115 protein-coding genes and 3 pseudogenes (2 of these 118 running past the window's edge) are annotated in these 111,173 nt (G+C 59.7%); 66 read left to right on the forward strand and 52 right to left on the reverse strand.

Features of this window, described 5'->3' with window-relative positions; translation table 11 throughout:
• A protein-coding gene (locus tag LOY43_RS16940; protein ID WP_258708432.1) for a helix-turn-helix transcriptional regulator crosses the window boundary here: on the reverse strand, positions 1-488 show its 5' portion. 286 nt of this gene lie to the left of the window's left edge; 488 of the gene's 774 nt are visible here — the first part of the coding sequence; the start codon lies at positions 486-488; the stop codon falls past the left edge of the window.
• 79 nt (positions 489-567) lie between these two features.
• Between LOY43_RS16940 and LOY43_RS16945 the strand changes: the two genes are divergently transcribed.
• Complete coding sequence (locus LOY43_RS16945) at positions 568-1,671, forward strand: cytochrome P450 (protein WP_258708433.1); 1,104 nt, start codon at positions 568-570, stop codon at positions 1,669-1,671.
• Between the two features lie 128 nt (positions 1,672-1,799).
• Here LOY43_RS16945 and LOY43_RS16950 read toward each other — a convergent pair whose 3' ends face one another.
• Together LOY43_RS16950 and LOY43_RS16955 are read right to left on the reverse strand one after the other, a co-directional pair.
• Entirely contained in the window at positions 1,800-3,119 is a 1,320-nt protein-coding gene (locus tag LOY43_RS16950; protein WP_258708434.1) for an Nramp family divalent metal transporter, read from the reverse strand.
• A gap of 72 nt (positions 3,120-3,191) precedes the next feature.
• Entirely contained in the window at positions 3,192-3,728 is a 537-nt protein-coding gene (locus LOY43_RS16955) for a chalcone isomerase family protein (RefSeq protein WP_095048000.1), read from the reverse strand.
• A gap of 147 nt (positions 3,729-3,875) precedes the next feature.
• On the opposite strand from LOY43_RS16955, the gene LOY43_RS16960 reads away from it, so the two are divergent.
• Together LOY43_RS16960 and LOY43_RS16965 are read left to right on the forward strand one after the other, a co-directional pair.
• On the forward strand, positions 3,876-4,649 hold the full coding sequence (locus tag LOY43_RS16960; protein ID WP_258708435.1) for a hypothetical protein: 774 nt from the start codon (positions 3,876-3,878) through the stop codon (positions 4,647-4,649).
• Between the two features lie 84 nt (positions 4,650-4,733).
• Positions 4,734-5,291 carry a hypothetical protein gene (locus LOY43_RS16965; protein ID WP_220556447.1) on the forward strand — a complete coding sequence of 186 codons (558 nt, stop codon included), beginning with the start codon at positions 4,734-4,736 and terminating at the stop codon, positions 5,289-5,291.
• Here LOY43_RS16965 and LOY43_RS16970 read toward each other — a convergent pair.
• The 4 genes from LOY43_RS16970 to LOY43_RS16990 all read right to left on the reverse strand — a co-directional run bounded on the left by LOY43_RS16970 (position 5,281) and on the right by LOY43_RS16990 (position 9,048).
• On the reverse strand, positions 5,281-5,997 hold the full coding sequence (locus LOY43_RS16970) for an alpha/beta hydrolase (RefSeq protein ID WP_095048003.1): 717 nt from the start codon (positions 5,995-5,997) through the stop codon (positions 5,281-5,283). The two genes, LOY43_RS16965 and LOY43_RS16970, sit on opposite strands and share 11 nt — an antisense overlap.
• Positions 5,998-6,177: 180 nt before the next feature.
• Positions 6,178-7,290 carry a M14 family metallopeptidase gene (locus LOY43_RS16975; protein WP_258708436.1) on the reverse strand — a complete coding sequence of 371 codons (1,113 nt, stop codon included), beginning with the start codon at positions 7,288-7,290 and terminating at the stop codon, positions 6,178-6,180.
• A 198-nt stretch (positions 7,291-7,488) separates the two neighbouring features.
• Complete coding sequence (locus LOY43_RS16985) at positions 7,489-8,268, reverse strand: ABC transporter substrate-binding protein (RefSeq protein ID WP_258708437.1); 780 nt, start codon at positions 8,266-8,268, stop codon at positions 7,489-7,491.
• 351 nt (positions 8,269-8,619) lie between these two features.
• Positions 8,620-9,048, reverse strand: a complete 429-nt coding sequence (locus LOY43_RS16990) for a rhodanese-like domain-containing protein (protein WP_220556450.1) — start codon at positions 9,046-9,048, stop codon at positions 8,620-8,622.
• Between the two features lie 101 nt (positions 9,049-9,149).
• Here LOY43_RS16990 and ftrA point away from each other — a divergent pair, with 101 nt between their 5' ends.
• From ftrA to LOY43_RS17005, 3 genes are all read left to right on the forward strand, one after another.
• Positions 9,150-10,124, forward strand: a complete 975-nt coding sequence (gene ftrA, locus LOY43_RS16995) for a transcriptional regulator FtrA (protein WP_123594247.1) — start codon at positions 9,150-9,152, stop codon at positions 10,122-10,124.
• 437 nt (positions 10,125-10,561) lie between these two features.
• Complete coding sequence (locus LOY43_RS17000) at positions 10,562-10,942, forward strand: DUF6124 family protein (protein WP_095124534.1); 381 nt, start codon at positions 10,562-10,564, stop codon at positions 10,940-10,942.
• Between the two features lie 2 nt (positions 10,943-10,944).
• Positions 10,945-11,214 carry a hypothetical protein gene (locus LOY43_RS17005; RefSeq protein WP_127928797.1) on the forward strand — a complete coding sequence of 90 codons (270 nt, stop codon included), beginning with the start codon at positions 10,945-10,947 and terminating at the stop codon, positions 11,212-11,214.
• Between the two features lie 140 nt (positions 11,215-11,354).
• Here LOY43_RS17005 and LOY43_RS17010 read toward each other — a convergent pair whose 3' ends face one another.
• On the reverse strand, positions 11,355-11,768 hold the full coding sequence (locus tag LOY43_RS17010; protein WP_258708438.1) for a hypothetical protein: 414 nt from the start codon (positions 11,766-11,768) through the stop codon (positions 11,355-11,357).
• 34 nt (positions 11,769-11,802) lie between these two features.
• Positions 11,803-12,141: an FKBP-type peptidyl-prolyl cis-trans isomerase gene (locus LOY43_RS17015; RefSeq protein ID WP_095048010.1), complete on the reverse strand. Its 339-nt coding sequence runs from the start codon at positions 12,139-12,141 to the stop codon at positions 11,803-11,805.
• A 163-nt stretch (positions 12,142-12,304) separates the two neighbouring features.
• Between LOY43_RS17015 and LOY43_RS17020 the strand changes: the two genes are divergently transcribed.
• A complete protein-coding gene (locus LOY43_RS17020) occupies positions 12,305-13,381 on the forward strand; it encodes a sensor domain-containing diguanylate cyclase (protein ID WP_258708439.1) in 1,077 nt (358 codons plus the stop codon).
• A gap of 5 nt (positions 13,382-13,386) precedes the next feature.
• Here the strand turns inward: LOY43_RS17020 and LOY43_RS17025 are convergent, their stop codons facing one another.
• On the reverse strand, positions 13,387-13,851 hold the full coding sequence (locus LOY43_RS17025) for a hypothetical protein (protein ID WP_095124530.1): 465 nt from the start codon (positions 13,849-13,851) through the stop codon (positions 13,387-13,389).
• A gap of 101 nt (positions 13,852-13,952) precedes the next feature.
• The gene (locus tag LOY43_RS17030) at positions 13,953-14,258 is read right to left on the reverse strand and encodes an RcnB family protein (RefSeq protein ID WP_258708440.1); all 306 of its coding nucleotides are present in this window, start codon (positions 14,256-14,258) and stop codon (positions 13,953-13,955) included.
• A 433-nt stretch (positions 14,259-14,691) separates the two neighbouring features.
• Between LOY43_RS17030 and LOY43_RS17035 the strand changes: the two genes are divergently transcribed.
• Both LOY43_RS17035 and LOY43_RS17040 read left to right on the forward strand, forming a co-directional pair.
• Positions 14,692-15,984, forward strand: a complete 1,293-nt coding sequence (locus LOY43_RS17035) for an MFS transporter (protein ID WP_095048013.1) — start codon at positions 14,692-14,694, stop codon at positions 15,982-15,984.
• A gap of 12 nt (positions 15,985-15,996) precedes the next feature.
• Complete coding sequence (locus LOY43_RS17040; protein WP_095048014.1) at positions 15,997-16,767, forward strand: substrate-binding domain-containing protein; 771 nt, start codon at positions 15,997-15,999, stop codon at positions 16,765-16,767.
• Here LOY43_RS17040 and LOY43_RS17045 read toward each other — a convergent pair.
• Positions 16,757-17,671: a LysR family transcriptional regulator gene (locus tag LOY43_RS17045; RefSeq protein ID WP_258708441.1), complete on the reverse strand. Its 915-nt coding sequence runs from the start codon at positions 17,669-17,671 to the stop codon at positions 16,757-16,759. The genes LOY43_RS17040 and LOY43_RS17045 overlap by 11 nt on opposite strands.
• Positions 17,672-17,933: 262 nt before the next feature.
• Here LOY43_RS17045 and LOY43_RS17050 point away from each other — a divergent pair, with 262 nt between their 5' ends.
• On the forward strand, positions 17,934-19,742 hold the full coding sequence (locus tag LOY43_RS17050; protein ID WP_034156156.1) for a monovalent cation:proton antiporter-2 (CPA2) family protein: 1,809 nt from the start codon (positions 17,934-17,936) through the stop codon (positions 19,740-19,742).
• Positions 19,743-19,877: 135 nt separating this feature from the next.
• Here LOY43_RS17050 and hcnC read toward each other — a convergent pair whose 3' ends face one another.
• The 4 genes from hcnC to LOY43_RS17070 all read right to left on the reverse strand — a co-directional run bounded on the left by hcnC (position 19,878) and on the right by LOY43_RS17070 (position 23,633).
• A complete protein-coding gene (hcnC, locus tag LOY43_RS17055) occupies positions 19,878-21,137 on the reverse strand; it encodes a cyanide-forming glycine dehydrogenase subunit HcnC (RefSeq protein ID WP_095048017.1) in 1,260 nt (419 codons plus the stop codon).
• Entirely contained in the window at positions 21,130-22,539 is a 1,410-nt protein-coding gene (gene hcnB, locus LOY43_RS17060; protein WP_258708442.1) for a cyanide-forming glycine dehydrogenase subunit HcnB, read from the reverse strand. The genes hcnC and hcnB overlap by 8 nt, the downstream gene beginning before the upstream one ends.
• Entirely contained in the window at positions 22,536-22,853 is a 318-nt protein-coding gene (gene hcnA / locus LOY43_RS17065) for a cyanide-forming glycine dehydrogenase subunit HcnA (protein WP_194936307.1), read from the reverse strand. Before hcnA ends, hcnB begins: the two co-directional genes overlap by 4 nt.
• A 240-nt stretch (positions 22,854-23,093) precedes the next feature.
• Positions 23,094-23,633, reverse strand: coding sequence for a hypothetical protein (locus LOY43_RS17070; protein WP_007915001.1), 540 nt, complete (start codon positions 23,631-23,633; stop codon positions 23,094-23,096).
• Between LOY43_RS17070 and LOY43_RS17075 the strand changes: the two genes are divergently transcribed.
• The gene (locus tag LOY43_RS17075; RefSeq protein ID WP_141231768.1) at positions 23,626-23,835 is read left to right on the forward strand and encodes a hypothetical protein; all 210 of its coding nucleotides are present in this window, start codon (positions 23,626-23,628) and stop codon (positions 23,833-23,835) included. The two genes, LOY43_RS17070 and LOY43_RS17075, sit on opposite strands and share 8 nt — an antisense overlap.
• Positions 23,836-23,859: 24 nt before the next feature.
• Here the strand turns inward: LOY43_RS17075 and LOY43_RS17080 are convergent, their stop codons facing one another.
• Complete coding sequence (locus tag LOY43_RS17080) at positions 23,860-24,789, reverse strand: hypothetical protein (RefSeq protein ID WP_095048019.1); 930 nt, start codon at positions 24,787-24,789, stop codon at positions 23,860-23,862.
• A gap of 307 nt (positions 24,790-25,096) precedes the next feature.
• Here LOY43_RS17080 and LOY43_RS17085 point away from each other — a divergent pair, with 307 nt between their 5' ends.
• Both LOY43_RS17085 and LOY43_RS17090 read left to right on the forward strand, forming a co-directional pair.
• Complete coding sequence (locus tag LOY43_RS17085) at positions 25,097-25,780, forward strand: response regulator transcription factor (protein WP_007914996.1); 684 nt, start codon at positions 25,097-25,099, stop codon at positions 25,778-25,780.
• Positions 25,758-27,152, forward strand: a complete 1,395-nt coding sequence (locus LOY43_RS17090) for a HAMP domain-containing sensor histidine kinase (RefSeq protein WP_220556461.1) — start codon at positions 25,758-25,760, stop codon at positions 27,150-27,152. Before LOY43_RS17085 ends, LOY43_RS17090 begins: the two co-directional genes overlap by 23 nt.
• A gap of 139 nt (positions 27,153-27,291) precedes the next feature.
• Here LOY43_RS17090 and LOY43_RS17095 read toward each other — a convergent pair whose 3' ends face one another.
• The 3 genes from LOY43_RS17095 to LOY43_RS17105 are packed head-to-tail and all read right to left on the reverse strand — an operon-like array spanning position 27,292 to position 29,540.
• Positions 27,292-27,702, reverse strand: a complete 411-nt coding sequence (locus LOY43_RS17095) for an SRPBCC family protein (protein WP_250604307.1) — start codon at positions 27,700-27,702, stop codon at positions 27,292-27,294.
• Positions 27,703-27,723: 21 nt separating this feature from the next.
• Complete coding sequence (locus LOY43_RS17100; protein ID WP_095048022.1) at positions 27,724-28,521, reverse strand: SDR family NAD(P)-dependent oxidoreductase; 798 nt, start codon at positions 28,519-28,521, stop codon at positions 27,724-27,726.
• Entirely contained in the window at positions 28,518-29,540 is a 1,023-nt protein-coding gene (locus tag LOY43_RS17105) for an aldo/keto reductase (RefSeq protein ID WP_095048023.1), read from the reverse strand. The genes LOY43_RS17100 and LOY43_RS17105 overlap by 4 nt, the downstream gene beginning before the upstream one ends.
• A gap of 112 nt (positions 29,541-29,652) precedes the next feature.
• Here LOY43_RS17105 and LOY43_RS17110 point away from each other — a divergent pair, with 112 nt between their 5' ends.
• Positions 29,653-30,549: a LysR substrate-binding domain-containing protein gene (locus LOY43_RS17110; RefSeq protein WP_095048024.1), complete on the forward strand. Its 897-nt coding sequence runs from the start codon at positions 29,653-29,655 to the stop codon at positions 30,547-30,549.
• A 218-nt stretch (positions 30,550-30,767) separates the two neighbouring features.
• Positions 30,768-31,427: an isoprenylcysteine carboxylmethyltransferase family protein gene (locus LOY43_RS17115; RefSeq protein ID WP_258708443.1), complete on the forward strand. Its 660-nt coding sequence runs from the start codon at positions 30,768-30,770 to the stop codon at positions 31,425-31,427.
• Positions 31,428-31,551: 124 nt separating this feature from the next.
• On the opposite strand, the gene LOY43_RS17120 is transcribed toward LOY43_RS17115, so the two are convergent.
• Together LOY43_RS17120 and LOY43_RS17125 are read right to left on the reverse strand one after the other, a co-directional pair.
• Positions 31,552-32,220, reverse strand: a complete 669-nt coding sequence (locus LOY43_RS17120; protein ID WP_095124523.1) for an HAD family hydrolase — start codon at positions 32,218-32,220, stop codon at positions 31,552-31,554.
• A gap of 78 nt (positions 32,221-32,298) precedes the next feature.
• The gene (locus LOY43_RS17125) at positions 32,299-32,712 is read right to left on the reverse strand and encodes a response regulator (RefSeq protein ID WP_095048027.1); all 414 of its coding nucleotides are present in this window, start codon (positions 32,710-32,712) and stop codon (positions 32,299-32,301) included.
• A gap of 199 nt (positions 32,713-32,911) precedes the next feature.
• Here LOY43_RS17125 and LOY43_RS17130 point away from each other — a divergent pair, with 199 nt between their 5' ends.
• The gene (locus tag LOY43_RS17130) at positions 32,912-33,853 is read left to right on the forward strand and encodes a class I SAM-dependent methyltransferase (protein ID WP_095124522.1); all 942 of its coding nucleotides are present in this window, start codon (positions 32,912-32,914) and stop codon (positions 33,851-33,853) included.
• A 121-nt stretch (positions 33,854-33,974) separates the two neighbouring features.
• On the opposite strand, the gene LOY43_RS17135 is transcribed toward LOY43_RS17130, so the two are convergent.
• The gene (locus LOY43_RS17135; RefSeq protein ID WP_258708444.1) at positions 33,975-34,754 is read right to left on the reverse strand and encodes a helix-turn-helix transcriptional regulator; all 780 of its coding nucleotides are present in this window, start codon (positions 34,752-34,754) and stop codon (positions 33,975-33,977) included.
• Between the two features lie 110 nt (positions 34,755-34,864).
• Between LOY43_RS17135 and LOY43_RS17140 the strand changes: the two genes are divergently transcribed.
• Both LOY43_RS17140 and LOY43_RS17145 read left to right on the forward strand, forming a co-directional pair.
• Positions 34,865-35,980, forward strand: coding sequence for an extracellular solute-binding protein (locus tag LOY43_RS17140; RefSeq protein WP_258708445.1), 1,116 nt, complete (start codon positions 34,865-34,867; stop codon positions 35,978-35,980).
• A gap of 158 nt (positions 35,981-36,138) precedes the next feature.
• Entirely contained in the window at positions 36,139-37,257 is a 1,119-nt protein-coding gene (locus tag LOY43_RS17145; RefSeq protein ID WP_258708446.1) for a P1 family peptidase, read from the forward strand.
• 346 nt (positions 37,258-37,603) lie between these two features.
• Here LOY43_RS17145 and LOY43_RS17150 read toward each other — a convergent pair whose 3' ends face one another.
• On the reverse strand, positions 37,604-38,236 hold the full coding sequence (locus LOY43_RS17150; RefSeq protein ID WP_007908165.1) for a TetR/AcrR family transcriptional regulator: 633 nt from the start codon (positions 38,234-38,236) through the stop codon (positions 37,604-37,606).
• Positions 38,237-38,399: 163 nt separating this feature from the next.
• On the opposite strand from LOY43_RS17150, the gene LOY43_RS17155 reads away from it, so the two are divergent.
• Entirely contained in the window at positions 38,400-38,840 is a 441-nt protein-coding gene (locus LOY43_RS17155) for a hotdog fold domain-containing protein (protein WP_258708447.1), read from the forward strand.
• Between the two features lie 64 nt (positions 38,841-38,904).
• On the opposite strand, the gene LOY43_RS17160 is transcribed toward LOY43_RS17155, so the two are convergent.
• On the reverse strand, positions 38,905-39,591 hold the full coding sequence (locus LOY43_RS17160) for a GNAT family N-acetyltransferase (RefSeq protein WP_095048104.1): 687 nt from the start codon (positions 39,589-39,591) through the stop codon (positions 38,905-38,907).
• Between the two features lie 152 nt (positions 39,592-39,743).
• Between LOY43_RS17160 and LOY43_RS17165 the strand changes: the two genes are divergently transcribed.
• The 3 genes from LOY43_RS17165 (at position 39,744) to LOY43_RS17175 (ending at position 40,989) form a co-directional block, all read left to right on the forward strand.
• Positions 39,744-40,229: a DUF3592 domain-containing protein gene (locus tag LOY43_RS17165; RefSeq protein WP_093441138.1), complete on the forward strand. Its 486-nt coding sequence runs from the start codon at positions 39,744-39,746 to the stop codon at positions 40,227-40,229.
• 181 nt (positions 40,230-40,410) lie between these two features.
• The gene (locus LOY43_RS17170) at positions 40,411-40,734 is read left to right on the forward strand and encodes a YXWGXW repeat-containing protein (protein ID WP_258708448.1); all 324 of its coding nucleotides are present in this window, start codon (positions 40,411-40,413) and stop codon (positions 40,732-40,734) included.
• A 42-nt stretch (positions 40,735-40,776) separates the two neighbouring features.
• Positions 40,777-40,989, forward strand: coding sequence for a YXWGXW repeat-containing protein (locus LOY43_RS17175; protein ID WP_007908149.1), 213 nt, complete (start codon positions 40,777-40,779; stop codon positions 40,987-40,989).
• Between the two features lie 15 nt (positions 40,990-41,004).
• Here the strand turns inward: LOY43_RS17175 and LOY43_RS17180 are convergent, their stop codons facing one another.
• Positions 41,005-41,568 (reverse strand): YceI family protein, encoded by a 564-nt coding sequence (locus tag LOY43_RS17180; protein ID WP_095048036.1) that lies wholly within the window; start codon positions 41,566-41,568, stop codon positions 41,005-41,007.
• Positions 41,569-41,642: 74 nt separating this feature from the next.
• The gene (locus LOY43_RS17185) at positions 41,643-42,998 is read right to left on the reverse strand and encodes an MATE family efflux transporter (protein WP_220556469.1); all 1,356 of its coding nucleotides are present in this window, start codon (positions 42,996-42,998) and stop codon (positions 41,643-41,645) included.
• 199 nt (positions 42,999-43,197) lie between these two features.
• Between LOY43_RS17185 and LOY43_RS17190 the strand changes: the two genes are divergently transcribed.
• The 3 genes from LOY43_RS17190 (at position 43,198) to LOY43_RS17200 (ending at position 46,195) form a co-directional block, all read left to right on the forward strand.
• Positions 43,198-43,761 carry a chorismate mutase gene (locus LOY43_RS17190; protein ID WP_220556470.1) on the forward strand — a complete coding sequence of 188 codons (564 nt, stop codon included), beginning with the start codon at positions 43,198-43,200 and terminating at the stop codon, positions 43,759-43,761.
• A 166-nt stretch (positions 43,762-43,927) separates the two neighbouring features.
• Entirely contained in the window at positions 43,928-44,407 is a 480-nt protein-coding gene (locus LOY43_RS17195; protein WP_258708449.1) for a phage infection protein, read from the forward strand.
• Between the two features lie 147 nt (positions 44,408-44,554).
• On the forward strand, positions 44,555-46,195 hold the full coding sequence (locus LOY43_RS17200) for a sensor domain-containing diguanylate cyclase (protein WP_095048040.1): 1,641 nt from the start codon (positions 44,555-44,557) through the stop codon (positions 46,193-46,195).
• Here LOY43_RS17200 and LOY43_RS17205 read toward each other — a convergent pair whose 3' ends face one another.
• The 4 genes and pseudogenes from LOY43_RS17205 to LOY43_RS17220 all read right to left on the reverse strand — a co-directional run bounded on the left by LOY43_RS17205 (position 46,196) and on the right by LOY43_RS17220 (position 49,203).
• The gene (locus LOY43_RS17205) at positions 46,196-46,489 is read right to left on the reverse strand and encodes a hypothetical protein (protein WP_258708450.1); all 294 of its coding nucleotides are present in this window, start codon (positions 46,487-46,489) and stop codon (positions 46,196-46,198) included.
• Positions 46,490-46,601: 112 nt separating this feature from the next.
• On the reverse strand, positions 46,602-47,297 hold the full coding sequence (locus LOY43_RS17210) for a hypothetical protein (protein WP_093441166.1): 696 nt from the start codon (positions 47,295-47,297) through the stop codon (positions 46,602-46,604).
• Between the two features lie 196 nt (positions 47,298-47,493).
• On the reverse strand, positions 47,494-47,880 hold the full coding sequence (locus LOY43_RS17215; protein ID WP_095048105.1) for a cytochrome c family protein: 387 nt from the start codon (positions 47,878-47,880) through the stop codon (positions 47,494-47,496).
• Positions 47,881-47,932: 52 nt separating this feature from the next.
• Positions 47,933-49,203: pseudogene (locus LOY43_RS17220) on the reverse strand (PLP-dependent aminotransferase family protein).
• An 89-nt stretch (positions 49,204-49,292) separates the two neighbouring features.
• On the opposite strand from LOY43_RS17220, the gene LOY43_RS17225 reads away from it, so the two are divergent.
• The gene (locus tag LOY43_RS17225; RefSeq protein WP_095124515.1) at positions 49,293-50,186 is read left to right on the forward strand and encodes a DMT family transporter; all 894 of its coding nucleotides are present in this window, start codon (positions 49,293-49,295) and stop codon (positions 50,184-50,186) included.
• 3 nt (positions 50,187-50,189) lie between these two features.
• Here LOY43_RS17225 and LOY43_RS17230 read toward each other — a convergent pair whose 3' ends face one another.
• On the reverse strand, positions 50,190-51,005 hold the full coding sequence (locus LOY43_RS17230) for an AraC family transcriptional regulator (protein WP_258708451.1): 816 nt from the start codon (positions 51,003-51,005) through the stop codon (positions 50,190-50,192).
• A 131-nt stretch (positions 51,006-51,136) separates the two neighbouring features.
• On the opposite strand from LOY43_RS17230, the gene LOY43_RS17235 reads away from it, so the two are divergent.
• Positions 51,137-51,649 (forward strand): carboxymuconolactone decarboxylase family protein, encoded by a 513-nt coding sequence (locus LOY43_RS17235; protein WP_093441201.1) that lies wholly within the window; start codon positions 51,137-51,139, stop codon positions 51,647-51,649.
• Between the two features lie 588 nt (positions 51,650-52,237).
• On the opposite strand, the gene LOY43_RS17240 is transcribed toward LOY43_RS17235, so the two are convergent.
• A complete protein-coding gene (locus LOY43_RS17240; RefSeq protein ID WP_258708452.1) occupies positions 52,238-53,683 on the reverse strand; it encodes a SulP family inorganic anion transporter in 1,446 nt (481 codons plus the stop codon).
• Between the two features lie 157 nt (positions 53,684-53,840).
• Between LOY43_RS17240 and LOY43_RS17245 the strand changes: the two genes are divergently transcribed.
• Together LOY43_RS17245 and LOY43_RS17250 are read left to right on the forward strand one after the other, a co-directional pair.
• Entirely contained in the window at positions 53,841-54,158 is a 318-nt protein-coding gene (locus tag LOY43_RS17245; protein WP_220556471.1) for a hypothetical protein, read from the forward strand.
• A 53-nt stretch (positions 54,159-54,211) separates the two neighbouring features.
• Complete coding sequence (locus LOY43_RS17250; protein ID WP_258708453.1) at positions 54,212-54,757, forward strand: hypothetical protein; 546 nt, start codon at positions 54,212-54,214, stop codon at positions 54,755-54,757.
• 40 nt (positions 54,758-54,797) lie between these two features.
• On the opposite strand, the gene LOY43_RS17255 is transcribed toward LOY43_RS17250, so the two are convergent.
• Together LOY43_RS17255 and LOY43_RS17260 are read right to left on the reverse strand one after the other, a co-directional pair.
• On the reverse strand, positions 54,798-55,433 hold the full coding sequence (locus tag LOY43_RS17255; protein WP_258708454.1) for a hypothetical protein: 636 nt from the start codon (positions 55,431-55,433) through the stop codon (positions 54,798-54,800).
• Between the two features lie 128 nt (positions 55,434-55,561).
• A complete protein-coding gene (locus LOY43_RS17260) occupies positions 55,562-56,020 on the reverse strand; it encodes an N-acetyltransferase (RefSeq protein WP_258708455.1) in 459 nt (152 codons plus the stop codon).
• Between the two features lie 143 nt (positions 56,021-56,163).
• On the opposite strand from LOY43_RS17260, the gene LOY43_RS17265 reads away from it, so the two are divergent.
• On the forward strand, positions 56,164-56,808 hold the full coding sequence (locus LOY43_RS17265) for a TetR/AcrR family transcriptional regulator (protein ID WP_258708456.1): 645 nt from the start codon (positions 56,164-56,166) through the stop codon (positions 56,806-56,808).
• 19 nt (positions 56,809-56,827) lie between these two features.
• Here LOY43_RS17265 and LOY43_RS17270 read toward each other — a convergent pair whose 3' ends face one another.
• The 3 genes from LOY43_RS17270 to ggt all read right to left on the reverse strand — a co-directional run bounded on the left by LOY43_RS17270 (position 56,828) and on the right by ggt (position 60,365).
• Positions 56,828-57,841 carry a lysozyme inhibitor LprI family protein gene (locus LOY43_RS17270; protein WP_095048052.1) on the reverse strand — a complete coding sequence of 338 codons (1,014 nt, stop codon included), beginning with the start codon at positions 57,839-57,841 and terminating at the stop codon, positions 56,828-56,830.
• A 196-nt stretch (positions 57,842-58,037) separates the two neighbouring features.
• Positions 58,038-58,571, reverse strand: coding sequence for a cysteine hydrolase family protein (locus LOY43_RS17275; protein WP_258708457.1), 534 nt, complete (start codon positions 58,569-58,571; stop codon positions 58,038-58,040).
• Between the two features lie 66 nt (positions 58,572-58,637).
• Positions 58,638-60,365 carry a gamma-glutamyltransferase gene (ggt, locus tag LOY43_RS17280; RefSeq protein ID WP_258708458.1) on the reverse strand — a complete coding sequence of 576 codons (1,728 nt, stop codon included), beginning with the start codon at positions 60,363-60,365 and terminating at the stop codon, positions 58,638-58,640.
• A gap of 153 nt (positions 60,366-60,518) precedes the next feature.
• On the opposite strand from ggt, the gene LOY43_RS17285 reads away from it, so the two are divergent.
• Positions 60,519-61,034, forward strand: a complete 516-nt coding sequence (locus LOY43_RS17285; protein WP_258708459.1) for a methylated-DNA--[protein]-cysteine S-methyltransferase — start codon at positions 60,519-60,521, stop codon at positions 61,032-61,034.
• Positions 61,035-61,130: 96 nt separating this feature from the next.
• On the opposite strand, the gene LOY43_RS17290 is transcribed toward LOY43_RS17285, so the two are convergent.
• The 4 genes and pseudogenes from LOY43_RS17290 to LOY43_RS17305 form a co-directional block, all read right to left on the reverse strand.
• Positions 61,131-61,718, reverse strand: a complete 588-nt coding sequence (locus LOY43_RS17290; RefSeq protein ID WP_095124508.1) for an NUDIX domain-containing protein — start codon at positions 61,716-61,718, stop codon at positions 61,131-61,133.
• Positions 61,719-61,870: 152 nt separating this feature from the next.
• Positions 61,871-62,872: pseudogene (locus tag LOY43_RS17295) on the reverse strand (chitinase); the annotation flags it as partial.
• 43 nt (positions 62,873-62,915) lie between these two features.
• Entirely contained in the window at positions 62,916-63,551 is a 636-nt protein-coding gene (locus tag LOY43_RS17300) for a lytic polysaccharide monooxygenase auxiliary activity family 9 protein (protein ID WP_258708460.1), read from the reverse strand.
• 221 nt (positions 63,552-63,772) lie between these two features.
• Positions 63,773-64,210 (reverse strand): hemerythrin domain-containing protein, encoded by a 438-nt coding sequence (locus tag LOY43_RS17305; protein ID WP_093434348.1) that lies wholly within the window; start codon positions 64,208-64,210, stop codon positions 63,773-63,775.
• Between the two features lie 147 nt (positions 64,211-64,357).
• Between LOY43_RS17305 and LOY43_RS17310 the strand changes: the two genes are divergently transcribed.
• Entirely contained in the window at positions 64,358-64,783 is a 426-nt protein-coding gene (locus LOY43_RS17310) for an N-acetyltransferase (RefSeq protein ID WP_095048058.1), read from the forward strand.
• Positions 64,784-64,899: 116 nt separating this feature from the next.
• Here LOY43_RS17310 and LOY43_RS17315 read toward each other — a convergent pair whose 3' ends face one another.
• Positions 64,900-65,250 (reverse strand): hypothetical protein, encoded by a 351-nt coding sequence (locus tag LOY43_RS17315; protein ID WP_093434342.1) that lies wholly within the window; start codon positions 65,248-65,250, stop codon positions 64,900-64,902.
• A 134-nt stretch (positions 65,251-65,384) separates the two neighbouring features.
• On the opposite strand from LOY43_RS17315, the gene LOY43_RS17320 reads away from it, so the two are divergent.
• The 8 genes from LOY43_RS17320 (at position 65,385) to LOY43_RS17355 (ending at position 70,021) form a co-directional block, all read left to right on the forward strand.
• On the forward strand, positions 65,385-65,714 hold the full coding sequence (locus LOY43_RS17320) for a DUF6388 family protein (RefSeq protein ID WP_258708461.1): 330 nt from the start codon (positions 65,385-65,387) through the stop codon (positions 65,712-65,714).
• Between the two features lie 25 nt (positions 65,715-65,739).
• Entirely contained in the window at positions 65,740-66,444 is a 705-nt protein-coding gene (locus LOY43_RS17325) for a YoaK family protein (protein WP_258708462.1), read from the forward strand.
• A gap of 110 nt (positions 66,445-66,554) precedes the next feature.
• Positions 66,555-66,947 (forward strand): sulfurtransferase complex subunit TusD, encoded by a 393-nt coding sequence (gene tusD, locus LOY43_RS17330; protein ID WP_258708463.1) that lies wholly within the window; start codon positions 66,555-66,557, stop codon positions 66,945-66,947.
• Position 66,948: 1 nt separating this feature from the next.
• Positions 66,949-67,305 carry a sulfurtransferase complex subunit TusC gene (gene tusC, locus LOY43_RS17335; protein ID WP_258708464.1) on the forward strand — a complete coding sequence of 119 codons (357 nt, stop codon included), beginning with the start codon at positions 66,949-66,951 and terminating at the stop codon, positions 67,303-67,305.
• Positions 67,305-67,598 (forward strand): sulfurtransferase complex subunit TusB, encoded by a 294-nt coding sequence (gene tusB, locus LOY43_RS17340; protein ID WP_099756634.1) that lies wholly within the window; start codon positions 67,305-67,307, stop codon positions 67,596-67,598. The genes tusC and tusB overlap by 1 nt, the downstream gene beginning before the upstream one ends.
• Complete coding sequence (locus LOY43_RS17345; protein ID WP_095124503.1) at positions 67,595-67,930, forward strand: TusE/DsrC/DsvC family sulfur relay protein; 336 nt, start codon at positions 67,595-67,597, stop codon at positions 67,928-67,930. Before tusB ends, LOY43_RS17345 begins: the two co-directional genes overlap by 4 nt.
• A complete protein-coding gene (locus LOY43_RS17350) occupies positions 67,927-68,928 on the forward strand; it encodes a glycosyl transferase family protein (RefSeq protein WP_095124502.1) in 1,002 nt (333 codons plus the stop codon). The genes LOY43_RS17345 and LOY43_RS17350 overlap by 4 nt, the downstream gene beginning before the upstream one ends.
• Positions 68,929-69,019: 91 nt before the next feature.
• Positions 69,020-70,021, forward strand: a complete 1,002-nt coding sequence (locus LOY43_RS17355; protein ID WP_258708465.1) for a glutathione S-transferase family protein — start codon at positions 69,020-69,022, stop codon at positions 70,019-70,021.
• Between the two features lie 132 nt (positions 70,022-70,153).
• Here the strand turns inward: LOY43_RS17355 and cysG are convergent, their stop codons facing one another.
• From cysG to LOY43_RS17385, 6 genes are all read right to left on the reverse strand, one after another.
• On the reverse strand, positions 70,154-71,548 hold the full coding sequence (cysG, locus tag LOY43_RS17360) for a siroheme synthase CysG (protein ID WP_095124500.1): 1,395 nt from the start codon (positions 71,546-71,548) through the stop codon (positions 70,154-70,156).
• Positions 71,549-72,829: a serine--tRNA ligase gene (gene serS, locus LOY43_RS17365; RefSeq protein WP_007908080.1), complete on the reverse strand. Its 1,281-nt coding sequence runs from the start codon at positions 72,827-72,829 to the stop codon at positions 71,549-71,551.
• Between the two features lie 15 nt (positions 72,830-72,844).
• On the reverse strand, positions 72,845-73,219 hold the full coding sequence (crcB, locus tag LOY43_RS17370) for a fluoride efflux transporter CrcB (protein WP_095048067.1): 375 nt from the start codon (positions 73,217-73,219) through the stop codon (positions 72,845-72,847).
• Positions 73,219-74,541 (reverse strand): replication-associated recombination protein A, encoded by a 1,323-nt coding sequence (locus LOY43_RS17375; RefSeq protein ID WP_034155144.1) that lies wholly within the window; start codon positions 74,539-74,541, stop codon positions 73,219-73,221. Before LOY43_RS17375 ends, crcB begins: the two co-directional genes overlap by 1 nt.
• A gap of 147 nt (positions 74,542-74,688) precedes the next feature.
• Positions 74,689-75,309, reverse strand: a complete 621-nt coding sequence (gene lolA / locus LOY43_RS17380; RefSeq protein WP_220556478.1) for an outer membrane lipoprotein chaperone LolA — start codon at positions 75,307-75,309, stop codon at positions 74,689-74,691.
• Between the two features lie 67 nt (positions 75,310-75,376).
• Positions 75,377-77,785 carry a DNA translocase FtsK gene (locus LOY43_RS17385; RefSeq protein ID WP_034155142.1) on the reverse strand — a complete coding sequence of 803 codons (2,409 nt, stop codon included), beginning with the start codon at positions 77,783-77,785 and terminating at the stop codon, positions 75,377-75,379.
• 297 nt (positions 77,786-78,082) lie between these two features.
• Between LOY43_RS17385 and trxB the strand changes: the two are divergent.
• The 4 genes and pseudogenes from trxB (at position 78,083) to infA (ending at position 80,881) form a co-directional block, all read left to right on the forward strand.
• A pseudogene (gene trxB, locus LOY43_RS17390) lies at positions 78,083-79,043 on the forward strand (thioredoxin-disulfide reductase).
• A gap of 61 nt (positions 79,044-79,104) precedes the next feature.
• Complete coding sequence (gene aat / locus LOY43_RS17395; protein ID WP_093434297.1) at positions 79,105-79,785, forward strand: leucyl/phenylalanyl-tRNA--protein transferase; 681 nt, start codon at positions 79,105-79,107, stop codon at positions 79,783-79,785.
• A gap of 57 nt (positions 79,786-79,842) precedes the next feature.
• Entirely contained in the window at positions 79,843-80,550 is a 708-nt protein-coding gene (locus LOY43_RS17400; protein WP_093434294.1) for an arginyltransferase, read from the forward strand.
• 112 nt (positions 80,551-80,662) lie between these two features.
• Positions 80,663-80,881: a translation initiation factor IF-1 gene (gene infA, locus LOY43_RS17405; RefSeq protein WP_002553999.1), complete on the forward strand. Its 219-nt coding sequence runs from the start codon at positions 80,663-80,665 to the stop codon at positions 80,879-80,881.
• Between the two features lie 950 nt (positions 80,882-81,831).
• On the opposite strand, the gene clpA is transcribed toward infA, so the two are convergent.
• Complete coding sequence (clpA, locus tag LOY43_RS17410; protein WP_016987404.1) at positions 81,832-84,102, reverse strand: ATP-dependent Clp protease ATP-binding subunit ClpA; 2,271 nt, start codon at positions 84,100-84,102, stop codon at positions 81,832-81,834.
• Positions 84,103-84,132: 30 nt separating this feature from the next.
• Entirely contained in the window at positions 84,133-84,516 is a 384-nt protein-coding gene (clpS, locus tag LOY43_RS17415) for an ATP-dependent Clp protease adapter ClpS (RefSeq protein WP_011334948.1), read from the reverse strand.
• A gap of 224 nt (positions 84,517-84,740) precedes the next feature.
• Here clpS and LOY43_RS17420 point away from each other — a divergent pair, with 224 nt between their 5' ends.
• Entirely contained in the window at positions 84,741-85,046 is a 306-nt protein-coding gene (locus tag LOY43_RS17420; RefSeq protein WP_095124702.1) for a cold shock domain-containing protein, read from the forward strand.
• Between the two features lie 86 nt (positions 85,047-85,132).
• Here LOY43_RS17420 and icd read toward each other — a convergent pair whose 3' ends face one another.
• The gene (gene icd, locus LOY43_RS17425) at positions 85,133-86,389 is read right to left on the reverse strand and encodes an NADP-dependent isocitrate dehydrogenase (RefSeq protein ID WP_007920207.1); all 1,257 of its coding nucleotides are present in this window, start codon (positions 86,387-86,389) and stop codon (positions 85,133-85,135) included.
• Positions 86,390-86,870: 481 nt separating this feature from the next.
• On the opposite strand from icd, the gene LOY43_RS17430 reads away from it, so the two are divergent.
• The 21 genes from LOY43_RS17430 to nuoM form a co-directional block, all read left to right on the forward strand.
• Positions 86,871-89,096, forward strand: a complete 2,226-nt coding sequence (locus LOY43_RS17430) for an NADP-dependent isocitrate dehydrogenase (RefSeq protein WP_095124498.1) — start codon at positions 86,871-86,873, stop codon at positions 89,094-89,096.
• Between the two features lie 203 nt (positions 89,097-89,299).
• Entirely contained in the window at positions 89,300-89,746 is a 447-nt protein-coding gene (locus LOY43_RS17435; RefSeq protein ID WP_258708466.1) for an NUDIX hydrolase, read from the forward strand.
• A gap of 59 nt (positions 89,747-89,805) precedes the next feature.
• Positions 89,806-90,930 (forward strand): tRNA 2-thiouridine(34) synthase MnmA, encoded by a 1,125-nt coding sequence (mnmA, locus tag LOY43_RS17440; protein WP_258708467.1) that lies wholly within the window; start codon positions 89,806-89,808, stop codon positions 90,928-90,930.
• Positions 90,927-91,550, forward strand: coding sequence for a high frequency lysogenization protein HflD (hflD, locus tag LOY43_RS17445; protein WP_095048074.1), 624 nt, complete (start codon positions 90,927-90,929; stop codon positions 91,548-91,550). The genes mnmA and hflD overlap by 4 nt, the downstream gene beginning before the upstream one ends.
• A 127-nt stretch (positions 91,551-91,677) precedes the next feature.
• Positions 91,678-93,048 (forward strand): adenylosuccinate lyase, encoded by a 1,371-nt coding sequence (gene purB / locus LOY43_RS17450; protein ID WP_258708468.1) that lies wholly within the window; start codon positions 91,678-91,680, stop codon positions 93,046-93,048.
• 86 nt (positions 93,049-93,134) lie between these two features.
• Positions 93,135-94,304 (forward strand): cupin domain-containing protein, encoded by a 1,170-nt coding sequence (locus LOY43_RS17455; protein ID WP_095124496.1) that lies wholly within the window; start codon positions 93,135-93,137, stop codon positions 94,302-94,304.
• Complete coding sequence (locus LOY43_RS17460) at positions 94,297-94,722, forward strand: GNAT family N-acetyltransferase (protein WP_034155132.1); 426 nt, start codon at positions 94,297-94,299, stop codon at positions 94,720-94,722. The genes LOY43_RS17455 and LOY43_RS17460 overlap by 8 nt, the downstream gene beginning before the upstream one ends.
• Before the next feature lie 232 nt (positions 94,723-94,954).
• Positions 94,955-95,716, forward strand: a complete 762-nt coding sequence (locus LOY43_RS17465; RefSeq protein WP_095048076.1) for a secretin N-terminal domain-containing protein — start codon at positions 94,955-94,957, stop codon at positions 95,714-95,716.
• Positions 95,717-96,189: 473 nt separating this feature from the next.
• Positions 96,190-97,515: an isocitrate lyase gene (gene aceA, locus LOY43_RS17470; RefSeq protein WP_007920195.1), complete on the forward strand. Its 1,326-nt coding sequence runs from the start codon at positions 96,190-96,192 to the stop codon at positions 97,513-97,515.
• Positions 97,516-98,153: 638 nt separating this feature from the next.
• Positions 98,154-98,567 (forward strand): NADH-quinone oxidoreductase subunit A, encoded by a 414-nt coding sequence (locus tag LOY43_RS17475; protein WP_003223812.1) that lies wholly within the window; start codon positions 98,154-98,156, stop codon positions 98,565-98,567.
• A 10-nt stretch (positions 98,568-98,577) separates the two neighbouring features.
• On the forward strand, positions 98,578-99,252 hold the full coding sequence (locus LOY43_RS17480) for an NADH-quinone oxidoreductase subunit B family protein (protein ID WP_003223809.1): 675 nt from the start codon (positions 98,578-98,580) through the stop codon (positions 99,250-99,252).
• 73 nt (positions 99,253-99,325) lie between these two features.
• Entirely contained in the window at positions 99,326-101,110 is a 1,785-nt protein-coding gene (gene nuoC, locus LOY43_RS17485) for an NADH-quinone oxidoreductase subunit C/D (protein WP_093434270.1), read from the forward strand.
• A gap of 2 nt (positions 101,111-101,112) precedes the next feature.
• Complete coding sequence (gene nuoE, locus LOY43_RS17490) at positions 101,113-101,610, forward strand: NADH-quinone oxidoreductase subunit NuoE (RefSeq protein ID WP_007920186.1); 498 nt, start codon at positions 101,113-101,115, stop codon at positions 101,608-101,610.
• Positions 101,607-102,962, forward strand: a complete 1,356-nt coding sequence (gene nuoF, locus LOY43_RS17495) for an NADH-quinone oxidoreductase subunit NuoF (protein WP_007920184.1) — start codon at positions 101,607-101,609, stop codon at positions 102,960-102,962. The genes nuoE and nuoF overlap by 4 nt, the downstream gene beginning before the upstream one ends.
• Positions 102,963-103,098: 136 nt before the next feature.
• A complete protein-coding gene (gene nuoG / locus LOY43_RS17500; RefSeq protein WP_258708469.1) occupies positions 103,099-105,813 on the forward strand; it encodes an NADH-quinone oxidoreductase subunit NuoG in 2,715 nt (904 codons plus the stop codon).
• Positions 105,810-106,817, forward strand: a complete 1,008-nt coding sequence (gene nuoH, locus LOY43_RS17505) for an NADH-quinone oxidoreductase subunit NuoH (RefSeq protein WP_007920179.1) — start codon at positions 105,810-105,812, stop codon at positions 106,815-106,817. The genes nuoG and nuoH overlap by 4 nt, the downstream gene beginning before the upstream one ends.
• An 11-nt stretch (positions 106,818-106,828) precedes the next feature.
• Complete coding sequence (gene nuoI, locus LOY43_RS17510; RefSeq protein WP_007920177.1) at positions 106,829-107,377, forward strand: NADH-quinone oxidoreductase subunit NuoI; 549 nt, start codon at positions 106,829-106,831, stop codon at positions 107,375-107,377.
• Between the two features lie 9 nt (positions 107,378-107,386).
• Complete coding sequence (gene nuoJ / locus LOY43_RS17515) at positions 107,387-107,887, forward strand: NADH-quinone oxidoreductase subunit J (RefSeq protein WP_007920176.1); 501 nt, start codon at positions 107,387-107,389, stop codon at positions 107,885-107,887.
• A 3-nt stretch (positions 107,888-107,890) separates the two neighbouring features.
• A complete protein-coding gene (gene nuoK / locus LOY43_RS17520; RefSeq protein ID WP_003223790.1) occupies positions 107,891-108,199 on the forward strand; it encodes an NADH-quinone oxidoreductase subunit NuoK in 309 nt (102 codons plus the stop codon).
• A complete protein-coding gene (gene nuoL, locus LOY43_RS17525) occupies positions 108,196-110,049 on the forward strand; it encodes an NADH-quinone oxidoreductase subunit L (RefSeq protein WP_258708470.1) in 1,854 nt (617 codons plus the stop codon). Before nuoK ends, nuoL begins: the two co-directional genes overlap by 4 nt.
• Before the next feature lie 39 nt (positions 110,050-110,088).
• Positions 110,089-111,173, forward strand: the 5' portion of a protein-coding gene (gene nuoM, locus LOY43_RS17530) for an NADH-quinone oxidoreductase subunit M (protein ID WP_016986254.1). 448 nt of this gene lie beyond the right edge of the window; the window shows 1,085 of its 1,533 coding nt (coding positions 1-1,085); it begins with the start codon at positions 110,089-110,091; its stop codon lies beyond the right edge, outside the window.

The raw sequence follows: 111,173 nt of genomic DNA on the forward strand, positions 1-111,173 counted from the left end.
TCCTGCACGTCTATTCCCAAACCAAGAAACAACGCCTCGCCGGTGTCACTCAAACGATACGCCTGCTCGTCGCTTGCCACCAACCAACCGCCCTCGATCAAACGGTCATGCAGCAACACCGCCAGCGTCCCGGCCATGTGGTCGTAGCAAGTGCGGGCGAATTGCAGGCGATCCGGTGTGTGCGCCTTGAACGTCGGCGCGGCGTTCTGGCCAATCACCATCAACGCTTCCAGCGCCTGCGCCACGCGCTGATCGGCGAGGCTGTAATAGCGATGACGGCCCTGAACATGCAGGCGCAGCAGTGCCAGGTCCTTGAGTTTCGCCAAGTGCACACTGGCGGTCGAGGCGCTGACTTCGGCGATCGTCGCCAATTCAGTGCTGGTGCGGGCGTGGCCGTCCATCAGCGAACAGAGGATTTTCGTTCGCGCCGGCTCGGCGATGGCGGCAGCCACTTGGGAAACGCCGATGTCTTGATGCTCTGCGTGCATAGTTCGCTCCCGGACGAATCATCGTCGTTGCGCAGTGGAGATAGTAGCAACACTTTCCCCGCCGACAAGGATGCAAACCATGAACCCGATCAGCGCCGCAACGCACGCCGATCCTTATCCCTACTACGCCGAACTGCGCGCAGCAGGTGGACTGACGTTTCATCCAAAGCTGAAACTGTGGGTCGCCAGCAGCGCCCGGGCGGTGTGTGCGGTGTTGGCCCACGCCGATTGCCGGGTGCGTCCGGCGCAGGAGCCGGTGCCCAAAGCAATTGCCGAAAGCATGGCAGGCAAAGTCTTTGGCCAACTGATGCGCATGAATGACGGCGAACGCCAGCGCTGCCCACGCGCTGCCATTGAGCCTGAGTTGGCCTCGCTCGACCTTGAGGCCGTCGACAGACTGGTCGCCGCGCGGCTGATCACCGCGGACGCCGACGGGGTGTACAAGGCAATGCTTCGTGGCCCGGTGTGCGTGGTCGCGGCGCTGCTGGGGTTCACCCCGGCGCAAGCGCGGGCGATCAGTGAATTGACGGCGGATTTCGTTGCCTGCCTGTCGCCGTTGAGCAATGACCAGCAACTGGCCGCAGCAGAGGCGGCGGCTGAACAACTGCGCGGTGACTTCATCGAATTGCTCGCCGAGCCAGCCAGCCCGTTGCTCAGTGCAATCCAGCAGCGCTTCACCGGCGATGAGGAAACCTTGATCGCCAACCTGATCGGCCTCTGTTCACAGACGTTCGAAGCCTGCGCCGGCCTGATCGGCAATACGCTGCTGGCGCTACGTCGGCAGCCAGCGTTGCGCGGCGAATCCATCGAAGCACTGCTCAGCGAAGTCCAGCGCTTCGACCCGCCCGTGCAGAACACCCGGCGCTTTGTCGCCGCGTCCTGTGAGATTGCTGGAGTACGTGTCGAAACGGGCGATGTGATTCTAGTGCTGCTGGCCTCGGCCAATCGAGATCCGGCGCTCAACGAACAGCCGGAGCAGTTTCTGCCACAGCGCGCCAACCGCCGCAGTTTCAGTTTTGGCAGTGGCCGGCATCAGTGTCCGGGGCAAGCGTTGGCGATGAGTATTGCCGGGGCGACGGTGAGGGAAATACTTGGGCGTGGCATCGATCTGAATCGCTTGAACTGGCACTACCGGCCTTCGCTCAATGGGCGCGTTCCAATGTTTAGCGATGTCGGCGCCTGAAACTCCGCATTCGCGAGCAGGCTCGCTCCCACAAGGTTACGAGGTGTACACACTGTTGAAATCACCTTGGAAACTGTGGGAGCGAGCCTGCTCGCGAAGAGGCCAGCCCAATCACTGCAAAATATGGCTCAAGCCGCCCACTGCAAAATCAACCAGCTGTTAGCGCCGCTGATCACCACAAACAAGCCCCACGCCAACACCCGGGTTGGCCAGCGGTTCACAAAGGGTCCCATCAGCTTTTTATCATTGGTCATGCGAATCAATGGGTACAAGGCAAACGGCAACTGCAGACTCAACACCACCTGACTCAGCACCAGCAATTTGCCGATCGCGTTATCGCCCATCAGCCACACGCCAATAAACGCCGGAATCAACGCCAGTCCGCGAGTGATCAAACGTCGCTGCCAGCACGGAATCCGCAGGTTCAGGTAACCCTCCATGATCACTTGGCCGGCGATGGTACCGGTGAAGGTCGAACTCTGCCCCGATGCCAGCAGCGCGACGCCGAACAACACGCTGGCCAGCGCGCCGCCCACCAGCGGGTCTAGTAAGTGGTAGGCGTCCTGAATATCCACCACCTCGGTGTGCCCGGACTGGTGAAAAGCCGCCGCAGCGAGAATCAGGATCGCCGCATTGACCAGCAACGCCAGGGCCAGCGAACCAATGGTGTCGATGCGCGCCAGTTTCACCGCGTCCTGCTTGCTTGCGAGGTCCTTGCCGATCATCCGCGTCTGCACGATCGAGGTATGCAGATAGAGGTTATGCGGCATCACCGTCGCGCCGAGAATACCGATGGCCAGGTACAACGGCGCCGCCTCGCTGATCGCCGCCAGCGACGGTTTGAAACCTTGGGCGACGTCCGGCCAGTAGGGTTTGATCAACAGCAGTTCGACGAAGAAACACACGCCAATGGTCGCGACCAATACCAGCATGATTGCTTCCAGACGGCGGAAGCCGCGATTTTGCAGGGCCAGCACCAGCAAGGTGTCGAACGCCGTCAGGGCAATGCCGAAGGTCAGCGAACAGCCGAGCAGCAAATGGAACGCCAGCGCACACCCAAGCACTTCGGCCAGATCGGTGGCGATAATCGAGATTTCCGCCAACACCCACTGCAAGCGCGCAGTCGGCGTGCTGTAGCGCTCGCGGGACAGTTGCGCCAGATCGCGCCCGGTGGCGATGCCGAACCGCGAACACAGGCATTGCACGACCATGCCCGCCAGACTCGCCAGCAACACCACAAACAACAGGCTGTAACCGAAGCGTGAACCGGCCTCGATGGCGGTGGCCCAGTTGCCCGGATCCATGTAACCGATAGACACCAGCAACCCGGGGCCGGCGAAACGCAGCACGCGTTTGAAGAACGAGGCATTGGGATCTACCGCGACACTGCCAGCCACTTCCGGCGGGCAAAACGGCGCGGTGGCGATTTTGGGCAAGCTGAATTTCACGCACACATCCAGAAACAAATCGGAAAGACGCAGCTTAGACGTTTCAGCCGAAGCCTAGAAGATCAAAAAAATCTATCGACTCACACCCAACAACTGCTCACGCAACTCGGGATTGCGCGTACGCGGATCGAGCCAGATATCAAAAAACGCCCGGGCAAACAGCGGGTCATCGATCTCATGCTGTAATTGCTGGCCGACAAAAAACCGCGCGCCCTGCCCTGGCAGATAGACCCCAGTAATCCGCGTGCCAGCCTGCACATCGACGAACGATTGCTGCATCTGTACCTGCCAACCGGCCAATTGCGTCGGGCTGACGCTACTCCCTGACAGTCGTTTGATTTCATCGACGCTGGCCTTGACCAGGTCGTCGCGAGAAATCTTGCGACGGTAAATCAACTCCAGCGCAAACGGCTGGTCGTCGTCCAAGGGCCGCGCGGCGCTCCACAGGCGTGCGTTGTAGACATCGAACCCGAACACGCTGAAATCACCGGTGCCGATGATCTGCGCGCCGGGCACGGCGTCCTGCCAATTGGCCCAGGTCGGCGTCAGCAACAACGCCCACAAGCCGATGCCGCAGCATCCTCGCACCAGCTTCGGTGTTCTTCTCATCGCGGCATCGACTCCGGTAAACCCTGATACACACAGCATAGCCGGGTATCGCCCTCGATAGTTTGTATACAAAAACTGCGCACATAGGCAGCAATCGCCGATCGACAATGCTACCGTGGCCTACCCTCAACGGACGGAGACACCTGCGTGCTGATCCTCAAACTGCTGCTGATTCCCGGTTTTCTGCTGCTGATTTCCCTGGCAGGCAAACGCTGGGGGCCGAGCGTAGCCGGGTGGCTGTCGGGATTGCCGGTGGTGGTCGGGCCGATTCTGTTTTTCCTCGCCATCGAGCAGGGTCCGGCGTTTGCCGCGCAATCAGCGGTGGCGGCGTTATCGGCGATGTTCGCGATGATTGCGTTCTGCATCACCTATGCGCAGGTCGCGCAACGGGCGAACTGGCCGTTGGCGCTGACGGCTTCGCTGTCGGTGTGGGCCGTCATCGCGGGGGTGTTGTCACTGATCCCGGCGTCGCTGCCGTTTTCCGTGGCGGTGGCGGCAATTGCGCTGCTGGCATCGCCGTATCTGTTCCCTACGGTGCAACCGGTGTTGAACGGCCCGGCGCCGAAGTCGGACAAACTGATCTGGCGAATGATCGCCGGCGCCGCGTTGACCCTGGTGGTGACGATGCTCGCCAGCACCGTCGGCGAGCGCTGGAGCGGTTTGCTCGCGGTGTTCCCGGTACTCGGCAGTGTGATGGCGGTGTTCTCGCAACAAACGCGCGGCCCGGCATTTACCGCCGCATTGTTACGGGCGACGGCGACCGGTATGTATTCGTTTTCGGCGTTTTGTCTGGTCTCGGCGCTGACCTTGCCAAGCATGGGGCTGAGTGGATTCGCCGTCGGTGTCGCGGTGTCGGTGGCCATGCTCGGCGTAACCAAACGCCTGTTGGCCCGTCCGTTGGCGAAAGCGCAGGCGCAGTAACCGCTCAGACGATTCGCGCTGGAACGCCCGCCCTCCTCCGTGGGATGATCGCCCGCCTCGCGCGACCATCCACCGGAGATTCACATGTCATTGTTGAGCAAAAAAGCCGTCGTCCTGCTGGTGGCGGCCCTCGCCGGTTTCGGCGCCCTCCACGCGCAAGCAGCGAAGGAAAAAGCCAGCGCCGAGAAAGTCACGATGCTCGATGGCAAGTTCACTTTTGTGCTGCCTAAAGGTTTCATCGCCGACCCGCTGCCGGCCAGCCCGAGCGGGACCAAGGGCACGATGTACACCAACGAGGCCACAAAAACCGTGGTCATTACCGCTGAAAACCAAATCCCCGAAGGCCAGCACGTCAAGGACAACGACGGCCAGTTCCTCGACAGCACCGTCTCGAGCTTCATCGACGACCAACGCAAGGCCCTGCCGGACTTCAACAAACTCAGCGAAAAAAGCCTGACCCAGAAAGGCACCGGCCTTGGCCTGCGTCAGGTCGACAGCACCGCGACCCAGGGCGGTGGCCAGACCCTCAACACCACGCTGATGGCCGGCTCCGGCACGAAGATGGCGTTGGTGCAGGTGATCTCCCGCGCCAGCGACAAGAAAGGTCACGATGCTTTGGTGAAAACCATCCTCAAGGATTGAGCTGCTGCAGCCAGCCACTCAAGTCGCGCAGCTCGGCCGCACTGATACTGTGGCCGACGCCGGGATAGGCATGGAACTGCGGCTTGTAACCGAGTTTCTGTAGTTGCGTGTTGGCCTCGGTGCCGTTTTTATACGGCACCGGATCATCGGCGGTGCCGTGGCCGATAAAGATACTCAGCGGCAACGGCTGCTGCTCGCCTTTGAGTTCAGCTTTCAACACTGGCAATAAACGCCCGCTCAACGCAGCGATCCCGCCGACAGCGACTGGCGGCCGCAGCCCCACTTCGTAGGTCATCATCGCGCCCTGGCTGAAACCGATCAGGTACACCTTGCTCGGGGTGGTGTGATATTTCTGCGCCGCTTGCGCGACAAAATCGCGCAGTTTCTGGCCACTGACCTTCAGATCATCGGTCTCGCCGTTGTAGGCACCTTCGCCTTTCTTGCGAAACCACTGGAAACGTCCTTCGCCCAACGACAACGGCGCCTGCACCGACAGGTAGTTGTATTGCGCCGGGAGCTGGAATTTCATGCCGATCAGATCGGCTTCGTTACTACCGTAGCCGTGAAGAAAAATCACCAACGGACGCGCCTCGGCGTCGGCGTGCACCTGTTCGATGTACTTGAGTGGCAGATCGGATTGCAGCGTGGTTTGCGCCTGCACGGCGCTGGACGCCAGTAGGGTCAAGAGAGCAAAGACCTTCAACATAGAGCCTTCCTTCACGGAGTGTCGGGTTCGGGGGGAGCCTAACATCCTGCGGCGTGGATCCAAATTCGGTGGTGCTGCTGATGCCGCCATCGCGAGCAGGCTCACTCCTACATTTGGAATGCGTTCCCCTGTAGGAGTGAGCCTGCTCGCGATGAGGCCATTAGCCCCAACGAAGATCCGTCAGTCGTTGGTCAACTTGCCCGTCCGAAACGCCACCCGCCCCGCCACTTTCGCCTGCCAGATCCCCGGCTCGGTATAGCGCCCGCGATCAAGCGCAAACAACACGCCACTGGTGCCCGCGCGCACGGTGGTGACGCGATCCTGCAACGGATCGACCACCTCAAACAACGCATCGCCCTGCTCCACCCATTCGCCGGCATTGCGCAGAAAACTGACCACGCCATGATGCGGCGCGAACAGGTATTCGGTGCCCTCGAACGGCAGGCCTTCACAGCACTCGCTCGGCGCTGCCGGCCACTCGCCGCTGATGAAACCCTGCTCCGCGAGGAAGCCGAGAATCGCCTCACAATTGGCTTGAGCCTGATCGACCCGGGTATCGCCCATGCTACCCAGTTCCAGCGTGGTCGCCAGATTCGCCGCAGGAATCGCGGCATTCGGGAATGCCCGCGCCAGACGCAGCCAAGGCGTCGAGCAGGATTCATCGAACGAGCTGCCACCGGAATCTTCACACAGCAGCGCCACGCCGGCCTTCAAGCGCGCCGCCAGCGATTGCCACTGTGGCCAGTGCTGCGGCAGCGCGTACAAGTGAATCGCCGCGTCGAAATCGCAATGCAGATCGAGGGTGATGTCGGCATCACAGGCATGGCGCAACAGCAAGCGATGCAACGCTTCCAGTTGCGAGGCCGGGGCCGGCAGGTCTTCGAACACTTGACCCATGGCTTGGCGGATCAGCGCAACGTTGGCCTCGGCATCCGCGCCCAGACGCTCACCGATCAACGTCCCGACCGGTGCGCTGAGTTCGACGAAGGCGCGGTTGAAATTCTTACCGCTGCCCAGTTCGAAGCGGCCCATGTGCGCGCCTTGCACATGTTGATCGAGGCCGATCGGGTTGGCCACTGGCACCAATTCGATCACGCCCTGCAAACGGTCTTGCTGTTCGAGCTCATTGAGGCGTTGCTTGAGTTCCCAGGCGGTGCGCATGCCCGGCAGTTCATCGGCGTGCAGGCTGGCCTGGATGTAAACCTTGCGGGTGCCCGCGCCGTAGCGAAACACGCTGAGCGAGCGCTCGCTGCCCAAGTGGCTCCAGGGCAGAACATGGTCGATGCGTTGCATGGGTAACTCCTCAATATCTGGATCACAAAGATCCCCTGTAGGAGTGAGCCTGCTCGCGATAGCGGTGGGTCAGCCAACACATTCATTGAATGACACACCGCTATCGCGAGCAGGCTCACTCCTACAAGGGTCTCATCACAATTAGAGCGCAAAAAAAGTGGCCACCGCGCAAACGGGGCCACTTTTTTCTACGGCGTATTAATGGCCGTACACATCAAAGTCGAAGTACTTGTCCTGGACTTTCTTGTACTCGCCATTGGCGCGGATTTCGGTGATGGCTTTGTTGAATTGCTCGGCCAGCGCGGTATCGCCCTTGCGCACTGCAATGCCGGCGCCGCCACCGAAGTACTTGGCGTCTTCGTAGGTTGGGCCAACGAATTCAAAACCTTTACCCGCGTCGGTTTTCAGGAAACCGTCGCTGAGGTTGACCGAGTCAGCCAGCATCGCGTCGATACGTCCGGAAACCATGTCGAGGTTGGCTTCCTGTTGCGAGCCGTAACGCACCAGGTCGATCCCGGCTGGTACCAGCACTTCGGTGGCGTAACGGTCGTGGGTGCTGGCACGTAGCACGCCGACTTTCTTGCCCTTGAGCTCGGTCAGCGGGTCTTTGACACCGGAGCCTTCCTTCATCACGAAGCGCGCCGGGGTGTGGTAGTACTTGATGGTGAAATCGACGTTCTTCTTGCGGTCGTCGGTGATGGTCATCGACGACAGAATCGCGTCGATCTTCTTCACTTTCAGCGCCGGGATCAGGCCATCGAATTCCTGCTCGACCCAAGTGCATTTGGCTTTCATCTGCGCGCACAGCGCATCGCCGATATCAACATCGAAACCGGTGAGTTTGCCGTCAGGGGTTTTCATCGAGAATGGCGGGTAACCGGCTTCGATACCGATGCGGATCGGCTTGGCGTCTTCGGCCACGGCGGTCAGGGACAACATCGACAGTGCCAGGGCACCGAACATCACTAGCTTCTTCATTTATAACTCCTGTGTGCGGAGGCTTTTATTGGCAGCTTTCGATTCAGCGTTCGGTCATGGCCAATTGGCTACAAACACCGAAGTGGCCGGCAGTCTATGGCGGCGCGCACAGGGTAAATTGTGTTTAAGCGACAAATACTTATGAAAGATCGGCGCACCGATTGACCGGGGTCAACGGGTGCGCCGTCGTGGTGCAAAGGCTGTAGGACAAGAGCACTTCCAGCGCAGAAAAACGCTGACTTCCCTGTAGGAGCTGCCGCAGGCTGCGATCTTTTGATCTGGCTTTTCAAACATCAAGATCAAAAGATCGTCCGAACGCGGCCCGAGCCTGCGGCAGCTCCTACAAGGGGATCAGCATTCGCAGCCGATGGCGGTTTTGACGACTGGCTCAACGCTCAGTTGAAAGCCTTCATCCAGCCATCCAGTAACGCCGCCAATCATCTCCTTGACCGGGTAACCCAACGCCGCCAGTTTCACCGCTGCCTTGTTCGCGCCATTGCAGTGCGGGCCGGCGCAATAGACCACGAACAGCGTGGTTTTCGGGTAGCTGGCCAGTTCCGCGGCCGTTAGCAAACGGTTCGGAATATTGATCGCACCCGGCACGTGCCCGCGCTCAAAGGCCAGCGGCCCACGGACATCGACCAGGACAAAATCAATCTCGCCAGCCTCTTGGCTACTGAACACGTCGGAACAATCGGTTTCGAAAGTCAGACGATTACTGAAGTGCATCAGGGCGATCGCCGACGGCGCCGCAGGGATGTCGCGAACCAGACTGACCATGGGTGTTGCTCCTTTATCTGAACGGGTGTGAACAGACTTTATCGAGCGGTCGCTTGCGGCTACAGTGGCGCACAAGACACTCACCGGGAATTTTCCGCCAAATGCCGACATCACCAGGTCTGGTTGCGATTCTGGCCTACGACGGCCTCTGCACATTCGAGTTCGGCATCGCCGTGGAGGTCTTCGGCCTGACCCGGCCGGAGTTCGATTTCCCGTGGTACTCCCACGCCATTGCGGCGGTCGATCAAGGCCCGATGCGCGCCTTGGGCGGCATTCAGGTGCTGGCCGATGGCGGCCTGGAATTGTTGGCCGAGGCGCGCACCATCATCATTCCCGGCTGGCGCGATCGCAACGCGGCGGTGCCTCCAGCATTGATCGACGCGCTGTGCCAGGCCCATGCCCGGGGCGCGCGGTTGCTGTCGATCTGCTCCGGTGTATTTGTGCTGGCGGCCACCGGCCTGCTCGATGGCCACGGCGCCACCACCCATTGGCGTTACACGGCGGAACTGGCGCAGCGCTTCCCGGCGATTGCTGTCGATGCCGATGTGCTTTACGTCGATTCCGGTCAGTTGATCACCTCGGCCGGCAGCGCTGCCGGGATCGATGCCTGCCTGCATCTGGTGGCGCGGGACTTCGGCACGCAAGTCGCCAACTCGGTGGCGCGGCGCCTGGTGATGTCGCCGCAACGCACCGGCGGTCAGGCGCAGTTCATTCCGACCCCGGTCAGCCCGACGCCGCGCAATGATCTGTCGCGCGTCATGCAGTGGGCGCGCGAGCGTTTGCATGAACCGCTGGAAGTGCGTGATCTGGCCAGTGAAGCGGCGATGAGTGAGCGCACGTTTCTGCGGCGGTTTACCGAGGCCAGCGGGCAGTCGCCGAAGGCGTGGTTGCAGCACGAACGGTTGGCGCGGGCGCGGGAGTTGTTGGAGAGTACGCCGCATAACACCGAGCAGATTGCCGAGCGTTGCGGTTATCGGTCGGTGGAGAGTTTTCGTGTGGCGTTTCGCGGCGTGGTAGGTGTGCCGCCGTCGGTGTATCGGGAGCGGTTTGGGCGGGGCGTGAGGGTTGAATCCTGAGGTGATTTTGAAGGCGCCTTCGCGAGCAGGCTCGCTCCCACAGTTTGGAATGCGTTCCCCCTGTGGGAGCGAGCCTGCTCGCGAAGGCGCCCAGTCAAACGCAGCATCATTTAGACATCAGCCACAAGGCTACAGCGCCTTGCGCCTTTGCCTACAACTACGCCAGAATCCGCCGGCTTGTGCGGCTTGGGGCTGCCGGTAACTTGGTTCGCGTCACTGAATGTTCAGTGATCGGGTTTAGTCGCTCGGTGGTTTTTGGCAGCATACAGTCCGTTCAGTCAGGCATTCTCGCGCCTGAGCTTAATGGTAGCTGTGCGCAGGGCGCCTTCGGGTGCGCCGGGACTGCTTAGAACCACCGGTCGACTAACCTGCGCATAGCTGCCACCCATTTGTTTAGTCGCAATGAACGTGTCGGCCTCATTAAAAGGTTCTAAGAAATGTTCAAAATCACGCCAAATCCGCCCGAAACAGACGCGGAAATCGATCCAAATCCAACGTCCCCCTACTCCACACCAGGTTCCAGAAAACTCCACGAAGCCGCCGAACGCGCCCTCGACCACTACTTGAAACCCACACCGCCTTCACCACCACGCAAACCCAGCACCATGTTCCTCGTCGACCCGAACACCGGCGCCGAAGACCTCATGGCCCACGCCTGCGAATCCATGGCCTCGGCCAGCATCATGCTCAGCGACTTCGCCGCCCTGCTCGACTCGCCCTACCGCAACACCGTGCTCGGCATCCAGCAAGTGGTCATGCTCGGCGAACTCGCGGTCAACCGCGCCCTCGACAAAATCGACCCCGCCCTGAGGCAATAAACATGTCCAACAAAACCGATGCACAGGTCGTCGCAGCACTGGTGGCCATGGGCTTCAACGAACGGGACGGACGCTGGGCACAAAACGCCTGCCTGGTGCTCTTCGAAAGCGAACGCGAATCCATCGTCGCCTCCGCCGTCACCGTCCTTCCCCAACTCGATGAACTGGAAATCGACGCCGTGCTACCCGCACTGCGCCGCGTGACCCGCCGGTTCCCCTCACTGCAAAAAACCGTGGCCGACACACTGGCCGAAATGGCCCACGCAGCCTGATTGACCGTGTAATCGTTCTTCGCGAGCAGGCTCGCTCCCACACTAGATCTGCGGTGGCTCATGGAATTTGAGTACGCCGCCGATCCAATGTGGGACCGAGCCTGCTCGCGAAAGCGTTCTTTCTGCATCGGACGCGTGAGTCACGAAGCTCGAAAATCCGCGAGGATAAAGGGTGTGTGGTCACGCAAGTAAACGTCGACATCGTCCAGCGAGTGCAACGCTTCACTGGATGACTCCACGCGCTCTTCATCGTCATGACGAATGACCGTGACGAAAAAGGTTTCTTCCTGTCGGACCAACGTCGCAGTGCGTTTGACCGGCCGCCCATCTTCCTGAGCAAAGGACATCGCACGTACCGTTTCATTTTGCAAAGCTTCAGACACGTCTGCTTTGAGGGCCTTGCGCTTGGCGAGCAGTTCTTTCGCGACTATCCAGCTGCCGACTGCAACGGCAGCGGAAACGAAATACATGTAGTTGTAATTCGATCCTCTGCGCGAGGCATGCCTCTCCACCAGCCAATCGGCAACTTGTGAAACCCACTGCCACACATCCATCGCATTTATTCCCAAGCGTAAAAAAGACCCGGTTTCAATCCTCCCGCGTCAACACTTCCAACAACTCAATCTCAAACACCAGATTCGAATTCGGCGGTATCTTGCCCATCGTCCGTTCGCCGTACCCCAAATGCGCCGGCACCAGCAATTTGCGCTTGCCCCCCACCTGCATCCCCATCAAGCCCTGATCCCAACCCTTGATCACCCGCCCGGTGCCAATCACGCACTGGAAAGGTTTGCCTCGGCTGTAGGAAGAATCGAACTCGCTGCCGTCTTCCAGCCATCCGGTGTATTGGGTGGTGATCAGCGCACCTTTGACGGCGGCTTTGCCTTCGCCGGCCTGAAGATCGATTACCTGCAGTTCATCATTCATAACATTCACTCTATTGTTCAGCCGGCCGCCGTTTTCCCAGAAATGCCGGGGATTGGCAACCTGCCAGCGCAGATCAACATGGTATCCGAACCGAGTAATGAAGCATTAACATAGCCAACCGCCACTACCCCACGGATCGACTCGCCATGCTGGCAGCGCCCGAATGACTCTGTTCTGGATCAGCCTTGCCGTGGGCGCGATCATGCTCGCCGTCATCGCCCTGCTGCTGTGGCGCGAACGCGGTTTGCGCAGGCAGCTCGCGCAGTACCGTGATCTGCTGAGACGGGCCGCCGATGGCCAACACATTCAGCAGGACGGCGACGTCGAGCGTTTCAAGCGTAGCCAGTACTTTGCGCGTATCGGCACTTGGGATTGGGAAGTCGACACGGATCGGCTGTACTGGTCAGATGCGATTTACGGCATGTTCGGGTTCAAGATCGGCGAAATCACCCCGTCCTATGCGTTGTTCTGTTCCTGCGTCCATCCGGACGACCGCACCAAGGTGCGCGAAGGCGAACTGCGCTGCCTGGAGACTGGCGAAAACCACGATGAGGAGTACCGCGTGGTCTGGCCCGACGGCACGATTCGCTGGCTGCGGGAAACCGGCAACGTTGTACGCAACGACCACGACGCGGTGGTGAAAATGATGGGCGTGGTGCGCGACATCACCGAAGAAAAAGCCTCGGCCAGCTACCTGCAACACCTCGCCCACTTCGATCCGCTGACCGGCCTGCCCAATCGCCTGGTGCTGGAGCAACGCTTGTCGGAAGCGCTGGATCACGCGCGGCAGTCCAAGACACGCGTCGCACTGGTGTTCGTCGACCTCAACGGTTTCAAAACCATCAACGACCGCTACGGCCATGCCGCCGGCGACCGCGTGCTGGTCACTATGGGCACGCGGCTGAAACGCATCCTGCGCGCTACCGATACCGTCGCGCGCATTGGCGGCGATGAGTTCGTGGTGATCCTGCAAGGCCTGTCGCCGAGCCTGAGTTTGCAGGACGAAGCGCGCAGCATCTGCCAGAAAATCTTCATCGAACTGTCGCCCCCGATCAGCATCGGCAACGACCAGCGCCACATCGGCACCAGCCTCGGGGTGGCGGTGTTTCCGGACCATGCGACGGCGATGGATCGCTTGCTGCACGTCGCAGATCTGGCGATGTATGAGGCCAAGCGCAGTGGCAATAATCAGTATCGGTTGGGGGGTGGGCAGGTGATGAATCACGTTCGGGTCGAGTAGCTCGATCAGTCCGCAGGCAGGCCAAACGGAATGCCATTGAAGGTATGCGTGCAACACCGGCAATGAGGCTTCATCTCTTCGACACTCAGCTGCGGATTGACGATTTGCAGCTGCTTTTGCTCATCGACGAAGAGGCCGTTGAAGTAGGCCGACTCGCCCAGTCGCACAATGTCCTTGCGATCGTCTTCGTGGATGGCAACCATCCAGAAAACCGGTTCTGGCCGATCAAGGCGAGATACCGCTTCGCTGAAAATCTCATCCCAATGACCGCCGACGCGGGATAACAGAAAACGAAACAACGGCGTGTAGTCGTAGCCGTGGTGTTTGATGCCATGCATAGAGCCGCGCGTGGCCTCGCTGTGGCTTTGCGCTTTGGTGTTTCGTTGATCACGGTAGTGCCCGCCTGGGTTGTTGCGCCAGACGTTATGGGCGGTGGTGTTTTCTTTGCGATACAGCGGTTTCTTTTCCAACCTGTTGCTCCTGACTTCCCGACATCCAAAACGCCCCAAGGGTTTTACCCGAACGGCGCTCGATTGCAATCAACCGTCCATGGCTGATTATTGCCGGAGATTTAACGCGGGACCGGCTTCATCTCGACAATCGTCCCGTTGGTGATCATCACCATGACGTACTGGTCATTGATCTGTACCCATTGCGCCTGATCAACAGGTTTTTTCAGGCCCTTGGTTTTCCAGTCGATGGCTTTTTCACTGCGCTGATAAATATCCGGCGCACGGTCGTTGACCTTCAACTCCCGGTCGCTGACCGGGGATTGCACGGCTTGTTCATTTGAGGTTTGCGCCGCTTGAACAAGTGGGCTGATCCCGGCAATGCCGGCGATGAGGGCCAGGCTGGCGATTAGGGTTTTGCTGTTCATCGGTGAACCTCCTGAATTGTGTAGTACCTCAACTCCGACTGCGTGGGGCGGGAATCATTCCTTTTTTACCGGGGGTGGGTGCTAGAGGAAATCAAGAGCCCCTCACCCTAGCCCTCTCCCGGAGGGAGAGGGGACTGACCGAGGTGTTTGGCAGAAGTGTGCCGACGTGCGATACCGAGTCGAATGAAAGTTTCAAAACCAACCGAAATCGGCTCCCTCTCCCTCGGGAGAGGGCTGGGGTGGCGAAACCATAAACAGCCGTTACAGCAGCAATGGATTTGTACCCAAAAAACCCCATTGATCCACTTTGCACATCAATCCATGCCAATAATGCAATTAACATCCGGTTACACCTGCGCCACCATCCACCTCAATAAAAACCGTGCGCCGCCCTCCCGTCGCGCACGTCATAAAAGCGGTGGAGTACTTTTCTATGACAGCCTCAATCCCTCACAACGGCTCGCGGGCCGGTGCCATTTTCCGGGTGACCTCGGGCAACTTCCTCGAACAATTCGACTTCTTCCTCTTCGGCTTCTACGCCACGCAGATCGCGGCGGTGTTCTTTCCGGCGAGCAGTGAATTCGCCTCTCTGATGATGACCTTTGCGGTGTTCGGCGCAGGCTTCTTGATGCGTCCGCTCGGCGCCATTGTGCTCGGTGCGTACATCGATGATGTCGGTCGGCGCAAAGGGTTGATCGTCACGCTGTCGATCATGGCCAGCGGCACGATCCTGATAGTGCTGGTGCCCGGTTACGAAAGCATCGGCCTGTTTGCGCCGGCACTGGTGTTGATCGGGCGCTTGCTGCAGGGTTTCTCGGCTGGGGCGGAATTGGGCGGTGTGTCGGTGTATCTCGCCGAGATCGCCACGCCGGGCCGCAAAGGTTTCTTCACCGCTTGGCAGTCGGCCAGTCAGCAAGTGGCGATCATCGTCGCCGCCGCTTTGGGCTACGCCTTGAACGCGTGGATGGCGCCGGATGTGGTGGCCGATTGGGGCTGGCGGATTCCGTTTTTCGTCGGCTGCATGATCGTCCCGTTCATCTTTTTCCTGCGCCGTAACCTGGCGGAAACCGAAGAGTTCGCCGCACGCAAACACCGCCCAAGCATGGGCGAAGTGTTCCGCACCCTCGGCCAGAACTGGGGCGTGGTACTCGGCGGCATGTTGATGGTCGCGCTGACCACTACCGCGTTTTACCTGATCACCGTGTACGCGCCGACCTTCGGTAAAACCGTGCTGCACCTGAGCACGTCCGACGCGCTGTTGGTGACGCTGCTGGTCGGTGTGTCGAACTTCTTCTGGTTGCCGATTGGCGGCCTGTTGTCCGACCGTATCGGCCGTCGCCCGGTGCTGATTGCCATGTCGCTGCTGGCCCTGGCCACGACTTATCCGGCGCTGTCGTACCTGGTGCAGGCGCCGAGCTTCAGCCACATGCTGCTGTCGCTCTTGTGGCTGTCGTTTATCTACGGCTTGTACAACGGCGCAATGATTCCGGCGCTCACCGAGATCATGCCGGTGGAAGTGCGGGTTGCCGGTTTCTCCCTCGCGTATAGCCTGGCCACGGCAATTTTCGGCGGTTTCACCCCGGCGATGTCGACCTTCCTGATTCAGTACACCGGCGACAAAGCCGCGCCGGGTTACTGGATGAGTATCGGTGCGCTATGTGCCTTGTGCGCCACTCTTTATCTGTACCGCCGTGCCGGTGGTCGTCTGCAACCTGTCGCGGCCTGAGGAAAACTCGCCATGAAAAAACTGTTTACTGTCACCGCCCTGCTCGCCGGTCTCGCGTTCAACCTCGCGGCCCAGGCCGAAGAATTGAGCGTGATGACCTCCGGCGGCTTCACCGCCGCCTACAAAATCCTCGGCCCGAAATTCGCCGCCGCCTCCGGCAACACACTGACCACCAGCCTCGGTCCGTCGATGGGCAAAGCACCCGAGGCGATCCCCAATCGCCTCGCGCGCGGTGAACACGCCGACGTGGTGATCATGGTCGGCTATGCCCTTGATGACTTGATCAAGCAAGGCAAGGTCGACCCGGCTTCGCGCGTGGAACTGGCCGATTCGCGGATCGGCCTGGTAGTGCGCGAAGGCGCGCCGAAACCGGACATCAGCAGTGTCGACGGCCTGAAGAAAACCCTGCTCGACGCACAGTCAGTGGCCTACTCAGACAGCGCCAGCGGCGTCTACATCGAGCAGCAGTTGTTCAAGAAACTGGGCATCGAAGATCAACTGAAACCGAAGGCCAAGATGATTGCGAAAATCCCCGTGGGTTCAGTGGTTGCCACCGGCGACTATCAACTGGGCTTCCAGCAGGTCAGCGAATTGCTGCCGGTGCCGGGTGTGAGTTTCGTCGCGAAGATTCCGGAATCGGTGCAGTCGGTGACGCGTTTTGCCGCTGGGATTCCGGTCGGCGCACAGCATCCGCAAGAAGCCAAAGCGCTGCTCGCTTACCTCGCCGCGCCGGCCGCGCAAGCAGACGTGCAGGCCACCGGACTGGATTCGGTCAAACGCTGACAATCGGCGGCTGGACCTTCATTTCCACCACCAGCCGCTCCAGTTCCAATGCCGCCGGGGTCAACGTGCGACCCCGGCGCTTGATGATGCCGACACTGCGCATCACTTGCGGATCGGTCAGCGGCACCCGCGTCAGGATCGGATGATCCGGCCCAGGCATCGCCATCAGCGGCACCGCCGCCACCCCCAACCCCGCCTCCACCAAACCGATCATCGTTGTCACATGCCGGGTTTCGCAGACGCTCGAACGCTGCGGCACCACCGTGCTCAACGCCTGGTCGAGCAGAAAGCGGTTGCCGGAGGTCTTGTCCAGCGAGATGTAATCCTGCTGATAAAACTCATCCCACGTCACGCTACTGCGCCCGGCCAACGGATGATCGCGGCGACAAGCGACGACGTAGCACTCCTGCACAAGCGGTTCGAACTCGACTTTGGCATCCTGCGTGCCGAGAAAACTCAAGCCGAAATCCGCCTCGCCATTGACCACCGCACTCAAGACATCGTGCGCACTGGAGTCGAGCACTTTGACTTTGATCCGTGGAAATTGCTGGTGATAGCGCGCGATCACGCGGGGCATGAAGTAGTACGCCGCCGAAGGCACACAAGCAACGGTGACATGGCCCAAACGGGTCGATGCGACTTCGCTGATGCCCAATAACGCAACGTCGAGATCATCGAGCAAACGCTCGACACTGGGCATGAATCCGCGCCCGGCCTGGGTCAGGCTGACCTTGCGTGTGGTGCGTTCGAAGAGTTTTACGCCGAGGGCGTCTTCAAGCTTTTCGATGCGCCGGCTCAACGCCGGTTGCGAGAGGCGCACGGTGTCGGCGGCCTTGCGGAAACTGCCCTGCTCGACCACGGCGCGAAAAGCTTGCAGGTCGTTGAGGTCGAAGTTGATGGCCATGGCGGGACTCGGGAGATTGATTCGCTTAGGCTATAAATGTAACCAATTGATGCAATTTATTACAGACCACATGAAGATCCCCTGTAGGAGCTGCCGCAGGCTGCGATCTTTTGATCTTGATTCTTCGAAGGCAAAAGCAAGATCAAAAGATCGCAGCCTCGTTGCACTCGACAGCTCCTACAGGGGATCTTCGGTGGATGAAAAGTCGCTGTAGCCCTTATCCTTGTCACCCCCGCCGTACCGTTGTCAGGAGTAACCCCCCATGCCCCATGAAGGCAATCTGTTGCAAGCCGCTGTCGTCTTTCTGTTCGCGGCCGTGCTCACCGTGCCTTTGGCCAAACGTTTGCAACTAGGAGCCGTGCTCGGTTATCTGTTTGCCGGGGTGATCATCGGTCCTTCAGTGCTGGGCCTGATCGGCAACCCGCAAAGCGTCGCGCATATTTCCGAACTGGGCGTGGTGTTGCTGTTGTTCATCATCGGCCTTGAGCTGTCGCCGCGACGTTTGTGGGTGATGCGCAAATCGGTGTTCGGCGTTGGTCTGGCGCAGGTGTTGCTGACGGCTTCGGTGATCGGCGTGCTGGCGCTGTCGGTGTTTGGCCAACCGCTGAACAGTGCGATCGTGCTCGGCCTCGGTCTGGCCCTTTCCTCGACGGCATTCGGTCTGCAAAGTCTGGCCGAGCGCAAGGAACTGACCAGCCCCCATGGGCGGTTGGCGTTTGCGATTCTGTTGTTTCAGGACATCGCCGCGATCCCGTTGATCGCACTGGTGCCGATGCTGGCGGGTGGTGCTCACGACACCAGTAACGCGGAAAGCCTGAACCATGCGTTGCAGGTGCTCGGCGGTATCGCCGTGGTCGTGGTTGGTGGGCGTTATCTGTTGCGTCCGGTATTTCGCGTGGTGGCGAAAACCGGTCTGCCGGAAGTGTCGACGGCCACGGCGTTGCTGGTGGTGATCGGCACGGCGTGGTTGATGGATCTGGTCGGTGTGTCGATGGCGCTGGGCGCGTTTCTTGCCGGTTTGCTGTTGGCGGATTCGGAATATCGCCATGAACTGGAAGCGCAGATCGAGCCGTTCAAAGGTTTGCTGCTCGGGCTGTTTTTCATCAGCGTCGGCATGGGCGCCAACCTCAGCTTGCTGCTGAGTGCGCCGATCACTGTGCTGGGGCTGACGCTGCTGTTGATCGGGCTGAAATTGCCGCTGCTGTTCGTCGTCGGGCGTCTGGCTGGTGGCTTGAACAAGGTCAGTGCGATTCGCCTCGGTATCGTCTTGGCGGCTGGTGGTGAATTCGCTTTTGTGGTGTTCAAGATCGGTCGCGACCAGGGCCTGTTCGAACCGCGTTTGTATGACTTGCTGGTGTTGACCATCACCCTGTCGATGGCGGTGACGCCGTTGTTGCTGTTGCTCTGCGCGCGGCTGGTCAGCCCAAAAGTGCAGCCGGTGGAAGTGCCGGAAAAATACCGTGAGATCGACACTGACACGCCACGCGTGGTGATCGCCGGCATGGGCCGGATGGGCCAGATCGTCGCGCGGATTCTGCGTGCGCAGAACATCAAATTCGTCGCGCTGGACACCTCGGTGGAAACCATTGAACTGTCGCGCAGTTTTGGCGGTGTGCCGGTGTTCTACGGCGACCCGATGCGCCCGGAAATCCTCAATGCGGCCAAGGTCGGTGAGGCGGAATATTTCGTGATTGCCACGGATGATCCGGAGACCAATATCAAGACCGCCGAGGTGGTGCGCAAGCTGTATCCGCACATGAAGATCATCGCCCGGGCGCGTAACCGTCAGCACGTGCACCGTTTGGTCGATGTTGGCGCGGAGGCGATTCGTGAGACGTATTACTCAAGTCTGGAGATGAGTCGGCGCACGTTGGTCGGGCTCGGTCTCACCCAGGCTCAGGCCGATGCGCGGATCAAGCGCTTCAAGCACCACGACGAACAGGTGCTGGAGGCGCAGCACGCGATCTACGACGACGCGGCGAAAGTCCTGCAAACCGCCCAGGAAGCTCGGGCGGAACTGGCGCGGTTGTTCGAATCGGACCAGCTAGAAGAAGAATCCCGCAACACCTGAGCCACACCCGATTGTTCCCACGCTCCGCGTGGGAATACAGCCCGGGACGCTCTGCGTTCCAATTCGCAAGCTGGAACGCGGAGCGTCCCTTGAGGCATTCCCACGCGGAGCGTGGGAACGATCATCTTGCCAAGGTCAGGCCAGTTCCAGTTCCAACGCTTGCTTGACCGGCGCGACTTCAAAGCGGTCCGCCAGAAACGGCGTGATATCCAGCGGCAACGGCTCATCGTTGACCAGTTTGTCCAGCAGCACACCGGTAATCGCCGAGGTCAGAATGCCGGTGCGGAAGTGTCCGCAGGCATTCAAATACCCTTCCACCCCACGCATCGGTCCGAGAATCGGCAACTCATCCGGCGAGCCCGGACGCAAACCCGCCCAGGTGCGTTTCAGATTGACGTCCTTGAGTTCCGGCAGGCAGCGCACCGCGCCCTGCACCAGCCCGGCGATTTCCGGGTAGGTGGTGGTGACGTCGAAGCCCTTATCTTCGGTGGTGCTGCCGATCAGGATCTCGCCGTTGTCCTTCTGCGCCACGTAGCAGTCGCTGGTGGTCAGGCAGCCGTTAAGGATTTTCGGCATGCGCTCGGTCAGCAGAATCTGGCCCTTTACCGGTTTCACCGGGATACGAATACCCGTCGCCCATTCACTCAAGTCCGCCGCCCAGGCACCACCGGCGTTGATCAGCGTCTTGCAGTGGAACACGCCCTCCTCGGCCGTCTGCACACCGGTGACGCGACTGCCGTGATGCAACACACCGGTGACGTTGGTGTTGACGAAGATGTCGACGCCGTTCTGCCGTGCACCTTCCATGTAGGCATCGGCGAGGCGGAACGGGCTGACCTGGTGATCGCAGAGAAACTCCAGTGCCCCGCGTGCTTCGTGGCTGACGCTCGGTTCAGACTCGCGTAGCGCCGCCTGATCGAGCCAGCGCACCTGATCGGCCAGGTGCGGAATGCAGCCGACGATGTGCTCGGCGTAGAGCCGGTCTTCATCGTCGTAAATGACGAATTTCAACCCGGTCTTTTCGAACTTGAAATCCATGCCGTGGTTGTCTTTCAGCTCACGGTGCAGCGCCGGGTACAGCGCGTTGGACTGCAGGGCGAAATCGAAGAATGACTCCGGCAGAATGTGCGGCGTGCTTGCGTCCACTGCCACCGCCGCGCCCTGGGTTTCGCGCTTGCGGTTGGCCGACATCATGCGGAAGAAAATCACCCCGCAGCCGAGGCCGACCGACTCACCGATCGCCCACAAACCGCCGGCCGACGCACGGGTGGCGTTGCCCGGGCGCTTGGCATCGATCAGCGCCACTTTGAGGTTTTTGCGCTTGGACAATTGATAGGCGCAGGACGCCCCGATCACGCCGCCGCCGGCAATGATCACGTCGTAGAACTTACTCATGGGCAGCGGCCTCCGTGCCGACAGACTGGAACGCGGAAAAAGGAATCGGATCAATCGGGAATCGCGGGCGCAGCCAACCGACGTCCTTGCGCCCGGTAGCCTGACGCAAGCGATCGCTGCAGTAGCCGACGCACATGCGCCCCTGGCAATCGCCCATGCTTACGCGGGTGCGCATTTTCAGGCTGGCGATGTCTTGCACGCCTTGCTCCAGCGCCAGGTCGATGTCAGCGCGGGTCGCGTGTTCGCAACGGCAGATCACCGTGTCAGCGGCAGGCAATGCGGTCTGGCCGACGCCGCGTTCGGTGTAGCGATCCACAGCAGCGCGAAAGCGCACGATGGCTTTGAGTTTGCTCAAGTAACGGTCGCGGCGCACACGCGCCAATTCCTCTTCGAGCACGCCGCGTTGCAGGAGAATCGAGGTTGCGGCGATCTTGCCGGCGAGCATCGCCGCTTCACCGCCGCGAATCCCGCCCATGTCACCGGCCAAGTGCACGTGGGGTTCGTTACTTTGCTGCCAGACGTTCGCGTTGGCGCGCAGATAACCGTCATCGCTGAAGCCGTGATCCAGGCCCATCTGCTGGCTCAGTTGGGTGCGCGGAATAAAGCCATAACCGACCGCGAGGCTCTTGGCTTCGAAACGCTCGACGCGGCTCATGTCCGGTTCCCACGTGGCCGAGTACGGCGCGACGCTGACGCTTTTCAGCTCGCCCTCACCATGCGCCTCGACCACGCCCCAGCCGTAGTTCATCGGGATGCCGTGCAGTTTCAGGTAGGCGAGCATGCTCAAACCATCGAGAAACAATTGCGGCTTGTTCAGCAGCGCCAGACTTTCGCGGGCAATCTTGCCGAACGCGCAAGCCTCATACACGCCCGCGACGCTGACGCCCGACGCATGCAACTGCGTCGCCACCAGCGGCAGCAACGGCCCGGTGCCGGCGATGATCACCGGCCCTTGCGGCTTGACCACGCCACTTTTGATTTGCAGTTGCAGACCGCCGAGCATGATCACCCCCGGCAACGTCCAGCCCGGAAACGGCACGCTGCGTTCGTGGCAACCGGCAGCCAGGAGCAATTGCGGATACTCGATCTCGTGCAATTGCTCATCGCCATCCAGCACTACCAATGCACGAGTACCTTCGGCGCCGACCACACGATGGTTGAGGCGTACATCGATCAGCCCGGCCTGTTCCTGAAAATCACCGTGCAGTTTGCCCAGCGCTTCGGAGTAGCGCGGGCCGAGATAATCCAGCTGCACGCCGTCACGCAGCGGCCCGCGATAGACCACACCGCCAAGGCGTGAAGCTTCTTCGAGCAAGGTGCAGCGCACCCCGTGGCGCGCCAGTTCGATGGCCGCCGCCATCCCCGCCGGGCCGCCGCCGACGATGACCGGTTGCGGGCTCATACGATCACCTCCTGCGTGGTGATGCGGTTGACCTGGGTTTCGATCTGCATGCCGTCACGCACCACAGTCTGGCAGGCACGGCGTTTGTGCCGGCCGTTGATTTTCACCAGGCAGCACTGGCACACGCCCATGCCGCAATAGGCGCCGGTGATCTGGTCGTGATCGTTACGGGCAATCTGGCGAACGCCGAGGGACTGGATAACACTGAGGACGGTTTCGCCGATGGCGGCGGTGACCGCTTGACCGTTGATGTGGACGGTCATGTCCGCCTGCGCCAACGGCTGGATATCGAAGGTTCTTTCTTGGCAGTGCATTGCTATGTTCATCCGTGAGAGTTCGGTTGAGGTGGTGTCAGCTCCTTGCTGCACTACACCGGGTCGACGCGTTTATTGTGGCTGTGAGGGGCGTCGACGCAGCTACTTCGTCAGCGCAACAAGGTGCGCGTGAAGCACTGTAGTTCATGCCTCAGCAAAGGCCTGGATCATTTACGTTAGGCGATATCGCCCGGCGAAATATTGATCCAGGCCAGTGAAAGCGGCTGGATTGTCCAACGATCAATTGGAGAAGACGTACTGCCCTTTGATCTTCCTTGTACCGACCAAAGCGAGGTCCGGAAACAGCAGCGATTTGACCCAGGCGGCGTAGAACACCATGGCCAGAATGAACGCCACGCCGAGCAGAGTCGACACGGGTTCTTCACTGAAGCCGTAGAATTCACGAGGAATCTGGCTGATCGTGAAGGTGACATAGATTGTGTAAATCACCGCGATGCCCTTGTAAAAGCCCCACGCAAACAAGAGCGGAATCACGCCAATAATCAAGACCATGGTCAATGCCATAGCGATGCCACCGTCATTGATTTGAAGCAGCCCGGCTATCGCCCCGAGAAGTCCCCAGATACCCATCAGTGCGACCAGAATGTTGACTTTAACGGCGTGTCGTTTTCTCAGGGCGGGATCCGGATGCGCCCCGATCCAGCCCGCCAGCACTCGATCCTTGACCTTGCCACCCGAAAACGCCTTGAAGGTTTCGGCCCTGGAATGCCCGCTATCGAGCATTTCGACGACTTTTCGTTTGATTGCTTGCTTGTTCAACGTATTCATCCTTAAACGTGCGCGCAACGGCCGCCCCGTTGCCGACGCGGATTTTCCCCTTGTTGCCCGTCAGAAAGCAAAAAGCCGCTTCCACCCGAAGGTGGAAACGGCCGAGGCATGGGCCTCAATGGAGCAATCAGTGCACGAACAGGGCGATCAGGATGATGATCGGGATCGGTACGCCGAGGAAAAACAGCAGTAATGAGCGCATGGTGATGCTCCTTGTTTAACGGACTGGAGTGGTCGTGGTGTAGGTGTCGACTTCTACGTACTCGACGGCATCCCGACGACGACCGCCGTAAGTAGCCGCGAGGCTGGCGAAGAACGCACCGGCCAACAGCGAAATGAACATCCACAGCGAGGTCAAGGCAGCGACTTTCGCAGCGGTGTCGGCGGCTTGTTGAGCTTTGACTTTGGCGTCGGCGAGGGCTTTCTGAGTGCGCGCATAAATCTCGTCAACGCGACGTTCGGCATCGGCCTGAGTCAGGTTGGTACGTTGCGCGACCAGTTGTGCGAGGTAAGTACGGTCTTCAGCACTCAGCTGACCGTTGGCCAGGCTTTGCGCAAAGATGCGGGCCACAGCGCCATGAGCGGCGTCATCGCTGACAGAGGCCGGACGGTCATCGCGGAACAGGCTGTCGATGTAGTAGCCGTACTGGTTGCTGTCGGTGTTGGCCGCCGCAGAACCGGCTGCTTGAGTCATGGCGCTGGCAGCACCGCCAGCCACACTGGCACCGGCCTGCACACCACCACTGATCACGCTGCTGACCGAGCCGACCACCAGAACTGCAGTGACCAATGTAGCCACACACCAGGCCAGGAAGCCGTGCGCGGTGTCGCGGAAATACACCTCGTCACCGTGCATGTTCGCCCACTTCACCCGCAAGCGACCGGCGATATAACCGCCCATGCCGGAAGCGATGATTTGCGTCAGCGCCAGCCAGACAATCGTTGAAATGCCCAGGCCCTTGGCGCTGACGCCCTCTCCGGCCCACGGTGAAACGGCAGAGAAACCCAAACCGAACCCGAGCAGGACCAAAATCATCGACAGGGCAGCGGCAGCCGCGGCACCTGCGAAAATCGCGCCCCAGGACACGCCCGAAACGCTGCTCGACTCTTCAACGGCAGGATAAAACCCATCAGAAGATCTATTCATTGTTGTTCTGCTCCAGGCATGAAAAATGGTGTTACAACTCGTCAGCAGAGGAATTGCAGTGACCGTGCCATTCGCGAAAATTAAATAAAATTTTTAATTTCAATAAGTTAGAAAGAATGAACTTACGCAAACCTTGCAAATTGCAATAATTGCCGGATAACAGCGGGTTTTATGCATTGGCCTCAAGTATCAATAGCGCTCCAAATCTGCGTTTGTGACAGGTCAACATGAAAGTTAATTTAAAGCGCCAGCGGATTTTCTTGGCAAAATGCTGCCATTCCGTTTGAACCGATCAGCAGGCCTGCCTATGACTCGTATCTTGACCATCGAAGACGACGCCGTGACCGCTCGGGAAATCGTCGCCGAACTGAGCAGCCACGGGCTGGAAGTCGACTGGGTCGACAATGGCCGCGAAGGGCTCGACCGCGCCGTGAGCGGCAACTACGACCTGATCACCCTCGACCGCATGCTGCCCGAACTCGATGGCCTGGCCATCGTCACCACGCTGCGTACCATGGGCGTGGCCACGCCGATTCTGATGATCAGCGCCCTCTCCGATGTCGACGAGCGCGTACGCGGCTTGCGCGCTGGCGGTGATGATTACCTGACCAAACCGTTTGCCACCGATGAAATGGCCGCGCGGGTGGAAGTGTTGCTGCGTCGGCAGAACAGCGGCGCCACTCAGGCAACGACGTTGCAGGTGGCCGACCTCGAACTTGATTTGATCAGCCATGAAGCGCGCCGCGCCGAACAAGTGCTGACGCTGCTGCCGACCGAATACAAGCTGCTCGAATTCCTCATGCGCAACAGCGGCCAGATCCTTTCGCGGATGATGATTTTCGAAGAGGTCTGGGGTTATCACTTCGACCCCGGGACCAACCTGATCGACGTGCACATCGGCCGTCTGCGCAAGAAGATCGACGCCGCCGGCCATGTGCCGCTGATCCGCACGGTACGGGGCTCGGGTTATGTCATTGCCGAACCCGTCTGACGGCTGGCGCTCCTCCAGCAGCCGATTGCTGGCGCTGTACAGTTCGCTGTTCGTGGCCTGGAGCGCGATCCTCATGGGGGTCATGTATTACGAGGTCTCCGGCTACCTCGACAACCTCGCCAAACACTCGTTGATGCAACGTCAGCACCTGTTTTCGCACTTTCGCGGCGAACAACTGGAAGACGCCCTCGCCGCCAGCATGACCTTCGACATTCGCGGCATCGACGCCTATGGCCTGTTCGACGCCAACGGCGTTTACCTCGGTGGAGCGCTCCAGCAGATCCCCGAAGGCCTGCCGCTGGACGGCAAGATCCACATGCTTGCCGAATGCGCCGACTCCGATGACCCGACCCTGCCCAATGACAGCTGCGATGCGGTGGCCACACAAACCCGCGATGGGCGCTGGCTGGTGTTGCTGCGCGACAACGGCTCGCTGTTCGCCGTCACGCGGATCATTTTGCATGCGTTGTTCTGGGGCGTGTCGCTGACGATTCTGCCGGGCATTGCCGGTTGGCATTTACTGCGGCGTCGGCCGTTGCGGCGCATCCGGGCGATTCAGGCCAGCGCTCAGGCGATTGTTGCCGGCGACCTGACCCGGCGCCTGCCCCTGTCCAATCGCCGCGATGAACTGGACATGCTCGCGGCCATCGTCAATGCGATGCTGGAGCGCATCGAGCGCTTGATGAATGAAGTCAAAGGCGTCTGCGACAACATCGCCCATGATCTGCGCACGCCACTGACGCGCCTGCGCGCGCAGTTGTATCGCATGCAGCAGCAGGCTGGTGAAGGTTCGCAGGAAGCGGCGCAACTGGATCTGGTGCTCGCCGAAGCGGACACGCTGATGGCGCGGTTTCGCGGGTTGTTGCGGATTTCCGAGCTTGAGGATCGCCAGCGCCGTTCAGGTTTTGTCGAGCTCGATCCAGTGCAATTGCTGGAAGAACTGCACGAGTTTTATTTGCCATTGGCCGAGGAAGGCGAGCTGCGTTTCGAGCTGAACATGCCGGAGACCCTGCCGCCGCTCAATGGTGATCGGGCGTTGCTGTTCGAGGCCTTGGCCAATCTGCTGAGCAACTCGATCAAGTTCACGCCACCGGGCGGCACGGTGATGTTGCGTGGGGTGAACGCCGGTGGGCAGACGCGGATTGAGGTGCACGACTCAGGGCCGGGGATTCCCGAGGCTGAGCGTGAGGCGGTGTTCCAGCGCTTCTATCGCGCCGAGGGTGGGCAGCCGCAGGGTGGCTTTGGCCTCGGATTGTCGATTGTGGCGGCGATTGTCAGCTTGCATGGCTTCAGTCTTGAAGTCGGCAGCAGTGATCTGGGCGGGGCGAAACTGCTGCTCGATTGCCGGCAGAGCCTGATCGAAAATTCCTGACTCTGCCGACACTCCAAATCGACGCGGTCCCTGTGGGAGCTGGCTTGCCAGCGATGGGGGCCGGTCAGCCGCCGTATAAGGTGACTGAACCACCGCAATCGCTGGCAAGCCAGCTCCCACAGGTCTTTTTGTTTGATGATTAAGCGGGGTAATTGGCACGGAGTGCCTCGAGGCCACCCTGATAGATGCCGTTAAACAACGCCACCACTTCCTCATCACTCACGCCTTTGGCGTTGAAACGACCCGACCACGTCACCCGTGCACCCTGCCCTTGGGCTTCAACCTTGATCGTCGCCAAGTAATCAGTCGCCGGGAACGGTGCCTGTTCGATCGAATAGCTGTAAGTCTTCGCGGCGTTATCGAACGCTTGCAGTCGCTCGATTACCACAGCGCCGTCAGCGGTCTGCAAGGTGCGCACACGGCCACCGTCGCTCAGCTCACTGTTGGGAATAAAGGGCAGCCAATCGGGCAGCGTGTTGAAGCCGCCGATCAATTGCCAGACCTGATCGGCCGAGGCCGGAATGTCGATGGTTGCGGATGCTGTTGGCATAAATAAACGTCTCTCCAGAATTCAGATAGTCAGGCTGTCGACCACGCCGCCATCGACGCGCAACGCGGCGCCGGTGGTGGCCGAGGACAGCGGCGAAGCAATGTAGGTCACCAGATGCGCGACCTCTTCGACATCCGCCACGCGCTGGATGATCGAGGTCGGGCGGGCCTTGCGCACAAAGGCGTCGGCTTCATCGCGCAGGTTGCGCCCGGATTCGGCGGCAGCCTCCTTGAGCATGTCTTCCAGGCCGTCGGTGAAGGTCGGCCCCGGCAGGATCGCATTGACCGTCACCCCGGTGCCAGCCAGACGTTTGGCCAGACCGTGGGACACCGCCAGATTGGCGCTTTTGGTGACGCCGTAGTTGATCATGTCGGCTGGCGTGGCCACGCCGGATTCCGAGGAAAGAAAGATCACCCGGCCCCAGCCCTGCTCGACCATCGCCGGCACGTAGTGCCGCGCCAAGCGCACGCCGGAAATCACATTGACCTCATAGAAGCGCGTCCACTCGCTGTCCGGCGTATCGAAGAAATCCACGTCATTAAAGATGCCGAGATTGTTCACCAGAATGTCCGCGCGCGGCTCAGCGGCGAAGAGTTTTTGCGCGCCCTCGGCCGTGCCCAGATCCGCAGTCAAACCACGCAACTGCGCCCCCGGCACTTTCTGCCGAATGCTCGCCAGCGCCTGCTCGACCTTGGCCGTGTCGCGGCCGATCACCACCACGGTGGCGCCGGATTCGGCCAGCGACTGGCTGATGCCCAGACCAATGCCGGCGGTGCTGCCGCTGACGATGGCCAGTTTTCCACTCAGATCAATCTTCATGCCTTCACCTCATCGATTGGCAATGGTGCACGTTCAGAAACCAGTCTGGCGTCGCGCATCGCCTGCCAGAAACCGGCAGGAATGATCGCCGACAACGCCGCGACATCTTCGGCGATACGACCGGGTTTGCTCGCGCCGGGAATCACTGCAGCGACCGCCGGATTGGCCAGCGAAAACTGTAGCGCGGCGGCTTTGATATCAACGTTGTAAGCGGCGGCGATGCGTTTGATCTGTTCGACCTTGGCGATGACTTCAGGGCTGGCCTGCTGGTATTCGAAGTGCGAGCCGCCGGCGAGAATGCCTGAGCTGTAAGGGCCACCGACAACGATTTCAACGTTCTGCGCCCGAGCCGCATCCATCAAGCGCTGCAGCGGGCGTTCGTGATCGAGCAGCGTGTAGCGACCGGCCAACAGGAAACCGTCCGGCTGCGCTTCGCTGAGATCAAGGGTCAGTTCGCACGGCTCGACTTTGTTCACGCCCAGGCCCCAGCCTTTGATTACGCCTTCTTCGCGCAAGCGGGTGAGCACTTTGAATGCGCCCGTGCGGGCCTGATTGAAGTACTCCAGCCATTGATCGCCGTAAAAATCCTGAGCGATGTCGTGCACCCAGACGATGTCGAGGCGATCGGTTTGCAGACGCTTGAGGCTGTCTTCGATCGAACGCATAGTCGCGTCGGCGCTGTAGTCGTTGACGATCTTGTTCGGCCGACCGTGCTCGAACACCCCGCTCTTCTCGCCGAGATCGCGGGCGGCGGCGTCTTCGATTTCATCGAGAATCACCCGGCCGACCTTGCTGCTCAGCACGTAGTCGTCGCGTTTGTACTGCTTCAGTGCTTCGCCGAGGCGGATCTCCGAAAGACCGGAGCCGTAGAACGGCGCGGTATCGAAGTAGCGCACGCCGGCATCCCACGCGGCGTGCACGGTGGCCTGCGCTTCTTCTTCGGGGATGGCGCGGAACATGTTGCCCAGTGGCGCGGTGCCGAAGCCCAGTTGACCGGGAAGTTTGTCTTTCAAGCTCATTGGATTGTCCTCATACGTTCTTGGTCGGCGTGACCGTTGAGCAGATCCTAGATTGCGACACCGAGACCGTCCAAGACATAATCTGCAGCACTTGAGTCCCTATAGGTCTGACATGATCGACATCCGCCAATTGCGCTACTTCGTTGTAGTCGCCGAGGAAGAACACGTCGGCCGCGCCGCCGAACGGCTGCATATTTCCCAGTCGCCGCTGAGCCGGCAGATCGCCCAGCTCGAAGAGCGCCTGGGCCTGACGTTGTTCGAGCGCAGTCAGCAACGCATTCGCCTGACCCGCGACGGCCAGACCTTCCTCGCCGAAACCCGCGCCCTGCTCACCCACGCCAATCGCCTGGAATCCCTCGGCAAACGCCTGGGTCGTGGCGAAGAAGGCGGTTTGTGCATCGGCTATATCGAAAATGCTATGCACGCCGGCGTCTTGCCCAATGCCTTGCGCGTGTTACGCGCGGATCGTCCCAACGTACACGTCGCGTTGTACAACCTCAGCTCCGCCGAGCAATTGGAGGGCTTGCGACAGCGTAGTCTCGATATCGCGTTGGTGAGCGAGCCGCCGACCGATGACGATCCGGATCTGCTGAGTTTCCAGGTGCTCGATGACCCGATGCTGCTGGCGTTGCCGGAGCAGCATCGTTTGGCGCAGCAAGCGGCGTTGAGTCCCGAGGATCTGGCCGATCAGGAATGGATCGGCGTGCAGCCGCGTCAGGATGCCAAAGATGAGTTTGCCAGCGCCTGCATTCGCGCCGGCTTCACCCCGGATGTGCGCATGCAGGCGACCGAACCGTTTACCGCGCTGGGTCTGGTGGCGTCGGGGCTGGGGATTGCGATGATTCAAAAAGGCCTGAGCCATAACGCACCGCCGGGTGTGGTGCTGCGCGAACTGCCGTGGCTGACGTTGACCACGCCGTTGTGGGCGGCGTGGCACCGGATCAATCTGCGGCCATTGGTCGAGACCTTCCGCAAAGTCCTGACTGACGGTGAGATAGCCGCTGACTGACAGGGCCTCTTCGCGAGCAAGCTCGCTCCCACAGGAATTCGTGTCGTTCACAGAATTGAAATCTACCCCATAACCTGTGGGAGCGAGCCTGCTCGCGAAGGGGCCGGCACATCCAACATCGAATGTGACTGACCCAAAGCCTTCGCGAGCAGGCTCGCTCCCACAGGTTTTGCGGTGGATCTACACTCATCAGATCAGCATCCAGCCGTGAGATCGCCATGAGAATGTCCGCACAAATGACCGTCGTCGCGGTACTCGCCACCCTCGCCTACCTCGGCCTGGCGGTGTGGGGCATTGGTGGTGTGGCGATGTTCTTTTCCCACGGTTCGCTGGTGATCGTCGCATTGGCGACGGTGGCGATGGTGATTGCTTCGCTGTTCAGTGAGATCAACCTGAGCACTGGCGAGCGCGAAGACCGCGCCAATCGCTGGGTGATTCCGGCGTTCGGTGTGATCGGGCTGCTCAGTGGTTTTCTGCCGGCTTACTGCGACCGGGTGAATTTCTGGACGCTGGGCGGTGAAGGCGTGCGCTGGCTCGGCGCATTGCTGTTTATCGTCGGCGGCGTGCTGCGGTTGTGGCCGGTGTTTGTGCTGGGACGGCGTTTCAGCGGACTGGTGGCGATTCAACCGGGGCATCGGTTAGTCACCGATGGCATTTATCAACGGCTGCGCAATCCGAGTTATCTGGGGTTGTTGATCAATGCCGTGGGCTGGGCATTGGCGTTTCGTTCGGTGGTCGGGTTGATGCTGGCGGCGCTGACGTTGATCCCGTTGATTGCCCGGATTCACTCGGAAGAAGCCCTGCTGCGGGCGCAGTTTGGCACGGAGTACGACGCTTATTGCGCACGGAGCTGGCGGTTGGTGCCGGGGGTTTACTGACCACAGGGCAACACTTAACCCTGTGGGAGCTGGCTTGCCAGCGATAGCGGTAGTTCAGTCAAATTTATAGTGACTGACAGGGCCTCATCGCTGGCAAGCCAGCTCCCACAGGGACTGTGTTGTGTCAGTTTTTTTGCAGGTGAAGTTTGCCGTCGTTGTCGACCTTGACCTGCACCGCAGCATAACTGGCCAGCGTCGCATGGGCCGTTTCCAGCGGATGCTGATGCGTCGTGGTGATGATCATCAGCGGTGCACCGGCCGCTTCGGCAGCCTGAATACCGACGGTGGCGTCTTCAAAGATCAGGCAATCATGCGGCTCCAGGCCCAGTCGTTGGGCCGCCAGTAAATAGCCGGCCGGGTCGGGTTTACCCGCCTTCACATCTTCAGCGGTGATCATCACCGCAGGCGTTGGAATCCCCGCCGCCGCCATGCGCCGCAACGCCAGATCCCGTGGCGCCGACGTCACCATCGCCCAGCGATCTTTGGGCAGGCTATTGAGAAATCTCGCCGCGCCGGGTATCTCGACAATGCCTTCGACGTCTTCGATTTCCGCCTCGGTGATGAACGCCGCTTGCGCCTCGGCATCCACCCCCGGCAGGTTCAGCCGGGTGATGGTGTCGATCGCGCGCACACCATGAATGGTCGGCAAAAACGTTTCCACATCGACGCCATGGCGCACGGCCCAGGCTGCCCAGATCCGCTCGGCGGCGGCGATGGAGTTAAGGACGGTGCCGTCCATGTCGAACAGAAACGCGCCGAACGCGCGATCGAAGACGTTATCGTGAGCAGACAAAAGATCGCATCCTTTGACAAGACTGGGCGGATTGGCCGGGCAATGTAGCATTTTTGCCCGGCGATTCGTCCCGGCATCTCAGTGCAGGCGCGGAGCCTTGGACTTGAACGCGCTATCCACGCAGTCGAGTAACTGGCCGATGGCCCACGGCTTCTTGATGAACGCCACCGGGTGTTTGACCCCCGACGTCTCCGGGGTTTCATAGCCGGACATGACCATGACCGGCTTGTCCGGCCAGCGTTCGCCGACCAGATTGGCCAACCCGGCGCCATTGATTTCGCCGGGCATGGTGATGTCGGTCAGCAGCAAGGCCACTTCCGGCGCGTGCTCTTCCAGATACAGCTTGGCGTCATCCGCGCTGGTACGTGGCTCGACTTTGAAACCTTCCTCCTGAAGAATTTCGCAGAGAAACTCCAGAATCAACGGATCATCCTCAACCACCAGAATCAATCCGTCAGGAAGGTGCGCGCTCGCCGTAGGTATTGGGCACATGGAACTGCACTCCCTGAATTGCATTAACGATTTAGCGGCTTGAATCCGCTGCTTAACTGGTATGAGCAGCGGGCTCTGCAGAAATTCACTTTTGATACAGGTCTTTTGCGAAACGGCGTTTTTGCCCGTCAGCGGCAATCGTTCGCGACGGTGTATTTGTGGTTAAAATGCCGGCCCTTTTGCTTGCCGATTCTGACCGATGAACCCTGAAGCCCTCGCCACCCTCCACGCCCATCTGCTGCCGGCCCTCGCGGCTGCACCGAGCGAAACCCGTCGCCTGTTCCACGGGCGCGGTCGCTGCTGGGCCGGGCTGGAGCAGTTGACCGTGGACTGGCTGCAAGGCGTGGTGCTGGTGTCGCTGTTCAAGGAACCGGCGCCTGAGCAACTGGACAATCTCAAAGCGTTGCTGCTGGGTCTCACAGATTCCGCCGAATGGAAACAGTCTGGCGCGCACACGTTGCTGATCCAGCATCGCTACTTGCCACAGAGCACTGCCGAATGGTTGCTGGGCGATGAAATCGAAGAAATGAGCATCGTCGAGGGCGGCTTGCAGTACCGCGTCGACCTGGGGCGCAAACAGAACGCCGGGCTGTTTCTCGACATGCGTTACGGGCGCAACTGGGTGCGCGAGCAGGCCAACGGCAAACGTGTGCTCAATCTGTTTGCCTACACCTGCGGTTTTTCCGTGGCGGCCATCGAGGGCGGCGCCAGTCATGTGGTCAACCTGGACATGTCCCGCGCGGCCCTGAGCCGTGGCCGCGACAATCATCGCTTGAACGGCCATGATCTGAGCAAAGTCAGTTTCCTCGGCCACGACCTGTTCAAGTCGTGGGGCAAGGTGATCAACAGCGGCCCGTATGACCTGGTGATCATCGACCCGCCGTCGTTCCAGAAAGGCAGCTTCCTGCTGACCAAGGATTACCAGCGCGTGCTGCGCCGCTTGCCGGAATTGCTCACGGCGCAAGGCACAGTGCTGGCGTGCATGAACGACCCGGCATTCGGTTCGGACTTTCTGATTGATGGCGTGACTCAGGAAGCACCGAGTCTGCGCTTTGTAGAGCGACTGGAGAATCCGCCGGAGTTTCCAGACATAGATCCTGAAAGCGGTCTCAAGGCCCTGATCTTCCAGCGCACTATCTGACACCCCGAAGATCCCTTGTAGGAGTGAGCCTGCTCGCGATAGCGGTCTATCAGTCAAATAGGTGATATCTGACACACCGCTATCGCGAGCAGGCTCACTCCTACAGGGGGATTGTGTTGGGTCAGGGAGTTGGTGGGCGCAGCACCAAAGCAAACAACTCGCCATGCCCGGTGACATTGAGCTTGTGATAAAGATTGCGCCGATGCACCTTGACCGTCTCCGGCGAAATGCCCATCTGCTGGGCCATTGCCTTGCTGGAGAAGCCCTGCAAAATCAGCCGCGCCGTATCGACCTCACGCACCGTCAGCCGCGCGTCGAAGCGGTCAAGCAACGTTGCCAGATCACCGACTGGCGTTTCCGCCACCGCGCCCTGCGGCGGCAACAACTGCACATGCCGACGCATCGCCGCCAGCACCCAATCGCGCACGCACAGCAACCTGCCCTGCTCGGCCATGTCGAACGGCGTCGAACGGCCCAATGACAAGCCGAGCACGCCGCCCTCGACGTTGATCATGAACTGCAACTCGTCCTCGCCCACCACCGAACGAAAGTAGCTCAGGTAATACTCGCTGTGCAGAAACTGGTCCGGCGCCACCGAGGCGAGGCTGTGCAAACCATCAGCAATGCCGGTCGAGGCGCTCTGGTAAAACGGATCAAGCAGGTACATCCCGGCGCTGTAACCGGCCAGTTCTTCCTCCTCGTCGGGACGGCCCTTGCTGTCGAAGTCGATCAGCAATTGCGGCGCCTGCCCGGCTTTCATCAACGCCACCAGCGCGTTGTCCAGCGGCACCAGCAGCCGCAACGTGTCTACCAGCGCACGCCAGAAACCGTCCTGACCGACACCGGCAAATACCCGCGCCAGGCTCTGATGCACTGGCAGTTCCTGCAGCAACGCGTCCACGCACTACCCCTTTTGAGTAACCCATGATGGGAATGGGTCAGGCGTGACCGGCCCGATAGGCTGACCACTCCTGTTCATCACCGGCCTGCACAGGCCAGGAGTGCCGCATCATGCGTGGTCACCGTGGCTGTATCAACCTCAGCATTCAACTGGGCCTGCTGGCCGGTATTGGCGCCAGCTCGATCGCCATGGCCGCTGACGCGCCGAGCGTGCACGTCTACAACTGGTACGACTACATCGGCCCGAACACCCTCCACGACTTCCAGCGCGACAGCGGTATCCAGCCGGTCTACGACACCTTCGACAGTGCCGAAGTCCTCGAAGGCAAATTGATGACCAGTCGCAGCGGCTACGATGTGGTGGTGGCAAGCAACTTCAGCCTGCCGACGCTGATCAAGGCCGGCGCGCTGGCCCCGCTGCCACGCGAGCAACTGCCGGGCTGGAAGAATCTTGATGCCGATTTGTTGGCAAAACTGGCCAACAACGATCCCGGCAATCAATACGCCGTGCCGTATCTGTGGGGCACCAACGGCATCGGTTACAACGTCGACAAGGTGCGCGCAGCGCTAGGCGACAAGGCACCGGTGGATTCGTGGGATCTGGTGTTCAACGAAGCCAACCTCGCCAAACTCGGCCAGTGCGGCGTGGCGATGCTCGATTCGCCGTCGGAGATGCTGCCGGTCGCCCTGCACTATCTCGGCTTGCCCCCCAACAGCACCGATCCCGAAGACTATAAAAAAGCCGAAGCGCTACTGCTGAAACTGCGCCCGCACATCGCCTATTTCAACTCGTCGAAATTCATCAGCGACCTGTCCAACGGCAACATTTGCGTGGCGGTCGGTTGGTCCGGGGCGATGCTCGAGGCCAAGACCAATGCCGAGCAGGCCAACAACGGCGTGAAGATCGCCTACAGCCTGCCCAAGGAAGGCGCGCCGGTGTGGTTCGACACGTTGGTGCTGCTCAAGGACGCGCCGAATCGGCCCCAAGGGCTGGCGTTTATCGACTATCTGCTGCGCCCCGAAGTGATCGCGCCGGTCAGTGATCATCTGTCGTACCCCAATGGCAATCGCGCCGCGACAGCGCTGGTGGCCGCCGCCACGCGGGACAACCCGGCGGTTTATCCATCGGCCACGGCGATGGCCACGCTGTACACCCTTGAACCCCTGCCCAAAGCCACCGAACGGGTGCGCACGCGGGTGTGGAGCAAGGTCAAGAACGGCCAGTAACCCCTTTTGAACATTTCACCAAACCCTGTGGGAGCGAGCCTGCTCGCGAAAGCGGTGGGTCAGGCACTGATGTGTTGAAAGTGCCGACGCCTTCGCGAGCAGGCTCGCTCCCACAGGGGCGGTGAACAACCCTGCATTTTTTAGAGAGACAGAAATCAATGAAACCTCGTGCCCGTGACCTCAACATCCGCATCGGTCAACTGCATCCTGGCCCGCTCAACGCCATCACTGATGTACCCGGCGTACGCGTCGGCCACGGCAATGTGCGCGGACGCAGCAGCGCCGGACGGGATATCTGCACCGGCGTGACGCTGATCGAACCGCGTCCGGGTTCGACCAATCAGCAACCGTGTTTTGCTGGCGTGCATGTGCTCAACGGCAATGGTGACGCCACCGGGCTTGAATGGATTCGCGAGGCGGGTCTGCTGACCAGCCCGATTGCCTTCACCAACACCCACAGCCTCGGTGTGGTGCGCGATGCCTTGGTTGTCCTGGATCGTCAGCAGCAACCCGACGACGGCCGTCTCTACTGGAACATGCCAGTGGTGCTGGAAACCTTTGACGGCTTGCTCAACGATATCAACGGTTTTCACGTGCAGCCCGCGCATGTGGCTGAAGCCCTGAAAAATGCGGTCAACGGCCCAGTGGTGGAAGGCGCCGTCGGCGGTGGCAGCGGCATGATCTGCCATGAATTCAAGGGTGGCATCGGCACCTCGTCGCGGCGCTTGAGCGCTGCGCAGGGCGGCTGGACCGTCGGCGCGATCGTCCAGGCCAACCACGGCATTTGCAGCGAACTGCGGGTCGATGGCTACCCGGTCGGGCGCTACATGGAACAGAAAGATTCGCCGTTCTTGCGGGCATCGTTGCCACATCCGGGCATGGGTTCGATCGTCGTCTGTCTGGCCACCGATGCGCCGCTGTTGCCTCATCAATGCACGCGTCTGGCGCAGCGTGCGAGCCTCGGTCTGGCGCGCACCGGCGGCGGCAACGAGGATCATAGCGGCGACATCTTCATCGCCTTCGCCACCGGCAACGCTCATGTGCCACCGGCGGCGTACGAAGGCAAAGGCGCGCCGACCTGCGACGGCTTGCGCATGGTCAACAATGACCATATCAGCGAGTTGTTCCTGGCCGCGACCGAGGCGGTTGAGGAAGCGATCATCAATGCCTTGCTGGCCAGTGACAGCACCGAAGGCAACGGTCACTCGGTGCCGGGACTGGATGCCGAAACCCTGCTCGCTGCCCTCGAAAAATCAGGCTGGCCTGGCACCCGTTGACAGCGCAAAAACACTGTAGGAGCTGCCGGAGGCTGCGATCTTTTGATTTTGCTTTTAAAAGACAAGATCAAAAGATCGCAGCCTTCGGCAGCTCCTACAGGGAGTCTGTGAGCATTCATGAAAGAGGCCAGCGTCTAGTTGCCCGGGCGACTGGCGGTACTTGAGCCGCCACTTGCACACTCCTACGATGGAATCACGCAGTAGCTCCGTTCTTCGAGCACTGCGTAGGCACGGGTGCTCTGAACCCCAATCAAGCCCGTGCCTTGCTTCATGCGCACCTTGAGCCTCACGGGCTCCACTTCCTCCCCATCAAAGAGCTTTGAGGCTCTTTTTTTGTCTGCGTAAATCAGCAGTCCGGCGGCGCGTCGGCGCAAATCGAGCGCCAGGCCGCTTGTGCCAGCAACTCGCGATAGTCCGCCGGGCTGCCCTTCACTCGTCCGGCCAACCAGGCGCGGCAGTAACTGTCGGCCTGGCCGATGATCAACGACGGCAACAGTTCGGCGGGCAGCGCCTTGAGTTCGGCAGCGCGTCCCGATTCGGCCAGCCAGTCGCGCAGACGCAGATTGCGGGTCTTGTTGCGCTCGGTCAGTTCGTCTTTGAACGGCCCTTTGGTCACGGCAAATCGTGCGTGGTACTGGAAGCGCGCCCACTGCGGTTGACGTTCGACCCAATCGACGTAGCTGAACACCAGCGCCTGCACACCTTCCTCGGTGGTTTTCGCAGCCTCCAGATAGGCATCGCGCAGGCGCGCCTGATCCTCCAGCGCGGTGAAAAACAATGCGGCGACCAAGCCCTCCTTGTTACCGAAATGGTGATAGATCGCCCCGACGCTGGTGTCGCACTCGGCGCGAATCATGTCGATGGTGGTGGCCTCGATCCCCTGTTCATTGAACAGGCTCAGCGCCTTGCGAAAGATATCGCGCTTGAGTTCGGCGCGACGGCCGGGGTAACTGCGTTCCAGTAGATCTGCGGTGTCCATGCGGCTGACTGCCTGAAAATCGGATTGAAAGGCACACGTCGTGCCCATGAAAAAAACACGCACAGGTTGACAGATTTCCCGCAGACCGAATACCGTTCCGTTACAGAATATTATTCTGCAACGGAACATCATTCTGCAAATTCACTTTTCGCGAGGCGTTTCCATGAGTCAGTTTCTCAGCATGTTCAACAGCGCAGGTCCGCAAGCCTTCAGCCAGATGGCCTGCCAGGTCGCGCCGTACTTCAGCACCATCAACCCGCTGGTGACCGAGTTGCGCGCCAATGCGGCGACGGTGCAAGTGCCGTTCCGTCGAGAGATCACCAATCACCTCGGCACCGTGCATGCCATTGCCATGTGCAACGCCGCAGAACTCGCCGCCGGGATGATGACCGATGTATCGATCCCGGCCGGCGCACGCTGGATCCCCAAAGGCATGACCGTGGAGTACCTGGCCAAGGCGAAAACCGATGTGACGGCAGTGGCCAGTGGTGAAGGTGTGGATTGGCAAAGCGAGGGCGACAAGATCGTCACCGTGGATATTCGCGACACCGAGGGCAAGCACGTGTTCACGGCGCGGATCACCATGAACGTCAAACCCGGCTGAATGGCGCCCACAAAAAAGCCCTTGCTGCGCGATTCACAGCAAGGGCTTTTTCGCCGAAGCGAGGTCAGTGCACGGTCAGGCGCTGGCGGACAAAATCCTCGACATGGCGAGTGGTCTGATCGAGGTGCCGGTCGCGCTGTTTCTCGGCATCGAGCATCGCCCGTTTGCCATTTTTCTGCAGCAGGTAGGTGTGGATCTGCTGCACTTCCAGCGAGCGGTAAATCGGCGTGGTGTCGATAAATCCGCGCAAGCCATTGCTGCGGTAATGCCGGGTGCTCATCAACACCTGGGTTTCACGCTGGCCAATCACCTCAAAGCCCAACGCTTCGAAGTACGGGACTTTGCCGATCGTGCAGGCCAGCTCCGCATGGGGATAACGCCCGACCATCTCACCGATCATCGCCCGCGCCACGCCCTGGCGCCGATGCCCTTCGCGCACCGCCATGTAGGCCACGCTGCAGGCTTCCCAGTCGCCCTGCACCGGCAGGTACAACAGAAAACCGATCACTTGCTCCGGATCATCCTCGTCGGTGGCCACCAGCAACTCCACGTCGATACCCTTCTCGCCATTCAACGCTTCGAGATACAGATGCACCTCATAGCCAACTGCGTACTGATAGACGTTGTACAGCAGGTTGCTCGGGCCGAGGCCGACCGCGCTGATGTCGGTCAGGTAGTCGACGACCATCTGCAGGATCTGGCTGTTGACGGCCTCGGGGCATGGGGATTTGTAGTGGGTGATGCGTGGCATGACGAACTCCGACGGCAAAAAAGCGTTGCCGACCGCCGCAGCGGTCGACGAGCCGCGACATCATACCGTGACGCACGCGCTCGACGTCTAAAGTTCCTGTTCCGAGCGCCGATGTAACGGTCTCCTACAAATGTCACCACCAGGGATCGGCCATGTACTACCCGCGCGAAGCTGCCAAGGATCACCTTTACAACCGTATCGTCATGCTGACCGTTGCTTGCTGCGTGGTTTTGCTGCTCGCTGCAATGGCGCACAAGTCGGGCATGCTTTATGGGGCGCTGAGTTTCAACGGTGTGGAAACCCGCGGCAGCGTCACGGCACTGGAAAAGATTCCAATGAACGCCAATGGCAAGGTCATTCACTATCAATACACCGATGCCCAAGGCCAGACCCATGAAGGGCAACACGCCGACGAACGCTACGTCGAGCATACCCAATATGAAGTCGACGGCCCCATCACCCTGCTGGTGTCGCCGTGGATGCCGGATAAAAGCTGTATCGCCAGCCAGTTGCAGAGTTACCGTACGAGCTTCTACATCATGACCGGCGGTGTGTTGCTCGCACTGCTGTTTCTGCTGATCTCGGGCAGGACGTTCTGGCAGATTCAGGCAATGAAAGAACAAGACCGGTTTTATTGAGTCCAGCCTCACAGGCAACAACCATCACGCGCGCCGGGCGTCTTGCTGCGGCGCCATCCTGACGTTCTCGCACCGCCCTCCCTGAAAAAAATTTCATCCACCTCAGACGGGATCTTTCGCAAATCAGGCATCCAATTCTGCAGCTGCGTTCACTTTTCAACGCAGGCCTTGAGGAGTTGTCATGAGCGTTTTGCGTTCCCTGTCCAAATGGCGAAAAACCCTGCTGCTGGTGTCGTTGACGCTGGCGGCGCTGAGCAGTGCCCCGGTGTTTGCGCAACCGGTGGTGATCGTCCAGCAAGCTCCACCGCCGATGCGCATGGAAGTGATGCCCGGCGCACGTCCCGGTTATGTCTGGGATCAAGGTCATTGGCGCTGGCAAGGACGCGGTTACGTGTGGATACCCGGCCACTGGCAACCGGTGAGGTACGACGCGCGCTGGAAACCCGGGCACTGGCAGGCACGCGGACCAAACTGGTTCTGGGTCGAGGGGCATTGGGTGCGATGAATGCGCGACAGCCTGACCATCACTTCTTGCGAGAACACCTCCATGTCGAAGACCGTTAAAGCATTGCTGGCCGCCACGCTGGTGGCCGTTACGTTGTCCGGTTGCGTCGTCGAGCCGGCCCGTCCGCATCGGCCTCCGCCGCTGGTCGAAGTCGTTCCGGTGATGCCGGCGCCGGGTTATCACTGGGTTGCCGGGCACTATCGCTGGGGCGGCAACCAATGGCGCTGGGTGCCGGGGCACTGGCGGGCCTATTGATTGCAACGGCGGGCGTCACTGCTGTGGCGCCACCACTTTGAATTTGATGGCGATGTCCTTGGACACCACGGTGTCCGCCCACTCCCCCGCGCCGAGGCCGAACTCGTCACGGTTGAGCACCAGCTCACCGTCGAAAACGCCGATGGCGTTGTCCGGTTTCAATTCCACCGGTACCTGCACTTCGCGGGTAATGCCTTTGAGGGTGAGCTGGCCGTAGATCAAGTAAAGATTTTTGATTTTTGGATCTTGGGTAAAACGCTTGGATTCGAACACCGCCACGGGGAATTTTTCAGTGTCGAACCACGCCGGTTTCACCAGTTCGGTGTTGGCGTCTTCGCTGCCGGCATCAATGCTGGTGAGGTCGATATGCAACGAGGTGTGGGCGTCGGCGAGGTTGTCGGTGTCAAAGTCCAGCGTCGCCTCGAACTTGCCGAAGGTGCCGTAAACCCGCGAGCCCATCTGGTTGTAGGTGAAGCTGATCTGGCTGGCGGTGGTGTTGACCCGCGTGTATTCGTCAGCCTGCGCGGCACAGACGACGCACAGCGAACTCGCGGCAGCCAGCAGTATTCGGATCGACATCGGATTCTCCAGGCGGGGCTTGCCGTCGAGGGCCTCGATTGAATTAAGCAAACATCCGACTGTTACGCCAGCGCCTACACCAGCCGCTCGATCTTCTGATGCTGCCAGACCAGTTTGTAATAAAGGGTCTGCAACACCAGCATGCCCAGATAGGCCACCGGAAACGCCATCCACACGCCCTGCAAACCATATTGGCCGTCCAGCCAGTACGCCGCCGGCAGTTGCACACCGACAACGCAAATGATCGCAATGATCACCGGCACCAACACTGTGCCGCTGGCGCGCATGATCCCGCCGATGATGGCCTGGAAGCCAAAGACCAACAGGCTCCACAGCATGATGTGCAGCAGATGCTCAGCCATTGCCCGGGTCGAATCCTCGGTCAGGAACAGCCCCAGCAACCAGTGCGACAGCAGATAGCCGAGCACGATCAAGCCGCCGGTCAGGCACACGTTGATCAACAGCCCGGTGCGCAGAATCGGCCCCATGCGCTCCAGTCGCCCGGCGCCGATGGCCTGTGCACCGAGAATCGACGCGGTGATCGCAATCGACAACGCCGGGAACTGCACATAATTGACGATCTGCGTCACTGCGCCATACGCCGCCGTCGCTTGCGAGCCGTGCTGGTTGACCAGCGCCAGAATCACCAGCTCCGACAGCGACAGCACAATCATCTGCACGCCGGTCGGCAGGCCGATGCGCAAGACCTTGCCGAGAATCGCCCCGTCAAGGCGCAGCGCGGTGAAGAACTCCCGATCCGGCGCCAACGGGTGCCCTTTGCGAATCAGGCGCCACGCCAGCCATGCCATCGCCGCCAGGTTACCGGCCAGCCCGGCGTACGCCGCACTCTGAATACCCAATTGCGGCAAGCCGAACCAGCCGCGAATCAGCGCCGGGGTCAAGGCCAGCCCGACGCAGGTCGAGACCATCAGCGCCAGCAACGGCGACAGCGTATCGCTGACCCCGCGCAACAGCTGGGTGAACAACACAAACACCAGCAGCGACGGCAAGATCCACATCATCACATGGGCATACGCCACCGCATCGTCGAGCACATCCGCCGGCGTCCCCAGCCCCGCCAGCGCCTGCCGCGCGAACACGCTGCCCAACACCGCCGCCACCAGACCGATCAACACCCCAAGCAGCAGCGTCGCCCCGGCAATCGCCTTGACCATGTGCGGCTCACGCGCGCCCCACGCCTGACCGATCAACACTCCGGCGCCAGCGCCGAGGCCGATCACCAGTGCGATAAAGAAGAACACGATGGGAAACATCCCCGACACCGCCGCCAACGCCTGGGTGCCGAGCATCTGGCCGATGTAGATGCTGTTGACCGTGCCCGACATCGATTGCAGAAAGTTGGACAGCACCATCGGCGCGAGGAACAGCAGGTAGGTGTGCCAGAGTGGGCGTTGGGCGACGGCTTGCATTGAATAGAGGTCCATCTCGACGGCGGGAGGGCTGATGGAGGATAGCTTCGGTGAGTTGCACGCGGGGCGCAATTAACATTTCAATTGGGTGTTTATGACCGGTGACCCTGCCTGTGTAACGGACACGGTTCTGTAGGTGCAAGTTCAGAGCTGTGGTAAACAACTGCCCACTTTCACTTCTCTCATTGAGGCTCTGTTCATGCCGCGCTTTGCCCATCTGCTGACCGCCACCGTCCTCGCCGTGCTCACCACCAGCGCTCACGCCGCCGCGCCCGCCGAAACGTTGAAGCCGTTGCTGGAAACACTCAACGAACGCCTGAACATTGGCGACCTCGTCGCGCTGACCAAATGGGACAGCGGCAAGCCAATTCAGGACAGCCCTCGTGAGGCGCAGGTCATCGCCAACGCGCGAACGCTGGCCACCGAGCGCCAGCTCGACGCGGAAGACGTGGCGCAACTGATCGCCGCGCAAATGGAGGCGAATAAACTGGTGCAGTACGGTTTGCTCGCACAATGGCAAGCGTCCGGCGCCGCGCCGGACACCCCGCGCCCCGACCTGGGAAAACAGATTCGCCCGCGTCTGGATGAACTGCAAACCCGCCTGCTGCAGCAATACGCCGATTTCGCGCCGTATCGCCATGATGCGAATTGCCCGGCGTGGCTGGCCAAGGCGCGCAGCGGCCTGACCCACGACGCGCTGCATGAACTGGCCCTGACACGGGCGACCGGTGAGTTGTGTGTGCGGGCGGCGAACTCGCGCTGAGAAACGGCCAGATCAAAAGATCGCAGCCTGCGGCAGCTCCTACAAGGGGGATTGGTGAACCATCATTGCGGTCGATGTTCACCATCACGGCAATGAAGTTCTCATAAAAATTCCACGGCGTAACATCAGCTCCATACCAACCAACAACACCCCGGAGCACACGATCATGAAACGCCAGACCCTTCTCAGCATCGCTTTCTCGGTTTTCGCCATTAACGCTTTTGCCGCCACCCCGGCACACACCCAAGTCGCAGAAGGCGGCTCGGACAAGTTGATTGAAAGTCGTGTTGCTGAGGGCGGTTCTGATCGCCTGATCGAACGTCGTGTTGCTGAAGGTGGCGCTGATCGCCTGATCGAACGCCGTGTTGCTGAAGGTGGCGCTGATCGCCTGATCGAACGCCGCGTTGCTGAAGGTGGCGCTGATCGCCTGATCGAACGTCGTGTTGCTGAAGGTGGCGCTGATCGTCTGATCGAACGCCGTGTTGCTGAAGGTGGCGCTGATCGCCTGATCGAACGCCGCGTTGCTGAAGGTGGCGCTGATCGCCTGATCGAACGTCGTGTTGCTGAAGGTGGCGCTGATCGCCTGATCGAACGTCGTGTTGCTGAAGGTGGCGCTGATCGCCTGATCGAACGCCGCGTCGCATAACTCTGCGGCTTCATCGCAATCACAATGAAAGCCCGGCCTGATCAGCCGGGCTTTTTCACGTCCGGCGCCATCCATCTCCCGACTGGCCACCCACCGCCCATTGCGCATACCATGCGGCCACAACTCCAAAACAGACCTCGACTGCCCATGCTCAAAGCCAGTCTGCGTAGCCACCTCACCCTTTGGTTTGCCGGTTTATCCCTGCTGACGCTGCTGAGCGTGGGCTTCTATGTCGGCCATATCGCCACGGAACAAATGAAGCAAGCCAGCGGCAATGCGTTGCTCAACACCGCGCGCTCGGCCGCATCGTTGTTGGGTGAACGACTGCGCGAACGCCAGTTGGAGGTGTATCTGCTCAGCCGTGCGCCGCATCTGGAGCGTGGTGATCTGGATAACCCGGCGATTCTGAAATCGATGCAACTGCGCACCCAGGCCCGCACCGAGTATGCGTGGATGGGCGTCACCGATGCCGAGGGCAAGGTGCATCAGGCGGTGAACGACTTGCTGGTCGGCCAATCGGTGCAGCAACGGCCCTGGTTCCAGGCCGGGTTGCGCGGCGAGTACACCGGCGATCCTCATGAGGCGGTGTTGCTGGCGAAAATGCTGCCGGCCCTGCCGAACGGTGAACCGCTGCGCTTCATCGATTTCGCCGCACCGATCCGCAACGCAGACGGCCAGGTGATTGGTGTTCTTGGCGCCCACGCACACTGGAGCTGGGTGACGCGCATTGTTGAGTCGGCGGCGCTTTCGCATAAAAACTCAACGCCGGATATCGAAGCGTTGATCATCGATCACGATGGCAAAGTGCTCTACCCGGAAGCGCTGATGGGTCAGCAACTGGCAATTGACACCAAAAGGCAAGGCTGGACGGCGGGCAACGGATTCCTCACCAGCGTGGTCATCGTACCGACGCCATCGAGTACGGTGCTGTCATGGTCGATTGCCGTGCGCCAGCCATTGGAAACCGCACTGCAACCGGCGCGCCTGCTGATGTACAAATTGCTGATTCTGGGTGTGGTCGCGGCGGTGCTGTTCGGCTTGGTGGCTTACTACCTGGCGCTGTACCTGAGCCGACCGATCGAACAGCTCGCGCGCTCGGCGCGGCAGGTGCAAAACCAACAACCCGGTGCGCAATTCCCGCTGCAGCACCCGGTGCTGGAAATTGCCCAGCTCGGCCAGTCCATTGATGCCATGACGCAATCGCTGCTCGGCAAAGAGCGCGAGCTGCAAGAGGCCAATGCCTCGCTGGAAGCAACCGTCGCGCAACGCACCGCTGCGCTGACGCAGGCCAATGCCGAATTGCTCAGCTTGGCGACCCACGACAGTTTGACCGGCGTTTACAACCGTCGCCGTTTCGACGAGAAACTCACCGAATACACACTGCTGTTCCGCCGCACCGGACGTCCGTTCTCCCTGCTGCTGATCGATGCCGATCACTTCAAGCGCATCAATGATTCCCACGGCCACGCAGTGGGTGATGATGTGCTGCAACAATTGGCGCAGTTGATTCAGAGCAGCTTGCGCACCACCGATTTCGTCGCCCGTTACGGCGGCGAAGAGTTCGCTGTGCTGTTGCCGGAAATCGCCAAACCCGACACTCCGGAAGTCGTCGCCGAGAAGATCCGCGTGGCGGTCGCCGAAGCTCACTTCCCGGTGATCGGGCAAGTGACGGTCAGCATCGGCATCGGCCTGGCGGACCCGGCCGATAACAACCACAACGCACTGATCAAACGCGCCGATCAGCAGTTGTATCAGGCCAAGGCGGCAGGTCGTAATCAGGTGGCGTGATCAGCCCTTCTTCACTTCGCAAATCCCGTTGGCCCGGTTCTTCCCGGTGTACGACACCGCAGGCGAACCGTCGGGATTGATGCTCAGGGAAATGGTCACGCCCGCGCCTTTGGCTTCGAAGTAGTTCTCATCGAACTTCTTCAACTGGCCTTCCTTGCCATTGATGTAGATCGGCCCGCCTTCATCGGCGTGCACTTCGATCTTGCCCGGGCACGTCGCGTTGAGCATAGGGATGCCGGCATGGGCGATTGCGCTGACAAGCAACAGCGGGGCTGCCAGTAGCAGAGATTTCATGGTGAGCTCCTTGAGTGCAACGGTGTGCCGGACGATAGGGAAATACCGCACAAGTACCCTATCGACCCGTGACCGACCGCAGCGTTCCGCGAACACGATCGCCTTGTGCCGATTACTGTTTCAAGTGATCGACCAGCTTGTTGACCACCAGATCGGACACATGGCTGAACGCTTTGCGCAACGCCTCGGGATCCGTGGCGTACTGCTCCGGTGTATAGGCGATGGTGTTGGCATCGTTGGATACAGAGATCGTGTCGAAATTACGCCATACCGCTGAGCCGTTGCGCTTGATTTGCGCCGTGGCACCGATGACGGGATACAACACGGTGCTGAAGTTCTTCAGGCAGAGGCCCCATTGCGAGACCAGAATTTCGACCTCGGCATCGGCTCGCTCACCCTCGCCCACCACGGTAAACAGATGCTCCTGCTGTACGCGTTTTTCGAAGCTTTGCCGGATCAACTGGCTCAGGTCGATGCCATTGGCCTTCATGTTGTTGCGAATCGCCAGAGTGATATCGCCGGTGGCCACGTCCGCCGCTTTCGTCCCTGCCACAGAGCCCGCCCCCGTTAACGCACCGGCGCCAGAAGTCGAAGCACCTGAGGCCATACCTGCCGCTGCGCCGGCTCCAGCACCCAGGCCGGCGCCCCAGGCCTGCGTCATGCTGGTGTATTGAAAGTTATCGACGGCAACAAACACCGGCAGCACTTTCACGGTTTTGATCTGCTGGCGGTCTTCAACGCTGAGATCTTTGGTCACGCAACCCGTCAGCAAAACGAGGGCAGCAACAGCGACGAGTAGCTTTTTCATGTCATTTTTCAATCAGGGACTTGGGTGTCCGGCATATCGCCCGAACACCGCAATACTTGAGTCACGAAGAAGACGTAGTGGTGACGGTCATGACCCTGGCGGCGGAATCAATCGAGCGTGATGGAGGGGGTGCCACAGAGAGCATCAACCGACATCGCTGCACCTCAAAAACACGCACGCCCTGTAGGAGCTGCCGTTATTGCGTGAAGGTCTGGAGGTACGCCAGCAAATTGTCGAGTTTTTCTTCGTCGCTCAAGCCCCAGAAAATCATCCGCGTACCGGGCACCACGCCTTTCGGATCCTTCAGATAGGCGATCAGCGTTTCGCGATCCCAGGTCACTCCCGAGTTCTTCATCGCATCTGAATACACGTAATTCGCTGACGTACCGGCGGGCCGACCGATGATGCCATTGAGTTGCGGACCGAATCCGGGGCGGGCCGATTCGCCGACCTGATGGCAGCCGCCGCACAGACGCGGAAAAATTTTCGCGCCGGCTTCGGGGTCGCCTGCGGCGAGGGTGAACGTACTGGACAGGCCAGTGGCGAGCATCAGGGCGAGTGACAGTGCAGCGGTGTTTTTCATCGAGAGTTCCGGATCGGTCTGCATCGGGCGACGCAAGGGTAGCATTATGTTTTTACAGGTAAGCGCCAATGATCTTTCTGACTTTGCTCAACGCCTGACGCAACACGTCCATCTCTACCGAGCCCAACGCCAAGCGAATCGCATGTGGCACATGACCCGCCACCGAAAACGGTTCAGCCGTGGTGACGGAAATCTGCTCGTGCATCAGCTCGACGACAATCTGATCGGCAGTCCTTTCAACACTTCGGTGGCCAGTGCCTGCCGCACCTTGGCGTCGTTGCGCTTCTGTTCCTCAAGCACCGTCACCGTGCCGTCGTCGAGCCAGCCACAGGCGATGGCAGTCATGACGCCTGGGGTGTTCCAGGTCGTGGCGCGGATGATGCGTTCCAGTGCTGGCACCACGTCGGTCGGGGCGGCGATGAAACCGACACGCAGGCCTGTGGCGATGTTTTTCGACAGGCCCGACACGTACACCGTGCGCTCCGGCGCCAGATCGATCAGCGTACGCGGTGGGTTTTCAACCAAAAAGGCGTAGGCCGCGTCTTCGATTATTGTCAGATCATGTCGCCGGGCAATAGCCACCAACTGCTCGCGCTGCGCCAGCGGCATCACCGAACCCAACGGGTTGTGCAACGTCGGCATGCTGTACACGGCGCGCACCGAGCGGCTGCGACAGAGTTTCTCCAGCGCGACGAGATCCGGCCCTTGATCACCGAGCGGAATGGCTACGACTTCCAGATGCAGCGCTTCGGCCAGCACCTTGAACCCGGAATAGGTCAGCGCGTCGGCGGCAATCACATCGCCGGGTTTGAGCAGCGCCATCAGCGTCACTGCGAGGCCTTGCTGGGCGCCGTTGACGATCAGCACTTGCTCGGCCTCGACCCTCACCCCGCGCGTCAGCAGGTGCCGCGCGACCGACGCGCGCTCGTGGCCGCGCCCGGCGTGCGGTTGATAACGCAGCAACGCCTCCAGATCGCCGGACAACGCCAATTGGCGCAGCGCTGTGCGCAACAAATCCGCCTGACCGGGCAACGACGGATAATTGAAATTGAGGTCGATCATGCCGACCGCCACTTGTTTCTGATCGATGCCCTGCCCCGGCGACAGCGAGGTTTCGCGGACAAACGTGCCGCGCCCGGTCTCACCGCTGATCAGGCCCATGGCCTCCAGCTCCACGTACACCCGCGAAGCCGTGACCAGCGCCAACCCTTCCTGAGCCGCCAATTGCCGATGGGTCGGCAACCGTGTACCTGGCGGCAACATCCCCGAGCGAATGTCCGCAGCAAAGGCATCAACCAGTGTCTTGTAGCGCGAACGTGGCATGCCGGATGTATCCATGACAATTCTTTGATTGTGCTGATTCTCGGCTCTAGCATGGCTGCAATGCAACCCACTTCCGAGCGTGAACGGTGATGGAAAGGACTTCGAATCTGACGACCCCGGCACTGGAAAAAACCAGTGGCTGGATCAACGGTTTTATCGGCGTGGTGATCTTCAGCGGTTCGCTGCCGGCCACGCGTATGGCGGTGCTGGAGTTCGATCCGGTGTTTCTCACGGTGGTTCGCGCCGCCATCGCCGGGGTGTTGGCGGTGGCGCTGTTGTGGCTGTTTCGCGAGCGGCGCCCGGCGCGCAATCAGTGGTTGTCGCTGTTGATTGTCGCGCTGGGCGTGGTGCTTGGTTTTCCACTGCTTACCGCCCTGGCGCTGCAACATGTGACGTCGGCGCATTCGATTGTGTTTGTCGGCTTGCTGCCACTGGCCACAGCGATTTTTGCTGTGCTGCGCGGCGGTGAGCGGCCGCGACCGGTGTTCTGGATTTTCTCGATGCTCGGCAGCGCGCTGGTGGTCGGCTTCGCGCTGGCACAAGGTCTGACTGCCTCGCCCACTGGCGATCTGCTGATGCTCGCGGCGATTCTGGCCTGCGGTCTCGGTTACGCCGAAGGCGCGAAGTTGTCGCGCACTCTCGGCGGCTGGCAGGTGATTTGCTGGGCGCTGGTGCTTTCGCTGCCACTCATGGCGGTGTTGAGTGTGTGGCTGGCGCCCGCCTCGTTCAACACAATCAGTCTGTCGGCGTGGCTATGCCTGGGTTACGTGTCGCTGTTCAGCATGCTGATCGGTTTTGTGTTCTGGTATCGCGGCCTGGCTCAGGGCGGGATTGCCGCGGTCGGTCAGTTGCAATTACTGCAGCCGTTTTTCGGTCTGGCGCTGGCGGCGACCCTGCTACATGAACAGGTCAGCCTCGGCATGCTCGCCGTGACGTTTGGCGTGATCCTGTGTGTCGCCGGGGCGAAGAAATTCGCCAAATGATCTTCAGGCACCCGCCTTCCACTCGCGTGGGCTGAGCCCGGTCTTGCGCCGAAACGCCCGGGCCAGCGCCGAAGGACTTTCGTAACCGACCTCTTCGGCAATCAGCGCAATCGGTCTGCCTTCGCGCAGGCGTTTCTGCGCCAGGCTGACGCGCCAACTCAGCAGATAATCGGCCGGCGTTTGCCCGACAACCCGGCGAAACTGCTCGGCGAACCCGGCGCGGGACAGGTTGGCGACAGCGGCCAGATCCGCCACGCTCCACGGTTTTTGCGGTTGCTCGTGCATCAGGTTCAAGGCACGGGACAGCCGTGGATCGGCCAGCCCGGCGATCATCCCCGGTTGTTGTTCGCGACTGCTGATCAAGTGCCGCAGCAACAGAATCACCAGCAGTTCGAACAGGCGATCCATCACCGCCACCCGCCCGCAATGACCTTCGAACGCTTCCTTGAACAGCCATTCCACGGTGTTGCCCAACTCCGGGATGTCCGTCAGTTTCAGCACCAGATAATCCGGCAGCGCCGCCGCCAGGGCATTGCCGGAGCCGCCATCAAACGTCAGCGTGGCGCAGACCAATCGGGTGTCCATGGCTTCATCGGCAAACATGCGATGGGTAAAGGGTCGGGGGAAGAAGATCAGCGACGGTTCGCTCAGGCGAATCTCACGCTCGTTGCCCGGTTTGAGCAGCAATTCACCGGTCTGCAAAAGATGCACATGCCCCACCGGCTCGTTGTCATGAACGCTGACGCCGCAAAACGCGCCGCTGTGGAACGTACCGGCATTCACGCCGAAATGGCTGAGCAATGTTGAAAGGCGATCCATGGACGACTCCGAGGGCATATCTGGACGATCTGCCGCATATCCTCGACGATTTGCCGCCAATCCACCAGCCTCACTGCATAACATGACCTCCATCCCCGGCGCACTTCGCACCGGACTTTCGGAGAATCAACATGAGCCGCATCCACGCTATCAGCCTCGAAACCGCCGCCGACGCCAGCCGCCCTGTGCTGGAAGGCGTGAAAAAGAAAATCGGTTTCCTGCCCAACGTCTTCACCACCCTGGCCAAAGCACCGGTGGCCCTCGAAACTTACGTACAAGCCTCGGCCATCCTCGGCAAGACCTCGCTGAACGCCCAGGAAAAAGAAGCGGTGTACCTCGCCACCTCACAGGTCAACGGTTGCGACTACTGCCTGGCGGCACACACCTTGTTTGCCGGCAAAGCCGGGCTCTCGGCGCAGGACATCGTCGCCGCACGCCAGGGCGAGCTCAACGCCTACGCAACCCTCGCCCGCCAATTGACTGAAAGCCGTGGCCACTTGAGTGATGAACAAATCGCCGCCGCCCGCGCTGCCGGCATCGACGACGTGAAGATCATTGAAGTGATTGCACTGGTGGCCGTGCAGAGCCTGACCAACTACCTGAACAATGCGGCGCTGACCGATATCGACTTCCCGGCCATCTGAAGTCTGGCCACACAACAACACCAGTGGGAGCGAATCTGCAAGCGCTAGCGGCGTGTCATTCAAAGCATCTTTGACCGACCCGACGCCATCGCGAGCAGGCTCACTCCTACAATTGGATCGCCTACAACCCGCCAGAAACAGGTCGGCTGTCAGGGCGCCTTCGCGAGCAGGCTCGCTCCCACAGTTTTAACGTGCGTACAACCCCAGCGGCAAAGCCGCCCCACTCAACAGGATGAGCGTTAGCTCGGCTGCAGCTCTTGATCTTGATCTTGATCCACGGGCGACGTCGGAAGGCTGAGTGGAGGGATTCATCCGGGCGTTGGAGCGCAGCGACCGTTTGGCGCAGCCAAACACAGCGAGAGGAGGTGCAGCGAAGCAAACCGTAGGCGATGCGCCCGGATGGATCCCGGAGCGAAGGAACCCCGAGCCCCAGCGAGCGGGCCGCACGTAGGAGCAAGCCTTTTTGGTTACTTTTTCGGCGTCTGGAAAAAGTGACCCGCCGTAAGGGCGGAACCCTAAGTGGCCGTTACCGCAGCAACGGATATGTACTCAGTAATCCAGACAACCATAGCCAACGCCCACGACTGATCAGTGATGCTCCTCCCCCGCCCGCTTAAGCAACTTCTTGCACCGCTCAGACAAATGAAACACCTGCAAATGCTTACCCGCCTTGGCATAGCGCTCGCGCAGAGTCTTCAACGCCGCAATCGCCGAATAATCGACAAAACTCAAATGCCGACAATCCAAAGTCACCCGAGCCGGATCATTAGCCGGATCAAACTGATTGAGAAACGGCGTAGTCGAAGCAAAAAACAACGTGCCATGCAAACGATAAAGCTTGCTGCCGTCAGCCTCCAGATGCTCATCGGCATACAGCTCACGAGCCTGCTGCCAGGCAAAGTTGAGCGCAGCGATGATGATGCCGCACAACACCGCAGTGGCCAGATCAGTGAACACAGTGATGGTAGTCACAGCAATGATCACCAGCACATCATTGAGCGGTACTTTGTTCACCACCCGCAACGACGCCCAGGCAAAAGTCTGCTGCGACACCACAAACATCACACCCACCAGCGCCGCCAGCGGAATACGCTCGATCAGCGGCGACAGAAACAGAATGAACAACAGAATCAGCACCCCAGCGACAACGCCAGACAAGCGCCCGCGCCCACCGGAACTGAGGTTGATCACGGTCTGGCCGATCATCGCGCAACCGCCCATGCCACCGAATGCGCCCGAGACCATATTGGCCGCACCGAGCGCCACGCACTCGCGATCCGGATAGCCACGGGTTTCGGTGATTTCATCGGTCAGGTTCAACGTCAGCAGGGTTTCCAGCAGACCGACCAGCGCCATCAGAATCGCGTAAGGCGCGATGATGCGCAGGGTTTCAAGATTCCACGGGATGTCCGGCAAAGCGAACGTCGGCAAGCCGCCGGCAATGTGCGCCATGTCGCCGAGGGTGCGGGTCGGCAGGCCGAACAGATAGACCAGCAGACCGACGCCGAGGATTGCCACCAGTGCTGGCGGCACTGCACGGGTCAGGCGCGGCAGGATATAGACGATGGCCATGGTCAGCGCCACCAGCCCGGCCATCAGGTACAACGGCGTGCCGCTGAGCCAGTCCTCACCGCTCTTGAAATGTTCCAGTTGCGCCAGCGCAATGATGATCGCCAGGCCGTTGACGAAGCCGAGCATCACCGGGTGCGGCACCATGCGCACCAGTTTGCCCAAGCGCAGCAAGCCGAACGCCATCATGATCAAACCACCAAGCAACACCGTCGCCAGCAAATACTGCACACCGTGCTGCACCACCAGCGCAACGATGACCACGGCCATCGAACCGGCCGCGCCGGAGACCATGCCCGGCCGCCCGCCGAACAACGCCGTCAGCGTGCAAATGATGAACGCGCCATACAGGCCCATCAGCGGATTGAGGTGCGCCACCAGTGCGAACGCAATGCATTCGGGCAACAGGGCAAACGAGGTGGTGAGTCCGGCCAGGACATCGGCGCGCAGACGAATCGGTTTCATGGCTTACCTGATTGAGCGGCCGCCGAGTGCGGCTGCAGGTGTTCGGGAAAAAGAGGGTTGCGGATGTTACGGAATTGTCGCGGATCGGGCCAGTGAACGCTGACACTTGTCGACTCGGGCTTTATGCTGGCCCGCTCCTCTGGTCATTGAGTTCGACATGTCTGCATTTCTGAGCGCCCGCGAGGTGTCTCAGCGTCTGCGTGAAGCGGCGCTGGGTGTGCTCGCTTTCAACATCTGCGATGTGCCCACCGCAGCCGGACTGGTTGCGGTCGATATCGAGGGCTGGCGCCTGCTGCTGGATGTTGAAGGTGGGCGGTTACACCACTGTGAATTTGCCCGCAGCGACGATGGGCAAGAAGGTGCGCTGGAGAGCTGGCAGCGTTACGGCACCGATCCGGTGAGTTTGCTCAGTACCTGGGAATTGGCGCAGATAGAGCAAATGCTCAACGCGCAAACGAACGAGGTTGCTCAATGATGGCACTCTGCCCATAATTCGCGCCCTCCTCTATTCCCACGCAAGGAACTGCCGTGAAGAAGTCGCTGTTGTTGATCCCGATGCTGGCCCTGCTCCTGCAAGGCTGTGGCATGACCATGACCCGTTACGAGCCAAGCTTCGAGAACGTGCAAAAGCTCAAACAATCCCCGCCGCTGCACGCGATCAGCAATCCTCAGGTCACGGCCGAATCCGGTGAAGGTTCGCTGGTGGTCCGTGCCAACCCGGTTCGCTCGCCGTCCGGCAGCATCCCGGCACACATTCAGGATGCGATCACCGAAGAACTGCGCAAGGCCGGTCTGCTCGATCCGCAGGCTCAGCGTCAGTTGAAAGTGCTGGTGGTGAAGAACGAACTGTCCGCCGGCATGGGCACGGGCGACGGCAAACTTGCTGCACGTTTCACCCTGCTCAACGGCAACAATGTGGTGTACGACGCGACCAAGAATGTCAGCAGCCAATGGAGCAGCAGCTTCTTCGGCTTCATTGCGATCCCGAACGCAGTCAACGCTTACAACCCGATGGTGCGTGACTTGCTCAAGGAACTCTACAGCGATCCACAGTTCATTCAGGCCCTGAAGTAAGGGTAAAAAAAGAGCCGCGATTGCGGCTCTTTTTTTCGCTTCAGCCCCGTGGAATGCGGGTTTCGAGTGCCGAGTACTTCAGGTTCTTGCTATCAACCATCTGCTTGAGCAGCGCGTTGACCTGACGGGTGAAGGTGTCATTCACCGCGTCTTTCGGTGTGTTGGCCATCAGTGGAATGAACCAGATACCAATCCAGGTGCCGACCGCATCGTGGTTGCTCGCGGTGGTCAGGGCCTGACCTTGTCCATCCATGCCTTCCAGGCTCATGGTGTACTGATCGGTGCCGTACGCCGGGATCACCCCCAGGCTGAAACCACTGATGAAGCCCAGCACCATCGAGCCGGCATTCGGCGGATGGTTGTACATTTTCAGACGCAGGCTGTAATCGCCCGGCTGCTTCTGGAACTCGTCCAGGGTGACACGGCCGAACAAACCCGAGTCAGTGAGAATTTTTTGCAGCTGTGGTTTCAGTTGATCGCGCGCTTGCGGCACTTCCACAGCGGAGCCGCTTTTCGGTTCGCCCTGGTAGAAGTCGAAATCGACGTAGACGTTTGGCTTGTTGGTGTAGCTGGCCATCGACGGCATGGTCACCGGCGCCACTTCGTCTTTGGTGAAACTGGCACAACCGCCCAGCGCAAGTACCAGCCCCAGCGCCAGAATTTTCCCGAATTGCATGATGTCCGTCCCTATGTGTACAAGACCAAATGATGGCATTGCGCCTTCATTGTGAAGGCCGGGCGGATTCTAGAGAGAGCGGCCTTCGGGCGAAAGCCTGAATTGAGGAAATCAGCAAAAAATTTTGCTCAGCCCTGCCGCAAGTCGAGGTTGTAGGTGTAATAACCGCTGTCACGCACGTAGCCGAGGGATTCGTACAAGCCTTGAGCCGTGAAGTTGTCGGTGGCGGTTTCCAGTACCAGCCCTTTGGCACCGGTCGCCAAGGCAAAGTCGCGTGCAGTGTTCATCAACAATCGGCCAACCCCACGCCCACGGGCGGCGGGCGTGGTGAACAGGTCGCTGAGTAGCCAGGTGCGGTGGGCATCGATGGACGAGAACGTCGGATACAACTGCACGAAACCCAGCGCCTCGCCCTTTTCATCCTGAACCAGAAAAATCGCGGACTCATCGTCGGCCATGCGCGCGGCGATGAAGGTTCGTGATTGCTCAAGGTTCGACGGCTGCAGGTAAAAGCCTCGGTAAGCGTCGAACAACTGCGCCACCGCATCCAGGTGTGTCGCGTCGGCCCGCAGTGCCTGAAGGGTCATGTGCCCGCTCCGTTTCCAGTCAATGATCGAACTAGCATAGCGCCGCCCTTCGAGTGTGCTGGCTTCATCGCTATATAGTTTTGTATATTGCGAAACCGAAATCGCCAGAATCTTTCCATGCCGTCCAGCCAACCTGTATTGCCATGAGTGCCATCCGCGTACGCAACGAGCAGTTGATCCTCGCCGCTGCCAGCGAGGAATTCGCCGCCAACGGCTTCAACGCCACCCAGACCCGCGATATCGCGGCGCGTGCCGGGGTGCCCAAAGCCAATCTGTATTACTACTTCCAGAGCAAGGAAAACCTCTACAGCAAAGTGCTGCTGGGGTTTGTCGAGCCGCTGCTGGAAGCCTCGGCGGTGCTGCGTGAAAGTGATGATCCGCTGACGGGACTGCGCGCCTACGTGGCCGCACGCATTCGCATCGCCCGCGAACATCCGGCGATTGCCAAGGTATTCAGTGGCGAGTTGCTATTGGGCGGTCGCCAGTTGCCGGATGAGTGCCGCGATCTTTTGCAGGCCGAAGCGCGGCGCAACGTTGAATGTCTGCGCAGCTGGATCGAGCGCGGTTTGCTCGCTCCGGTGGATCCGGAGCATTTGATGCTGTTCATCTGGTCGGCGACGCGCACGTACACCAATATCGGCTGGCAGATGGGCCGGATCATGGGGCGCGAAGTGCCGCAGGACGAGGATTATCAAACGGCGGCACAGATGATCACGCGCATGGTGCTGGAGGGCGTGGTCGTAGCGCCGCGGGTGGGCGAGATTCGTGGGGTGTTGTTTGCGACGTGATGGCGCAGTGCTGCGCCGATCAGGGCATGAAGTCTACGGGGAGTTCCAGATGATCTTTCATGCGCTCGTTCCAGTCGTGCAAGGCGCCAGGTAGACGTTTTTTCCATTTCGCAACATCGGTGTAATAGCGCAGCCGCGAGTGTCCGGTGTTGTCGTAGGTAACCAACAAGACCCAGAAATGGCCATCGGCTGACCGCATCACGATGCCGGTGCCACCCAGGCCGCGCATCCACATCTCCCAGACCTGACTACCCGGCACATCAGCGGAAGGTTCAGCGGTCATCAACGAACCGGACTTTTCCACCAGCGTCTGATAATCAGTCTTGAGCAACGTGTGCAGTGCCTGGTTTTCTTCCGGTGTTTGCGCCAGGCCCAGGCTGAGCATGTCGTAATCCAGCGTCAGCGGTTGCTGCGAAGCGACAAAACGACCGGTGTAGTAGACGCCCAACCCGGCACTGCAATATCCGCCTGCACCGACGATAGAAATATCCAGCACACCATTGATGGGGGTGAACAACAGGGTGCACTGGTCTTCCGAGTAAACGGCTTTACCGTCCTTGAGTGTGGCAACGCCATCCAGATCACCGGAGTTGGCGCCCTCAGCCGCCGTGATGTCGATGCTGATGTGCGTGGGATCGCGGCGCTGGGTTATGACTGTCGCCGAGGTTGCGGTCCCTGGCGGAATGAGCTGCCAGGTCGCGTCCCAACTGAAGGGCTGGGTGGCGTGTTCAAGTTCGGTCAGGCGCATTAAATACTGCCGACGCAAACAGGCTGTCTGATCGCCACAGGCGTTGCGGTTTTTCAGCCACTGTCGCTGGTCTGACTTGAGGGCTTTGGCATCGGGGACATCAGCCGATGTCGAGTGCCAGAGCTTGCCCAGTTTCTCATCGAGTTGCGAGATCTGCGGGTCGCCACAAATGGCTTTTTCAGTTTTGCTGGCGGCACTGGTGCAATCAAAACTGCTGGCGTGGGTGATAGAGGCAAACGCAAGGCACATCAGTGCCAAGGCATGACGCAGGGAGATAGCGAACATCGAGAGATTCCATTCTTCGGACGGCGCGCAGTATGCCAGTGCTGCCAGCGGAAATCCCTGATGTACATAGCAATCAGGATTTCGCAATCACTGTAGGAGTGAGCCTGCTCGCGATAGCGTTCGGTCAGACGATGTTGCATCAAATGCCACACCGCTATCGCGAGCAGGCTCACTCCTACAGGTTTTGTGTGGATGGTCAGAACATGATGCTGGCAGCGGGTTTGACGTCGATACGCGCCACCGAGCCAGTCAGATGCGCCAGATCCTTGTTGTGCTCGGCGATGATGTCTTCGGCGCTCATATTGCCGTTGTCGACGGTGGAATGCGCGTCGGCGGCAAGCACTACGTCATAACCCAGCTCATGGGCCCGGCGTACGGTCGCATTGACACAGTAATCGGTTTGCAGACCGCAAATAACCAGTCGTTCGAAGTCTTCGCTTGGCAAAAATTTACCCAGGTCAGTCTGGTAAAACGAGTCCCGGGTGGTCTTGCGTACGCGCAAGTCACTGGCGACGGTTAACAGTTCATCAGCCAGTTGCCAGCCTTCGGCACCATGGGCCAACGGGCTGTCCTCTTCTTCATGCTGGATCAGCACCACGCGCACGCCAGCCTTGCGTGCGCGAGCACTGAGACCGTTGATGGTGTCGATCACACGCTGAATGTCGTAGCACTGATATTCACCCGAGCAGAGGGCGCGCTGGACGTCGATGATCAGTAATGCGGTGGTCATGATGAGCCTTCCTTGATCAGTCCTTGAGACAGGGGCGGACGTAAGCCCGCCCCCTTTTTACGCTCCTCAGTAACCCAGTGACAAGCCCGTGTTGCGGCGTGGATCGTTGGCGCCGTAGAAACGGTTTTTGCCGACCGGCTTACCGCCCAGCGAAGGTGCACCCACCAGAATCGCGGCGATGTGGTTGGCGTCCTGCGGACCGGCGAACTTGTGACCCCAGCTCTCGAGGAGCTTCTTCGTGTCGGGGCTGGCGGCGAAGTCTTCGAGGTTGGTTTCCTCCGGCATCCACTGCTGGTGGAAGCGTGGCGCATCGACCGCTTCCTGCAGGCCCATGCCGTAGTCGATGACGTTGAGCATGGTCAGCAAAGTCGCCGTGATAATACGGCTGCCGCCCGGTGTACCGACCACCATCACCACTTTGCCATCCTTGGTGACAATGGTCGGGCTCATCGACGACAGCGGTGCCTTGCCCGGAGCAATCGCATTGGCTTCGCCCTGCACCAGGCCGTACATGTTCGGCACACCGACCTTGGAGGTGAAGTCGTCCATTTCATCGTTGAGAATCACCCCGGTCTTGCTCGCCATCACGCCCGCGCCGAACCAGTCATTGAGGGTGTAAGTGACCGACACCGCATTGCCCCACTTGTCGACGATCGAGTAGTGAGTGGTGTTGCTGCCTTCATGGGGGGCTACGCCGGGTTTGAGTTCAGCCGACACGCCGGCCTTTTGCGGCTGGATGGCGTCGCGCAGTTTGGTCGCGTAGTTCTTGTCCAGCAGATGCTCAATCGGATTTTTGACGAAATCCGGATCGCCCAGGTAGCTGTTGCGATCAACATAGGCGTGGCGCATGGCTTCGATCTGATAATGCATGCCCTGGGCCGAATGGAAGCCCAGATCCTTCATCGGATAGCCTTCGAGGATGTTCATGATCTGGCAGATCACTACCCCGCCAGAGCTTGGCGGCGGCGCCGAGACCACGTGATAACCACGGTAGTCGCATTCCACCGGAGCCAGTTCGCGGGTCTTGTATTTATCGAGGTCAGCCTGGGTGATGATGCCTTTGTTGGCCTGGCTGGAGGTGACGATGGCGTCGGCAACCCAGCCTTTATAGAAGCCGTCGGCGCCTTTTTCGGAAATGGTCCGCAGGGTTTTGCCGAGATCCTTCTGCACCAGTTTCTGCCCGACCTGCATCGGCTCGCCGTTATGCAGGAAGATCGAACCGGAGTCGCGCATGTCCTTCTTGAACACGTCGGTGGCGTACTCCAGCAACTCGACGTCACCCTGCTCCAGCGCAAAACCGTCTTCCGCCAGTTTGATCGCCGGCGCAATCATTTCCTTGCGCGGTTTGGTCCCGTATTTGCTCAGCGCCAGCTCCATGCCGGACACGGTGCCCGGCACGCCCACCGCCAGGTGGCCAAGGGTGCTCAAGTCGGGAATGACGTTGCCTTCCTTGTCGAGGTACATGTTGGCAGTGGCCGCCAGTGGTGCTTTCTCACGAAAATCGAGGAAGGTCTTGCGCCCGTCTGCCAGTTGAATGGTCATGAAGCCGCCTCCGCCCAGGTTGCCTGCTGCGGGATAGACCACCGCCAGTGCGTAACCCACGGCGACCGCCGCATCGACGGCATTACCGCCACTTTTCAATACGTCGACGCCGACATGGGTGGCCAGATGTTGCGCGGTGACCACCATGCCGTTTTCTGCGGCAACCGGTGCCACCGACGCCGCGTGAGCCATGAGACAGCTGAGTGCCAGTGAGGTCGCTATCAGCGATTTGGCCAAAGGTTCGTACTTCATGAGTCGATCTCTTTTTTGTTTTCAGGGTCTGTGCAGAACAGAGGGGGGAACGCTGCAAGAGCACCAAGCAGTATGGTCGGCTTTGCGTATTGCGCCTCCCCGATCAGGCAGTATGCTGGGCGCTGTTGCCACCCTGCTCCGGAGTCTGTCGTCATGTCTTATACGTTCATCACCCTGCCCTCGCCCGTCGGCGAGCTGAAGCTGGTCGCGAACGGCTCACGACTGGCGGCCATCCTCTGGGAAAACGATAAACCGAACCGCGTGCGCCTCGGGCCGATGAGCGAGGCACCCGACAATCCGATCCTGATTCGAACGGCTCGACAACTTGAAGAATATTTTTCCGGAACTCGAAGTTGCTTCAATCTGGAACTGGATTTTGCCGGCACGGAATTCCAGAAAAAGGTCTGGACGGCGCTGCTGACCATTCCCTTTGGCGAAACGCGGACCTACAGCCAGATTGCCGAGCAGATAGGCAATCCCGGCGCCGTACGGGCAGTGGGCGCCGCGAATGGACGCAACCCGATTTCCATCGTTGCGCCGTGTCATCGGGTGATTGGCGCGTCAGGGAAACTGACCGGGTTTGCCGGGGGACTTGAGGCGAAAGAGCGCTTGCTGATACTTGAAGGTGGCGACTGGTCGCAGATTGGCAAAACCGGGGATTTGTTTTAGTCAGTTAATACTGATCAAGAGATCGCAGCCTTCGGCAGCTCCTACCTGGATGCGTTGACCTGTAGGAGCTGGCGAAGGCTGCGATCTTTTGATTTATCAGGTAAAAACGTTATTCATCGCCGCATACTGCAACAGCATGATGGTCTTGGCGTCGCAGATCTCGCCGCGCTGAAACGCCGCCAGCGCTTCGTCGAAGCTCCACTCCAGCACTTCAAGTTCTTCAGTCTCTTCTTCCAGACCACCACCTTCGCTGACCTTCGATGCCGCGTCGTATTCGGCAATGAAAAAGTGCAGCTTCTCGGTCACTGAACCCGGACTCATGTAAGCCTCGAACACCTTCTTCACATCGTGCACGCGATAACCGGTTTCCTCCTCGGCTTCATCGCGAATCCGCTGCTCCGGCGCAGCGCCCTCGAGCAAGCCTGCAGCCACCTCGATCAACAAACCATCATGACCATTGACGAATACCGGCAAACGAAACTGCCGGGTCAGTACCACCGTGCGCTTTTCACGGTTGAACAGCAGAATCGCTGCGCCGTTACCACGGTCGTAGACCTCACGGGTCTGACGCTGCCACTCACCGTTGTTGCGGTGATAGTCGAAGGTAATTTTCTTCAGCAGGTACCAGTCGTGGGACAACACCTGAGTGTCGACGATGCTGACCCGCTCGGCTGTGTTGGACATGACGCTTGATCCTGTTTCCTGAATAAGCCGCCATGGTCGAATAATTGCGCCAACAAAAAAAGCCCGGCAGCGCTACCGGGCTTCTTTATTTGCAACTAACGAGCGACGTGCGACCGCGAGTCATCGACATCCTGCTCGACTGAACGAACCCCGTGAATCAACGGCCCATAACGCCGGCTGAACTCCCAGTTGTACGGCACGCCATCCTTGCTGGTGCCGTTGTCCCAGTTTACCGACCAGGTCATCAGGCCTTTGATCGGCAGCCCTTTGATCGCCAGACGTTTGAGGACGTTACCGACCACGGTTTTGTCGATCACATAACCGGTTGCCGCCGCATCGTTGTTGGCCGGCAGGCCGATGACGAACTTATCCGCCGCGATGCGGGTGAAACCGCGTGTGCCGGTTACCAGACTTTCGGTCAGGTAGTAGAGGAAATCCTCTTTCAACGCATCGTTGTTCTGCGCAATCCACGCGCCCGCGCCGTTGTTGGCTTCCTGCACCCAGACCCCGTCGCCACCCTGGTTGTAGAACTGCGGGGCGATGAAGTCGTAGTAGCCTTCCAGGGCCTGCAGGTAGCTAAGGTATTTGCCGGTGCTGGTCAGGTATGGAAACTCCGGGGCCATGCTGATAATGAAGTGCTTGCCTTGGCCTGCGTAGTGATCCTTGACCAGTTTCAGTGCGGCCGGCAGGACGGTCTTGTTGGCCGCGAAATCAATCGCGCTCTGTTCAAGATCAATATCCAGGCCGTCGAAGCCGTAGGTTTCCACCAGACGGATGATTTCATTGGCCAGCGGTTGTTCCTGACCGCTGCGCAACTCGATGTGCGCATCGGCGCCACCGAGGGAGATCAACACGGCCCGCCCTTGGCTGTTGAGCACGCCGACCTGCCGGCGGAACTCGGCATCGGAAACGTTGAATGGCTTGAAGGTCGGAATACCGCTGCCCTTCATAAAGGCTACCGCGACGACGTTGTATTCCTTGGGCACCTCTTCCAGCGACAGGCTGGCGAAGCGGCCCTGACGATAACCATCGCTCGGGCCTGCGGGCCAGTTGTGCCAGAAGCCCATGAGGATCTTTTTGCCGGCAATGCTCGGCATCAGCGAGGCGGCATCGCTCGCGGCGTTTTGCACTAAAGAGAAATCGATTTTTGACATGTTCTAATCCTTCAGAACGTGTGGGTTTGGCGACGCAGCGCCGTTATTTGAAGTCGACGTCGAAGGCCTGATAGAAAGCGTTGCCGGTGTTGGCGACGATCCACATCAGCACGATCACGTGATGGCCTTTTTTGTTGGCCGGCAGTTTCACCGCGTGATTGACCTTGGCCTTCAGCTCATTCGGGTAGCTGTAATACGGCACCTGAGTGTAGAAGTCCTCGAAGAACGGTTGGCTTTCCAGTTGCGCACGGGTGATGCGCTGTTTCGGGTCCCAGCCGTCCTTGGTGATCAGCCAGCGATAGCCGCGAGTGGTGTGCGGCGCGGTGTATTCCCACTTGATTTCGAGGGTTTGTCCCGGGGTGACATTGAGCAGCGGCCAGGTGAATGGACGACCGAGTTTCTTGCTCATTTCTTCATGGGTGAAGTTAACGCAGTCGCGGCCATCACTCTTACCACCGCTGAGAATGTAGCCGTCGGCCGGTGGCGTGACACTGTCCGAGTCGCTCTGGAATGGCGCCGGAAACGGCCCCGCTGCCAGCGCCGGGAAATTTTTCCCGCCTTCCATTTCATTGACCTGCCAGGCACCGAGCAGTCCTTGCTCAATGGCCACCGCACCGCGGCTGGCAGGAGAGATGACGCGACCATGTCGCAGTTGGGTTTGTGCTTGTGGTTGATTCATGTTTTTCACTCCGTTGATTTAAGAACTCTCCTTTCCGAGGAGAGGCCTTCAAGCTAACGGAGGCGAATTTTTTGTCCATCGGCGGTTTTGTCGCAGTCAGCGGATGAAGGCCAGCAAAACACTGCAAATACTGGATGCATATCCAGTCATTTACGATAATACCCACCCGAGATGACGCCAAAAGATTACACGCCGATGCTGCAAAAACTGCCATTCAGTACTCACGGCAACTGTGCCTTGAACTCCTTTTCGTACTGCCCGGCGAGTTGTACTTTCTGTTTCTCGTTGAGCAATTTGCCGGCCATCTGGAAGAACTTCTGCTCTTCTTCCTTCAAATGATGATGAACCTTGTCCGACAGCTTCTTCGCGGTTGCCAACCACGCGGGACTGGACATCTCGGTCTCGTCGAGTTCTTCCATCATCTCGTCCATTTCATGGTGTTCAGCGATGGCATGGCGGCTCAGATCGACACCCTCGTCTAGCTCCATCAACGGAATGTAGAAATGGCGTTCTTCGGCGGTTTCGTGGGCTTGGAGTTCGGCTTTGAGTTGTTTGTACGCCTCGACCCGCTCCGGGGTGTCGCCGCTGGTTTCGATCAGGGTTTTGGCGTAGCTACGCTGGCGCTCATGGCTTTCGCGAAGGGCTTCGAAAATATTCATGGGGGATCCTCATCAACCGCGTGCTGGAATGACGCTGTAAAAGCTAGACCCCGGCGCGTGAGCGGCAGTTCCACCGGGTTGAGAGGGGCTTGGAAGATCACCGCCGGGCAGGATAGGCTGCGGGTTCAAACCACAAGGAAGTCAGGCATGAACTTGCGCATCGAGTTGTCACAACATTCCACAGAAGAAGAACGCCAAGCGATTCTCGCCCCCCTGCATGCCTATAACGTGGCCAAGGCCGGGATCGCGGTATCCGAACCGCTCACCCTGCTGGTGCGTGACGATCACGATCAGATTCTGGGTGGACTCTATGGCCGGCTGGTCTGCCAGTGGTTGTTCATCGATTTGCTGTCAGTGCCTGAAGCAGGCCGGGGCCAGGGTATTGGCTCGAAACTGATGCGCATGGCCGAAGAGCTGGCGCGGGAGAAAGGCTGCATCGGCGCATGGCTCGACACGTTCGACTTTCAGGCACCGGAGTTCTACAAGAAACTCGGGTACAGCCAGTTTGGTGAGATTGTCGATTATCCGCCGGGGCACAAGCGGCATTTTTTCCAGAAGCGACTTGTAGGTTGAATGTACCGACCCCTTCGCGAGCAGGCTCGCTCCCACATTTGGAATGCATTCCACGGTAGGATTGAGCCTGCTCCGGGCGGCGTTCCGACGATGCCGACAGCCACGTCAACGCATGATCAGAGGCAAGTCGCCAACGCGGCCAACCGGCGCTTGGCGACAAAATCATCCTTCTGCGCGTAGTAATTCAGCGTCGTACCCGATGCTTCGGTGAGCACATCGACAAAAGACTCTGCCGAACGGGTATACACCGTCGTACCGCCCGATTTACGCGGTTCCAGATACGCCGCCGCATCCACGCCAAACACCGCTTCGTCCTGCCAGCCGAACTGCACACAACGCGCCACGTCTTTTTCGGCTTTGTCCGACGTCAATACCTTGTACGGGGTTTTCGTGCGAGCATCGTCCATCACCGAGCCTGCGCAACCGGCCAGCAGTGTCGCGGCCAGCGCTACCATCAGAATTCGCATTGCATTCGCTCATTCAGAAAAAAGCGGACTGTATCATCGCAGCAGCAGGAATCGTTCTGCTTTACTGCATTTATAGCGCGACAGGCGCAGGCCGCTGCGGCAACCTAAGGTCATCAGCCTCACAAGGAAAACACATGGCGCCTACCGACCAGCGACATGAACATGCCCTGAAAGTATTTCTCGACGCGCGTCCCGAACTGCGCGAATCCCTCGACCACCTCAACCCGCTACTGGCTCAGGCCAAAGGCGAAACGCAGGCGCAGTATCGTGAAGAGCGACTGCATGAAGCATTTGAGGCCGAGGCGGAAGAACAAGGTCTGTTTGCCTGGGAGCTGACACTGCTACTGACGGCCGCAACGCCTGAGGAATATCAAGCGCAGCGCCTTGAGGTGCATCGTGAAGTCGCAGAAATGGCTCATATGGGCTGGCTGGAATATTGCGATCTGTATGGCATAGAACCATAACCGCCGACCAAGGACACTTCTACCGATGCTGCCATCCGCCTCGACTCACCGCGCCAGCCCCGGGCATCTGCACACTCAGAAGTGGCGCGGGCGGATTGGTCTGGCGCTGGTGGCCAGCCTCTCGGTACTGGCCGGCATGACCGACGCCATCGGCTTTATGGCCAGCGGCGACTTCGTCTCGTTCATGAGCGGCAACACCACCCGACTTGCCGTGGCGATCAGCGATGGTGATATCGGGCTGACCCTGCGTTTGTTGATCCTCGTCGCCACTTTTATAGCCGGGAACGCCTTGGGCGTTATCGTTGCCCGTTTCGGTGGCCGCCGGGCGCTGCCGCTGCTGCTGTGTATCGCCACCCTGCTGTGTGCGGCGGCCGCCTGGCCATTCGACACCCAACTGCCGGCGCTGATGGCGGCGATCATTGCGATGGGCATGCTCAACGCGTCGGTTGAAGAGGTGAACGGCTTGCCGGTCGGACTGACTTACGTGACTGGCGCATTGTCGCGGTTCGGCCGTGGTTTGGGACGCTGGATGCTTGGCGAACGGCGCAGCGGCTGGCGGGTGCAACTGGTGCCGTGGAGCGGGATGTTTATCGGCGCGATTCTGGGGGCGGTGCTGGAACATCATTTGGGACTGAAGGCGATGTTTGTCAGCGGTTTGCTGGCTGCAATCATCGGGCTGTTCTCCCTGAAAATCCCGCGCCGCTGGCAACTGGGCTACATGCCCCGCTAACGGATTCCTCAACCAACGCTCATGTAGGAGCTGTCGAGTAAAACGAGGCTGCGATCCTTTGCGGTCTGCAATGCTTTATCATGGCCGCAGTTTTGCTGATCGAGTCCGTTATGAAGTTCGCCATTGCGCTGTTTTCCGCCGCCCATGCGCCCTCCTCGCGCCGTGCCCTGCTGTTTGCACAAGCCGCGCTGGCCGGTGGGCATGAAATTGTCCGGCTGTTTTTCTATCAGGACGGCGTTTACAACGCTTCGGACGCGCTGGTCACCCCGCAGGACGAACTGGACCTGCCCAAACAATGGCGCACCTTCATCACCGAACAAAAGCTCGACGGCGTGGTGTGCATCGCCGCCGCCCTGCGCCGTGGCGTGCTGGACGCTGAAGAAGCCAAGCGCTATCAGCGTGACGCCGTTTCCGTCAGCGCGCCGTGGGAATTGTCCGGCCTCGGTCAGTTGCATGACGCGATTCAAGACGCTGACCGTTTGATCTGCTTTGGAGGTGCGTGAGATGGCTAAATCCCTGTTGATCATCAGCCGTCAATCGCCATGGTCTGGCCCCGCGGCCCGCGAAGCGCTGGACATCGTGCTGGCCGGTGGCGCCTTCGATCTGCCCATTGGCTTGCTGTTTCTCGATGATGGCGTGCTGCAACTCGCCGCCGGGCAGAACGCCAAGGCCCTGCAACAGAAAGACTTGAGCGCTAACCTGCAAGCGCTACCGATGTTTGGTGTCGAAGAGTTGTTCTACTGCGCAGAGAGCGCCAGCACTCGTGGCCTCGGGACTCTGTCGCTGGACGAAGCGCAGCCGCTGGCCGCCGAGCAAATCACCGCCCTTATTGACCGTTACGACCAGGTGATCACCCTCTGATGTCGACTTTGCATGTGTTGTCTCATTCCCCGTTTGGCGACGATCGCCTGACCAGTTGCCTGCGCCTGATCGGCAGCGCTGATGCTGTGTTGCTGTCCGGCGACGCGGTCTATGCTCTGCAACCGGGCACCGCGCCGTTCACCGCACTGCAAAGCCGCCAGATCAAATTGTTGGTTCTGGCCGAAGATGCACAGGCTCGCGCCATCGAAGTCCCGGACTGGGCTGAGGCCATTGATTACCCGGCCTTCGTCGAGCTGTCGATCCATCACGACAAGGTCAACAGCTGGTTATGAATGCCATGACCGTCGGCGCCCGCGCCATCGAACTGGACAAGGACGGATTCCTGGTCGACCTCAGCGACTGGTCGGCAGACGTCGCGAGCGCCCTCGCTGCCGCAGAAGAAATCGAGTTGACGCCCGAACACTGGGAAGTCCTCGAACTGCTGCGCAGCTTCTATGCCGAATTCCAGCTGTCCCCGGCCACCCGGCCATTGATCAAGTACACCGCACTGAAACTCGGCCCGGACAAAGGCAACAGCCTGCACCTCAACCGACTGTTCAAAGGCACCCCTGCCAAACTCGCCGCGAAACTGGCGGGCCTGCCCAAACCGACGAATTGCTTATGACCGACTTTCCAGCGCTGACCCTCGAAACGCCTGCCGAACACCCGTTCGCCCAATTCGTGCGGATTCTCGGCAAGGGCAAACGCGGTGCGCGCGACCTGACGCGCGAAGAAGCCCGCGAAGCCATGGGCATGGTGCTCGACGACAAGGTTGAAGACACCCAGCTCGGCGCGTTCCTGATGTTGCTGCGGCACAAGGAAGAAAGCGCCGAGGAGATGGCCGGCTTCACCGAAGCCCTGCGCGAGCGCTTGCAGGCGCCGGCGCTGAACGTCGATCTGGACTGGCCGACTTACGCTGGCAAGAAGCGTCATCTGCCGTGGTATCTGCTGGCGGCCAAGTGCCTGGCACAGAACGGCGTGCGCATTTTCATGCACGGCGGCGGCGCACACACCGCCGGGCGTCTGTACAGCGAGCAATTGCTTGGTGAATTGAACATTCCGCTGTGCCGCACTTGGCAGCAGGTCGGCACGGCGCTGGATAACGGTGGCCTGGCCTTCATGCCGCTGGTGGACTGGGCGCCGCAATTGCAAAAGATGATCGATTTGCGCAACACCCTGGGCCTACGCTCACCGATTCATTCCCTGGCGCGGATTCTCAATCCACTGGGCGCGCGTTGCGGCCTGCAAAGCATTTTCCATCCTGGGTATCAAGCAGTGCATCGCGATGCCAGTGGTTTGCTTGGCGACACGGCGATTGTGGTCAAAGGCGATGGCGGCGAAATCGAGATCAACCCGGATGCCGACAGCCACCTCTACGGCACCACCGGCGGCGAGAGCTGGGACGAGGAATGGCCGCAATTGTCGGCGCAACGCCACGTCAAACCGGCGACCCTGGACGTCGAACACCTGAAAGCCGTATGGCGTGGCGAGGTGGTCGACAGTTACCCGCAAATGGCGTTGATTGCGACCATGGCGCTGGCCTTGCGCGGCCTCGGTCAAAGCCGTGAGCAAGCCTTCGCAACCGCCGAGCACTACTGGGCCGCGCGGAACAAATCGATTTAACCGATCATTCGCGCCCGATCTTTGCGCTTTTTTTTCGAACTCATCGGAATAGACTCGACTCCAACGATTATTGGTTTACGGAGTCTTGATCATGGGTTTACTCGTCGATGGCCACTGGCAGGACAAGTGGTACGAAAGCAGCAAGGACGGCGCCTTCCAGCGCGAACAGGCCAAGCGCCGCAACTGGGTAACCGCCAACGGCGAACCCGGCCCCAGCGGTGAAGGCGGTTTTGCCGCGGAGGCCGGGCGCTATCACCTCTATGTTTCGCTCGCCTGTCCGTGGGCGCATCGCACGCTAATCCTGCGCAAACTCAAAGGGCTGGAGAGTCTCATCGACGTCTCGGTGGTCAGTTGGTTGATGCTGGAAAATGGCTGGACCTTCGACACGGCGCTCGGCTCAACCGGCGATAAGCTCGATGGTTTTGAATTCATGCATCAGCGCTATACCGCCGACACTGCCGATTACACCGGCCGCGTCACCGTGCCGGTGCTGTGGGACAAAAAGCTCAAGCGCATCGTCAGCAACGAATCAGCGGAGATCATCCGCATGTTCAACAGCGCGTTTGATGGTTTGACCGGCAATGATCTGGATCTCTACCCGGCGCCATTACGCGGCGAGATCGATGCGCTGAACGAGCGGATTTATCCGGCGGTGAACAACGGCGTGTATCGCGCAGGTTTTGCGACGTCGCAACAGGCTTATGAAGAAGCGTTCGATGAGGTGTTTGCCGAGCTGGATCAGTTGGACCGGCTGCTGGGTGCCAATCGCTACTTGTCGGGTGAGTACCTGACGGAAGCGGACATCCGTTTGTTCACCACGATGATTCGTTTTGACGCGGTGTACCACGGCCACTTCAAGTGCAACCTGCGGCGGATTGCCGATTACCCGAATCTGTCGAACTGGCTGCGTGAGCTGTATCAGTGGCCGGGGATCGCCGAGACGGTGGATTTCCAGCACATCAAGAACCACTACTACGGCAGTCACAAGACCATTAACCCGACAGGGGTTGTGCCGAAAGGGCCGGAGCAGGATTTCAACGTGGCCCATGATCGGGCGCGTTTGAGCGGCAAAGGGGTTTGGTACCGGGGCTGAGATTTGTATTGTTTTTGAGGGCCCCATCGCTGGCAAGCCAGCTCCCACAGGGATTTTGGTGATACTGAAGATTGCAGCTTCAACACAAAACCTGTGGGAGCTGGCTTGCCAGCGATGGGGTCAACTCGGTTTTCAGACCTGAGCCTGAGCCCCTTCGAACCACGCCAGCTTCTCGCGCAGTTGCACCACTTCACCGACGATGACCAATGTCGGCGCATGCACTTCATGCTCCGCCACCAGTCGCGGCAGGTCAGCCAGCGTGCCGGTGAAGACGCGCTGATTGACCGTGGTGCCCTGCTGAATCAATGCCGCCGGGGTATCGGCTGAACGACCATGTTTGATCAGTTGTTCGCAGATGACCGGCAACCCGACCAGGCCCATGTAGAACACCAGCGTCTGCGCCGGCGCGACAAGGTCGGCCCAAGGCAGATCGGTGGAGCCGTCCTTCAGATGGCCGGTAACAAAGCGCACCGACTGCGCGTGATCACGATGCGTCAGCGGAATCCCGGCATATGCCGCGCAACCACTGGCCGCCGTGATACCCGGCACAACCTGAAACGGAATGCCGTGAGCGGCCAGTTCTTCGATCTCTTCGCCGCCCCGGCCGAAGATAAACGGATCACCGCCCTTCAACCGCACCACACGCTTGCCGGCCTTGGCCAGGTCGACCAGTTGCTGGTTGATCTGATCCTGTGGCACGGCGTGATCAGACCGACGTTTGCCGACGTAGACCCGCTCGGCATCACGACGGCACAGCTCAAGAATCGCTGGCGCCACCAAGCGGTCGTACAGCACCACGTCGGCTTGCTGCATCAGACGCAACGCCTTGAAGGTCAGCAGGTCTGGATCGCCCGGGCCTGCCCCGACCAGATACACCTCACCGGTCGTGACCATGGCTTCACCATCGATCTTGGCTTGCAGCAGACGCTCGGCTTCGGCGCCCTGCCCGGCCAGTTGCCGGTCGGCAATCGGCCCCTGAAACACGTCTTCCCAGAAACCACGACGCTGCTGCACATCCGGAAACAGGCTTTTCACCTGATTGCGGAAACGCGCGGCGAGCCCGGCCAATTGGCCGTAGGTCGATGGAATCCAGGTTTCGATCTTGGCGCGGATCAAACGCGCCAGCACCGGCGCATCGCCGCCGCTGGACACGGCTATGATCAGCGGCGAACGGTCGACGATCGCCGGGAAGATCACACTGCACAAGGCAGGCGCGTCGACCACGTTGACCGGCACGCAGCGCTTGTGCGCATCGGTGGAGACTTGGGCGTTCAGCGTCTCATCGTCGGTGGCGGCAATAATCAGCCCGCAACCATCGAGATCCGCCTCGACGTAACCGCGCAACAGGCATTCACCGCCAGAAGCGGCGACCAGTTCACGCAGTTGCGTTTCGATTTCAGGTGCGACCACCCGCAGCAGCGCACCGGCATCGGCCAGCAGGCGGGATTTGCGCAAGGCAATTTCCCCCCCACCGACGACCAACACACGACTGCCGCGCAGGTTGTGAAACAGCGGCAGATATTTCATTTAGCCGATGACCTCAAGGCCACCCATGTACGGCTTGAGTACGTCCGGTACACGGATCGAGCCGTCGGCCTGCTGGTAGTTTTCCAGCACGGCAACCAGCGTACGACCAACCGCCAGACCGGAACCGTTCAGGGTGTGCACCAGCTCAGGCTTGCCAGTTTCCGGGTTGCGGAAACGCGCTTGCATACGACGGGCCTGGAAGTCGCCGCAGTTCGAGCACGAGGAGATTTCGCGGTACTTGTCCTGGCTCGGGATCCACACTTCGAGGTCATAAGTCTTGACCGCGCTGAAGCCCATGTCGCCGGTGCACAGCGCCAAGGTGCGGTAAGGCAGACCGAGCAATTGCAGGACTTTTTCAGCGTTGGCGGTCAGGCCTTCCAGCGCTTCCATCGAAGTCGATGGCTCAACGATCTGGACCATTTCGACTTTGTCGAACTGGTGCTGACGGATCATGCCGCGGGTGTCACGGCCCGATGCACCGGCTTCACTGCGGAAGCACGGAGTGTGCGCGACGAACTTGATCGGCAGCAGTTTCGAATCGACGATTTCGCCCGCAACGATGTTGGTCAGCGACACTTCAGCGGTCGGGATCAGATACAGATCGGCTTCGCCTTCGCGAGCGATCTTGAACAGGTCTTCTTCGAACTTCGGCAGTTGACCGGTGCCTTGCAGCGCCGGCGCCTGAACCAGATAAGGCGTGTAAGCCTCTTCGTAGCCGTGCTCGTTGACGTGCAGGTTGATCATGAACTGCGCCAGGGCGCGGTGCAGACGCGCGATCGGGCCACGCAGCAGGGCGAAACGCGCACCGGACAGCTTGGCGGCGGTTTCGAAATCCAGCCAGCCGAACTTCTCGCCCAGGGCAACGTGATCTTTCACTTCGAAGTCGAACGCGGTCGGCGTGCCCCAGCGGCGCACTTCAACGTTGTCGTCTTCGTCTTTGCCGACCGGCACGGATTCGTGCGGCAGGTTGGGGATACCGAGCAGGATCGAGTCCAGTTCGGTCTGGATCGCGTCCAGCTCGACTTTACCGGCACTCAGTTCGCCCGCCATGCGCTCGACGTCCGCCATCAACGGCGCGATGTCTTCGCCGCGCTGCTTGGCCTGACCGATGGATTTGGAACGCGCGTTACGCTCAGCCTGCAGTGCTTCGGTGCGGGTCTGGACGGTCTTACGCTGTTCTTCCAGCGCTTCGATGCGCGCGGTATCCAGGGCAAAGCCACGGGAAGCCAGGCGGTCCGCTACGTCCTGAAGGTTGCTACGTAACAGTTTGGAATCGAGCATGTCGGTTTCTCGTTATCAAAGTTTGGTCAAAGACAGGCCAGCCCACGTCGCGAGCAGCCCGCCGAATACGCTGAGTGCCGCATAGCCCAGGGCCAGCGGCACTTGCCCGCTTTCCAGCAGGCGCACCGTATCCAGTGAAAAGGATGAAAATGTCGTCAGCCCCCCAAGGAAGCCGACCATCAACCCGGCGCGTACCTCGATCGGCACTTCCGGGCGTATCAAAAACAGGCCGTACAACACGCCAATCAGCAGACAGCCCACGATATTAACGGCCAGCGTCGCGGTATAGAAGTGCCGCGGCCAATTGGCGTTGACCCAATTACCGGTGGCGAAGCGCAACAAGGTGCCGGCAACCCCGCCGGCGGAGACCGCAATGATCAATGGAAACACTATTTTCTCCGCTGCCGAGGGCTTAAACGATCGAGTTGGGCGAGGTGGTTGAGCTTCTCGCCGATCTTCAATTCCAGGCCACGCGGCACCGGTTGGTAGAACGGGATGGGATCAAGCTCTTCCGGGAAATAGTCTTCGCCAGCGGCATAAGCGTCCGGCTCGTCGTGGGCATAGCGGTATTCGTCACCGTAGCCCAATTGTTTCATCAGTTTGGTCGGTGCGTTGCGCAGGTGCAACGGCACTTCCAGCGAACCGTTTTCAGCGGCGGCACGCAGCGCGGTTTTGAAGCCCATGTACACCGCGTTGCTTTTCGGCGCACAGGCCAGATAGGTGATGGCCTGGGCCACGGCCAACTCGCCTTCCGGACTGCCGAGACGTTCCTGCACCTCCCACGCCGCCAAGCACAGGCTGAGGGCGCGCGGGTCGGCGTTGCCGATGTCTTCACTGGCCATGCGCACCACACGGCGGGCCAGGTACAGCGGATCGCAACCACCGTCGATCATCCGCGCAAACCAATACAGCGCGCCGTCGGGGTTGGAGCCGCGCACGGACTTGTGCAGCGCCGATATCTGGTCGTAGAACGCCTCGCCGCCCTTGTCGAAACGCCGACGCGTATCGCCGAGCAGGCTCTGCAGCAACTCGGTGCCGATTTCGCTGTTGTCTTCAGCCAGGTCCGAGGCGTTTTCCAGCAGATTGAGCAGACGCCGGCCATCGCCATCGGCGGCGGACAGCAGCATCTGGAAGCCTTCATCGTTGAGCGTCAGGTTGCGCTTGCCCAGCCCACGCTCTTCAGTGAGTGCGCGATGCACCAGTTTGCGCAGCGCCGCTTCGTCGAGGCTTTTCAGCACGTAGACGCGGGCACGCGACAGCAGAGCATTGTTGAGTTCGAAGGAAGGGTTTTCGGTGGTGGCGCCGATGAAGATCAGCGTGCCGTCTTCAACGTACGGCAGAAACGCATCCTGCTGGGATTTGTTGAAACGGTGCACTTCATCGACGAACAGAATCGTGCGCTTGCCGTACTGGCCGGCCTGCTGCTTGGCGATTTCAACAGCCTGACGGATCTCTTTGACCCCGGCGAGCACTGCCGAGACCGTTTCGAAGTGCGCATCGGAGACTTCCGCGAGCAACCGCGCCAAAGTGGTTTTACCCACTCCGGGCGGCCCCCAGAAGATCATCGAATGCAGGGCACCCTGCTCCAGCGCCTCACGCAGAGGCTTGCCGCGAGCGAGCACGTGCTCCTGACCGACGTACTCATCCAGATTGGTCGCACGCAAACGCGCGGCCAGTGGCTGGGCAATCGGTGCACTGCGAAACAGATCCATCACGTAGCGTTGAAACCTCTATTTGATCAGGTCGATCTTTGCCCTTGTGGGAGCGAGCCTGCTCGCGAAAGCGGTGTATCAGCCACTATTAATGCTGGATGAAATATCGCTTTCGCGAGCAGGCTCGCTCCCACAGGGTTTACGTGTTTATTCCTGGATCACGTCGGCACCCTTGGGGATGTCGAACTTGAACTTCGATGCCGATACCGGCTCGTTGGCCTTAACGCCGGTAAACAGGATGTTGGTGCGCTGGCCGACGCTGTCGATCAGTTGCATATCGTTGAGCAGACCGTTGCGGAACGACAGACGCAGGTTATCGAACAGAGTGTCTTTGGTTTTCGGCTTGAGGGTGAAGTCGATCACGCCGCCCGCCTCTTTCGCGCTGATATCAAAACTCTGGCTGATCTTCGACACATCACCGGACAGCAGCAGCGCCGGGGTCTGGGTCAGACGCTCGTCGAGCTTCTTGATGGTCGCCTGTTCCAGATCCGGGTCCCACAGGGTAACTTTCTTGCCGTCGGAAACCATGGTCTGCTCGTTTGGCGCATTGGTGTGCCAGTAGAACAGGCCCGGACGCTGCAGGGTCATGTTGCCGGTGGTTTCCTGCAACTGCGTGCCGCTGCCGTCGAGGGTCAGCTGCGAGAAGTTCGCGCTCAGGGTCTTGGATGTTTCCAGCAATTGGGTCAGACGCGCCACGTCCTTTTGATCGGCGTGGGCCGTGAGAGTGGTCAGCGCCAGTACTGGCAGCAGCATGCGGATAAGACGCATGGGAGTCCTCTTGAATACTCGTTGGGAGAGCGGCGGCACATCATTGTCCCGCCTCTTGCGTTTGCAATCAGTCGCGTACCGGGCCTGGGGCCAGGACTTCACGGGAACCGTTGGTGTTCATCGAGGTGACGACCCCGGCCATTTCCATGGCTTCGATCATCCGTGCGGCGCGGTTGTAGCCGATCTTCAGCTTGCGCTGTACAGCGGAAATCGAGGCACGACGGCTTTCCAGTACAAACTGTACAGCTTCATCGTACAGCGCGTCGGCTTCCGGATCATCGCCGTCACCGCCACCGCTGCTGCCTTCAAAACCGCTGCCGGCTTCTTCGACACCGTTGAGGATGTCATCGTTGTATTCCGGAGCGCCGCGCAGTTTCCACGCTTCGACCACACGGTGTACTTCATCGTCGGATACGAACGCACCGTGAACCCGGATCGGCAGGCTGGTGCCCGGCGGCATGTAGAGCATGTCACCGTGACCGAGCAGCTGTTCGGCGCCACCCTGATCGATGATGGTGCGGGAGTCGATCTTGCTCGACACCTGGAACGCCATACGCGTCGGAATGTTGGCCTTGATCAGACCGGTGATCACGTCCACCGATGGCCGCTGGGTGGCGAGGATCAAGTGAATACCGGCAGCACGGGCCTTCTGCGCGATACGGGCGATCAGTTCTTCAACCTTCTTGCCGACGATCATCATCATGTCGGCGAATTCGTCGACCACCACGACGATGGTCGGCAGTTTCTGCAGCAGCGGCGCTTCGTCGTGAATGCTTTCACGCTTGTACAGCGGATCGCTCAACGGTTCGCCGGCATCCTGCGCTTCCTTGACCTTGGCGTTGAAGCCGGACAGGTTGCGCACGCCCATTTTCGCCATCAGCTTGTAGCGGCGCTCCATCTCGGCAACGCTCCAGCGCAAGGCGTTGGCGGCGTCCTTCATGTCGGTAACGACCGGGCACAGCAAGTGCGGAATGCCTTCGTAGATCGACAGTTCCAACATTTTCGGGTCGATCATGATCAGCTTGGCGTCTTCCGGGCCGGACTTGAACAGGATCGACAGGATCATCGCGTTCACACCCACCGACTTACCGGAACCGGTCGTACCGGCCACCAGCAAGTGCGGCATCTTCGCCAGGTCAGTAATGACCGGCTTACCGCCGATGTCGTGACCCAGCGCCAGGGTGACCGGCGATTTGAAATTGTCGTATTCAGGCGTCGACAGCACTTCGGAGAAGCGCACGATCTGCCGGTCTTCGTTGGGAATCTCGATACCGACGGTGGTCTTGCCCGGAATCACCTCGACCACACGTACGCTGGTCACGGCCAGCGAACGCGCGAGGTCTTTGGCGAGGTTGGCGATGCGGCTGACTTTCACGCCGGCGGCAGGCTGAATTTCGTAACGGGTAATCACCGGACCCGGGTGGATCGAATCCACCGTGACCTCGACACCGAACTCCTTGAGCTTGATCTCCAGCAAATGGCCGACCGCCGCCAGGGATTCCGGTGAGTAATTGAGTTGTTTCTTTTCCGCCGGATCAAGAATCGAAATCGGCGGCAAAGTGCCTTCCACGGCGCTGTCGACGAACAACGGCACCTGTTTCTCTTTCTGCACGCGCTTGCTTGGCTCGGGCGCCTTGGCCGGGGCCGGGGCGATAACCGGCGGCACTTGTTTCTCGCGGTCGGACATGTGCTTGCTCAGGGCTTGCTCACGTTCGATCAGGCGTTCTTTGACTTTGGCTTGTTCGCGCTTGTCAGTGACCGTCGGCGCGACCACGTCATGCACGCGATCGTCGACTTCACGCAATTGCGCAACCAACTGCTTGCGCTCGGTACGGGCCGACCACCAGCGATTGAGCGCGCCTTGAAACAGTTCGAACAGATCAAGGGTGATCTTGCCAGTGATATCCATCACCTTGAACCACGACAGATCAGTGAACACCGTCAGACCGAACAGGAACAACGCAATAAACAACAGGGTGCTGCCCTGAATATTCAGTGCATTCTTCGCCAGATTGCCGAGGCTTTCGCCCAGCGCGCCACCAGCTCCCGCCGGCAGGCCCGAGGCCGCGTGAAAGTGCAGATGCGCCAGCGCAGCGCCAGACAGCACCAGAAACACCAGACCGATCAGACGCCAGGAGAACAGCCAGCCGCTCCACTGCCACGGCTCGTGGCGCTGGCGGAAAATCTGGTACGCCTTGATCGCCAGCAGCAACGGGAAGATATAGGCGAAGTAACCCAGCACCATGAACAGGATGTCGGCGCTGTAGGAGCCCGCCGGGCCGCCGAAATTCTGTACGTCATCGATCTTGCTGTTGTGGCTCCAGCCTGGATCGTCCTTGCCGTAGGTCAGCAAAGCCATCATCAGGAACAGGCACAAGGCGCCGATGGCGATCAATGCACCTTCCTTGAGCCGGTAGTGCAACTGTTGGCGCCAGAGCGGGACGACTGTTTTTGGTGCTTCGGTGGATTTCTTCAAAACGCTTCTTTTCCTGCGCCCAAGGCGCGTCCATCTATTGAATGACGATAAAAAACTGCCCAATCCAGGCAGGTAAAAAAGTGAACGAGCGCAACTGAGACTACTTTTAACACTGTGCTGCCGCTTTTATAAATACAGCACACGGCGAACATTCTGTAACAGCCCGGCATTGTACGGGTTTGTGCGTCCGATGCCATGCTTCAAGCCCCAGGATTGAGCATAGTCAAGCACACAGAGGCCGCGACTCAATTTGAGCATGCATTACCTTTTGTGACAAAGGCTTATGAGGTCTATTTGATGAACGTAGCGAAGCATTCACGCCTGATCATCCTTGGCTCCGGCCCGGCCGGTTACAGCGCTGCCGTGTATGCCGCCCGCGCCAACCTCAAACCCGTGGTCATCACCGGCCTGCAGGCCGGTGGCCAGCTCACCACCACCGTCGAGGTCGACAACTGGCCCGGTGACGTCGAAGGCCTCACCGGCCCGGCGCTGATGGAACGTATGCAAAAACACGCCGAACGCTTTGCCACAGAGATCGTTTACGACCACATCCACACCGCCAAGTTGCAGCAGCGCCCGTTCGAGCTTATCGGCGACAGCGGCACTTACACCTGCGACGCACTGATCATTGCCACCGGCGCCTCGGCGCAGTATCTCGGCTTGCCCTCGGAAGAAGCCTTCGCCGGCAAAGGCGTTTTCCGCCTGTGCGACCTGTGACGGCTTCTTCTATCGCAATCAGGTGGTCGCCGTAGTCGGCGGCGGCAATACGGCGGTTGAGGAGGCACTTTATCTGTCGAACATCGCCAGGGAGGTGCACCTGATCCATCGTCGCGACAAGCTGCGTTCGGAGAAAATCCTTCAGGACAAACTGTTCGAGAAAGCTGCGAACGGCAACGTGCGCCTGCACTGGAACCAGAATCTCGACGAAGTGCTCGGCGATGCCAGCGGCGTCACCGGCGCGCGACTGCGGGACAGTCATACGGGCGAAACCCGCGAACTGGCGTTGGCCGGCGTATTCATTGCCATTGGTCACAAGCCCAACACCGACCTGTTCCAAGGCCAGTTGCCGATGCGCGACGGCTACTTGCGGGTCAAGGGCGGCAGCGACGGCGACGCCACCGCCACCGAGATTCCCGGGGTATTTGCCGCCGGTGACGTGGCTGACCACGTTTACCGCCAGGCGGTAACATCAGCCGGTGCCGGGTGTATGGCCGCACTGGATGCCGAGAAGTATCTGGACGACATTCCTGTCATTTAACGGCACACTTTATCGCGGGCCAGACGCCCCACCGCCCTCCCCTTCTGTAAGCCTGGATGCCATGCTGACTTGGTTACAACGTAATTCCCTGACTTTTCCGCCACTGGAAAAGGCCATGCGCGACCCCAACGGATTGCTGGCTGCGGGTGGCGATTTGTCGGCCGACCGGCTGATTCAAGCTTATCGCCATGGCTGCTTTCCATGGTTTTCCGAGGGTCAGCCGATTCTCTGGTGGTCGCCGGATCCGCGCACGGTATTGTTTCCCGACGAACTGCATGTCTCGCGCAGCCTCGGCAAACTGCTGCGTCAGGAACGCTATCAAGTGACCTTCGATCAGGATTTCGATGCCGTGATCCGCGCCTGTGCCGCACCACGGGATTACGCCGATGGCACCTGGATCACCGAGGCGATGCAGGACGCCTATGTCGAACTGCATCGTCGCGGCTTCGCGCATTCGGTGGAGGTCTGGGATCAGGGCGAACTGGTCGGTGGCCTGTACGGCCTGGCGATGGGCCAATTGTTTTTTGGTGAATCGATGTTCAGCCGCGCCGACAATGCCTCGAAATTCGGCTTTGCCACCCTTGTGCGGCACCTGAAAGACTCGGGATTCGTGCTGATCGATTGCCAGATGCCGACCGATCATCTGCACAGCCTCGGCGCCAGAGCCATTCCCCGCCAGGAATTCGCCGACTATCTGGCCCGCCATCTGGACCAACCCAATCGTGCCACCTGGGTTTGCTGAGCGACTTTTGCGCGCGTGGCTTACACTTAATTCACCAGCTTATCCCGAGGGTTGATCATGACCGAGTTGGCGCGATTGAAGTTCTATGCCACTCAGCCTCACTCTTGCAGTTATCTGCCCGAGGAGCAGGCCACGACCCTGTTTCTCGATCCGAGTCAGCCCATGGATGTGCATGTCTACGCAGACCTGTCGGAAATGGGCTTTCGTCGCAGCGGCGATCATCTGTACCGGCCGCATTGCCAGAACTGCAATGCGTGCGTACCTGCGCGCATTCCCGTGGCGCAGTTCATGCCCAATCGTCAGCAGAAGCGGATTCTCAAGCGCAATACGGATTTGCAGGTGCGCCCGGCCAAACCGCAATTCAGCGAAGAATATTTCGATCTGTATCAGCGTTACATCGAACAGCGTCACGCAGACGGCGACATGTACCCGCCGAGCCGTGATCAGTTCGCAACGTTTCTGGTCCGCGACTTGCCGTTCTCGCGTTTTTACGAGTTCCGACTCGACGGACGGTTGCTCGCCGTGGCGGTCACCGATTTACTGCCGAACGGTTTGTCAGCGGTGTACACCTTTTACGAACCCGCCGAAGAACGCCGCAGCCTTGGCCGATTTGCCATCCTCTGGCAAATCGCCGAGAGCCAGCGCCTCGGGCTTGAGGCGGTATACCTCGGTTACTGGATCAAGAACTGCAAAAAGATGAACTACAAGACGCAATATCGCCCCATCGAACTGCTGATTAATCAGCGCTGGGTGATCCTCAACTAAACCCAAGCCGTAAACCCCTTGGCGTAAACCCCATTTTTCGGGCACAATGCACGCCGCTTTTGCCTGGCGCAGTTGCACCGGGCCATTCATTGGATACCGAGGGCTTTACTGCATGTCGAAAGAAGACAGCTTCGAAATGGAAGGCACTGTCGTCGACACCCTGCCCAACACCATGTTTCGTGTGGAGTTGGAAAATGGGCACGTCGTAACCGCGCATATTTCCGGCAAGATGCGCAAGAACTACATTCGTATTCTTACCGGTGACAAAGTGCGCGTCGAGCTGACGCCCTATGACTTGAGCAAAGGGCGCATCACTTACCGCGCTCGTTAATCAAGTCAATACAGAACGCCCGGTTTATGCCGGGCGTTTTTGTTTGTCTGCGTTTTGGGGTTTGGGGTTTGGGGGCATATCCGTTTTTTCGGGTGCGGCCGCTGGCGGTTTCGCTCTTACAGCGAGTCCCTTTTTCAAACGCCAAAAAGGAACCAAAAGGCTTTGCCCCTGGCGTACGGCACTTCGCCTAGGCTCAGCGTTCCCTCGCTACGGTGTCCATCCGGGGGCATCGCCTACGGTTTGCTTCGCTGCACCTCCTCTCGATGTATGCGGCTACGCCGCACGGCGCTACGCGCCTACCCCCGGATGAACACCTCCGCTCGGCCTGCCGATGGGGCAAAAGATCAAAAGCCAAAGCTAGATCAAGAGCCAGATCAAGAGCCCCTCACCCTAGCCCTCTCCCGGAGGGAGAGGGGACTGACCGAGGTGTTTGGGTGACGTACGCCGACATGAAATACCGAGTTGAACTCAGACTTTGAAATGCTCACAAATCGGCTCCCTCTCCCTCCGTGAGAGGGCTGGGGTGAGGGGCAGCAACAACCCAAATCAAAAGCCGAACACCCGCGCTCTTGACCACTCAATAGGCCGAGTGTCAGCTCGCCTGCTCTTGATATTGATCTGTAAGGCGACGTCGGAAGGCTGAGTGGAGGGATTGATCCGGGTGTGGGAGCGCAGCGACCGTTTGGCGAAGCCAAACACAGCGAGAGGAGGTGCAGCGAAGTAAACCGTAGGCGCTGCGCCCGGATCGATCCCGCAGCGAAGGAACCCCGAGCCCCGGCGAGCGGGCCGCACGTAGGAGCAAGCCTTTTTGGTTACTTTTTCGGCGTCTGGAAAAAGTGACCCGCCGTAAGGGCGGAACCCTAATCAGCCATCACCGCAGCAACGGATATTCACCCAAAAACCCCAGACAACAAAAAGGCGCCCGAAGGCGCCCTCTTGATCCAAGGCCGTCAGGCCATTTCTGCAGTGGTCTCGAAGTCAAACGTCAACTCACCATCCTTGATGTCGATGTGCACCACACCGCCATGCTCGGCCAGCTCGCCAAACAGAATCTCCTCCGCCAACGGACGCTTGATCTTGTCCTGGATCAGACGTGCCATCGGACGCGCACCCATCGCCGAGTCATAACCACCCGCCGCCAGCCAACTACGCGCAGCATCAGTGACCTCAAGCAACACACGCTTGTCTTCCAACTGCGCCTGAAGCTCGGTGAGGAACTTGTCCACCACACTTTTGATGACCTCATGGCTGAGGCGACCAAACTGGATAATGGTGTCCAGACGGTTACGGAACTCCGGCGTAAAGCTCTTCTTGATCACTTCCATCGCATCAGACGAGTGGTCCTGATGGGTGAAACCGATCGAAGCACGCGCCGCCGTTTCGGCACCGGCGTTGGTGGTCATGATCACAATCACGTTGCGGAAGTCCGCCTTGCGCCCGTTGTTGTCGGTCAGCGTACCGTGGTCCATCACCTGCAACAGCAGGTTGAAGACTTCCGGATGTGCCTTCTCGATCTCATCGAGGAGCAATACGCAATGCGGTTGCTTGGTGATCGCTTCGGTCAACAGACCGCCTTGATCAAAGCCGACATAGCCCGGAGGTGCACCGATCAGACGCGATACGGTGTGACGCTCCATGTACTCGGACATATCGAAGCGAACCAGCTCGATCCCCAACGCCTTGGCCAATTGCCGCGCAGCCTCGGTTTTACCAACACCGGTCGGGCCTGCGAACAGGAACGAACCGACGGGCTTGTCAGGCGACTTCAGGCCGGCACGCGACAGTTTAATCGCAGTCGACAGCGAATCGATCGCCGCGTCCTGACCAAACACCGTCAGCTTCAGGTCACGCTCCAGGTTACGCAGCAGCTCCTTGTCGGAACTGGTGACGTGCTTCGGCGGAATCCGCGCGATTTTCGCGACGATGTCTTCAACCTGCGGCACCTCGATGCGCTTCACACGTTTTTCGACCGGTTGCAGGCGCTGATAGGCGCCCGCCTCGTCGATCACGTCGATGGCCTTGTCCGGCATATGCCGGTCATTGATGTAGCGCGACGCGAGTTCTGCCGCAGCACGCAATGACTCATCGCTGTATTCGATGTTGTGGTGCTGCTCGAAACGCCCTTTCAGGCCGCGCAGGATACCGATGGTGTCTTCCACCGATGGCTCGACGACATCGACCTTCTGGAAGCGACGCGCCAAGGCACGATCCTTCTCGAAGATGCCGCGGAATTCCTGGAACGTGGTCGAACCGATGCAACGGATGTCGCCAGACGACAGCAACGGTTTGAGCAGGTTCGAGGCGTCCATCACGCCACCAGACGCAGCGCCGGCACCGATGATGGTGTGGATCTCATCGATAAACAGGATCGCCTGCGGACGTTTTTTCAGTTCATTGAGCAGCGCCTTGAAGCGCTTCTCGAAATCACCGCGATACTTGGTGCCCGCGAGCAGAGCACCGAGGTCGAGCGAGTAAACAACGCTGTTGGCCAACAGATCCGGCACCTGGTTGTCGACAATACGCTTGGCCAGACCTTCGGCAATCGCGGTTTTACCCACGCCCGCCTCGCCCACCAGCAGCGGATTGTTTTTGCGCCGACGCGCGAGAATCTGCGCGACACGCTCGACTTCCGACTCACGGCCGACCAGCGGGTCGATGCGACCCTGACGCGCGAGTTCGTTGAGGTTGCTGGCATAAGCATCCAGAGGATTGCCTGAAGAAGAAGACTCACCGCCCTCGTCGTCCTGCATATCTTGTTCACCTTCAGAGTGATCGCCATGCCCCGGCACTTTGGAAATGCCGTGTGCGATGTAATTGACGACATCGATGCGCGCAACGCTCTGCTGTTTCAGCAGGAACACTGCCTGACTCTCTTGCTCACTGAAGATGGCAACCAGCACGTTGGCGCCGGTTACTTCGCGTTTGCCCGAGCTCTGTACGTGGAAAACAGCACGTTGCAGTACACGCTGGAAGCCCAGGGTTGGCTGGGTTTCGCGATCTTCGTCATGAACGGGGATCAATGGCGTGGTGGAGTCGATGAACTCCTGCAGGTCATGCTTGAGTTTGTCGAGGTTTGCGCCGCAGGCACGCAAAACGGTGGCGGCAGCCTCATTGTCCAATAGGGCCAGCAAAAGGTGTTCGACGGTCATGAATTCATGACGTTTCGAACGAGCCTCCTTGAAGGCTAGATTGAGGGTGACTTCGAGCTCGCGGTTTAACATAGCTTCACCTCATACCCAAGTGGTCGGCGATTAACCGTCCTTCTCGATTTCACAGAGTAGCGGATGCTGGCTTTCCCTGGCGTACTGGTTGACCTGCATGGCCTTTGTCTCGGCGATGTCGCGGGTAAACACTCCACATACTGCCCGTCCTTCTGTGTGAACGGCCAGCATGACCTTGGTCGCCAGCTCGCGATTCAGGTTAAAAAACACCTCGAGCACTTCGACGACGAAATCCATCGGTGTGTAGTCATCATTAAACAAAACCACCTTGTACATCGGCGGCGCCTGTAACGCAGGCTTTGCTTCCTGAACAGCAACGCCTGCCGAATCGTCGTCGTGCTCCTGTGGAAGATCCTTTTGGAGAAGCGGGCGATCCTGATTGAATGTTAGTCGAATCTGGCTGATTGCATGCATGGAAAGAAAGGTTCGTCAGTTGTGCAAATACAGTGGTGGGGGCGGTTGTCCACGTTTTCAACTCCGACTGCCCGGTCACCTTGACTATCGGGAAAACGGTGTTACAACCAATAGAGCCCACAGTGGGTAAAAAAGATCCGCGGAGTCAATCCTTTTAACGGATTAGATTGCGGATGAATTGGATGATACTCCAGCGATGGAGTCTGTTGCAGAGGGATTTGAGCATGGCTGTCGGCAAGGTGAAATGGTTCAACAATGCCAAGGGATTCGGCTTTATCAATACCGACGCCCGCGAAGGCCGCGATGAAGACGGAAAAGAGATTGATTTCTTTGCGCACTACTCCGCTATTGAGATGGAGGGGTATAAAACGCTAAAGGCCGGACAACTGGTGAGTTTTGAGATTGTTCAAGGCCCCAAGGGGCTGCATGCCCTAAAAATCACAAACGTCATCATTGAACCATCCAGCCCCGCTGAGAGTGCTGCTTTTGGCGCTGCCGCTGCTGCTGCCGCCGCAACTGCCAAAGCGTGAGCTGACTGATCTTCACCTGAATATCCCAAGCAATAAAAAACCGCCTGACTCAATGAAGAGTCAGGTGGTTTTTATGTGCCCGCGTTTTACATATGCGAAATCAGCGCATCGCCGAAACCCGAAGACGAAACCAATTTGGCTCCGTCCATCAGACGCTCAAAGTCATAGGTCACAGTCTTGGCCGAAATAGCACCGTTGGTGCCCTTGATGATCAGATCCGCCGCTTCGGTCCAGCCCATGTGGCGCAGCATCATCTCTGCAGAGAGAATCAGCGAACCCGGGTTGACCTGATCCTTGCCGGCATACTTCGGCGCAGTACCGTGGGTCGCTTCGAACATCGCCACGGTGTCGGACAGGTTGGCGCCCGGTGCAATACCGATACCGCCCACTTCCGCCGCCAGGGCGTCGGAGAGGTAGTCGCCGTTGAGGTTGAGGGTCGCGATCACATCGTATTCGGCCGGGCGCAGCAGGATCTGCTGGAGCATGGCGTCGGCGATGGCATCTTTGACCACAACGTTCTTGCCGGTTTTCGGGTTTTTGAACTGCATCCACGGTCCGCCGTCGAGCAGGGTCGCGCCGAATTCTTCAGCGGCCACTTCGTAGGCCCACTCTTTGAAGGCACCTTCGGTGAACTTCATGATGTTGCCTTTGTGCACGATGGTCAGCGAATCGCGGTCGTTATCGACCACATATTGCAGGGCCTTGCGCGCCAGACGCTTGGTGCCTTCCAGCGAAACCGGCTTGACGCCGATGCCGCAGTTTTCGTCGAAACGGATCTTGGTGACGCCCATTTCTTCTTTAAGGAATTTGATGACCTTGGTGGCTTCCGGCGAACCGGCCTTCCACTCAATGCCCGCATAGATGTCTTCGGAGTTCTCGCGAAAAATGGTCATGTCGACGTCGCCGGGCTTTTTCACCGGGCTTGGTACGCCTTCGAACCAGCGCACCGGGCGCAGGCAGACGTACAGGTCGAGTTGCTGACGCAGGGCCACGTTCAGCGAGCGGATGCCGCCACCGACCGGGGTGGTCAGCGGGCCTTTGATGGAAACCACGTAATCCTTGACGGCATCGAGAGTTTCCTGAGGCAACCAGGTGTCCTGATCGTAAACCTGAGTGGCTTTTTCCCCGGCGTAGACTTCCATCCAGGAAATCTTGCGTTTACCGCCGTATGCCTTTTGAACTGCAGCATCGACAACCTTGATCATCACCGGGCTGATGTCGACACCAATGCCGTCACCTTCGATGAAGGGGATGATCGGGTTATCAGGAACATTGAGAGAATGGTCTGCATTGACGGTGATTTTGTCGCCGACGGCTGGAACCTGAATCTTCTTGTAACCCATGCTGAACTCCATTGTTTGGATTGAACATCTGGCTTGGTTCGAGCGTAACCCAGTTAAATCAACACGCAAACCCTCTGTTCGTGGCGCGGCTACATCTCGTTTCGTACAAGCCTGAAAGCAAAGGGAAAAGCGCCAAACTCAAGCATTCGCGACGACTCTACGCCCCACCCCGCCCTGCGACCTTTAGACCAATGGACGAGAATCGTTGCATATGAACCATCGGCAGATTGCCAGCTACCTATGTATAATGCCGCCCGCTGACCACAGGGTCACGACGGCTGGCCTCTCTAGCACGAGACTTTCCGCCTGATTGGTCGGGTTGTTACCGCAGTCCGACTGCTTGACGCTCTACTGATGCACCCAACATCACCGCGAAGAATCTCGACATTCGGTTCATGGATGACTTTGAACGAACGCGCTTACCCGGCGCCCCTCGAGTTTCTGCGCACGCTTTAGCAAAGAAGAGAGAGTTAATCCGAATATGCCCACCCGCTCGAAGATCATCTATACCTTCACCGACGAAGCTCCAGCCCTCGCCACCTATTCCCTGCTGCCGATCATCGAGGCTTACACCGCCTCGGCCGATATCGCCGTGGAAACCCGCGATATCTCTCTTGCAGCACGTATTCTGGCCAGCTTCCCCGAGCAACTGGGCGACAAAGCCGTAGCCGACCACCTCGCCGAACTGGGCGACCTGGCCGTTACGCCTGAAGCCAACATCATCAAGCTGCCGAACATCAGCGCTTCGGTGCCACAGCTGCAAGCCGCGATCAAAGAGCTGCAAGCTCAGGGTTACAACCTCCCGGACTACCCGGAAACCGTGACCAGCGACGCCGACAAAGATGCCAAGGCACGTTACGACAAGGTCAAGGGCAGCGCCGTGAACCCGGTACTGCGTGAAGGCAACTCCGACCGTCGCGCACCGCTGTCGGTGAAGAACTACGCGCGCAAGCACCCGCACAAAATGGGCGCCTGGGCCAAAGACTCCAAATCCCACGTCGCTCACATGAGCACCGGCGATTTCTACGGCAGCGAAAAAGCTGCCCTGATCGACGCCGCTGACGCCGTGAAGATCGAGCTGATCGCCAAAGACGGTACCGCTACCGTTCTGAAAGAAAAAACCACCGTTCAGGCCGGCGAGATCCTCGACTGCGCCGTAATGAGCAAAAACGCCCTGCGCGCGTTCATCGCTGCTGAAATCGAAAGCGCCAAGGCCCAAGGCGTGCTGCTTTCGGTTCACTTGAAAGCAACCATGATGAAGGTCTCCGACCCGATCATGTTCGGCCAGATCGTTGCCGAGTTCTATAAAGACGCCCTGACCAAGCACGCTGACGTGCTGGCCGAGATCGGCTTCAACCTGAACAACGGCATCGGCGATCTGTACGCGCGCATCAAGGCCCTGCCGGCCGAGCAGCAAGCTCAGATCGAAGCTGACATGGCCGCGGTCTACGCTGCTCGTCCATCGCTGGCGATGGTCAACTCCGACAAAGGCATCACCAACCTGCACGTGCCGAGCGACGTTATCGTCGACGCCTCGATGCCAGCGATGATCCGTGACTCCGGCAAGATGTGGGGCACCGACGGTCAGCTGCACGACACCAAGGCGGTGATCCCGGATCGTTGCTACGCGACCATCTACCAGGCTGTGATCGAAGATTGCAAAGCCAATGGCGCTTTCGACCCAACCACCATGGGCAGCGTGCCAAACGTTGGCCTGATGGCGAAGAAAGCCGAAGAGTACGGCTCGCACGACAAGACTTTCCAGATCAAGGCTGACGGCGTGGTTCGCGTCACCGACAGCAAGGGCAACCTGCTGATGGAACAGGCTGTTGAAGCCGGCGACATCTTCCGCATGTGCCAGACCAAAGACGCGCCGATCCAGGACTGGGTCAAACTGGCCGTCAACCGCGCTCGCGCGAGCAGCACTCCAGCGATCTTCTGGCTGGACCCGATGCGCGCTCACGATGGCGTAGTGATCGAGAAAGTTCAGGCTTACCTGAAAGATCACGACACCACCGGTCTGGACATCCAGATCATGGCGCCGGTCGACGCCATGAAGTACACCCTGCAGCGCACCCGCGAAGGCAAGGACACCATTTCGGTGACCGGCAACGTACTGCGCGACTACCTGACCGACCTGTTCCCGATCATGGAACTGGGCACCAGCGCCAAGATGCTGTCGATCGTGCCGCTGATGAACGGCGGTGGCCTGTTCGAAACCGGCGCCGGCGGTTCGGCACCGAAGCACGTGCAGCAACTGGTTGAAGAGAACTTCCTGCGCTGGGATTCGCTGGGCGAGTTCCTCGCTCTGGCAGCCTCCCTTGAGCACCTGGGCGTGAACTACAACAACCCGAAAGCCCTGGTGCTGTCGAAAACCCTGGATCAGGCCACCGGCCAGTTCCTCGACAACAACAAGTCGCCATCGCGCAAAGTCGGCAACATCGACAACCGCGGCAGCCACTTCTATCTGGCGATGTACTGGGCTCAGGCCCTGGCTGCCCAGACTGAAGACGCTGCACTGCAAGCGCAGTTCGCGACTCTGGCCAAGACTCTGACCGAGAACGAAGCAACCATCGTTGCCGAGCTCAACGCCGTTCAGGGCAAGCCAGTCGACATCGGCGGTTACTACCACGCCAATGCCGAGCTGATCAGCAAGGCCATGCGCCCAAGCGCAACCCTCAACGCGGCGATTGCTGCGCTGGTTTAAGGTTGTAGCGCTGTAAACGAACCCCGGCCCTGTGCCGGGGTTTGTGTTTCCGGGCTTTATGACCACCACAAAACCCTGTGGGAGCTGGCTTGCCAGCGATAGCGGTGGATCAGTCACCTTCAATGCTGAATGATAGGCCGCCATCGCTGGCAAGCCAGCTCCCACAGGGATCGGGTTCCAATATTCAGAAACGAGGACACCGTATGGAATGGCTCCCCCACATCACCGTCGCCACCATCGTCGAGGACAACGGCCGCTTCCTGATGGTCGAGGAACACAAGGCCGGGCGTAACGTGCTCAACCAGCCCGCCGGCCATCTCGACCCGGACGAAACCCTGATCGACGCCGCCGTGCGCGAAACCCTCGAAGAAACCGGCTGGGACGTCGAACCTACCGGCGTGATCGGCATTTACCTGTACACCGCACCGAGCAATGGTGTGACCTACCAGCGCGTGTGCTTCAGCGCCAAAGCCGTGCAACACCACCCCGATTACCAACTCGACGACGGCATCGTCGGCGCCAAGTGGCTGACCCGCGACGAATTAATCGCCCAGCACGATAACTGGCGCAGCGAGCTGATCATCCGTTGCATCGACGATTATCTGGCCGGCCATCACTTCAGCCTCGAACTGATCCGCCCTTCTCTTTAGCCTTGAGGCCGCGAGCCTGCTAGAATCGCGTCCTTTTTCAAGACACTCATTGAATCCCTATGCGTGATCCAGCCCCTTCTGACACATCCAAGAAGCGCGTCATTGTCGGCATGTCCGGCGGCGTGGACTCTTCCGTTTCCGCTCTCCTGCTGATCGAGCAGGGTTACGAGGTGGAAGGCCTGTTCATGAAGAACTGGGAAGAAGACGACGGAACGGAATACTGCACCGCCATGGACGACCTGGCGGATGCTCAGGCTGTCTGCGACAAGATCGGCATCAAGCTGCACACCGCCAACTTCGCTGCTGAATACTGGGACAACGTGTTCGAGCACTTCCTGGCCGAATACAAGGCCGGCCGTACGCCGAACCCGGACATCCTGTGTAACCGCGAGATCAAGTTCAAGGCGTTCCTCGACTACGCCATGATGCTCGGCGCCGACCTGATTGCCACCGGCCACTACGTGCGCCGCCGCGACATTGATGGTCGTACCGAACTGCTCAAAGGCCTCGATCCGAACAAGGATCAGAGCTATTTCCTGCACGCCGTTGGCGGCGAACAGATTGCCAAGACCCTGTTCCCGGTCGGCGAACTGGAAAAGCCGGAAGTGCGCGCCATTGCCGAGAAATACGAGCTGGCCACCGCCAAGAAGAAGGATTCCACCGGGATCTGCTTCATCGGCGAGCGTCGCTTCAGCGATTTCCTCAAGCAATACCTGCCAGCGCAACCGGGCGAGATTAAGACCACCGAAGGCGAAGTCATCGGCCGTCATCACGGCTTGATGTACCACACCATCGGTCAGCGCCAAGGCCTTGGCATTGGTGGTTTGAAAGACGCCGGCGATGAGCCGTGGTACGTGCTGCGCAAGGATCTCGACACCAACGAACTGATCGTCGGCCAGGGCAACAACCATCCGTGGCTGTTTTCCAGCGCCCTGCTCGCTTCGGAAATCTATTGGGTCAACCCGATCGACCTGAGCCAGCCGCTGCGCCTGACCGCGAAAGTGCGTTATCGCCAGAGCGACCAGACCTGCACCCTGGAAAAAACCGCCAGTGGCTACCGCGCCATGTTCGACGAGCCGCAACGCGCGGTGACGCCGGGTCAATCGGTGGTGTTCTACGACGGTGAAATCTGCCTCGGCGGCGGCGTGATCGAAGTGGCCGAGCCGTGGAGCGGCCAGGCATGAGCCCGACTCAGGAGCAACTGACGGCGCTCGGCGGCGTGTTTCTCGCCGCCGTGCTGGTCGACCGGATCGCCAAGACCGGCCAGACCAACGAAGCCGGCCTGAGCTGCATGCTCGGCAGCCTGCTCGTGCGCGACCCGAAGGACACGCTGGACGTGTACGGCGGCGACGACATCAATTTGCGCGAAGGTTACCGTGCACTGATCGGCGCCCTCGAGCGCGACCCAAGCACATTGCAGCGCGAGCCACTGCGTTATGCCCTGTCGATGCTCGGCCTGGAACGTCAACTGGCCAAGCGCAACGACATGCTCGACATCATCGGCAAGCGCTTGCCGCAGATCCAGTCGCAGGTCGAGCATTTCGGCCCGGCCCACGAAAACGTGGTCGCGGCTTGCGGCGCGCTGTACCAGGACACCCTGAGCACCTTGCGCCAACGCATTCAGGTGCATGGCGACATGCGCAATCTGCAGCAGCCGAGCAATGCCTCGAAAATTCGCGCTCTGTTGCTTGCCGGCATTCGTTCGGCGCGCCTGTGGCGGCAGCTCGGCGGCCATCGCTGGCAGTTGGTGATCAGCCGGCGCAAGCTGCTCAAAGAGCTGTATCCGTTGATGCGCAGCGAGTAAATCGCCCTGCAATAAAAGCTTTGTAGTCTGTAACGCGTAATACGCCGGTCAGTTGGCAACGGACCGGCGGATTTTTTCATGTATGATACGCGCCCCATTTCGTTGCCCGACTGTCCGAGAACACCCCATGCAGCTTTCTTCGCTCACTGCGGTTTCCCCTGTTGACGGCCGCTACGCCGGCAAAACCCAGGCCCTGCGCCCGATTTTCAGCGAGTACGGCCTGATCCGTGCCCGAGTTCTGGTTGAAGTACGCTGGCTCCAGCGCCTGGCCGCCCACGCTGGCATTCCTGAAGTACCAGCCTTCTCCGCCGAGGCCAACGCCGTTCTCAATGAACTGGCTGAAAACTTCTCGCTGGAGCACGCCGAGCGCGTCAAAGAGATCGAGCGCACCACCAACCACGACGTCAAAGCGATCGAATACCTGCTCAAAGAGCAGGCGGCCAAGCTGCCGGAGCTGGCCAAGGTCAGCGAGTTCATCCACTTTGCCTGCACCAGCGAAGACATCAACAACCTGTCCCACGCCCTGATGCTGCGCGAAGGCCGTGACGACGTGATGCTGCCGCTGATGCGCCAGACCGCCAACGCCATCCGCGAACTGGCCATCCGTTTCGCTGACGTGCCGATGCTGTCGCGCACCCACGGTCAACCAGCCTCGCCAACCACTCTTGGTAAAGAGCTGGCGAACGTGGTTTACCGTCTCGAGCGTCAGATCGCTCAAGTCGCTGCCGTGCCGCTGCTGGGCAAGATCAACGGCGCTGTCGGCAACTACAACGCCCACCTGTCGGCCTACCCGCAGATCGACTGGGAAGCCAACGCCCGCGCCTTCATCGAAGACGAGCTGGGCCTGGGCTTCAACCCGTACACCACGCAGATCGAACCGCACGACTACATCGCCGAGCTGTTCGACGCAATTGCGCGCTTCAATACCATCCTGATCGACTTCGACCGTGACATCTGGGGCTACATCTCCCTGGGTTATTTCAAGCAGCGCACCATCGCTGGCGAAATCGGTTCGTCGACCATGCCGCACAAGGTCAACCCGATCGACTTCGAAAACTCCGAAGGCAACCTGGGCATCGCCAACGCACTGTTCCAGCACCTGGCGAGCAAACTGCCGATTTCCCGCTGGCAGCGCGACCTGACAGACTCCACCGTACTGCGTAATCTCGGTGTCGGCTTCGCCCACAGCGTGATCGCCTACGAAGCCAGCCTCAAAGGCATCAGCAAACTGGAGCTCAACGAGCAGAAGATTGCCGCTGACCTCGACGCTTGCTGGGAAGTATTGGCTGAGCCGATCCAGACCGTGATGCGCCGCTACAACATCGAAAACCCGTACGAGAAGCTGAAAGAACTGACCCGCGGCAAGGGCATCAGCCCTGAAGCGTTGCAGACTTTCATCGACGGCCTGGACATGCCAGCGCAAGCGAAAGCCGAGCTCAAGCAAATGACTCCGGCCAACTACATCGGCAACGCTGTAGCGCAAGCCAAACGCATCTGATCGACCGCTTGATCCGTTTGAGACGCCCGGCCGCGCCGGGCGTTTTTATTCCCGTCTGAAAAGTGCTTTTTTTCAATAGGTTACATATGAATTCCGATATTCCTCTTCAACTTCTGGGCGGCCTCACAGCACGCGAATTCCTGCGCGACTACTGGCAGAAAAAGCCACTGTTGATCCGTCAGGCGATTCCTGACTTCGAAAGCCCGATCGACGCCGACGAACTGGCCGGCCTGGCCCTGGAAGAAGAAGTCGAATCGCGCCTGGTGATCGAGCATGGCGAGCGCCCATGGGAACTGCGTCGCGGCCCGTTCGCTGAAGACGAATTCAGCAAGCTGCCGGAAAAAGAGTGGACCCTGCTGGTTCAAGCGGTCGACCAATTCGTCCCGGAAGTCAGCGAACTGCTGGAAAACTTCCGTTTCCTGCCGAGCTGGCGGGTCGATGACGTGATGATCAGCTTCGCCGCCCCGGGTGGCAGCGTTGGTCCGCACTTCGACAACTACGACGTATTCCTGCTGCAAGGCCACGGCAAGCGCAACTGGAAAATCGGCCAGATGTGCGATTCAGAGAGCCCGCTGCTGCAACACGCGGACCTGCGCATCCTCGCTGAATTCCACGAGACCGAAGAATGGGTACTGGAACCGGGCGACATGCTCTACCTGCCACCGCGCCTGGCTCACTGTGGCGTCGCGGTCGATAACTGCATGACCTACTCGGTCGGTTTCCGCGCACCAAGCGCTTCCGAAGTGCTGACTCACTTCACCGACTTCCTCAGCCAGTTCCTGACTGACGAAGAGCGCTACACCGATGCCGATGCGCAGCCGGCCAGCGATCCACACCAGATTCAACACGATGCACTGGATCGCCTGAAAGCCCTACTCGCCGAGCACATGAGCGACGAACGCCTGCTGCTGACCTGGTTCGGCCAGTACATGACCGAGCCACGCTATCCGGAACTGGTGGCCGGCCCGGAAGAAATCGAAGAAGAAGACTTCCTCGCCGCCCTACAGGATGGCGCCATTCTGATCCGCAACCCGAGTGCGCGCCTGGCCTGGTCGGAAGTCGATGACGACCTGCTGCTGTTCGCCAGCGGCCAGAGCCGTTACCTGCCGGGCAAGCTACGCGAACTGTTGAAGCTGATCTGCGCCGCTGACGCCCTGCACACTGACAACCTCGGTGAGTGGCTGAACGACGAAGACGCTTGCGGCCTGCTGTGCCAGTTGGTCAAGCAAGGGAGCCTGGGGTTCGCTGATGAATAAAATTCGCGTTCGTGTCGCAGACTGGCAGAAGGACATCGCCGAGATCCGGCGCATTCGTGAAACGGTGTTCATCGCCGAACAATCGGTGCCACCTGAGCTGGAATGGGACGCGGATGACGCGACCGCCGTGCATTTTCTGGCGTTTGAAGGCGACTTTCCGATTGGTACTGCGCGCCTGTTGCCTGATGGGCACATTGGCCGGGTTTCAGTGCTGAAAGACTGGCGCGGCATGAAAGTCGGTGATGCGCTGATGCAAGCGGTGATTGCTGAAGCTGAAGAACGTGGATTGAAGCAGCAAATGCTCAGCGCGCAGGTTCAGGCCACCGCGTTCTATGAGCGCTTAGGCTTCAGCTTGGTCAGCGAGGAATTCCTCGAAGCCGGGATTCCGCATGTCGACATGGTTCGGCATTCGGCCTGAGCTCTGCCTGATCATTCCCACGCTCTGCGTGGGAATGCCTCTCGGGACGCTCCGCGTCCCTTGCGGCATGTGACGCAGAGCGTCACTGGCTGCATTCCCACGCAGAGCGTGGGAACGATTACGCCCCGACATCAACCGATGCCGGGGCGTTTTGCTGTCTACGATTCAACTTGCCCCACCCAAGGCCGACAAACTGGCAATATCAAGCCTTTCGAAAGCGGAGATAACGGACATGTCCCTACGCACCCTGCTCACCACCCTGCTGCTCGGTTGCAGTTTTTCGGTGATGGCAGCCACAGAAATCGTGCCTCTCAATTACCGCACCAGCACTGACATGCTGCCGATGGCGCAAGACTTCCTCGGCAAGGACGGTCAGGTCAGCGCCTATGGCAACCAACTGATCATCAAGGCCGAGCCGGACAAGATTCAGGAACTCAAGGCGCTGATCACCCAACTCGACACGGCGCCCAAGCGCTTGCTGATCACCGTCGACACCAACGAAAACAATGGCCGTGGGGACGAAGGCTATTCAGTCAACGGCTCTCAACCAAACCAGACCCGCATCATCAGCCGCAGCACCGCCAGCCGTGAGGGCGGCGTCCAGCAAGTTCAGGCCACCGATGGCATGCCGGCGCTGATTCAGGTTGGCCAGAGCGTTCCGATCACCAATGTTCAGAGCGATTCCTACGGCGGTTACAACAGCCAGACGCAATACCGCAACGTCACCCAGGGTTTCTATGTCACCGCCAGCGTCACTGGCGACATCGTTCACCTGGCGATCAGTACCAACCGTGACCGCATGAGCCAGGAACGTCCCGATGTAGTGAACGTGCAAAGCACCGACACAACTGTCAGCGGGCGCCTCGGCGAGTGGATCACCCTCGCCGGCGTCAATCGCCAGACCCAGGCCGACAAACAGGGCCTGACCCGCAGCTACTCGACTCAAGGCCGGGATGACATGACCTTGCGAGTGAAAGTCGACGCCCTGGACTAAAGCACCGAAAACTGACTGATTAGTCGTATTAGACGAAAGATGTAGTGCTTAAAAAAAAGCACTACAAAACGTTTGACGGGGTAAAAAAGCGAAGGCATGATGGCCTCGCTCCCGCTAATCAGAGGCCCTGGCAAGGGCCTTCGAAGCGATGTTCGCACCTACCCCGCGAACCGCTTCGTGTCTGTACCGCCCACAAGGTGTGTTTGACGAGGTTGCCGACTGGAACGAAGTTGTCCCGAGGGACGGAAGCGTAATTAGGTAACCCGGCTTCACACTGTAGACCGTATAAAGGCCCACGACGCCCGAATGCGCCCGCAGTCCGCCACTACCTGCTCACTTCCCCTCGAGCCTATCGTTCATCCCGTCGCCTACCCCGCCGAATCCGACTTGACCACCTAAGCTTCTGGTCAGCGAGCGCAGGAATTTTCCACCGCAGAACAACTTTTCATAAAGACGCGACGAGGTTTATCTCCATGGCACTGACACGCGAACAGCAAATTGCAGCCCTCGAAAAAGACTGGGCTGAAAACCCGCGCTGGAAAGGCGTGACTCGCACTTACTCCGCTGCTGACGTCGTCCGTCTGCGTGGCTCGGTTCAACCTGAGCACACCTTTGCAAAAATGGGCGCCGACAAGCTGTGGAACCTGGTCACCCAGGGTGCCAAGCCTTCCTTCCGTCCTGAGAAAGATTTCGTCAACTGCATGGGCGCTTTGACTGGCGGCCAGGCTGTTCAACAGGTCAAAGCCGGTATCCAGGCGATCTACCTGTCGGGCTGGCAAGTGGCTGCGGACAACAACTCCGCAGAATCCATGTACCCGGACCAGTCGCTGTACCCGGTGGATTCGGTTCCAACCGTGGTCAAGCGCATCAACAACTCGTTCCGTCGTGCTGACCAGATCCAGTGGAAAGCCGGCAAGAACCCGGGCGACGACGGCTACATCGACTACTTCGCGCCGATCGTGGCTGACGCTGAAGCCGGTTTCGGCGGCGTACTGAACGCCTATGAGCTGATGAAGAGCATGATCGAAGCAGGCGCCGCTGGCGTTCACTTCGAAGACCAACTGGCTTCCGTGAAGAAGTGCGGTCACATGGGCGGCAAAGTACTGGTTCCGACTCAGGAAGCCGTACAGAAGCTGACCGCTGCACGTCTGGCTGCCGACGTTGCCGGTACTCCGACCATCATCCTGGCCCGTACCGACGCTAACGCTGCTGACCTGCTGACTTCCGACTGCGACCCGTACGACCAGCCGTTCGTAACTGGCGAGCGCACTCAGGAAGGCTTCTACAAGGTTCGCGCCGGCCTCGATCAAGCCATCGCCCGTGGCCTGGCTTATGCGCCGTACGCCGACCTGATCTGGTGCGAAACTGCCAAGCCGGATCTGGACGAGGCTCGTCGTTTCGCTGAAGCGATCAAAAAGGAATACCCGGACCAACTGCTGTCGTACAACTGCTCGCCGTCCTTCAACTGGAAGAAAAACCTGGACGACGCGACCATCGCCAAGTTCCAGCGCGAACTGTCCGCCATGGGTTACAAGCACCAGTTCATCACCCTGGCCGGCATTCACAACATGTGGCACAGCATGTTCAACCTGGCGCACGACTACGCCCGCAACGACATGACTGCCTACGTGAAGCTGCAGGAGCAGGAATTCGCTGACGCCGCCAAGGGTTACACCTTCGTGGCTCACCAGCAGGAAGTGGGCACCGGCTACTTCGACGACATGACCACTGTGATTCAAGGTGGCTCGTCCTCGGTAACCGCACTGACCGGTTCGACTGAAGAAGAACAGTTCCACTGATTCTGCTTCGCTGAGCAAACGGCCTTTGCGGATCGCATAGAAAGCTAACCGCAGAGCCGCAAAACTGACGCCCCGACTGGTTCGGGGCGTTTTTTTTGCCCCGATTTAATGAACACCACAAATCCCTGTAGGAGTGAGCCTGCTCGCGATAGCGGTGTGTCAGCTTGCGCATACGGTGACTGACCCACCGCCATCGCGAGCAGGCTCACTCCTACAGGGATCGGTGTCGTTCGGAGAAAACATTGATCCAGAGCGGTACAACCGTCAGAAAAATCCGCTAAAACGGGCGCCGTCGCTAATTGCAGTAACGTGCAAGTAAGACAACTTCCCGACTGACATCCCGTTAAACAGTTACAAAACACCCTCAAACGATATTAATTATCATTTAGCCACAACTATGTTCGTTACATTCCCTACAAAACATTATTTGCATAAACCCGCCTAATGCCCGCAACGCATGGGCTGCAGGGCATTGGAGATGCGCTATGTCCTTATTCCAATAAATAATTTCGCTATAGGAATTTTACTTGCAGGGTGTTTAGCCATAAAATCAGCGCGATTGATTGCTGCGACATATCGTCACTGCCTATTTCTTTATCAAGCTCAGAGACCTTTGCTCTCTGTTAAGGATTACCAGCATGCCCGAAGCGACAGGACTCATGGCCCACAATTGGGGCTTTGCCATTTTCCTTCTGGGTGTCGTCGGCCTGTGTGCCTTCATGCTTGGCGTCTCCAGCCTCCTCGGGTCAAAAGCCTGGGGTCGCAGCAAAAACGAACCGTTCGAGTCGGGCATGCTACCTACCGGTGGCGCCCGCTTGCGGCTCTCAGCCAAATTCTATCTGGTCGCGATGCTCTTCGTGATCTTCGATATCGAAGCCCTCTTTCTCTTTGCATGGTCTGTGTCCGTCCGCGAAAGCGGCTGGACCGGATTCGTCGAAGCTCTCGTTTTCATAGCAATTCTGTTGGCAGGTCTTGTCTACCTGTTCCGAGTGGGCGCCCTTGACTGGGCTCCGGAAGCTCGTCGCAAGCGGCAGGCGAAGCTGAAACAATGAGGCTTTGGCAATGCAATACAATCTCACCAGGATCGACCCCGATGCTCCTAACGAGCAATATCCGATTGGCGAACGGGAAACCGTTTCCGATCCGTTAGAAGATCAAGTCCACAAAAACATTTTCATGGGCAAGCTGGAAGACGTGCTGAGTGGCGCGGTCAACTGGGGACGTAAAAACTCCCTGTGGCCGTACAACTTCGGCCTGTCGTGCTGCTACGTGGAAATGACCACCGCCTTCACGGCGCCCCACGACATCGCGCGCTTTGGCGCCGAAGTTATCCGGGCATCGCCGCGTCAGGCCGACTTCATGGTTATCGCCGGCACCTGCTTCATCAAGATGGCGCCGATCATCCAGCGTCTCTACGAGCAAATGCTCGAGCCGAAGTGGGTTATCTCCATGGGTTCGTGCGCTAACTCCGGTGGCATGTACGACATCTACTCTGTGGTTCAAGGGGTGGACAAGTTCCTGCCCGTGGACGTCTACGTACCTGGCTGCCCGCCCCGTCCGGAAGCATTTCTGCAAGGCTTGATGCTGCTGCAGGAATCGATTGGACAGGAGCGTCGTCCGCTTTCCTGGGTCGTTGGTGATCAAGGCGTGTATCGCGCCGACATGCCTTCGCAGAAGGAACAGCGCCGCGAACAGCGAATCGCAGTCACCAACCTGCGCAGCCCTGACGAAGTCTGATCCAGATCTGTTCTGAAATAGAAACGAGAAGCTGGCTTCATTCTTTACGTTGACCGAAAGCGAAAAAATAACCATGACTACAGGCAGCGCTCTGTACATCCCGCCTTATAAGGCAGACGACCAGGATGTGGTCGTCGAATTGAACAACCGTTTTGGCCCGGAGGCGTTCACCGCCCAGCCGACCCGCACCGGCATGCCGGTGCTGTGGGTGGCGCGTGCCAGACTCGTCGAAGTCCTGACTTTCCTGCGCAACCTGCCCAAGCCGTACGTCATGCTCTATGACCTGCACGGCGTGGACGAGCGTCTGCGCACCAAGCGTCAAGGGCTGCCGAGCGACGCCGAGTTCACCGTGTTCTATCACCTCATGTCGCTGGAGCGTAATAGTGACGTGATGATCAAGGTCGCCTTGTCCGAGAGCGACCTCAGCTTGCCGACCGTCACCAGCATCTGGCCGAACGCCAACTGGTACGAGCGTGAAGTCTGGGACATGTTCGGTATCGACTTCAAAGGTCACCCGCACCTGTCGCGCATCATGATGCCGCCGACCTGGGAAGGTCACCCGCTGCGCAAGGACTTCCCGGCGCGCGCCACCGAATTCGATCCGTACAGCCTCAACCTCGCCAAGCAACAGCTTGAGGAAGAAGCCGCACGTTTCCGTCCGGAAGACTGGGGCATGAAGCGTTCCGGTCCGAACGAGGACTACATGTTCCTCAACCTCGGCCCGAACCACCCTTCTGCGCACGGTGCGTTCCGCATCATTCTGCAACTGGACGGTGAAGAGATCGTCGACTGCGTGCCGGACATTGGCTACCACCACCGTGGCGCCGAGAAGATGGCCGAGCGTCAGTCGTGGCACAGTTTCATCCCGTACACCGACCGTATTGACTACCTCGGCGGCGTGATGAACAACCTGCCGTACGTGCTCTCGGTCGAGAAGCTGGCCGGCATCAAGGTGCCTGAGAAGGTCGACGTCATCCGCATCATGATGGCCGAGTTCTTCCGGATCACCAGCCACCTGCTGTTCCTCGGGACTTACATCCAGGACGTCGGCGCCATGACTCCGGTGTTCTTCACCTTCACCGACCGCCAGAAGGCGTACACGGTGATCGAAGCCATTACCGGTTTCCGTCTGCACCCGGCCTGGTACCGCATCGGTGGCGTCGCGCACGACCTGCCACGCGGCTGGGAAAAACTGGTGAAGGACTTCGTTGAATGGCTGCCAAAACGCCTCGACGAATACACCAAGGCTGCCCTGCAGAACAGCATCCTCAAGGGCCGTACCATCGGCGTCGCCCAGTACAACACCAAAGAAGCCCTGGAATGGGGCGTCACCGGTGCTGGCCTGCGTTCGACCGGGTGCGACTTCGACCTGCGTAAAGCGCGTCCGTACTCCGGCTACGAGAACTTCGAGTTCGAAGTACCGCTGGCTGCCAACGGCGATGCCTACGACCGCTGCATGGTTCGCGTCGAAGAGATGCGCCAGAGCATCAAGATCATCGACCAGTGCATGCGCAACATGCCGGAAGGCCCGTACAAGGCGGATCACCCGCTGACCACGCCGCCGCCGAAAGAGCGCACGCTGCAGCACATCGAAACCCTGATCACGCACTTCCTGCAAGTTTCGTGGGGCCCGGTGATGCCGGCCAACGAATCCTTCCAGATGATCGAAGCGACCAAGGGCATCAACAGCTATTACCTGACGAGCGACGGCGGCACCATGAGCTACCGTACCCGGATCCGCACTCCAAGCTTCCCGCATCTGCAACAGATCCCTTCGGTGATCAAAGGCAGCATGGTCGCGGACATGATTGCGTACCTGGGTAGTATCGATTTCGTTATGGCCGACGTGGACCGCTAAGCATGAACAGCACGCTTATCCAGACAGACCGTTTCACCCTCAGTGAAACCGAGCGCTCGGCCATCGAGCACGAGCTGCATCACTACGAAGACCCGCGCGCGGCGTCGATCGAAGCCCTGAAGATCGTTCAGAAAGAACGCGGCTGGGTGCCGGATGGCGCCCTGTACGCGATCGGCGAGATCCTCGGCATCCCGGCCAGCGACGTTGAAGGTGTGGCGACGTTCTATAGCCAGATTTTCCGTCAGCCGGTTGGCCGTCACATCATTCGCGTCTGCGACAGCATGGTCTGCTACATCGGTGGCCACGAGTCGGTGGTCAGCGAAATCCAGAACAATCTGGGCATCGGTTTGGGTCAGACCACCACCGACGGTCGTTTCACCCTGCTGCCTGTCTGCTGCCTCGGCAACTGCGACAAGGCACCGGCGCTGATGATCGACGACGACACCTTTGGTGATGTGCAGCCTGCTGGCGTCGCCAAACTGCTCGAGGGCTACGTATGACCCTGACATCTTTCGGTCCTGCCAACCGCATTCAGCGTTCGGCTGAGACTCACCCGCTGACCTGGCGCCTGCGCGATGACGGCGAAGCCGTGTGGCTCGACGAATACCAGGCCAAGAACGGTTACGCCGCTGCGCGCAAAGCCTTCGCCGACATGGATCAGGACGCCATCGTCCAGACCGTGAAAGACGCCGGCCTCAAAGGTCGCGGCGGTGCAGGCTTCCCCACGGGCGTGAAGTGGGGCCTGATGCCCAAAGACGAATCCATCAACATCCGCTACCTGCTGTGCAACGCGGATGAAATGGAGCCGAACACCTGGAAAGACCGCATGCTGATGGAGCAACTGCCCCATCTGCTGATCGAAGGCATGCTGATCAGTGCTCGCGCGCTGAAAACCTACCGCGGCTACATCTTCCTGCGCGGCGAATACACCACCGCCGCCAAGCACCTCAACCGTGCCGTAGAAGAAGCCAAGGCAGCGGGCCTGCTGGGTAAAAACATTCTCGGCAGCGGTTTTGATTTCGAGCTGTTCGTCCACACCGGCGCCGGGCGTTACATCTGCGGTGAAGAAACCGCACTGATCAACTCCCTCGAAGGCCGCCGCGCCAACCCGCGCTCCAAGCCGCCCTTCCCTGCCGCCGTCGGCGTGTGGGGCAAGCCGACCTGCGTGAACAACGTGGAAACCCTGTGCAACGTGCCGGCGATCATTGCCGACGGCGTTGACTGGTACAAATCGTTGGCCCGCGAAGGCAGCGAAGACATGGGCACCAAGCTCATGGGCTTCTCCGGCAAAGTGAAAAACCCGGGCCTGTGGGAACTGCCTTTCGGCGTCACCGGTCGCGAGTTGTTCGAAGACTACGCCGGCGGCATGCGCGACGGCTTCAAACTCAAGGCCTGGCAGCCAGGCGGAGCCGGTACCGGTTTCCTCCTGCCAGAACACCTCGACGCACAAATGTACGCCGGCGGCATCGCCAAAGTGGGCACCCGTATGGGTACCGGCCTGGCCATGGCGGTGGACGACAGCGTCAACATGGTCTCCTTGCTGCGCAACATGGAGCAGTTCTTCGCTCGCGAGTCGTGCGGTTTCTGCACCCCGTGCCGCGATGGTTTGCCATGGAGCGTCAAGCTCTTGATGGCCATCGAACAAGGCCGCGGTCAGCCAGGCGATATCGAGACCCTGCTGGGTCTGGTCAACTTCCTCGGCCCTGGCAAGACCTTCTGTGCTCACGCACCGGGTGCCGTGGAACCGTTGGGCAGTGCCATCAAATACTTCCGTCCAGAGTTCGAAGCCGGTATCGCGCCAGTCAGCGCCGCCGTCCCGCCTCTGGCAAGGCCGATCGTAATCGGCGCGTAAACGCTTAAAAAGGCGAAGGGTCCGTGCCCTTCGCCTTTCGTCCGATGACGCCTTTCGGGGCTGACTGGATTCGGACGGATAACAAGATTCCATTAGCCACGCCCGCTGACACCGGGCCAACGAAGACCTTTGAACCATGGCCACTATCCACGTAGACGGCAAAGCGCTCGAAGTCGACGGGGCAGACAACCTGTTACAGGCATGTCTGTCGCTGGGCCTCGACATCCCTTATTTCTGCTGGCACCCCGCGCTTGGTAGCGTCGGGGCCTGTCGCCAGTGCGCGGTCAAGCAGTACACCGACGAGAACGACACCCGTGGTCGCATCGTCATGTCCTGCATGACCCCGGCCACCGACAACACCTGGATCTCCATCGACGATGAAGAATCCAAGGCGTTCCGCGCCAGTGTTGTTGAATGGCTGATGACCAACCACCCGCACGACTGCCCTGTGTGCGAAGAAGGCGGTCACTGCCACCTGCAAGACATGACCGTGATGACCGGCCACAACGAGCGCCGGTATCGCTTCACCAAACGCACCCACCAGAACCAGCAACTGGGCCCGTTCATTTCTCACGAAATGAACCGCTGCATCGCTTGCTACCGCTGCGTGCGTTTCTACAAGGATTACGCCGGCGGCACCGACCTCGGTGTGTTCGGCGCCCACGACAACGTGTACTTCGGTCGCGTTGAAGACGGCACCCTCGAAAGCGAGTTCTCCGGCAACCTCACCGAGGTCTGCCCGACCGGTGTGTTCACCGACAAGACTCACTCCGAGCGCTACAACCGTAAATGGGACATGCAGTTCTCGCCGAGCATCTGCCATGGCTGCTCCAGCGGTTGCAACATTTCCCCGGGTGAGCGTTACGGCGAGCTGCGTCGCATCGAAAACCGTTTCAACGGTTCGGTGAACCAGTACTTCCTGTGCGATCGTGGCCGTTTCGGTTATGGCTACGTCAACCGCACCGACCGTCCACGTCAGCCGCTGCTGGCCGACGGCACCAAGCTTGGACTGGATGCTGCGCTGGACAAGGCTGCCGATCTGCTGCGCGGTCGCAACATCGTCGGTATCGGTTCGCCGCGTGCCAGCCTGGAAAGCAACTACGCTTTGCGTGAACTGGTTGGCGCCGAGCACTTCTATTCGGGTATCGAAGCCTCCGAGCTGGAACGCATCCGTCTGGTCCTGCAAGTGCTGAAAGACAGCCCGCTGCCAGTGCCGAACATGCGCGACATCGAAGATCACGATGCGATTTTCGTACTCGGTGAAGACCTGACCCAGACCGCCGCCCGTATGGCGCTGTCGCTGCGTCAATCGGTCAAAGGCAAAGCTGAAGACATGGCCGAAGCCATGCGCGTTCAGCCTTGGCTCGACGCGGCGGTGAAGAACATCGGTCAGCACGCGCTGAACCCGCTGTTCATCGCCAGCCTGGCGGAAACCAAGCTCGACGACATCGCTGAAGAATGCGTACACGCCGCTCCAGACGATCTGGCGCGCATCGGTTTCGCCGTGGCTCACGCTCTGGACGCCAGCGCCCCTGCCGTTGAAGGTCTGGACGCTGAAGCACTGGAACTGGCCAAGCGCATCGCCGACGCCCTGCTCGCGGCAAAACGTCCGCTGATCATCGCTGGTACTTCGCTGGGCTCCAAAGCCTTGATCGAAGCCGCCGCCAACATCGCTAAGGCGCTGAAGCTGCGCGAGAAGAACGGTTCGATCAGCCTGATCGTGCCGGAAGCCAACAGCCTTGGTCTGGCCATGCTCGGTGGCGAATCGGTCGACGCGGCGCTGCAAGCCGTCATCGACGGTAAGGCTGACGCGATCGTTGTGCTGGAAAACGATCTGTACACCCGCACCGCCAAAGACAAAGTCGATGCCGCACTGAATGCTGCGCAAGTGGTGATCGTTGCTGACCATCAGAAGACGGCTACCAGCGACCGCGCGCACCTGGTTCTGCCAGCAGCAAGCTTCGCTGAAGGCGACGGTACTTTGGTCAGCCAGGAAGGTCGCGCCCAGCGCTTCTTCCAGGTTTTCGACCCGCAATACATGGACGCGAGCATCCTGGTTCACGAAGGCTGGCGCTGGCTGCACGCCCTGCGCGCGACCCTGTTGAACCAGCCGATCGACTGGACGCAACTCGACCACGTGACTGCTGCCGTTGCTTCGAGCACCGAGCAACTGGCGCGTATCGTCGACGCAGCACCGTCCGCCGCGTTCCGCATCAAGGGTCTGAAACTGGCGCGTGAGCCGCTGCGTTACTCCGGTCGCACCGCGATGCGCGCCGACATCAGCGTTCATGAACCGCGCACCCCGCAAGACAAAGACACCGCGTTTGCCTTCTCCATGGAAGGTTACTCGGGCTCTGCCGAACCGCGTCAGCAGGTGCCGTTCGCATGGTCGCCGGGCTGGAACTCGCCACAAGCGTGGAACAAGTTCCAGGACGAAGTCGGTGGTCACATTCGCGCTGGCGACCCGGGCACCCGCCTGATCGAAAGCACCGGTGATTCGCTGAACTGGTTCGCTGCAGCGCCACGCGCGTTCAACCCGGCGCCGGGCACCTGGCAAGCCGTGCCGTTCTTCCACCTGTTCGGCAGCGAAGAAAACTCTTCGAAAGCCGCCCCGGTTCAAGAGCGCATTCCGGCTCCATACGTGGCTCTGGCCAAGTCGGAAGCGGATCGTCTGGGCGTCAACGACGGTGCCCTGCTGAGCCTGAACGTGGCCGGTCAGACCCTGCGTCTGCCGCTGCGCATCAATGAAGAACTGGGCGCCGGTCTGGTGGCATTGCCTGCGGGCATCGCCGGCATTCCACCGGCATTCGCCGGCGTATCCGTCGACGGTCTGCAGGAGGCAGCGCAATGACCTGGTTCACCCCTGAAGTGATCGATGTGATCCTCTCGGTCGTCAAAGCCATCGTGATTCTGCTGGCCGTTGTGGTTGCAGGCGCGTTGCTCAGCTTTGTCGAACGTCGCCTGCTGGGCTGGTGGCAGGACCGTTACGGTCCGAACCGTGTTGGCCCGTTCGGTATGTTCCAGATCGCCGCCGACATGCTGAAGATGTTCTTCAAGGAAGACTGGACCCCGCCGTTTGCCGACAAGGTGATCTTCACCCTGGCACCGGTGGTGGCCATGTCCGCCCTGCTGATCGCCTTTGCGATCATCCCGATCACCCCGACCTGGGGCGTCGCGGATCTGAACATCGGCCTGCTGTTCTTCTTCGCCATGGCCGGTCTGTCGGTCTACGCGGTGCTGTTCGCCGGCTGGTCGAGTAACAACAAGTTCGCCCTGCTCGGCAGCTTGCGTGCGTCGGCGCAGACCGTGTCCTACGAAGTGTTCATGGGCCTGGCCCTGATGGGCATCGTGGTGCAGGTCGGCTCGTTCAACATGCGCGACATCGTCGAGTACCAGGCGCAGAACCTGTGGTTCATCATTCCGCAGTTCTTCGGCTTCTGTACTTTCTTCATCGCTGGCGTCGCCGTGACTCACCGTCACCCGTTCGACCAGCCGGAAGCGGAACAGGAACTGGCCGACGGTTACCACATTGAATACGCCGGTATGAAATGGGGCATGTTCTTCGTCGGTGAATACATCGGCATCATCCTGATCTCGGCGCTGCTGGTCACCCTGTTCTTCGGTGGCTGGCACGGTCCGTTCGGCATCTTGCCGCAACTGGCGTTCGTCTGGTTCGCACTGAAGACCGCGTTCTTCATCATGCTGTTCATCCTGCTGCGCGCTTCCATTCCGCGTCCGCGTTATGACCAGGTGATGGATTTCAGCTGGAAATTCTGCCTGCCACTGACCCTGATCAATTTGCTGGTGACCGCTGCGGTCGTGTTGTGGAACACGCCTGCAGTCGCGGTTCAGTGAGGATTTGACCCATGTTCAAATATATTGGCGACATCGTTAAGGGTACTGGTACCCAGTTGCGCAGCCTGGTCATGGTCTTCGGCCATGGCTTCCGCAAGCGCGACACCCTGCAATACCCGGAAGAAGCGGTCTACCTGCCACCACGCTACCGTGGTCGCATCGTCCTGACCCGCGACCCCGATGGTGAAGAGCGTTGCGTTGCCTGCAACCTGTGCGCCGTGGCTTGCCCGGTGGGTTGCATCTCGCTGCAGAAAGCGGAAACCGAAGACGGTCGCTGGTACCCGGACTTCTTCCGTATCAACTTCTCGCGCTGCATTTTCTGCGGTCTCTGCGAGGAAGCCTGTCCGACCACCGCGATCCAACTGACTCCGGATTTCGAGATGGCCGAGTTCAAACGTCAGGACCTGGTGTACGAGAAAGAAGATCTGTTGATCTCCGGCCCCGGCAAAAACCCTGATTACAACTTCTATCGTGTTGCAGGTATGGCAATCGCTGGCAAGCCGAAAGGCTCCGCGCAGAACGAAGCTGAACCGATCAACGTGAAGAGCTTGCTGCCTTAAGGAAGAACGATGGAATTCGCTTTCTATTTCGCATCGGGTATCGCTGTTGTGTCCACGCTTCGCGTAGTCACCAACACCAACCCTGTGCACGCCCTGCTCTACCTGATCATCTCGTTGATCGCCGTGGCCATGACCTTCTTCGCACTCGGCGCGCCGTTCGCCGGCGTGCTGGAAGTGATCGCCTACGCCGGCGCCATCATGGTGCTGTTCGTGTTCGTGGTGATGATGCTGAACCTCGGCCCGGCCTCGGTTCAGCAAGAACGCGTCTGGCTCAAGCCCGGCATCTGGGCCGGTCCGGTGATTCTCGCCGCCTTGCTGCTGGCCGAACTGCTGTATGTGCTGTTCGCTCACCAGAGCGGCCAGGCCATCGGCCACACCACCGTAGACGCGAAAGCCGTGGGCATCAGCCTGTTCGGTCCGTACCTGCTGGTGGTCGAACTCGCCTCGATGCTGCTGCTTGCCGCAGCCGTCACGGCGTTCCATTTGGGCCGTAACGAGGCGAAGGAGTAAGACATGCCTGCTATCCCTCTCGAACATGGTTTAGCCGTCGCCGGCATCCTGTTCTGCCTTGGTCTGGTCGGCCTGATGGTCCGCCGCAACATTTTGTTCGTGTTGATGAGTCTGGAAGTGATGATGAACGCCTCTGCACTAGCGTTCATTGTTGCTGGCGCCCGTTGGGGCCAGCCGGATGGACAGATCATGTTCATCCTGGTGATCAGCCTTGCAGCCGCCGAGGCCAGTATTGGTCTGGCGATCCTGCTGCAACTGTATCGCCGCTTCCACACGCTCGATATCGACGCTGCCAGTGAGATGCGCGGATGAATCTTATCTTTCTGACTTTCGTATTCCCTCTGATCGGTTTCCTGCTGCTGTCGTTCTCCCGTGGACGCTGGTCGGAAAACCTCTCGGCACTGATCGGCGTGGGTTCCATTGGCTTGTCGGCGATCGTCGCCGCCTACGTCATCTGGCAATTCAACGTCGCACCTCCCGAAGGCGGTCACTACACCCTGGTGCTGTGGAAGTGGATGGCGGTCGAAGGCTTCAAGCCTGACTTCGCCCTCTACGTCGACGGCCTGTCGATCACCATGCTCGGCGTGGTCGTTGGCGTCGGTTTCCTGATCCACCTGTTCGCATCCTGGTACATGCGCGGCGAAGCGGGCTACTCGCGCTTCTTCTCGTACACCAACCTGTTTATCGCCAGCATGCTGTTCCTGGTACTCGGCGATAACCTGTTGTTCCTGTACTTCGGCTGGGAAGGCGTGGGCCTGTGCTCGTACCTGTTGATCGGTTTCTACTACAGCAACCGCAACAACGGTAACGCCGCACTCAAGGCCTTCATCGTGACCCGGATCGGCGACGTGTTCATGGCCATCGGCCTGTTCATCCTGTTCCAGCAAGTGGGCACGCTGAACATCCAGGAACTGCTGGTGCTGGCACCGCAGAAATTCCAGGTCGGTGACTTCTGGATCACCCTGGCGACCCTGATGCTGCTGGGTGGCGCTGTAGGTAAATCGGCACAACTGCCGCTGCAAACCTGGCTCGCGGACGCAATGGCCGGTCCTACTCCGGTTTCGGCACTGATCCACGCCGCGACCATGGTGACCGCCGGTGTCTACCTGATCGCCCGTACCCACGGTCTGTTCACCCTGGCGCCGGAAATCCTCCACCTGGTCGGCATCGTTGGTGGCGTGACCCTGGTTCTGGCCGGTTTCGCCGCACTGGTACAGACCGACATCAAACGTATCCTCGCCTACTCGACCATGAGCCAGATCGGCTACATGTTCCTGGCGCTGGGCGTTGGTGCATGGGATGGCGCGATTTTCCACCTGATGACCCACGCCTTCTTCAAGGCCCTGCTGTTCCTTGCTTCCGGTGCGGTGATCGTTGCCTGCCACCACGAGCAGAACATCTTCAAAATGGGCGGTCTGTGGAAGAAACTGCCACTGGCCTATGCCAGTTTCATCGTTGGTGGTGCCGCCCTGGCCGCTCTGCCACTGGTTACCGCAGGCTTCTACTCCAAGGACGAAATCCTTTGGGAAGCGTTCGCCAGCGGCAACCACGGTCTGCTTTACGCAGGTCTGGTCGGCGCGTTCATGACTTCGCTGTACACCTTTCGCCTGATCTTCATCACGTTCCACGGTGAAGCCAAGACTGAAGCCCACGCCGGTCACGGCATCTCGCACTGGCTGCCACTGTCGGTGCTGATCGTGCTGTCGACTTTCGTCGGCGCCATGATCGTGCCACCGCTGCACGGCGTGCTGCCAGAAAGCGTTGGTCATGCCGGTGGCGAAGCCAAGCACAGTCTGGAAATCGCTTCGGGCGCCATCGCCCTGGCCGGTATCCTGCTGGCAGCGCTGCTGTTCCTCGGCAAGCGTCGCTTCGTAACGGCAATCGCCAATAGCGGCATCGGCCGCTTCCTTTCGGCCTGGTGGTTCGCTGCCTGGGGCTTCGACTGGATCTACGACAAACTGTTCGTCAAGCCTTACCTGGCGATCAGCCACATCCTGCGCAAAGACCCGCTCGACCAGACCATCGGTCTGATCCCGCGTATGGCCAAGGGTGGTCACACTGCCCTGAGCCGCACCGAGACCGGTCAACTGCGTTGGTACGCTGCTTCGATGGCTGCTGGTGCCGTGCTGGTGATTGGCGCCATCGTGCTGGTAGCGGTCTGATATGAACCTTGCGAATTTGCGAAAGGAAACGAGCCCGTCATGATTCTGCCTTGGCTAATCCTGATCCCCTTCATCGGCGGCCTGCTGTGCTGGATGGGTGAGCGCTTCGGCGCTACCCTCCCGCGCTGGATTGCGCTGTTGACCATGACCCTGGAACTCGCCCTCGGCCTCTGGCTGTGGGCCCACGGTGACTATTCATTTGCACCGGCGCCTGGCGCCGATCCGACCTGGGCGCTTGAGTTCAAGCATGTCTGGATCCAGCGCTTCGGCATCAACGTGCACCTGGCCCTCGACGGCCTGTCGCTGTTGATGATCCTGCTGACCGGTCTGCTGGGTATCCTCTCGGTACTGTGCTCGTGGAAAGAGATTCAACGTCACGTTGGCTTCTTCCACCTGAACCTGATGTGGATCCTGGGCGGCGTTGTCGGCGTGTTCCTCGCCCTCGACCTGTTCATGTTCTTCTTCTTCTGGGAAATGATGCTGGTGCCGATGTACTTCCTCATCGCGCTCTGGGGTCACAGTTCTTCGGACGGCAAGAAAACCCGGATCTACGCAGCGACCAAGTTCTTCATCTTCACTCAGGCTTCCGGCCTGATCATGTTGGTGGCGATCCTCGGTCTGGTGCTGGTCAACTTCAACAACACCGGCGTGATTACTTTCAACTACGCCGACCTGTTGAAAACCAAGATGTCGATGACCACCGAGTACATCCTGATGCTCGGCTTCTTCATCGCCTTCGCGGTCAAGCTGCCCGTCGTACCGTTCCACTCGTGGTTGCCTGATGCCCACGCCCAGGCGCCGACTGCCGGTTCCGTCGACCTCGCCGGTATCTTGCTGAAAACCGCTGCTTACGGTCTGCTGCGTTTCGCCCTGCCGCTGTTCCCGAATGCTTCGGCCGAGTTTGCGCCGATTGCCATGACCCTCGGTCTGATCGGGATCTTCTACGGTGCGTTCCTCGCTTTCGCACAAACCGACATCAAGCGTCTGATCGCCTTCTCTTCCGTTTCCCACATGGGCTTCGTGTTGATCGGCATCTACTCCGGCAGCCAACTGGCCCTGCAAGGTGCAGTGATCCAGATGCTCGCGCACGGTGTGTCGGCGGCGGCACTGTTTATCCTCAGCGG

Source organism: Pseudomonas sp. B21-041, assembly GCF_024748675.1.
Taxonomy (GTDB): Bacteria; Pseudomonadota; Gammaproteobacteria; order Pseudomonadales; family Pseudomonadaceae; genus Aquipseudomonas; species Aquipseudomonas neuropathica.

Excerpts from the sequence above, each read along its gene's own strand:
- LOY43_RS16945 (WP_258708433.1), top strand. The coding sequence starts at position 568 with ATGAACCCGATCAGCGCCGCAACGCACGCCGATCCTTATCCCTACTAC.
- LOY43_RS16955 (WP_095048000.1), bottom strand. The coding sequence starts at position 3,728 with ATGAGAAGAACACCGAAGCTGGTGCGAGGATGCTGCGGCATCGGCTTG.
- LOY43_RS16965 (WP_220556447.1), top strand. The coding sequence starts at position 4,734 with ATGTCATTGTTGAGCAAAAAAGCCGTCGTCCTGCTGGTGGCGGCCCTC.
- LOY43_RS16970 (WP_095048003.1), bottom strand. The coding sequence starts at position 5,997 with ATGTTGAAGGTCTTTGCTCTCTTGACCCTACTGGCGTCCAGCGCCGTG.
- LOY43_RS16975 (WP_258708436.1), bottom strand. The coding sequence starts at position 7,290 with ATGCAACGCATCGACCATGTTCTGCCCTGGAGCCACTTGGGCAGCGAG.
- LOY43_RS16985 (WP_258708437.1), bottom strand. The coding sequence starts at position 8,268 with ATGAAGAAGCTAGTGATGTTCGGTGCCCTGGCACTGTCGATGTTGTCC.
- LOY43_RS16990 (WP_220556450.1), bottom strand. The coding sequence starts at position 9,048 with ATGGTCAGTCTGGTTCGCGACATCCCTGCGGCGCCGTCGGCGATCGCC.
- ftrA (WP_123594247.1), top strand. The coding sequence starts at position 9,150 with ATGCCGACATCACCAGGTCTGGTTGCGATTCTGGCCTACGACGGCCTC.
- LOY43_RS17000 (WP_095124534.1), top strand. The coding sequence starts at position 10,562 with ATGTTCAAAATCACGCCAAATCCGCCCGAAACAGACGCGGAAATCGAT.
- LOY43_RS17005 (WP_127928797.1), top strand. The coding sequence starts at position 10,945 with ATGTCCAACAAAACCGATGCACAGGTCGTCGCAGCACTGGTGGCCATG.
- LOY43_RS17010 (WP_258708438.1), bottom strand. The coding sequence starts at position 11,768 with ATGGATGTGTGGCAGTGGGTTTCACAAGTTGCCGATTGGCTGGTGGAG.
- LOY43_RS17015 (WP_095048010.1), bottom strand. The coding sequence starts at position 12,141 with ATGAATGATGAACTGCAGGTAATCGATCTTCAGGCCGGCGAAGGCAAA.
- LOY43_RS17020 (WP_258708439.1), top strand. The coding sequence starts at position 12,305 with ATGACTCTGTTCTGGATCAGCCTTGCCGTGGGCGCGATCATGCTCGCC.
- LOY43_RS17030 (WP_258708440.1), bottom strand. The coding sequence starts at position 14,258 with ATGAACAGCAAAACCCTAATCGCCAGCCTGGCCCTCATCGCCGGCATT.
- LOY43_RS17035 (WP_095048013.1), top strand. The coding sequence starts at position 14,692 with ATGACAGCCTCAATCCCTCACAACGGCTCGCGGGCCGGTGCCATTTTC.
- LOY43_RS17040 (WP_095048014.1), top strand. The coding sequence starts at position 15,997 with ATGAAAAAACTGTTTACTGTCACCGCCCTGCTCGCCGGTCTCGCGTTC.
- LOY43_RS17045 (WP_258708441.1), bottom strand. The coding sequence starts at position 17,671 with ATGGCCATCAACTTCGACCTCAACGACCTGCAAGCTTTTCGCGCCGTG.
- LOY43_RS17050 (WP_034156156.1), top strand. The coding sequence starts at position 17,934 with ATGCCCCATGAAGGCAATCTGTTGCAAGCCGCTGTCGTCTTTCTGTTC.
- hcnC (WP_095048017.1), bottom strand. The coding sequence starts at position 21,137 with ATGAGTAAGTTCTACGACGTGATCATTGCCGGCGGCGGCGTGATCGGG.
- hcnB (WP_258708442.1), bottom strand. The coding sequence starts at position 22,539 with ATGAGCCCGCAACCGGTCATCGTCGGCGGCGGCCCGGCGGGGATGGCG.
- hcnA (WP_194936307.1), bottom strand. The coding sequence starts at position 22,853 with ATGCACTGCCAAGAAAGAACCTTCGATATCCAGCCGTTGGCGCAGGCG.
- LOY43_RS17080 (WP_095048019.1), bottom strand. The coding sequence starts at position 24,789 with ATGAATAGATCTTCTGATGGGTTTTATCCTGCCGTTGAAGAGTCGAGC.
- LOY43_RS17085 (WP_007914996.1), top strand. The coding sequence starts at position 25,097 with ATGACTCGTATCTTGACCATCGAAGACGACGCCGTGACCGCTCGGGAA.
- LOY43_RS17090 (WP_220556461.1), top strand. The coding sequence starts at position 25,758 with ATGTCATTGCCGAACCCGTCTGACGGCTGGCGCTCCTCCAGCAGCCGA.
- LOY43_RS17095 (WP_250604307.1), bottom strand. The coding sequence starts at position 27,702 with ATGCCAACAGCATCCGCAACCATCGACATTCCGGCCTCGGCCGATCAG.
- LOY43_RS17100 (WP_095048022.1), bottom strand. The coding sequence starts at position 28,521 with ATGAAGATTGATCTGAGTGGAAAACTGGCCATCGTCAGCGGCAGCACC.
- LOY43_RS17105 (WP_095048023.1), bottom strand. The coding sequence starts at position 29,540 with ATGAGCTTGAAAGACAAACTTCCCGGTCAACTGGGCTTCGGCACCGCG.
- LOY43_RS17110 (WP_095048024.1), top strand. The coding sequence starts at position 29,653 with ATGATCGACATCCGCCAATTGCGCTACTTCGTTGTAGTCGCCGAGGAA.
- LOY43_RS17115 (WP_258708443.1), top strand. The coding sequence starts at position 30,768 with ATGAGAATGTCCGCACAAATGACCGTCGTCGCGGTACTCGCCACCCTC.
- LOY43_RS17125 (WP_095048027.1), bottom strand. The coding sequence starts at position 32,712 with ATGTGCCCAATACCTACGGCGAGCGCGCACCTTCCTGACGGATTGATT.
- LOY43_RS17130 (WP_095124522.1), top strand. The coding sequence starts at position 32,912 with ATGAACCCTGAAGCCCTCGCCACCCTCCACGCCCATCTGCTGCCGGCC.
- LOY43_RS17140 (WP_258708445.1), top strand. The coding sequence starts at position 34,865 with ATGCGTGGTCACCGTGGCTGTATCAACCTCAGCATTCAACTGGGCCTG.
- LOY43_RS17145 (WP_258708446.1), top strand. The coding sequence starts at position 36,139 with ATGAAACCTCGTGCCCGTGACCTCAACATCCGCATCGGTCAACTGCAT.
- LOY43_RS17150 (WP_007908165.1), bottom strand. The coding sequence starts at position 38,236 with ATGGACACCGCAGATCTACTGGAACGCAGTTACCCCGGCCGTCGCGCC.
- LOY43_RS17155 (WP_258708447.1), top strand. The coding sequence starts at position 38,400 with ATGAGTCAGTTTCTCAGCATGTTCAACAGCGCAGGTCCGCAAGCCTTC.
- LOY43_RS17160 (WP_095048104.1), bottom strand. The coding sequence starts at position 39,591 with ATGCCACGCATCACCCACTACAAATCCCCATGCCCCGAGGCCGTCAAC.
- LOY43_RS17165 (WP_093441138.1), top strand. The coding sequence starts at position 39,744 with ATGTACTACCCGCGCGAAGCTGCCAAGGATCACCTTTACAACCGTATC.
- LOY43_RS17170 (WP_258708448.1), top strand. The coding sequence starts at position 40,411 with ATGAGCGTTTTGCGTTCCCTGTCCAAATGGCGAAAAACCCTGCTGCTG.
- LOY43_RS17175 (WP_007908149.1), top strand. The coding sequence starts at position 40,777 with ATGTCGAAGACCGTTAAAGCATTGCTGGCCGCCACGCTGGTGGCCGTT.
- LOY43_RS17180 (WP_095048036.1), bottom strand. The coding sequence starts at position 41,568 with ATGTCGATCCGAATACTGCTGGCTGCCGCGAGTTCGCTGTGCGTCGTC.
- LOY43_RS17185 (WP_220556469.1), bottom strand. The coding sequence starts at position 42,998 with ATGCAAGCCGTCGCCCAACGCCCACTCTGGCACACCTACCTGCTGTTC.
- LOY43_RS17190 (WP_220556470.1), top strand. The coding sequence starts at position 43,198 with ATGCCGCGCTTTGCCCATCTGCTGACCGCCACCGTCCTCGCCGTGCTC.
- LOY43_RS17195 (WP_258708449.1), top strand. The coding sequence starts at position 43,928 with ATGAAACGCCAGACCCTTCTCAGCATCGCTTTCTCGGTTTTCGCCATT.
- LOY43_RS17200 (WP_095048040.1), top strand. The coding sequence starts at position 44,555 with ATGCTCAAAGCCAGTCTGCGTAGCCACCTCACCCTTTGGTTTGCCGGT.
- LOY43_RS17205 (WP_258708450.1), bottom strand. The coding sequence starts at position 46,489 with ATGAAATCTCTGCTACTGGCAGCCCCGCTGTTGCTTGTCAGCGCAATC.
- LOY43_RS17210 (WP_093441166.1), bottom strand. The coding sequence starts at position 47,297 with ATGAAAAAGCTACTCGTCGCTGTTGCTGCCCTCGTTTTGCTGACGGGT.
- LOY43_RS17215 (WP_095048105.1), bottom strand. The coding sequence starts at position 47,880 with ATGAAAAACACCGCTGCACTGTCACTCGCCCTGATGCTCGCCACTGGC.
- LOY43_RS17225 (WP_095124515.1), top strand. The coding sequence starts at position 49,293 with ATGGAAAGGACTTCGAATCTGACGACCCCGGCACTGGAAAAAACCAGT.
- LOY43_RS17230 (WP_258708451.1), bottom strand. The coding sequence starts at position 51,005 with ATGGATCGCCTTTCAACATTGCTCAGCCATTTCGGCGTGAATGCCGGT.
- LOY43_RS17235 (WP_093441201.1), top strand. The coding sequence starts at position 51,137 with ATGAGCCGCATCCACGCTATCAGCCTCGAAACCGCCGCCGACGCCAGC.
- LOY43_RS17240 (WP_258708452.1), bottom strand. The coding sequence starts at position 53,683 with ATGAAACCGATTCGTCTGCGCGCCGATGTCCTGGCCGGACTCACCACC.
- LOY43_RS17245 (WP_220556471.1), top strand. The coding sequence starts at position 53,841 with ATGTCTGCATTTCTGAGCGCCCGCGAGGTGTCTCAGCGTCTGCGTGAA.
- LOY43_RS17255 (WP_258708454.1), bottom strand. The coding sequence starts at position 55,433 with ATGCAATTCGGGAAAATTCTGGCGCTGGGGCTGGTACTTGCGCTGGGC.
- LOY43_RS17260 (WP_258708455.1), bottom strand. The coding sequence starts at position 56,020 with ATGACCCTTCAGGCACTGCGGGCCGACGCGACACACCTGGATGCGGTG.
- LOY43_RS17265 (WP_258708456.1), top strand. The coding sequence starts at position 56,164 with ATGAGTGCCATCCGCGTACGCAACGAGCAGTTGATCCTCGCCGCTGCC.
- LOY43_RS17270 (WP_095048052.1), bottom strand. The coding sequence starts at position 57,841 with ATGTTCGCTATCTCCCTGCGTCATGCCTTGGCACTGATGTGCCTTGCG.
- LOY43_RS17275 (WP_258708457.1), bottom strand. The coding sequence starts at position 58,571 with ATGACCACCGCATTACTGATCATCGACGTCCAGCGCGCCCTCTGCTCG.
- ggt (WP_258708458.1), bottom strand. The coding sequence starts at position 60,365 with ATGAAGTACGAACCTTTGGCCAAATCGCTGATAGCGACCTCACTGGCA.
- LOY43_RS17285 (WP_258708459.1), top strand. The coding sequence starts at position 60,519 with ATGTCTTATACGTTCATCACCCTGCCCTCGCCCGTCGGCGAGCTGAAG.
- LOY43_RS17290 (WP_095124508.1), bottom strand. The coding sequence starts at position 61,718 with ATGTCCAACACAGCCGAGCGGGTCAGCATCGTCGACACTCAGGTGTTG.
- LOY43_RS17300 (WP_258708460.1), bottom strand. The coding sequence starts at position 63,551 with ATGAATCAACCACAAGCACAAACCCAACTGCGACATGGTCGCGTCATC.
- LOY43_RS17305 (WP_093434348.1), bottom strand. The coding sequence starts at position 64,210 with ATGAATATTTTCGAAGCCCTTCGCGAAAGCCATGAGCGCCAGCGTAGC.
- LOY43_RS17310 (WP_095048058.1), top strand. The coding sequence starts at position 64,358 with ATGAACTTGCGCATCGAGTTGTCACAACATTCCACAGAAGAAGAACGC.
- LOY43_RS17315 (WP_093434342.1), bottom strand. The coding sequence starts at position 65,250 with ATGCGAATTCTGATGGTAGCGCTGGCCGCGACACTGCTGGCCGGTTGC.
- LOY43_RS17320 (WP_258708461.1), top strand. The coding sequence starts at position 65,385 with ATGGCGCCTACCGACCAGCGACATGAACATGCCCTGAAAGTATTTCTC.
- LOY43_RS17325 (WP_258708462.1), top strand. The coding sequence starts at position 65,740 with ATGCTGCCATCCGCCTCGACTCACCGCGCCAGCCCCGGGCATCTGCAC.
- tusD (WP_258708463.1), top strand. The coding sequence starts at position 66,555 with ATGAAGTTCGCCATTGCGCTGTTTTCCGCCGCCCATGCGCCCTCCTCG.
- tusC (WP_258708464.1), top strand. The coding sequence starts at position 66,949 with ATGGCTAAATCCCTGTTGATCATCAGCCGTCAATCGCCATGGTCTGGC.
- tusB (WP_099756634.1), top strand. The coding sequence starts at position 67,305 with ATGTCGACTTTGCATGTGTTGTCTCATTCCCCGTTTGGCGACGATCGC.
- LOY43_RS17345 (WP_095124503.1), top strand. The coding sequence starts at position 67,595 with ATGAATGCCATGACCGTCGGCGCCCGCGCCATCGAACTGGACAAGGAC.
- LOY43_RS17350 (WP_095124502.1), top strand. The coding sequence starts at position 67,927 with ATGACCGACTTTCCAGCGCTGACCCTCGAAACGCCTGCCGAACACCCG.
- LOY43_RS17355 (WP_258708465.1), top strand. The coding sequence starts at position 69,020 with ATGGGTTTACTCGTCGATGGCCACTGGCAGGACAAGTGGTACGAAAGC.
- cysG (WP_095124500.1), bottom strand. The coding sequence starts at position 71,548 with ATGAAATATCTGCCGCTGTTTCACAACCTGCGCGGCAGTCGTGTGTTG.
- serS (WP_007908080.1), bottom strand. The coding sequence starts at position 72,829 with ATGCTCGATTCCAAACTGTTACGTAGCAACCTTCAGGACGTAGCGGAC.
- LOY43_RS17375 (WP_034155144.1), bottom strand. The coding sequence starts at position 74,541 with ATGGATCTGTTTCGCAGTGCACCGATTGCCCAGCCACTGGCCGCGCGT.
- lolA (WP_220556478.1), bottom strand. The coding sequence starts at position 75,309 with ATGCGTCTTATCCGCATGCTGCTGCCAGTACTGGCGCTGACCACTCTC.
- aat (WP_093434297.1), top strand. The coding sequence starts at position 79,105 with ATGCTGACTTGGTTACAACGTAATTCCCTGACTTTTCCGCCACTGGAA.
- LOY43_RS17400 (WP_093434294.1), top strand. The coding sequence starts at position 79,843 with ATGACCGAGTTGGCGCGATTGAAGTTCTATGCCACTCAGCCTCACTCT.
- infA (WP_002553999.1), top strand. The coding sequence starts at position 80,663 with ATGTCGAAAGAAGACAGCTTCGAAATGGAAGGCACTGTCGTCGACACC.
- clpA (WP_016987404.1), bottom strand. The coding sequence starts at position 84,102 with ATGTTAAACCGCGAGCTCGAAGTCACCCTCAATCTAGCCTTCAAGGAG.
- clpS (WP_011334948.1), bottom strand. The coding sequence starts at position 84,516 with ATGCATGCAATCAGCCAGATTCGACTAACATTCAATCAGGATCGCCCG.
- LOY43_RS17420 (WP_095124702.1), top strand. The coding sequence starts at position 84,741 with ATGGCTGTCGGCAAGGTGAAATGGTTCAACAATGCCAAGGGATTCGGC.
- icd (WP_007920207.1), bottom strand. The coding sequence starts at position 86,389 with ATGGGTTACAAGAAGATTCAGGTTCCAGCCGTCGGCGACAAAATCACC.
- LOY43_RS17430 (WP_095124498.1), top strand. The coding sequence starts at position 86,871 with ATGCCCACCCGCTCGAAGATCATCTATACCTTCACCGACGAAGCTCCA.
- LOY43_RS17435 (WP_258708466.1), top strand. The coding sequence starts at position 89,300 with ATGGAATGGCTCCCCCACATCACCGTCGCCACCATCGTCGAGGACAAC.
- mnmA (WP_258708467.1), top strand. The coding sequence starts at position 89,806 with ATGCGTGATCCAGCCCCTTCTGACACATCCAAGAAGCGCGTCATTGTC.
- hflD (WP_095048074.1), top strand. The coding sequence starts at position 90,927 with ATGAGCCCGACTCAGGAGCAACTGACGGCGCTCGGCGGCGTGTTTCTC.
- purB (WP_258708468.1), top strand. The coding sequence starts at position 91,678 with ATGCAGCTTTCTTCGCTCACTGCGGTTTCCCCTGTTGACGGCCGCTAC.
- LOY43_RS17455 (WP_095124496.1), top strand. The coding sequence starts at position 93,135 with ATGAATTCCGATATTCCTCTTCAACTTCTGGGCGGCCTCACAGCACGC.
- LOY43_RS17460 (WP_034155132.1), top strand. The coding sequence starts at position 94,297 with ATGAATAAAATTCGCGTTCGTGTCGCAGACTGGCAGAAGGACATCGCC.
- LOY43_RS17465 (WP_095048076.1), top strand. The coding sequence starts at position 94,955 with ATGTCCCTACGCACCCTGCTCACCACCCTGCTGCTCGGTTGCAGTTTT.
- aceA (WP_007920195.1), top strand. The coding sequence starts at position 96,190 with ATGGCACTGACACGCGAACAGCAAATTGCAGCCCTCGAAAAAGACTGG.
- LOY43_RS17475 (WP_003223812.1), top strand. The coding sequence starts at position 98,154 with ATGCCCGAAGCGACAGGACTCATGGCCCACAATTGGGGCTTTGCCATT.
- LOY43_RS17480 (WP_003223809.1), top strand. The coding sequence starts at position 98,578 with ATGCAATACAATCTCACCAGGATCGACCCCGATGCTCCTAACGAGCAA.
- nuoC (WP_093434270.1), top strand. The coding sequence starts at position 99,326 with ATGACTACAGGCAGCGCTCTGTACATCCCGCCTTATAAGGCAGACGAC.
- nuoE (WP_007920186.1), top strand. The coding sequence starts at position 101,113 with ATGAACAGCACGCTTATCCAGACAGACCGTTTCACCCTCAGTGAAACC.
- nuoF (WP_007920184.1), top strand. The coding sequence starts at position 101,607 with ATGACCCTGACATCTTTCGGTCCTGCCAACCGCATTCAGCGTTCGGCT.
- nuoG (WP_258708469.1), top strand. The coding sequence starts at position 103,099 with ATGGCCACTATCCACGTAGACGGCAAAGCGCTCGAAGTCGACGGGGCA.
- nuoH (WP_007920179.1), top strand. The coding sequence starts at position 105,810 with ATGACCTGGTTCACCCCTGAAGTGATCGATGTGATCCTCTCGGTCGTC.
- nuoI (WP_007920177.1), top strand. The coding sequence starts at position 106,829 with ATGTTCAAATATATTGGCGACATCGTTAAGGGTACTGGTACCCAGTTG.
- nuoJ (WP_007920176.1), top strand. The coding sequence starts at position 107,387 with ATGGAATTCGCTTTCTATTTCGCATCGGGTATCGCTGTTGTGTCCACG.
- nuoK (WP_003223790.1), top strand. The coding sequence starts at position 107,891 with ATGCCTGCTATCCCTCTCGAACATGGTTTAGCCGTCGCCGGCATCCTG.
- nuoL (WP_258708470.1), top strand. The coding sequence starts at position 108,196 with ATGAATCTTATCTTTCTGACTTTCGTATTCCCTCTGATCGGTTTCCTG.